At 68.6% G+C, this 113,297-nt stretch carries 102 protein-coding genes and 1 riboswitch; of the genes, 62 read left to right on the top strand and 40 right to left on the bottom strand.

Features of this window, described 5'->3' with window-relative positions:
* A partial coding sequence (locus C3942_RS22430; protein ID WP_165797534.1) for a beta strand repeat-containing protein occupies window positions 1-2,062 on the top strand: 2,062 nt, incomplete at its 5' end.
* 104 nt (window positions 2,063-2,166) lie between these two features.
* The gene (locus C3942_RS18525) at window positions 2,167-4,353 is read left to right on the top strand and encodes a molybdopterin oxidoreductase family protein (protein WP_104231861.1); all 2,187 of its coding nucleotides are present in this window, start codon (window positions 2,167-2,169) and stop codon (window positions 4,351-4,353) included.
* On the opposite strand, the gene C3942_RS18530 is transcribed toward C3942_RS18525, so the two are convergent.
* On the bottom strand, window positions 4,350-4,757 hold the full coding sequence (locus C3942_RS18530; protein ID WP_104231862.1) for a GFA family protein: 408 nt from the start codon (window positions 4,755-4,757) through the stop codon (window positions 4,350-4,352). The genes C3942_RS18525 and C3942_RS18530 overlap by 4 nt on opposite strands.
* 144 nt (window positions 4,758-4,901) lie before the next feature.
* On the opposite strand from C3942_RS18530, the gene C3942_RS18535 reads away from it, so the two are divergent.
* The 4 genes from C3942_RS18535 to C3942_RS18550 are packed head-to-tail and all read left to right on the top strand — an operon-like array spanning window position 4,902 to window position 8,465.
* Entirely contained in the window at window positions 4,902-6,104 is a 1,203-nt protein-coding gene (locus tag C3942_RS18535) for a M48 family metallopeptidase (RefSeq protein WP_104231863.1), read from the top strand.
* Window positions 6,088-6,756 (top strand): TIGR00266 family protein, encoded by a 669-nt coding sequence (locus C3942_RS18540; RefSeq protein ID WP_104231864.1) that lies wholly within the window; start codon window positions 6,088-6,090, stop codon window positions 6,754-6,756. Before C3942_RS18535 ends, C3942_RS18540 begins: the two co-directional genes overlap by 17 nt.
* A gap of 4 nt (window positions 6,757-6,760) precedes the next feature.
* Window positions 6,761-7,444: a TIGR00266 family protein gene (locus C3942_RS18545; protein ID WP_104231865.1), complete on the top strand. Its 684-nt coding sequence runs from the start codon at window positions 6,761-6,763 to the stop codon at window positions 7,442-7,444.
* A 10-nt stretch (window positions 7,445-7,454) separates the two neighbouring features.
* Window positions 7,455-8,465, top strand: coding sequence for a TIGR00266 family protein (locus C3942_RS18550; protein ID WP_104231866.1), 1,011 nt, complete (start codon window positions 7,455-7,457; stop codon window positions 8,463-8,465).
* A 695-nt stretch (window positions 8,466-9,160) separates the two neighbouring features.
* Here the strand turns inward: C3942_RS18550 and C3942_RS18555 are convergent.
* Entirely contained in the window at window positions 9,161-9,991 is an 831-nt protein-coding gene (locus tag C3942_RS18555; protein ID WP_104231867.1) for an SDR family oxidoreductase, read from the bottom strand.
* A 178-nt stretch (window positions 9,992-10,169) separates the two neighbouring features.
* Between C3942_RS18555 and C3942_RS18560 the strand changes: the two genes are divergently transcribed.
* From C3942_RS18560 to C3942_RS18595, 8 genes are all read left to right on the top strand, one after another.
* Entirely contained in the window at window positions 10,170-10,535 is a 366-nt protein-coding gene (locus C3942_RS18560; protein ID WP_104231868.1) for a c-type cytochrome, read from the top strand.
* Window positions 10,536-10,542: 7 nt separating this feature from the next.
* Window positions 10,543-11,931, top strand: coding sequence for a D-arabinono-1,4-lactone oxidase (locus C3942_RS18565; protein ID WP_104231869.1), 1,389 nt, complete (start codon window positions 10,543-10,545; stop codon window positions 11,929-11,931).
* Window positions 11,932-12,058: 127 nt separating this feature from the next.
* A complete protein-coding gene (locus C3942_RS18570) occupies window positions 12,059-13,321 on the top strand; it encodes a DSD1 family PLP-dependent enzyme (RefSeq protein WP_104231870.1) in 1,263 nt (420 codons plus the stop codon).
* Window positions 13,322-13,394: 73 nt separating this feature from the next.
* Complete coding sequence (locus C3942_RS18575) at window positions 13,395-15,818, top strand: neutral/alkaline non-lysosomal ceramidase N-terminal domain-containing protein (RefSeq protein WP_165797535.1); 2,424 nt, start codon at window positions 13,395-13,397, stop codon at window positions 15,816-15,818.
* Window positions 15,819-15,926: 108 nt separating this feature from the next.
* Window positions 15,927-17,243, top strand: coding sequence for a GDSL-type esterase/lipase family protein (locus tag C3942_RS18580; RefSeq protein WP_104231872.1), 1,317 nt, complete (start codon window positions 15,927-15,929; stop codon window positions 17,241-17,243).
* Between the two features lie 13 nt (window positions 17,244-17,256).
* Window positions 17,257-18,054 carry an SDR family oxidoreductase gene (locus C3942_RS18585; protein WP_104231873.1) on the top strand — a complete coding sequence of 266 codons (798 nt, stop codon included), beginning with the start codon at window positions 17,257-17,259 and terminating at the stop codon, window positions 18,052-18,054.
* Between the two features lie 24 nt (window positions 18,055-18,078).
* The gene (locus C3942_RS18590; RefSeq protein WP_104231874.1) at window positions 18,079-19,518 is read left to right on the top strand and encodes an alkaline phosphatase family protein; all 1,440 of its coding nucleotides are present in this window, start codon (window positions 18,079-18,081) and stop codon (window positions 19,516-19,518) included.
* A gap of 29 nt (window positions 19,519-19,547) precedes the next feature.
* Window positions 19,548-20,576, top strand: a complete 1,029-nt coding sequence (locus tag C3942_RS18595; protein ID WP_104231875.1) for a 2-dehydropantoate 2-reductase — start codon at window positions 19,548-19,550, stop codon at window positions 20,574-20,576.
* A 35-nt stretch (window positions 20,577-20,611) separates the two neighbouring features.
* Here C3942_RS18595 and C3942_RS18600 read toward each other — a convergent pair whose 3' ends face one another.
* Entirely contained in the window at window positions 20,612-21,640 is a 1,029-nt protein-coding gene (locus tag C3942_RS18600; protein WP_104231876.1) for an NAD(P)H-dependent amine dehydrogenase family protein, read from the bottom strand.
* A 170-nt stretch (window positions 21,641-21,810) separates the two neighbouring features.
* Here C3942_RS18600 and C3942_RS18605 point away from each other — a divergent pair, with 170 nt between their 5' ends.
* Window positions 21,811-22,281, top strand: a complete 471-nt coding sequence (locus tag C3942_RS18605) for an Mpo1 family 2-hydroxy fatty acid dioxygenase (RefSeq protein ID WP_104231877.1) — start codon at window positions 21,811-21,813, stop codon at window positions 22,279-22,281.
* 188 nt (window positions 22,282-22,469) lie between these two features.
* Here the strand turns inward: C3942_RS18605 and C3942_RS18610 are convergent, their stop codons facing one another.
* Both C3942_RS18610 and C3942_RS18615 read right to left on the bottom strand, forming a co-directional pair.
* The gene (locus C3942_RS18610) at window positions 22,470-23,165 is read right to left on the bottom strand and encodes a Crp/Fnr family transcriptional regulator (protein WP_104231878.1); all 696 of its coding nucleotides are present in this window, start codon (window positions 23,163-23,165) and stop codon (window positions 22,470-22,472) included.
* Complete coding sequence (locus tag C3942_RS18615) at window positions 23,162-23,887, bottom strand: hypothetical protein (protein WP_104231879.1); 726 nt, start codon at window positions 23,885-23,887, stop codon at window positions 23,162-23,164. The genes C3942_RS18610 and C3942_RS18615 overlap by 4 nt, the downstream gene beginning before the upstream one ends.
* Before the next feature lie 112 nt (window positions 23,888-23,999).
* Between C3942_RS18615 and C3942_RS18620 the strand changes: the two genes are divergently transcribed.
* Window positions 24,000-25,025 (top strand): SPM autocatalytic domain-containing protein, encoded by a 1,026-nt coding sequence (locus C3942_RS18620; RefSeq protein ID WP_104231880.1) that lies wholly within the window; start codon window positions 24,000-24,002, stop codon window positions 25,023-25,025.
* A 20-nt stretch (window positions 25,026-25,045) separates the two neighbouring features.
* On the opposite strand, the gene C3942_RS18625 is transcribed toward C3942_RS18620, so the two are convergent.
* Genes C3942_RS18625 through argA form a run of 4 tightly spaced genes read right to left on the bottom strand, consistent with a single transcriptional unit; the run spans window position 25,046 to window position 28,800 of the window.
* Complete coding sequence (locus C3942_RS18625; protein ID WP_104231881.1) at window positions 25,046-25,375, bottom strand: hypothetical protein; 330 nt, start codon at window positions 25,373-25,375, stop codon at window positions 25,046-25,048.
* Window positions 25,372-26,097 carry a 16S rRNA (uracil(1498)-N(3))-methyltransferase gene (locus tag C3942_RS18630; RefSeq protein WP_104231882.1) on the bottom strand — a complete coding sequence of 242 codons (726 nt, stop codon included), beginning with the start codon at window positions 26,095-26,097 and terminating at the stop codon, window positions 25,372-25,374. The genes C3942_RS18625 and C3942_RS18630 overlap by 4 nt, the downstream gene beginning before the upstream one ends.
* 7 nt (window positions 26,098-26,104) lie before the next feature.
* Window positions 26,105-27,487, bottom strand: a complete 1,383-nt coding sequence (locus C3942_RS18635; protein WP_104231883.1) for an adenosylmethionine--8-amino-7-oxononanoate transaminase — start codon at window positions 27,485-27,487, stop codon at window positions 26,105-26,107.
* A complete protein-coding gene (argA, locus tag C3942_RS18640) occupies window positions 27,484-28,800 on the bottom strand; it encodes an amino-acid N-acetyltransferase (RefSeq protein WP_104231884.1) in 1,317 nt (438 codons plus the stop codon). The genes C3942_RS18635 and argA overlap by 4 nt, the downstream gene beginning before the upstream one ends.
* 126 nt (window positions 28,801-28,926) lie before the next feature.
* On the opposite strand from argA, the gene C3942_RS18645 reads away from it, so the two are divergent.
* From C3942_RS18645 to C3942_RS18665, 5 genes are read left to right on the top strand one after another with little or no spacing between them, the layout of a single operon-like run.
* Window positions 28,927-29,637 carry a hypothetical protein gene (locus C3942_RS18645; protein WP_104231885.1) on the top strand — a complete coding sequence of 237 codons (711 nt, stop codon included), beginning with the start codon at window positions 28,927-28,929 and terminating at the stop codon, window positions 29,635-29,637.
* 38 nt (window positions 29,638-29,675) lie between these two features.
* The gene (locus C3942_RS18650; RefSeq protein WP_104231886.1) at window positions 29,676-30,248 is read left to right on the top strand and encodes a UPF0149 family protein; all 573 of its coding nucleotides are present in this window, start codon (window positions 29,676-29,678) and stop codon (window positions 30,246-30,248) included.
* Window positions 30,245-31,564 (top strand): aminopeptidase P N-terminal domain-containing protein, encoded by a 1,320-nt coding sequence (locus C3942_RS18655; protein WP_104231887.1) that lies wholly within the window; start codon window positions 30,245-30,247, stop codon window positions 31,562-31,564. Before C3942_RS18650 ends, C3942_RS18655 begins: the two co-directional genes overlap by 4 nt.
* A complete protein-coding gene (gene ubiH, locus C3942_RS18660) occupies window positions 31,561-32,760 on the top strand; it encodes a 2-octaprenyl-6-methoxyphenyl hydroxylase (RefSeq protein WP_104231888.1) in 1,200 nt (399 codons plus the stop codon). Before C3942_RS18655 ends, ubiH begins: the two co-directional genes overlap by 4 nt.
* The gene (locus C3942_RS18665) at window positions 32,760-33,917 is read left to right on the top strand and encodes a UbiH/UbiF/VisC/COQ6 family ubiquinone biosynthesis hydroxylase (RefSeq protein WP_104231889.1); all 1,158 of its coding nucleotides are present in this window, start codon (window positions 32,760-32,762) and stop codon (window positions 33,915-33,917) included. The genes ubiH and C3942_RS18665 overlap by 1 nt, the downstream gene beginning before the upstream one ends.
* On the opposite strand, the gene C3942_RS18670 is transcribed toward C3942_RS18665, so the two are convergent.
* From C3942_RS18670 to C3942_RS18690, 5 genes are all read right to left on the bottom strand, one after another.
* Window positions 33,912-35,096, bottom strand: coding sequence for a glycosyltransferase (locus C3942_RS18670; RefSeq protein ID WP_104231890.1), 1,185 nt, complete (start codon window positions 35,094-35,096; stop codon window positions 33,912-33,914). The genes C3942_RS18665 and C3942_RS18670 overlap by 6 nt on opposite strands.
* Window positions 35,097-35,205: 109 nt before the next feature.
* Window positions 35,206-35,967: a SapC family protein gene (locus tag C3942_RS18675; protein ID WP_104231891.1), complete on the bottom strand. Its 762-nt coding sequence runs from the start codon at window positions 35,965-35,967 to the stop codon at window positions 35,206-35,208.
* 123 nt (window positions 35,968-36,090) lie between these two features.
* Window positions 36,091-36,990, bottom strand: coding sequence for a FecR family protein (locus C3942_RS18680; protein ID WP_133164362.1), 900 nt, complete (start codon window positions 36,988-36,990; stop codon window positions 36,091-36,093).
* Between the two features lie 14 nt (window positions 36,991-37,004).
* The gene (locus tag C3942_RS18685; protein ID WP_104231893.1) at window positions 37,005-40,388 is read right to left on the bottom strand and encodes a two-partner secretion domain-containing protein; all 3,384 of its coding nucleotides are present in this window, start codon (window positions 40,386-40,388) and stop codon (window positions 37,005-37,007) included.
* Between the two features lie 11 nt (window positions 40,389-40,399).
* The gene (locus C3942_RS18690) at window positions 40,400-42,046 is read right to left on the bottom strand and encodes a ShlB/FhaC/HecB family hemolysin secretion/activation protein (RefSeq protein ID WP_104231894.1); all 1,647 of its coding nucleotides are present in this window, start codon (window positions 42,044-42,046) and stop codon (window positions 40,400-40,402) included.
* A gap of 239 nt (window positions 42,047-42,285) precedes the next feature.
* Window positions 42,286-42,378, top strand: a riboswitch (glycine riboswitch).
* Window positions 42,379-42,510: 132 nt separating this feature from the next.
* Between C3942_RS18690 and gcvT the strand changes: the two genes are divergently transcribed.
* The 13 genes from gcvT (at window position 42,511) to C3942_RS18755 (ending at window position 53,558) form a co-directional block, all read left to right on the top strand.
* Window positions 42,511-43,593 carry a glycine cleavage system aminomethyltransferase GcvT gene (gcvT, locus tag C3942_RS18695; RefSeq protein WP_104231895.1) on the top strand — a complete coding sequence of 361 codons (1,083 nt, stop codon included), beginning with the start codon at window positions 42,511-42,513 and terminating at the stop codon, window positions 43,591-43,593.
* Window positions 43,594-43,621: 28 nt separating this feature from the next.
* Window positions 43,622-44,011, top strand: a complete 390-nt coding sequence (gene gcvH / locus C3942_RS18700) for a glycine cleavage system protein GcvH (RefSeq protein WP_104231896.1) — start codon at window positions 43,622-43,624, stop codon at window positions 44,009-44,011.
* 11 nt (window positions 44,012-44,022) lie between these two features.
* On the top strand, window positions 44,023-45,381 hold the full coding sequence (gene gcvPA, locus C3942_RS18705; RefSeq protein ID WP_104231897.1) for an aminomethyl-transferring glycine dehydrogenase subunit GcvPA: 1,359 nt from the start codon (window positions 44,023-44,025) through the stop codon (window positions 45,379-45,381).
* A 33-nt stretch (window positions 45,382-45,414) separates the two neighbouring features.
* Complete coding sequence (tpx, locus tag C3942_RS18710) at window positions 45,415-45,912, top strand: thiol peroxidase (protein WP_104231898.1); 498 nt, start codon at window positions 45,415-45,417, stop codon at window positions 45,910-45,912.
* Window positions 45,913-45,919: 7 nt separating this feature from the next.
* The gene (gene gcvPB / locus C3942_RS18715; protein ID WP_104231899.1) at window positions 45,920-47,380 is read left to right on the top strand and encodes an aminomethyl-transferring glycine dehydrogenase subunit GcvPB; all 1,461 of its coding nucleotides are present in this window, start codon (window positions 45,920-45,922) and stop codon (window positions 47,378-47,380) included.
* Window position 47,381: 1 nt separating this feature from the next.
* On the top strand, window positions 47,382-47,741 hold the full coding sequence (locus C3942_RS18720) for a diacylglycerol kinase (protein ID WP_104231900.1): 360 nt from the start codon (window positions 47,382-47,384) through the stop codon (window positions 47,739-47,741).
* A 19-nt stretch (window positions 47,742-47,760) separates the two neighbouring features.
* Window positions 47,761-48,690 carry a carbohydrate kinase family protein gene (locus tag C3942_RS18725; protein WP_104231901.1) on the top strand — a complete coding sequence of 310 codons (930 nt, stop codon included), beginning with the start codon at window positions 47,761-47,763 and terminating at the stop codon, window positions 48,688-48,690.
* The gene (locus C3942_RS18730) at window positions 48,687-49,862 is read left to right on the top strand and encodes a class I SAM-dependent rRNA methyltransferase (RefSeq protein ID WP_104231902.1); all 1,176 of its coding nucleotides are present in this window, start codon (window positions 48,687-48,689) and stop codon (window positions 49,860-49,862) included. Before C3942_RS18725 ends, C3942_RS18730 begins: the two co-directional genes overlap by 4 nt.
* A 71-nt stretch (window positions 49,863-49,933) precedes the next feature.
* Window positions 49,934-50,719: a prolipoprotein diacylglyceryl transferase gene (gene lgt, locus C3942_RS18735; protein ID WP_104231903.1), complete on the top strand. Its 786-nt coding sequence runs from the start codon at window positions 49,934-49,936 to the stop codon at window positions 50,717-50,719.
* Window positions 50,720-50,723: 4 nt separating this feature from the next.
* A complete protein-coding gene (locus tag C3942_RS18740; RefSeq protein ID WP_104231904.1) occupies window positions 50,724-51,518 on the top strand; it encodes a thymidylate synthase in 795 nt (264 codons plus the stop codon).
* Window positions 51,519-51,522: 4 nt separating this feature from the next.
* The gene (locus C3942_RS18745; protein ID WP_104231905.1) at window positions 51,523-52,002 is read left to right on the top strand and encodes a dihydrofolate reductase; all 480 of its coding nucleotides are present in this window, start codon (window positions 51,523-51,525) and stop codon (window positions 52,000-52,002) included.
* The gene (locus tag C3942_RS18750) at window positions 51,999-53,246 is read left to right on the top strand and encodes a POTRA domain-containing protein (RefSeq protein ID WP_104231906.1); all 1,248 of its coding nucleotides are present in this window, start codon (window positions 51,999-52,001) and stop codon (window positions 53,244-53,246) included. Before C3942_RS18745 ends, C3942_RS18750 begins: the two co-directional genes overlap by 4 nt.
* 45 nt (window positions 53,247-53,291) lie before the next feature.
* On the top strand, window positions 53,292-53,558 hold the full coding sequence (locus tag C3942_RS18755; protein ID WP_104231907.1) for an acyl-CoA-binding protein: 267 nt from the start codon (window positions 53,292-53,294) through the stop codon (window positions 53,556-53,558).
* A gap of 682 nt (window positions 53,559-54,240) precedes the next feature.
* Here the strand turns inward: C3942_RS18755 and C3942_RS18760 are convergent.
* The 4 genes from C3942_RS18760 to ettA all read right to left on the bottom strand — a co-directional run bounded on the left by C3942_RS18760 (window position 54,241) and on the right by ettA (window position 62,371).
* Entirely contained in the window at window positions 54,241-56,799 is a 2,559-nt protein-coding gene (locus tag C3942_RS18760) for a DUF1302 domain-containing protein (protein WP_104231908.1), read from the bottom strand.
* Between the two features lie 225 nt (window positions 56,800-57,024).
* A complete protein-coding gene (locus C3942_RS18765; RefSeq protein WP_104231909.1) occupies window positions 57,025-59,652 on the bottom strand; it encodes a DUF1302 domain-containing protein in 2,628 nt (875 codons plus the stop codon).
* Window positions 59,653-59,777: 125 nt separating this feature from the next.
* Entirely contained in the window at window positions 59,778-60,569 is a 792-nt protein-coding gene (locus C3942_RS18770; protein ID WP_243393668.1) for an ATP-binding protein, read from the bottom strand.
* Between the two features lie 137 nt (window positions 60,570-60,706).
* A complete protein-coding gene (gene ettA, locus C3942_RS18775; RefSeq protein ID WP_104231910.1) occupies window positions 60,707-62,371 on the bottom strand; it encodes an energy-dependent translational throttle protein EttA in 1,665 nt (554 codons plus the stop codon).
* 121 nt (window positions 62,372-62,492) lie between these two features.
* Here ettA and C3942_RS18780 point away from each other — a divergent pair, with 121 nt between their 5' ends.
* From C3942_RS18780 to C3942_RS18810, 7 genes are all read left to right on the top strand, one after another.
* A complete protein-coding gene (locus C3942_RS18780; RefSeq protein ID WP_133164363.1) occupies window positions 62,493-62,927 on the top strand; it encodes a hypothetical protein in 435 nt (144 codons plus the stop codon).
* A gap of 2 nt (window positions 62,928-62,929) precedes the next feature.
* Entirely contained in the window at window positions 62,930-64,651 is a 1,722-nt protein-coding gene (locus tag C3942_RS18785) for an ATP-binding SpoIIE family protein phosphatase (RefSeq protein WP_207766145.1), read from the top strand.
* Window positions 64,648-64,947, top strand: a complete 300-nt coding sequence (locus C3942_RS18790; protein ID WP_104231912.1) for an STAS domain-containing protein — start codon at window positions 64,648-64,650, stop codon at window positions 64,945-64,947. The genes C3942_RS18785 and C3942_RS18790 overlap by 4 nt, the downstream gene beginning before the upstream one ends.
* Before the next feature lie 78 nt (window positions 64,948-65,025).
* Window positions 65,026-65,814, top strand: a complete 789-nt coding sequence (locus C3942_RS18795) for an MlaE family ABC transporter permease (RefSeq protein ID WP_104231913.1) — start codon at window positions 65,026-65,028, stop codon at window positions 65,812-65,814.
* A gap of 84 nt (window positions 65,815-65,898) precedes the next feature.
* Window positions 65,899-66,708, top strand: coding sequence for an ABC transporter ATP-binding protein (locus C3942_RS18800; RefSeq protein ID WP_104231914.1), 810 nt, complete (start codon window positions 65,899-65,901; stop codon window positions 66,706-66,708).
* Complete coding sequence (locus tag C3942_RS18805; RefSeq protein ID WP_104231915.1) at window positions 66,705-67,643, top strand: MlaD family protein; 939 nt, start codon at window positions 66,705-66,707, stop codon at window positions 67,641-67,643. Before C3942_RS18800 ends, C3942_RS18805 begins: the two co-directional genes overlap by 4 nt.
* Window positions 67,640-68,257, top strand: a complete 618-nt coding sequence (locus C3942_RS18810; protein WP_104231916.1) for an ABC-type transport auxiliary lipoprotein family protein — start codon at window positions 67,640-67,642, stop codon at window positions 68,255-68,257. The genes C3942_RS18805 and C3942_RS18810 overlap by 4 nt, the downstream gene beginning before the upstream one ends.
* Window position 68,258: 1 nt before the next feature.
* Here the strand turns inward: C3942_RS18810 and C3942_RS18815 are convergent, their stop codons facing one another.
* The 11 genes from C3942_RS18815 to C3942_RS18865 form a co-directional block, all read right to left on the bottom strand.
* Window positions 68,259-68,918 carry an energy transducer TonB gene (locus tag C3942_RS18815; RefSeq protein WP_165797536.1) on the bottom strand — a complete coding sequence of 220 codons (660 nt, stop codon included), beginning with the start codon at window positions 68,916-68,918 and terminating at the stop codon, window positions 68,259-68,261.
* 208 nt (window positions 68,919-69,126) lie between these two features.
* Window positions 69,127-69,645, bottom strand: coding sequence for a GNAT family N-acetyltransferase (locus tag C3942_RS18820; protein WP_104231918.1), 519 nt, complete (start codon window positions 69,643-69,645; stop codon window positions 69,127-69,129).
* 14 nt (window positions 69,646-69,659) lie between these two features.
* On the bottom strand, window positions 69,660-70,286 hold the full coding sequence (locus C3942_RS18825; RefSeq protein WP_104231919.1) for a carbonic anhydrase: 627 nt from the start codon (window positions 70,284-70,286) through the stop codon (window positions 69,660-69,662).
* 6 nt (window positions 70,287-70,292) lie between these two features.
* Complete coding sequence (locus C3942_RS18830; protein ID WP_104231920.1) at window positions 70,293-70,697, bottom strand: VOC family protein; 405 nt, start codon at window positions 70,695-70,697, stop codon at window positions 70,293-70,295.
* Between the two features lie 87 nt (window positions 70,698-70,784).
* A complete protein-coding gene (locus C3942_RS18835) occupies window positions 70,785-71,531 on the bottom strand; it encodes a BPSS1780 family membrane protein (RefSeq protein WP_104231921.1) in 747 nt (248 codons plus the stop codon).
* Between the two features lie 133 nt (window positions 71,532-71,664).
* On the bottom strand, window positions 71,665-72,798 hold the full coding sequence (locus tag C3942_RS18840) for an acyl-CoA dehydrogenase family protein (protein ID WP_104231922.1): 1,134 nt from the start codon (window positions 72,796-72,798) through the stop codon (window positions 71,665-71,667).
* A gap of 36 nt (window positions 72,799-72,834) precedes the next feature.
* A complete protein-coding gene (locus tag C3942_RS18845; protein ID WP_104231923.1) occupies window positions 72,835-73,317 on the bottom strand; it encodes a DUF6265 family protein in 483 nt (160 codons plus the stop codon).
* Window positions 73,318-73,334: 17 nt separating this feature from the next.
* Window positions 73,335-74,969 carry a Na+/H+ antiporter gene (locus C3942_RS18850; protein ID WP_104231924.1) on the bottom strand — a complete coding sequence of 545 codons (1,635 nt, stop codon included), beginning with the start codon at window positions 74,967-74,969 and terminating at the stop codon, window positions 73,335-73,337.
* 30 nt (window positions 74,970-74,999) lie between these two features.
* Complete coding sequence (locus C3942_RS18855; RefSeq protein ID WP_104231925.1) at window positions 75,000-75,893, bottom strand: carbon-nitrogen hydrolase; 894 nt, start codon at window positions 75,891-75,893, stop codon at window positions 75,000-75,002.
* A 25-nt stretch (window positions 75,894-75,918) separates the two neighbouring features.
* A complete protein-coding gene (locus C3942_RS18860) occupies window positions 75,919-76,941 on the bottom strand; it encodes an agmatine deiminase family protein (RefSeq protein ID WP_104231926.1) in 1,023 nt (340 codons plus the stop codon).
* Between the two features lie 66 nt (window positions 76,942-77,007).
* Window positions 77,008-77,331, bottom strand: coding sequence for a hypothetical protein (locus tag C3942_RS18865; RefSeq protein WP_207766147.1), 324 nt, complete (start codon window positions 77,329-77,331; stop codon window positions 77,008-77,010).
* 182 nt (window positions 77,332-77,513) lie between these two features.
* On the opposite strand from C3942_RS18865, the gene C3942_RS18870 reads away from it, so the two are divergent.
* From C3942_RS18870 to C3942_RS18885, 4 genes are all read left to right on the top strand, one after another.
* A complete protein-coding gene (locus C3942_RS18870) occupies window positions 77,514-78,761 on the top strand; it encodes a lipoprotein-releasing ABC transporter permease subunit (RefSeq protein WP_104231927.1) in 1,248 nt (415 codons plus the stop codon).
* A gap of 136 nt (window positions 78,762-78,897) precedes the next feature.
* Window positions 78,898-79,233: an endonuclease domain-containing protein gene (locus tag C3942_RS18875; RefSeq protein WP_243393669.1), complete on the top strand. Its 336-nt coding sequence runs from the start codon at window positions 78,898-78,900 to the stop codon at window positions 79,231-79,233.
* Window positions 79,230-79,913: a lipoprotein-releasing ABC transporter ATP-binding protein LolD gene (gene lolD / locus C3942_RS18880; RefSeq protein WP_104231929.1), complete on the top strand. Its 684-nt coding sequence runs from the start codon at window positions 79,230-79,232 to the stop codon at window positions 79,911-79,913. Before C3942_RS18875 ends, lolD begins: the two co-directional genes overlap by 4 nt.
* Entirely contained in the window at window positions 79,868-82,156 is a 2,289-nt protein-coding gene (locus tag C3942_RS18885; protein WP_104231930.1) for a DNA internalization-related competence protein ComEC/Rec2, read from the top strand. The genes lolD and C3942_RS18885 overlap by 46 nt, the downstream gene beginning before the upstream one ends.
* 64 nt (window positions 82,157-82,220) lie before the next feature.
* Here C3942_RS18885 and hisI read toward each other — a convergent pair whose 3' ends face one another.
* The 3 genes from hisI to C3942_RS18900 all read right to left on the bottom strand — a co-directional run bounded on the left by hisI (window position 82,221) and on the right by C3942_RS18900 (window position 84,381).
* On the bottom strand, window positions 82,221-82,700 hold the full coding sequence (gene hisI / locus C3942_RS18890) for a phosphoribosyl-AMP cyclohydrolase (RefSeq protein WP_104231931.1): 480 nt from the start codon (window positions 82,698-82,700) through the stop codon (window positions 82,221-82,223).
* A gap of 68 nt (window positions 82,701-82,768) precedes the next feature.
* Window positions 82,769-83,422: a hypothetical protein gene (locus tag C3942_RS18895; protein ID WP_104231932.1), complete on the bottom strand. Its 654-nt coding sequence runs from the start codon at window positions 83,420-83,422 to the stop codon at window positions 82,769-82,771.
* Window positions 83,423-83,538: 116 nt separating this feature from the next.
* Window positions 83,539-84,381 (bottom strand): 6-pyruvoyl trahydropterin synthase family protein, encoded by an 843-nt coding sequence (locus C3942_RS18900; protein WP_104231933.1) that lies wholly within the window; start codon window positions 84,379-84,381, stop codon window positions 83,539-83,541.
* Between the two features lie 79 nt (window positions 84,382-84,460).
* On the opposite strand from C3942_RS18900, the gene gltX reads away from it, so the two are divergent.
* From gltX to C3942_RS18955, 11 genes are all read left to right on the top strand, one after another.
* A complete protein-coding gene (gene gltX / locus C3942_RS18905; RefSeq protein ID WP_104231934.1) occupies window positions 84,461-85,882 on the top strand; it encodes a glutamate--tRNA ligase in 1,422 nt (473 codons plus the stop codon).
* Window positions 85,883-85,904: 22 nt separating this feature from the next.
* Entirely contained in the window at window positions 85,905-87,806 is a 1,902-nt protein-coding gene (thrS, locus tag C3942_RS18910) for a threonine--tRNA ligase (protein ID WP_104231935.1), read from the top strand.
* Window positions 87,806-88,624, top strand: a complete 819-nt coding sequence (locus tag C3942_RS18915; RefSeq protein ID WP_104231936.1) for a M23 family metallopeptidase — start codon at window positions 87,806-87,808, stop codon at window positions 88,622-88,624. Before thrS ends, C3942_RS18915 begins: the two co-directional genes overlap by 1 nt.
* A 279-nt stretch (window positions 88,625-88,903) precedes the next feature.
* Entirely contained in the window at window positions 88,904-91,222 is a 2,319-nt protein-coding gene (locus tag C3942_RS18920) for a TonB-dependent receptor (RefSeq protein ID WP_104231962.1), read from the top strand.
* Between the two features lie 68 nt (window positions 91,223-91,290).
* Window positions 91,291-91,971, top strand: a complete 681-nt coding sequence (locus C3942_RS18925; RefSeq protein ID WP_104231937.1) for a Fe2+-dependent dioxygenase — start codon at window positions 91,291-91,293, stop codon at window positions 91,969-91,971.
* Window positions 91,972-91,979: 8 nt separating this feature from the next.
* The gene (locus tag C3942_RS18930; RefSeq protein WP_104231938.1) at window positions 91,980-92,609 is read left to right on the top strand and encodes a PepSY-associated TM helix domain-containing protein; all 630 of its coding nucleotides are present in this window, start codon (window positions 91,980-91,982) and stop codon (window positions 92,607-92,609) included.
* Between the two features lie 18 nt (window positions 92,610-92,627).
* Window positions 92,628-93,206: a DUF2271 domain-containing protein gene (locus C3942_RS18935; RefSeq protein ID WP_104231939.1), complete on the top strand. Its 579-nt coding sequence runs from the start codon at window positions 92,628-92,630 to the stop codon at window positions 93,204-93,206.
* Window positions 93,207-93,225: 19 nt separating this feature from the next.
* Window positions 93,226-94,041, top strand: a complete 816-nt coding sequence (locus C3942_RS18940; RefSeq protein ID WP_104231940.1) for a DUF4198 domain-containing protein — start codon at window positions 93,226-93,228, stop codon at window positions 94,039-94,041.
* 67 nt (window positions 94,042-94,108) lie between these two features.
* Window positions 94,109-95,107, top strand: coding sequence for an FAD:protein FMN transferase (locus C3942_RS18945; RefSeq protein ID WP_104231941.1), 999 nt, complete (start codon window positions 94,109-94,111; stop codon window positions 95,105-95,107).
* A 22-nt stretch (window positions 95,108-95,129) separates the two neighbouring features.
* Window positions 95,130-96,623, top strand: coding sequence for a sulfite reductase subunit alpha (locus C3942_RS18950; RefSeq protein ID WP_104231963.1), 1,494 nt, complete (start codon window positions 95,130-95,132; stop codon window positions 96,621-96,623).
* Window positions 96,624-96,715: 92 nt separating this feature from the next.
* Complete coding sequence (locus tag C3942_RS18955; protein ID WP_104231942.1) at window positions 96,716-97,531, top strand: radical SAM protein; 816 nt, start codon at window positions 96,716-96,718, stop codon at window positions 97,529-97,531.
* A 161-nt stretch (window positions 97,532-97,692) separates the two neighbouring features.
* On the opposite strand, the gene C3942_RS18960 is transcribed toward C3942_RS18955, so the two are convergent.
* The 3 genes from C3942_RS18960 to C3942_RS18970 form a co-directional block, all read right to left on the bottom strand.
* Window positions 97,693-98,163, bottom strand: a complete 471-nt coding sequence (locus tag C3942_RS18960; RefSeq protein ID WP_104231943.1) for a hotdog fold domain-containing protein — start codon at window positions 98,161-98,163, stop codon at window positions 97,693-97,695.
* A 7-nt stretch (window positions 98,164-98,170) separates the two neighbouring features.
* Window positions 98,171-99,058 (bottom strand): alpha/beta hydrolase family protein, encoded by an 888-nt coding sequence (locus C3942_RS18965; RefSeq protein ID WP_104231944.1) that lies wholly within the window; start codon window positions 99,056-99,058, stop codon window positions 98,171-98,173.
* 89 nt (window positions 99,059-99,147) lie between these two features.
* Window positions 99,148-100,053 (bottom strand): LysR substrate-binding domain-containing protein, encoded by a 906-nt coding sequence (locus C3942_RS18970; RefSeq protein ID WP_104231945.1) that lies wholly within the window; start codon window positions 100,051-100,053, stop codon window positions 99,148-99,150.
* Window positions 100,054-100,265: 212 nt separating this feature from the next.
* On the opposite strand from C3942_RS18970, the gene C3942_RS18975 reads away from it, so the two are divergent.
* Window positions 100,266-101,492: an oxygenase MpaB family protein gene (locus C3942_RS18975; RefSeq protein WP_104231946.1), complete on the top strand. Its 1,227-nt coding sequence runs from the start codon at window positions 100,266-100,268 to the stop codon at window positions 101,490-101,492.
* Window positions 101,493-101,553: 61 nt separating this feature from the next.
* Here C3942_RS18975 and C3942_RS18980 read toward each other — a convergent pair whose 3' ends face one another.
* From C3942_RS18980 to C3942_RS19000, 5 genes are all read right to left on the bottom strand, one after another.
* Window positions 101,554-102,546 carry an AraC family transcriptional regulator gene (locus C3942_RS18980; RefSeq protein WP_104231947.1) on the bottom strand — a complete coding sequence of 331 codons (993 nt, stop codon included), beginning with the start codon at window positions 102,544-102,546 and terminating at the stop codon, window positions 101,554-101,556.
* Between the two features lie 206 nt (window positions 102,547-102,752).
* Window positions 102,753-104,429, bottom strand: a complete 1,677-nt coding sequence (locus C3942_RS18985; protein WP_104231948.1) for an AMP-binding protein — start codon at window positions 104,427-104,429, stop codon at window positions 102,753-102,755.
* Window positions 104,426-105,103 (bottom strand): TetR/AcrR family transcriptional regulator, encoded by a 678-nt coding sequence (locus C3942_RS18990; RefSeq protein ID WP_104231949.1) that lies wholly within the window; start codon window positions 105,101-105,103, stop codon window positions 104,426-104,428. The genes C3942_RS18985 and C3942_RS18990 overlap by 4 nt, the downstream gene beginning before the upstream one ends.
* Before the next feature lie 110 nt (window positions 105,104-105,213).
* Window positions 105,214-107,010, bottom strand: a complete 1,797-nt coding sequence (gene ilvB / locus C3942_RS18995; protein ID WP_243393671.1) for a biosynthetic-type acetolactate synthase large subunit — start codon at window positions 107,008-107,010, stop codon at window positions 105,214-105,216.
* A gap of 121 nt (window positions 107,011-107,131) precedes the next feature.
* Window positions 107,132-107,413 (bottom strand): hypothetical protein, encoded by a 282-nt coding sequence (locus C3942_RS19000; RefSeq protein ID WP_133164364.1) that lies wholly within the window; start codon window positions 107,411-107,413, stop codon window positions 107,132-107,134.
* A 450-nt stretch (window positions 107,414-107,863) separates the two neighbouring features.
* Between C3942_RS19000 and ilvN the strand changes: the two genes are divergently transcribed.
* From ilvN to C3942_RS19025, 5 genes are all read left to right on the top strand, one after another.
* Entirely contained in the window at window positions 107,864-108,367 is a 504-nt protein-coding gene (gene ilvN, locus C3942_RS19005) for an acetolactate synthase small subunit (RefSeq protein ID WP_104231952.1), read from the top strand.
* 75 nt (window positions 108,368-108,442) lie between these two features.
* A complete protein-coding gene (gene ilvC / locus C3942_RS19010; protein WP_104231964.1) occupies window positions 108,443-109,459 on the top strand; it encodes a ketol-acid reductoisomerase in 1,017 nt (338 codons plus the stop codon).
* Between the two features lie 125 nt (window positions 109,460-109,584).
* On the top strand, window positions 109,585-110,388 hold the full coding sequence (gene pssA / locus C3942_RS19015; protein WP_104231953.1) for a CDP-diacylglycerol--serine O-phosphatidyltransferase: 804 nt from the start codon (window positions 109,585-109,587) through the stop codon (window positions 110,386-110,388).
* 283 nt (window positions 110,389-110,671) lie between these two features.
* Window positions 110,672-112,363, top strand: coding sequence for a 2-isopropylmalate synthase (gene leuA / locus C3942_RS19020; protein WP_104231965.1), 1,692 nt, complete (start codon window positions 110,672-110,674; stop codon window positions 112,361-112,363).
* Between the two features lie 98 nt (window positions 112,364-112,461).
* Complete coding sequence (locus C3942_RS19025; protein WP_104231954.1) at window positions 112,462-113,292, top strand: uracil-DNA glycosylase; 831 nt, start codon at window positions 112,462-112,464, stop codon at window positions 113,290-113,292.
* The last annotated feature ends 5 nt before the right edge of the window (window positions 113,293-113,297 follow it).

Below are 113,297 nucleotides of genomic sequence, written 5' to 3' on the forward strand. Positions count from 1 at the left end.
GACCGGCGTGCTGGACGTGACGGCCACGGGTGGCACGCTGCGCCTGGAAGGCGCGAGCCTGTCCGGCAACGGCGCCGACCTCTCGGCCAGCGGCGCGCTGACCCTGGTGGGCAACCTCGACGGCGGCACCGCACTGGTGGTCCTGCAGGGCGACACCATCACGGCGGCGGCCGTCAGCGGCGGTACGGTGAAGCTCACCGCCTCGGGATTACTCGATGCCGGAGACATCGGCGCAGGCGCCGGGGGCATCACGGCCCTGGCGGGCAGCATTGCCACCGGCAAGCTCACGGCGACGGGGGGCGGCGACATCACCGGCACTGCCACGGGAGGCGACCTCCTGGCGGACGCGGTCAGCGGCGACGTCGTGACGCTGATGGCCAGCGGCGATATCGAGACCGGCGGCATCACGGCCAATACGCTCTCCCTGACCGCGGGCGGCAGCCTGACCACGCTGGGCCTCCAGGCCGGGGCAGGTGGCGCGAGCCTGATGGCCACGTCCATCGACAGCGGCGCGATCACGGTGACGGGCGGCGACCTGTCGGCGACGGCGCAGGCCGGCAACCTGGAGGCCGGCGGCATCACGGCCAACGGTGTCGAACTGGCGGCTGCCGGCGGGGATATCGACGTCGGTGACGTGACGGCCTCGGAGGCCCATTTCAGCGCTCCGGACGGGGCGATCACCGTCGGCACGGTCAGCGCCGGCGGCGACGTGGATTTCGACTTCGGCACCAGCCTGGATACCGGCACGCTGACGCTGGCCGGCACCCTGTTTGCCGATCTCAGCAATACCGACGCGGTCTTCGGCGACATCAATGCCCAAGCGGTGGATATCACGGTCGCTGGGGGCGATATCGTGATCGGCAACGTGACGGTGGCCCAGGATATCGACCTCACCGCGTCCGGCAGCGTGCAGTTCGGCAACCTCGGCGGACAAAACATCACGATCAGCCTCGGTCAGGATTCCACGATCGCCAGCAGTCAGATCACGGCCGGTGGTGATTTCATCCTCGGCGGAGCGGGTGTGCTCGGCGGCAACTCGCTGGTCGTGCAGGCGCAGGACATCGAGATCGGCACCGGCCTGTCGCTGGCGTCGGCCACGTTCACGGCGCAGGCCGCGGTCTCGTTCGGCGGTGCGCTGTTCGATCTGGATACGCTGACGGTGAATGCCTCGGACATCCAGGCCGAGGGGGCGAGCTTCGTCGTGGGCGAGGCCAGCTTGACGTCCGGCGGCAATGTCACCCTGAACAATGCGCAGCTGCAGGGCGGCCGCTACACGATCAGCGCCGAGGGCCTGGTACAGGATGCGGGCGAGGGCGGCGCGGTCTTCGACGTGGCGGCGCTGGGTATCTCCGCGGGCGAGATCGCGCTGGGCAACAGCAGCATCGTGGTGGGCAGCGGCCTCGCCGCCCTCGGCGGAGACGCGGCCCTGCTGTCGGCCCTTCAGGGCAAGAATCCGGAACTGCTGCCGGCTTCGCAAGGGCCCAATGCCAGCTTCATCGCCAGCCGTGTCCAGCTGGGCAACCTGGACCTTGCCGGCGACTACCTCTACATCTCGGCGGACGAGGTCCTGCTGGGCGGCAGCATCGATGCCCCGCTGGACCTGTTCGTGCACTTCAGCCCGATGACGGCGGGCGCCGATCTGGGGATCGAGGCTGCGGCATCCCTGGCAAGGCAGATCAACCTGAACCGCGACGAGCACTTCAACGTCTTTCCCGGCACGACCTTTGCGATTGGCGGCGTGGGTTATGCCGGCGACATCTACATCGGCGAGAACGGGGCGGTATCCCTGCTGCCGCGGCAGAGCAACTTCGTCTTCATGACCGATGGCCAGATCTTCGGCCTCAGCAGTCTGGTCACCAACGGCAGCGTGGTGGTCCTCAACGGCACGGCCGTGGTGTCCGACGAGAATCCGGTCCCCCTGAACGACGAGTTCATGCCCGACCTGCCGGGAGACGAACTGGAAATCCAGGATCCCGAAAGCGAAGCCTCGAGTTTCGGTACGGGCGAGGTCGAGTACGAGTCCGCGCCCACGGAGGCCGATGGCAGCCTGCAGTGTACCTAGCGCCTTTCGGGCCACGCCGGGCTGCCGTGTGAGGGCGGCCCGGCCTCGCTATGATGGGGTTCCGGCGCCAGACCGGAGCCAGCCTGTCGCGAGCGAGGAGATCCATGAGCGAAGAAGTCCACTACGGCGCCTGCAATCTCTGCGAGGCGATCTGCGGCCTGGAATTCCGGGTGCGCGACGGCCACGTCGTCTCGATCCGGGGCGATGACCGGGACCCCCTCTCCCGAGGCCATATCTGTCCCAAGGCCGTGGCCCTGCAGGACCTGCACGAGGACCCCGACCGTCTGCGCCGGCCGCTGAAGCGTGTCGGCGAGCGCTGGGAGGAGGTGAGCTGGGACCAGGCCCTGGACGAGATCGCCGACCGGCTGGTGGCGATCCAGCGCCAGCATGGGACGAACAGCGTCGCCGCCTACCTGGGCAACCCCAGCGTGCACAACTGGGGCAATCTCACCCATAGCGCGGCCCTGTTCGGTCCGCTGAAGACCCGCAGCCGCTATTCCGCCACCTCGGTGGACCAGCTGCCGCACCAGCTGGTGGCCTACTGGCTCTATGGGCATCAGCTGCTGCTCCCGGTTCCGGACATCGACCGTAGCCAGTACATCCTGATGCTCGGCGCCAATCCCATGGCTTCCAACGGCAGCCTGTGGACCGTGCCGGACTTCCGCAACCGCCTGAAGGCGATGCAGGCCCGCGGTGGCCGCCTGGTACTGATCGATCCTCGCCGCACCGAGACGGCCGAAGTCGCGGACGAGCACCATTTCATCCGGCCGGGCAGCGATGCCGCCCTGCTGCTGGCCTTGCTCAACGTGGTGCTGAACGAGGGTCTGGCGAAACCCGGGCGCCTGGCGGACTTCACCGACGGCCTGGAGCAGGCCGCGGCGGCGGTCCGGGATTACACGCCGGAGCGTGCTGCGACCGTCACCGGCATTGCCGCCGGCGACATCCGCCGCATCGCCCGCGAGCTGGCGGCAGCGCCCGCGGCGGCGGTCTACGGGCGCATGGGGGTGTCCACCCAGGCTTTCGGCACGCTCTGCCAGTGGGCCATCCAGTTGCTCAACATCGCGACAGGCAACCTCGACCGGGAAGGCGGCGTGATGCTGCCGCATCCGGCGGTGGACCTGATCAAGGGCGGCAACTCCAAGCCCGGGCACTACGCGGCCTGGAAGACCCGCGTGCGCGGCCTGCCGGAGTTCGGCGGAGAGCTGCCGGTCTCGGCATTGGCCGAGGAAATCCTGACGCCGGGCGAGGGACAGGTCCGCGCGCTGGTGACCATCGCCGGCAACCCGGTGCTGTCCACGCCCAACGGCCGCCAGCTCGACGAGGCCCTGGGCCGCCTGGAGCTAATGGTTTGCGTGGACACCTACCTCAACGAAACCACGCGGCATGCGCACTTCATCCTGCCGCCCACCGGGGGGCTGGAACACGACCACTACGACCTGGTGTTCCATCACCTGGCCGTGCGCAATACCGCCAAGTACAGTCCGGCGATCTTTCCCAAGCCCAAGGGCAGCCTGCACGACTGGGAGATCTTCGTGAAGCTGGGCCGCCGCCTGCGCGAGCGCCTGGACGAGCGGCCGCGCGGATCGCTGCTGCAGCGTCTCGGCATCCGGCTCAAGGACGAATTCCTGTTGCGCGCGCCGCCGCATCGCATCCTCGACCTGGGCCTGCGCCTGGGGCCCTACGGCCGCAAGTCGCCGCAGAAGCTGAGCCTGGCCAAGCTCAAGGCCCATCCGCAGGGCATCGACCTGGGCCCCCTGCGTCCGGCGCTGCCGCAGCGCCTGCACGGCAAGGCCAAGCGCATCGCCGCCGCGCCGGCCGCGGTACTGGCCGACCTGCAGCGCTTCGAGCGCGAACTGCTGTCCCAGGAGGCTGCGGCGCCGCGGCCGGGAGAGCTGTGGCTGATCGGCCGCCGCCACGTGCGCAGCAACAATTCCTGGATGCACAACTCGCAGCGCCTGGTGAAGGGCAAGCCGCGCCACCAGCTGTTCATGCATCCGCAAGACCTGGCTGAGCGCGGCCTGTCCGACGGTCAGAAGGTCAGGGTGAGTTCGCGCGTGGGCAGCGTGGAGGTGGAGATGCAGGCCACCGAGGACATCATGCCCGGCGTGGTCTCGCTGCCGCACGGCTGGGGGCATGCCCGTCCGGGCGTGAAACTGCGCATCGCCCAGGCGCATCCGGGGCAGAGCGCCAACGACCTGACCGACGACCAGGCGCTGGACGCGCTGTCGGGCAACGCGGCGCTCAATGGCATCCGCGTGAAGGTGGAGAGCGCGGCGGTGCAGGCCGCCTAGGCGCTTGCCGGCTTGGCTCCTTCGTACTGGGGGAGCTCGTCGGTGATGGCATACCAGGACGCTTTCGAGCCGGTGAAGATGTGGTAGGCGTTGGCGCACTCCACCGGCGTTTCCACCGTACCCAGGCGCAGCCGGCGGACTCCTGGCAGGTCGTCGCGGGCGCTGTAGATCGGGCTGCCGCAGCGGGAGCAGAACACCCGGGCCTTCTGCGGGATCGCGCGGTATTCCTTCAGCAGCTCCGCGCCGGCGATGATGCGGAAGCGGTCGCTGCGGACCGGGGCCACCGCGACGAAGGCCGAGCCCTGTGCCTTGCGGCATTGCGAGCAATGGCAGATCGAGATTTCGTCGATGCTGCCGTCGTATTCATAGCGCACGCCGCCGCACAGACAGCTTCCCCGGATCATGCTTTGCCCCTCGCCGGACCGTAACGGCGGCACTCTAGCATCCGGGGCTGCGGACCTGACGACTGAACCACGTTGTGAGGAACGAAGCGGTCCAGTAGATTCACGGCTCCGCACAGACCGAACCGACTCTTCGGGGAGAGCCGCTTGTCGTCGTCACGCTACTCCGCGCACGCCTTCCATGACAGCCTTCCCAATGGCCGCAGTTCCGGGGAGCTGCGGGTCACTGCGGCGGGCTTCCAGTTCCGCTGTGCCGCCGGCGCGGTGGACATTCCGTTCCGCGGCGCGGAACTGCGCCTGGGCGGCGCTTCCGACCGCCTGGTCTTCGTCAGCCATCCCGCCCGGCCGGGCTGGTCGGTCTACACCGACGACCGCGGCCTGATCGCCGATCCGCTGCTGGCGCAGCAGCCCGAACTGCAGCCGGCCCTGTCCGGCATGCGGCGCAAGCGTGCCGGCGGCTGGCTGGCGACGCTGGCGATCGCCCTGCTGCTGCTCGGCCTGCCGCTGGCCCTGCTGTTCAACATCGACATCCTCGCCGGCATGGCCGCCAAGCGCATCCCGGCGGAATGGGAGGAGGGCCTGGGCAAGCGCGTCTTCGCCCAGTACGAGATCGGCGCGCAGCTGGTCGAGGACAAGGCGATGGCGGCGCAGCTGAAGAAGCTGACCGATCCGCTGGAGCGGCAGATCGAGAAGCCGCGCTATCCCTTCCGCTTCCATATCGCCAAGGACAGCCAGATCAACGCCTTCGCCCTGCCGGGCGGCTATGTGGTGATCAATTCGGAGCTGATCCTGCGCGCGCGCACCGCCGACGAGCTGCTGGGCGTGGTGGCCCACGAGATGTCGCACGTCACCGAGCAGCACGGCATGCGCTCCGTGATCACCTCCGCCGGCGTGCTGCTGATCGCGCAGGCGCTGCTGGGCGATGTCGCAGGGCTGGCGGCCACGCTGGCCTCGGCCGCACCGCTGCTGCTCAACCAGAGCTATTCGCGCAGCTTCGAGAAGCAGGCCGACAAGCGCGGCGTCGAGCTGCTGCAACGTGCGCGCATCGACCCGCTGGGCATGGTGCGCTTCTTCGAGCTGGTCCAGGCCGAGGAGAAGAAGCGCCAGGAAAAAATCCGCAAGAGCACCGGCGACCGCACGGCGGACGTGCTGGAGGGAGCGTCCAGGTTCCTCAGCACGCATCCGCAGACCCAGGACCGCATCGAGGCGATCCGCAAGATGGCGGCGAAGCAGCCGGGGCCCTACGTGAACCTGGACGCGGACTTCCTGCGGCTGCAGGAGCAGGTCCGGACGTTCGTGGCACAGGACAACAAGGAAGAGGAAGGGAAGGAAGATGAAAACCAGGATTGAGGGCAGGCCGGCGTTCGCCTACCTGCAGCTGACGCTGGAGCCCGGCGAATCCATCGTCGCGGAGTCCGATGCCATGGCCAGCATGTCGGCCGAGCTGGACCTGCGCACCCGACTCAACGGCGGCTTCTGGCGCGGCCTGGCGCGCAAGTACCTGGGCGGGGAGTCGCTTTTCATCAACCGCTTCAGCAACGCCACCCAGCAGCCGCGCACGCTGACACTGGTGCAGCCGACGCCCGGCGACATCCTCTGCCGCGAGTTGGCCGCGGGCGAGACCTATTACCTGCAGCCGGGTGCCTTCCTGGCCGCCGACGAGTCGGTGACCCTCGGCCTGAAGTGGGCGGGCCTGGTGTCCTGGATCGCCCGCGAGGGTCTGTTCAAGATGGCGGTAACCGGCCCGGGCCGGGTCTGGTACGGTGCCTACGGCGCCCTGCTGGAGCGCGCGCTCGACGGCGAGACCATCGTCGATACCAGCCATCTGGTGGCCTACGAGCCGGGCGTGCAGCTGCGCCTGCAGCTGGCCGGCGGCATCTTCTCCAGCATCTTCGGCGGCGAAGGCCTGGTGACACGGCTGTCCGGCAAGGGCAAGTATGTCATCCAGACCCGCAGCCTCAGCGGCCTCAGCGGCTGGATCAACCCGAAGCTCTGGGGCTGAACGCATGGACATCGAACTGGTACACCGCCCGGGGAATACCGCGGCCAAGGTGAAGCTGGCGCAGGGCGAGACGCTGACCGCCGAGGGCGGCGCGATGATCGCCATGAGCGGCGACATGGACATCACGACCACCACGCACAAGAAGGGCTCCGGCTCGCTGCTGAAGAGCCTCAAGCGCATGTTCGGCGGCGAATCGCTGTTCCTCAACCACTTCACCTCGCCGCGCAACGGCGCCGAGGTCTGGCTGGGGACGCAGCTGGCCGGTGACATGCTGGTCCACCGGCTCGACAACGAGAGCCTGATCGTCCAGGGGGGCTCCTGGGTGGCGAGCGAGGAGGGCGTCGAGGTCGGCATGGGCTGGCAGGGCTTCAAGTCCCTGCTGTCCGGCGAGCACGTCTTCTGGCTCAACCTCAAGGGCAGCGGGCAAGTGCTGCTCAGCTCCTTCGGCGCGATCTACCCGGTGGAGGTGGACGGCGAGTACGTCGTCGACAGCGGTCACATCGTCGCCTTCAACGAGACGCTGAAATTCGAGCTCAGCAAGGCCGGCAAGAGCTGGCTGCACTCGATCCTGGGCGGCGAGGGCCTGGTCTGCAAGTTCAAGGGGCGGGGCACGGTCTGGTGCCAGTCGCACAACCCGGGCAGCTTCGGCCGTGCGCTGACGCCAACCCTCAAGCCGCGCCGCCAGTGAGGACAGGACCATGAGCGAACCGCAATACAACGTGATGCTGACCGGCGAGCTGGTGCCCGGTGCCGAGCGCGGCCGGGTCGTCGCCCTGTTCGGTGCCAAGTTCGGCCTGCAGCCGGCGCAGGCGGAAGGCCTGTTCAGCGGCCGACCGGTGGTGATCAAGCGGGGCGTGGACGCCGCCACGGCGCAGCGCATCGTCGAGCAGGTGCGCCAGATGGGCGCCGTCGCCGCCGCACAGGCAGTCGAGCCGCCGCCTCCGCCCGTTCCGGCACCGGCCGCCGCCGTGCCGCCGCCGCGGCCCAACGGTGCTACGCCGCCGCCGCCACCGGTGCCCCGGTCCGCCGCCGTGCCTCAGCCCGGCCTTCCGTTCCGCATCGAGGGCGAGCCGGACTTCGCCTTCCTCACCGTGAAGGTCCCGGCCGGCGAAACGCTGAAGGTCGAGGCCTCCGCGATGGCGACGATGGACACTCACATCACCATGAAGACCAAGCTCGGCGGCGGCCTCAGCCGCTTCGTCACCGGCGAGTCGATCTTCATCAACGAGTTCACCGCGCAGAACGCGCCGGGCGAGATCGGCATCGCCGCCGGCGCGCCCGGCGACATGCGCCACATCTACCTCGACGGCCAGATCATCTACCTGCAGAACTCGGGCTATGTCGCCTCCACCTCCGGTGTGGCGGTGGAGAGCAAGTGGCAGGGACTGACCAAGGGGTTCTTCTCCGGCGAGAGCCTGTTCCTGATCCGCTGCTCCGGCAAGGGCGACCTCTGGTTCTCCAGCTACGGCGGCGTGATCGAGGTGGACGTGGACGGCGACTATGTCGTGGACACGGGCAACATCGTCGCCTTCACCGACGGCCTGGAGTACCGCATCACCAAGGTGGGCGGCTACAAGTCGCTGTTCTTCTCCGGCGAGGGACTGGTCTGCCGTTTCTCCGGCCGCGGCCGGGTCTGGATCCAGACGCGCAAGGTCGGCGCCTTCATCGCCTGGACCTTCCCCTTCCGCCGCGTGGTGAAGCGGGGGTGATTCTTCGCGCTTTGGCGATGACTAAATGTCATCGCCTGCGAAGAATCACGGGCGGCCATGGATGGCCGCCCAGGGGCCAGATTGAGAGGCGAAGACCCGCCATGGATGGCATCCCCGCATCCCGGCGATGACTAAATGTCATCGCCTGCGAAGAATCACGGGCGGCCATGGAATGTTTGGCCTCGCTGAGGCATGACTTAATGTCATGCCGAAGTAAGTCAAACATGCCCAGGGGCCAGATCGAGAGGCGAAGTCCCGCCATGGATGGCATCCCCGCATCCCGGCGATGACTAAATGTCATCGCCTGCGAAGAATCACGGGCGGCCATGGAATGTTTGGCCTCGCTGAGGCATGACTTAATGTCATGCCGAAGTAAGTCAAACATGCCCAGGGGCCAGATCGAGAGGCGAAGTCCCGCCATGGATGGCATCCCCGCATCCCGGCGATGACTAAATGTCATCGCCTGCGAAGAATCACGGGCGGCCATGGAATGTTTGGCCTCGCTGAGGCATGACTTAATGTCATGCCGAAGTAAGCCAAACATGCCCAGGGGCCAGATCGGGAGTCGAGGTCCCGCCACGGATGACGCTACCGCTTGACTCCCTCCGCCGCAAGATACGCAGGGTTGGCAAGCTTCACAGGCACCCGTTCCTCCAACCCCTCTCCCGCATGCGGGAGAGGGGACCGAGAGGGCATCAGGCAATGCCGTAGTACCCCGCGATCATCCGCTCGAACCAGCGCTGCGGCAGCAGCTTCCTCAGCACGCCCACGGCGAAGCGCTGTGCCAGCGGTCCGACGAGGTGCCGCAGCTTCGGATCGCGCGCCTCGATGATCTTCTCCAGCCGCCAGGCGATGGCCTCCGGCGTGGCGCCGCCCTGTTCATCCTTTTCCATCACCTCCACGGCGGTGCACAGGGCCTTGTGGTAGGGGCCCTGGGCCGCGGCGGCGGCCATGCGGCGTTCGGCGGTGAAGCCGGTGCGGAAGTCGCCGGGCTCGATCATCGCCACCCGGATGCCGAGGGGGCGCAGTTCCATGCGCAGGGATTCGGTCATGCCCTCCACCGCGAACTTGCTGGCGCTGTAGAGTCCCTGGAAGGGGATCGACACCAGCCCGCCCATCGAGCTGATGTTGACGATGCAGCCGGAGCCTTGGCGCCGCAGCGTGGGTAGCACGGCCTGGCAGACGCGAAGCACGCCGAAGAAATTGGCGTCCAGCTGTTCCTGGGCCTCGGCGATGCTGGTGTCCTCCACCGAGCCGGCGATGCCCCAGCCCGCATTGTTCACGACCACGTCGATGCGGCCTTCGCGGGCCAGCACCAGCTCCACGGCCCGCCGCACCGACTCCTCCGAGGTGACGTCCATCGCGATCAGTCGCAGGCCAGGGCCGGGTTCCGGCGGCAGCGCTGCCGCGCGGCGGCTGGTGCCGTAGACGCGGTAGCCGAGTCCCTGCAGGTACTCGGCGCAGGCCTTGCCGATGCCGGAGGAGGCGCCGGTGATCAGGACGACGCGCGGGGAAGCAGGCTTCATGGTGCGGGAACTCGCCAGGTCGGTCAGGTTGCGGAGCTTACTGTGCCCTGCGGCCGCGCCGGGAGGACTGCGTCACAGCCGTCCGCGGCGAACCCCCTGGGCGTCCGCCGCGGTGCTCGTGACGGCGAGGGCGGGGGCCTAGCATGCTCGCCACGATATCCGGGTCGGAGGGGACCTCATGCGCATCGAATCGGCGGGCCGGGCCTTGATGCCCGCGCTGCTCCTGCTGCTGGCCGCCTGCGGCAAGACCGAGGCGCCGTCGGCGCCCGCCCCGGCGGCTTCTGTTCCCGCCACGGCCAGCGCCGAGTTGCAGGCGCTCTACGACCGCAGCTGCAAGGCTTGCCATGCCGTGCCGGGTACCGGCGCGCCTCTGAGCGGCAACGCCCAGGCCTGGGCGCCACGGGTGGCGCAGGGCATCGATACCCTGCTGGACCACACCATCGGCGGCTACAACGCCATGCCGCCGATGGGCGCCTGCATGGACTGCACGGAAGAACAGTTCGAGGAGCTGATCGAGCTGATGTCCGGCACCACTTTCGACTGAGCGCCCGATGAGCCTGTCCCGACGTGAACTGATCAAGGGCCTGGCCCTGGTGGGCGCTGCCGGCGCCATGGGCTTGCCGGGGCTCGCCGCCGCGGCGCGGCGCAACCGCACCATCGTCTGGCGCAACTGGTCCGGTGCGCAGAGCTGCATTCCGGCAGCGCGCCTGGGGCCGGCCAGCGAGGCAGCCCTGGCCGAACTGCTGCGCGCCAGCCGCGACGTCGTCCGTCCGGTGGGAGCGGGGCATTCCTTCAGCGCCCTGGTGCCCACCGACGGCACCCTGGTTTCGCTGGCGCGCCTCAGCGGCATGATCGGGCAGGATGCGGCGAAGCAGCAGTCGGAGTGGTGGGGCGGTACGCCGATGTCGCAGATGGGCGCGCCGCTGAAGGCGGCGGGCCTGGCGCTGACCAACATGGCGGACATCGACTACCAGAGCCTGGCCGGCGCCATCGCCACCGCCACCCATGGGACCGGCGTCGGCTTCGGCTCCTACTCCACGCAGGTCGCGGGCCTGCGGCTGGTCACGGCTTCCGGCGAGATGCTGGATTGCGACGCGCGGAACCGCCCCGAGGTCTTCAACGCCGCGCGCGTTTCGCTCGGCGCCCTGGGCTTCGTCACGCGGGTGAAGTTGCAGAACCGCCCGGCTTTCCGCCTGCGCGAGAAGATGTGGATCCAGAAGACCGAGGAAATCCTGGAAGGCATCGACGAGCACCGCCGCGGCAACCGGCACTGGGAGATGCACGTGCTCACGCACTCCGACTACGCCGCCGCGGTATCGCTGAACGAGACCACGGATGCGCCGAGTCCGCCGCCGGCCGACCCGGAGGCGGAGGGCGGCAACGAATATATCAAGTGGATCGCGCGGCTCGACAAGTACGGCAGCGACTGGCCGGCCGCGCGCCGCGCACTGCTGAACCTGGTGGCTTCCACCGCCGGCTTCGAGGAGCGCGTGGGCGAGTCCTACGAGGTGTTCGCCAATGTGCGCAACGTACGCTTCAACGAGATGGAATATTCGGTGCCGTCCGAGGCGGGCCCGGCCTGCCTGCGCGAAATCCTGGCGCTGATCGACAAGAAACGCCTGCCGACCTGGTTCCCCATCGAATACCGCTACATCCAGGGCGATGAGCTGCCGATCTCGATGTTCGAGGGCGGCGAGCGCTGCGCCATCTCGATCCACCAGCACTACACGATGGACTATCACAACTACTTCGCCGAGATCGAGCCGATCTTCTGGAAGCATGGCGGCCGTCCGCACTGGGGCAAGCTGCACTCGTTGAACGCGCGCCAGCTGCAGAAGCTCTATCCGCGCTGGAAGGAGTTCACCGAGGTGCGGCAGGCGCTGGATCCGCAGGGGCGCTTCCTGAATGCGCATCTGCGGTCCATATTGGGCGTGGCATGAACCGCCGGGCCGCCCGGACGTTCATGCCGAACCTGTCGCAGCACGGGCGGCCCCACCGGCGGCCACTGCCGTTCACCCGTCGGCAGGCGCAGGGCGAACGGCAGGCCAGGCAGGGAGGTGAGCAAGGATGAAACGCCGCCATTTCGTGATCGGTGCGGCCGCGCTGGGCGCCGGGGCGGCGCTGGCGCTGCGTCCGCGCGCGGAGGCCCAGCCGCATGACGACTACTTCCGCGCGCTCAACCAGGAACTGCGCCGCAACGGTCCTGCGCGGCCCTGCCTGCTGATCGACCTGGACCGCCTGGATCGCAACATCGCCGCGGTCATGGCCTCGGTGCGCGCGCCCAGGCATTACCGCGTGGTGGAAAAGTCGTTGCCCAGCCCGAAGCTGCTGGAGTACATCATGGGCAAGGCCGGCACGAACCGGCTGATGTCCTTCCACCAGCCCTTCGCCAACGCCGACGCCCGCCTGTTCCCGGCCTGTGACATCCTGGCCGGCAAGCCCCTGCCGGTGCGTTCGGCAGAGCGCTTCTACCGCGAGCTGCAGGGATCCTTCGATCCGGCCCGGCAGATGCAGTGGCTGGTCGATACGCCGGAGCGCCTGCGGCAGTACCTGGAGCTGGCGCAGGGCCTGGGGACGAGGCTGCGGATCAACATCGAGATCGACGTCGGCCTGCACCGCGGCGGCGTGGCCGACGACGGCACGCTGGCAGGCATGCTGGCGCTGGTCGAGGCGCAGCCGCAGCGGCTGGAGTTCGCCGGCTTCATGGGCTACGACCCGCACGTCACCGCGCTGCCGTGCTTCGCCGGCTCGCGCGAGGAACTGTTCGCCGACGCGATGCGCCGCTACGGCGAGCGCGTGGACTTCCTGCGTCGCCAGCATCCGGCGCTGTGGCACGAAGGGCTGACGCTCAACACCGCCGGAAGCCCCACCTACAAGCTGCACGAGCAGGAGAACCTCTGCAACGACATCTCCGTCGGCTCGGCCCTGCTCAAGCCCACGCATTTCGACATCGACACGCTGGCGGAGCACGTGCCCGCCGCCTTCATCGCCACGCCGGTGCTGAAGGCCGTGGGGCCGCTGAGCCTGCCGGCGCTGGACGGCCTGTCGCGCCTGGCGCGCGCCTGGGACCCGAATGCGCGCGAGATGTTCTTCGTCTACGGCGGCAACTGGAGGGCGGACTACGAGTCGCCGCGGGGGCTGCGCCGCAACGGGCTCTATGGCCAAAGCTCCAACCAGGAGAACGTTACCGCGTCCCCCGGCACCGGCCTGTCCGTGGATGACCATGTCTTCCTGCGACCGCAACAGTCCGAGGCGGTGCTGCTGGAGTTCGGGGACTTGCTTGCCGTCCGCGGCGGGCGCATCGTCGAGCAGTGGCCGGTGCTGGCCTAGGGCCGCCGCAGCGGCCGCGGTTCACCATGACAAATCCAAGCCGGCAGAACCGGCGTACAGGGAGAGGGTCTCCATGAGAATCGACATTGCCTCCGCCGCGGCCCTGCTGCTGGCGGCCGCGCTGGCCGGCTGCGGCGGCCGCAGTTCAGAGCCGGAAGGTGGCTCGATGCGCTCCGCCCCCCTGGCAGATCCGCAGCGCGCGGCCTGCGTGACGAAGAGCCCCTACCTGAAGGTGGGGGCAGGCCTGGACGCCCCGGGCCGCCTGGACGTGGCGGTGCCGCGCGTCGGCGAGCCGGCCATCTGCAAGGGCAACCGGCAGTTCCGCTTCGGCTCCGGCCTGCACGACATCACCGGCGTGGTGGCCAACACCAGCGGCATGGGCTGGGAGAACCCGGCGCAAGTCTTCGCCGGCCTGCACCAGCGCCAGTACGCGCGCGCCTTCGCCATCGAATCGCCCTGCAACGGCAGGCGTGTGATGGTGGTGGTGGCCGATATCGGCATCATGACCGGTGCCCTGCGCACGCAGGTGCTGGCTGCCATCGCCGCCGATCCCGGGCTGGCCTCGCGTTACGGTGCCGACAACCTGATGCTGTCGGCCACGCATACCCACCAGGGGCCGGCGGGCTACTCGCACCATCTGGCGCACAACCTGCTGCACTTCGGCTTCGACGCGACCACCTTCCAGGCCATTGCCGGCGGCATGTTCGAGGCCGTGAAGCGCGCCGACGCCAACCTGCAGGCGCATCCGGAGACGGCGTCCATCGGCCTGTCCTCGGGCGAGCTGCTCGACGCCAGCATCCAGCGCTCCGCTTCCGCGTACGAGATGAACGCCGAGGCCGAGCGCCGCGAATTCCTCAACGCGCGCGGCGAGGAGGTGCGCAACAACAAGCGCATGGTGCAGCTCAACCTGGTGCGCGGCGACGGCTCCGCGGTCGGCATCCTCAACTGGTTTGGCGTGCATGCCACCGTGATGGGGCCGACGCAACACCTGGTCAGCTCCGACAACAAGGGCTACGCGGCGCTGGGCTTCGAGCGCATCATGAAGACACGCTACGACGCCGAGCCGGGCACGGACAGCTTCGTCGCCGCCTTTGCGCAGGCCGATCAGGGCGACGCCTCGCCCAATCTCTTCATCCTGGAGCGGCCGCACCCGGACCCGACGCGCGGCGGCGGTGCCGACGATGCCGAGTCCAACGCCATCTCCGGCACCAAGCACCTGGCCAAGGCGCTGGAGCTGTACGCCCGCGGCGCGGCCTTGTCGGGTCCGGTGGACTACCGCCTGTTCCATGTGAGGATGGACGAGGTCGAAGTGACCGACCCGGTAGTGCTGGCCAGCCTCCGGCACCCGGAGGAGCTGGACGCGGAAGTCAAGCGCACCTGCTCGCCGGCGCTGGGCCCTTCGTTCGCGGCGGGCGCCGAGGATGGCCCGGGTCCGGCGGTGGAGGGCGTCAGCTGCGCGGCGGGTTTCGACGTGCTGGCGGCCGCCGTGGCGGATTTCCAGACCCTGCTCGCCATCCGCCCGCCGGAGGCGGTCGGGCTGCCTCCCGCGATCCTGCCGCTGAATCTTGTGTCCACGGCCTTGCTCTGCAACCTGCAGTACCTGCCGCCCACGCCGGTGCTGGGCGATTTCTCCTGCCAGGCCGAGAAGCCGGTGGCGCTGCCGCTGTCCGCCGCCGGCATACCGGCCGAGCCGCTGGTGCTTCCGTTCCAGGTGATCCGCCTCGGCAATCTCGCGCTGGTCGGCCTGCCCTGGGAGGTGCCGACCATGTCGGCGCGGCGCATCCGCAAGCAGATGCTGGAGGTACTGGCGCCGGTGGGCGTGGATACCGTGGTGGTGGCGCCGCTGACCAACGACTTCGTGCATTACCTGCCGACGCGCGAGGAGTATGCCGCGCAGCAGTACGAGGGCGCCTCGAACATCTTCGGCCCCTGGACGCTGGCGGCGGTGCAGCAGGAACTGCGCCGCCTGGCGCTGACGATGCGCGACGGCCAGCCGGCTCCGGAGGGGCCGGCCTACGTCGAGGGCAACCCGGTGCTGCTGCGCACGCCCTATGTCCCTGCCGATCTGCCGCTGCCGCGCGCCTTCGGCACGCTGGTGACGGACGCGCCAGCGACGGCGACGCCGGGCGAGACGGTGACCGCCGCCTTCCAGGCCGGCCATCCGCGCAACGACCTGCGCACGCAGCGGAGCTACGTCTACGCCGAACGCCAGAAGGCCGACGGAAGCTGGGAGGTGGTGGCCCAGGATCGCGATCCGGAGCTGCTGTTCGTCTGGAAGCCCGCGGTGCCGCAGGTGCTGCCGGTGGACCTGCCGGTGATGGGCAGCGGTCTGTCCTCCACGGCCGAGGCGGTCTGGCAGATTCCCAGGAACACGCCGGCCGGCACCTATCGCCTGCGCCTGGAGGGAGCGGCGCAGACGCTGGTGCTGCCCAGGGCCAGCTACACCGGCATCTCCAGCCCGTTCAAGGTCGGCGCACCGGTTTCGGACTGCCCCTGAGGCTTCCGGATGGGCTGAATTTCTCCCCTGGATTGTCGTGCTGCCGACAGTCTGCCCCGGCCTCGCCGGGGCAGACTGTGCGCATAACGACAAGATCGAGGAGAGAAGATGGTCCTGCGCCGGCTGATGCCGCTGGTCCTGTGCCTGTTGCTGACCGCCTGCGGCGGCAGCGGGCCGCTCGAGGCGCCGGCGGCCGTGGAGCGGCAGGCCTGGGTCGGAGCCTGGTCCGCGGCTCCTTACGGGCCTTACCCGCTGGGGCCGCTGAGCGACCTGCTGCCGGTGCCCCTGCCGCCGGCACTGCCCCTGCCGCCGGTTCCGAGCCTGCTGCCGGGCAACCAGGCGGTGGACCAGAGCTTCCGCATGGTGGTGCGGCCCACGCTGGGCGGTGAGCGCCTGCGGCTGCGCCTGTCGAACCTCGTCGGGGACCGGCCGCTGCGCATCGGCCCGGTGCGCGTCGCCCGGCGCCTGGCGGGTCCCGCGCTGGTGCCGGGCAGCGATCGTCCCGTGCTGTTCGGCGGCCAGCCCGAGGTGATCATCGAGCCCGGCGCCGAGGCAGTCAGCGATGCCGTGGACTTCGCCTATGCCGTCGGCACCGACCTGGCGGTGTCCTTCCAGGTGATCGGCGAGAGCGGCCCGATCACCTGGCATGCGGTGTCCTTCGCGCTGAACTACGTCGGCCTGCCGTATCTCGGCGACAGCACGGCCGATCCGGCGGGATTGAGCTTTCCGCAGCCGACGCTGGGCTGGTTCTTCCTCAGCGGGGTCGACGTGCTGGCGCCGCAGTCCCCGGGCGCCATCGTGGCCATCGGCGATTCGATCACCGACGGTGCCTACTCGGTGCCCGAAACCCATACGCGATGGACCGATTGGTTCGCCGCGCGCCTGCGAGCCGCGGGCGTCGGGATGGCGGTGCTCAACCAGGGCATCAACAGCAACACGGTCACGCGCGCGCGCGACGGCTTTGCCGGCCCGCCCGCGGTGGACCGCTTCGACCGCGATGTCCTCGGCCGCGACGGCGTGCGCTCGGTGGTGATCTTCGAAGGGACCAACGACCTGGCTTCCGGCGTCCCGGCCGAGGAGATCCACGCCGCGATCCGGCAGCTCGCGCGGCGCGCCCGGGACGCCGGGCTCTGCGTCGTCGTGGGCACCATCCCGCCGCGCATGGACGTGGCGCTCGGATGGGAGCCCGGCAGCATGGAGCCGCAGCGCCAGCGCCTGAACGAGCTGATCCGCGCCGACGGGTCCTTCGACGCCCTGGCCGATTTCGAGGCAGCGCTGTCGCTGCCGGGCATGCCCTCGCTGCCGAACGCGGCGCTGTACTTTCCGGACCTGCTGCACCCGAATTCCGTCGGTTTCGCCGCGCTGGCCGAAGCCGTGCCGCTGGAGGCGCTGGTGCCGCCGCCGGCGGGTCATTGCAAACCTTGAAGGAGTGGCAGACATGACGCAGCTTGCAGGGAAGATCGTGTGGATCACCGGTGCCTCCAGCGGCATCGGCGAGGGCCTGGCGCAGCAGGCCTCGCAGCGCGGGGCGAAGCTGGTGCTCAGCTCGCGGCGCGAGGCGGAGCTGGAGCGCGTGCGCCGGGCCCTGCCGCGGCCGCAGGACGTGGCGCTGCTGCCGCTGGACCTGTCATGCCTGGTGGACCCCGAGGACGCGGCGCGCCGCGCCGCCGCCTTCTTCGGCCCGGTGGACGTGCTGGCCAACAACGCCGGCATCTCGCAGCGCACCACCGCGCTGGAGACGCCGATGGCGGCCTACCGCCAGATCATGGAGGTGGACTTCTTCGCCCCGGTGGCGCTGACCAAGGCCCTGCTGCCGGGCATGGTGGCGCGGGGATCGGGCCACGTGGTGACGGTCAGCAGCGTGTTCGGCCACATCGCGATGGCGCGGCGTACGGCCTACGCGGCTGCCAAGCACGCGCTGCACGGCTTCTACGACAGCGCCCGCATCGAGCTGGGGCAGCAGGGCGTCCGCTTCACCCTGGTCTGCCCGGGTTTCGTGCGCACGAATGTCTCGGCCAATGCCCTGGGGCCGGACGGCAAGCCCTGGGGACAGGTCGACAAGGAGATCGGCGGCGGCATGGACCCGGCGGTCTGCGCCGAGCGCATCTGGCAGGCGGTGGAGCAGGACCGCTACGAGGTCATGATCGCCGGCAAGGAGGCGATCGCGGTCTACTTCAAGCGCTTCCTGCCCCTGACCGCGTACACCGCCTTTGCGCGGAGGCTCAAGGTGATGTAGACCTAGACGCAGAGGAGGGGCCACATGAAGAAAGAAAAGCCCGCTGCAAGGTCCGGACTGACGCGCCGCGACTTCATCCATGGCGTGGCCGCGGCCACCGGCAGCCTGATCCTGCCCGGATGCGGCAGCAGCACGCAGGCCGGAGGATCGGGAGGGCTGCCGCCGCCCGAGGAATCCGGCATCGACCATATCGTCGTGCTGATGATGGAGAACCGCTCCTTCGATCATTTCCTGGGCTGGGTCCCGGGCGCCGACGGCATCCAGGCAGGTGTCAGCCTCAAGGACGCGGCCGGCAACACCCGCCAGTCCCGCAACCTGGCCCCGAACTTCCAGAACTGCCAGCTGGCCGACCCGGACCACAGCTATGACGGCGGCCGCATCCACGTCAACGGCGGCAAGATGGACGGCTTCCTGCTGACGCAGCCGGTCGGCGACGACTTCGCCATCGGCTACTACACGGCCGACAGCCTGCCGTTCTACAAGGGCTGTGCGCAGCACTGGACGATCTGCGACCGCTACTTCAGCAGCATGCTCGGCCTGACCACGCCCAACCGCATCTACATGCATGCTGGACAGACGGACCGGATCGTGAATTCGGTGGAGATCTCCAGCCTGCCGACGGTCTGGGACCGCATGATCGAGAAGGGCCGCAGCGTCGCCTACTACTACCAGGACGTGTCCTACCTGTCGTTCTGGGGCAGCAAGTACACCGGCTTCTCCAACCGCTACACCAGGAGCCGGCTGCAGTCCGACGTGATGGAGGGCCGCCTGGCGAACCTGACCTACATCGACAACGTCGGCTCCACGCTCAACGAGGGCGGCAGCCTGTCGCGCGACGATCATCCGGTCGCCGACGTCCGTGACGGGCAGGCCTTCCTCAACGAGGTCTACGACATCCTGCGCCAGGGCCCGGCCTGGGAGCGCACGCTGCTGGTGATCAACTACGACGAATGGGGTGGCTTCTACGACCATGTGCCGCCGCCGTTCGCGCCGGTCACGCCGGAGGAGGCCGCGCTGGGCAACGACGGCCGCCTCGGCGGCCGCGTGCCCTGCGTCATCATCGGGCCGCGCGCGAGGCGCGGGCATGTCGAGCACCGGCAGTTCGATCCCAACTCGATCCTCAACATGATCGCCTGGCGTTTCGGCTTCGAGCCGCTGGGTGCGCGCGCCGGTTCGGCCAACCTGGCGCATGCGCTGGACTTCTCCGCCGCGCCGAACCCTGCCGCGCCGGCATTCGATGTGCCGGACGGGCCCTTCGGGGGGCTTTGCCTGCCGCTGGCGACGATCCTGCACCTGGCCGGGCTGGAGGCGCCGCTTCCGCTGCCGGAGTTGCCGGTGGTGCCGCTGCCGGAGCAGATCCAGCTGCCGCCGATCCCGGGCCTGGACGAACCGCTGCTGCGCCTGGTCAGTCACCTGCAGGAGCTGGATGTGCTGCGCCGGCTCGGCGCCGGCTTCGGGTTCTAGGCGGCGGCAGGATGCGATCGGGAGACGCCATGGCGGAGCAAGCGAAAATCTGCGTGTTCGGCGCCGGCAGCATCGGCTGCTATGTCGGCGGCCGGCTGGCGGCCACGGGCTGTGCCGTGCAGTTCATCGGCCGCCCGCGGCTGGCCCGGGAACTGTCCGCGACCGGCCTGCGGCTGACGGACTGGGAGGGGGCCGACCTGCGCGTGCCCGCGGCGGAGCTGCACTTCGCCACCACGCCGCAGGCGGCGGCCGATGCCGACCTGGTGCTGGTCGCGGTCAAGTCCGCCGCCACCGACGAGGCGGGGGCCGAACTGGCCACCGTGCTCAAGCCCGGCGCCGTGGTGGTGAGCTTCCAGAACGGCCTGCACAACGCCGAGCTGCTGCGCCAGCGCCTGCCGGGCCGCACCGTGCTCACCGGCATGGTGCCGTTCAACGTGCTCAACCGGGGTGGGGGTGCCTTCCACCATGGCTCCGAGGGCAGGCTCGAGGCCGAGGAGCACCCGGCGCTGGAGCGTTTCCTGCCGGCCTTCGCAAAGGCCGGCCTGCCGCTGGAACTGCATGCGCAGATGCTGCCGGTGCTCTGGGCCAAGCTCCTGCTCAATCTCAACAATGCCGTCAACGCGCTGTCCGACCTGCCACTGAAGGAAGAGCTCTCCCAGCGTGCCTATCGCCGCTGCGTGGCGATGGCGCAGGAGGAACTGCTGGGCCTGCTGGACACGGCCGGCGTGACGCCCGCGAAGCTGACGCCGCTGCCGCCTCACTGGATTCCGAAGCTGCTCGGCGTGCCGGACTTCCTGTTCCGCCGCCTCGCCAGCCAGATGCTGGAGATCGACCCGCTGGCGCGCTCCTCCATGTGGGAAGACCTGCAGGCCGGACGCAAGACCGAGGTCGACTTCCTCAACGGCGAGGTGGTGAAGCTGGCCCATGCCCAGGGACGGCAGGCGCCGGTCAACGCGCGCCTGATGTCGCTGGTCCACCAGGTGGAGCATGGCGGGCAGCGGCAGTGGAGCGGCGAAGCGCTGCTGCGGGAGCTGCGGCGGGCGCGAGCGGGCGAGTAGATCGTCATGCCGGCTTCCGCCGGCATGACGGTGTTCTATGTATTGACGGTGTACGCTCCTGCGATCAGCGGCAGCTGATGCGCCCGGATGATGCCCGGCGGTGCCGCGAACACCTGCGGGATGGCGTGGATCATCGGCATCGCGGTCAGCGTGGCCGGGTCGAAGGCGCGCGTGCCGCCGGTCTGCTGGTAGAGGCAGCGGATGTTGGGCTGGCCCTGGATCTCCACCAGCCAGCCGTCTTCCACCGGCCAGTTCGGCTCCAGCTTCGTTCCCAGCTTCCAGGCCACTTTCAGCTCGATCACGGCCTTGCCATTGACCCGCGCCGACCAGCAGCAGCGCAGGCCGCTGATGCAGCCCTTGCCGATCTTCATGTAGCCCAGGTCCACGTCCTCGGTGGCAGCGGCGTACTCCACGTCGAAGCGGATCTGGTCCACTGCGATCTTCAGCGCCTCGGCCATCATCTCCACGGCCTCCTTGAAGGAGGGCATGGCGCGCTCGGCCAGCGGCGGCGCGGCGGGGTCGTCCACCTTCAGGCCGAAGCCGATGGCCTCCCAGGTGCCGGCGGATTCGTAGGGCGTGGCATCCACCGATTCCAGCACCGAGATCTTGTCGATGCGCGCGCAGCCGGCCGAGGCGACCAGGGCGATGATGTTCGCATGGCCCGGGTTGACGCCGCCGCCGTAGATCGAGGAGCCGCCCTTCTGCGCGGCGGCCTCCAGGCGTGCCTTGGCCTCCGGTCCGAACTGCGTGCCGGTGATGAAGTAGGCGGTGGAGACGATGTCGCAGCCGGCCTCCAGGATCTTCACCATCTCGTCGATCTTGGGGAACTGCGGCATGTAGCAGACCACGTCCGGCTTGGTCGCCAGCAGGGCGTCGATGTCGCGAGTGGCGCGGACGCCCAGCGGCGGCAGCCCGCAGAGCGTGCCGGCGTCCTGGCCCTCCTTGTCCGGGGAGTGGCACCAGCAGCCCACCAGTTCCAGCAGCGGATGCGCGACGATGGCCTTCAGGGCCGGCTTGCCGACCACGCCGGTGCTCCACTGGACCACCCGGATGGGCTTGCTCATGCTGTCTCCTCGCTTTCGGTATGGCTTGAAACTAGAGGGGCTTCAGGGGCTTGGCCTGATCCGAAAGGAGTGGATTGAGGCATTTTTACCCCCCGCGACTGTCGCGCGGCTGACAGTCTTGGGGGCGGGGTGGGGCGCAAGATGTGTCTACCAGACGAGGAGAATCCCACATGCCCACGCTCAAGCAGTTCCTGAACGAATACCAGGTCAGCCACCAGAACCCCGTGAACTCGGCCATCCATATGGTCTGCGTGCCGGCGATCTTCTTCTCCACGCTGGCTCTGCTGTGGCTGGTCCCGGTGGGCCGCTGGCTGGGCCTGTCGGCCGAGGTCGCCCCCTGGGTCAATCCGGTGACCATCTTCGCGCTGCCCACGGGGCTGTTCTACCTACGCCTGTCCTTCGGCAGCTTCGCGGCCATGACGGTGTGGTTCGCGATCTCGATCCTGGCGATCGTTGCCATCCAGCAGGCCGGCGGCCCCCTGCTGTGGATCGCGCTGGCCACCTGGGTGATCGCCTGGGCGGTGCAGGTCTACGGCCACAAGGTGGAAGGCGCCAAGCCTTCGCTGGTCGACGACCTGCGCTTCCTGCTGATCGGTCCGCTGTTCGTGATGGACAAGGTGTATCGCAAGCTGGGCGTGTAGGGCGCCAGGCAAAAAGATCCTTGTAGGAGCGGCCGCTGGCCGCGGCGGGTAAGGTGTTCCACTGACCTGGTCGCGGCCAACGGCCGCTCCTGCGCCAAGCATGTGCTGTGGCCGTGAGAGCGACGCAAGTCGCGGTCTTTGGGGTCTGCAGCAAAAGATCGCGACTTCGTCGCACCCACGGGAATGCGCTAGCCCGCGTCGGCGATCTTCTGCAGGGCTGGCAGGTCGCGGATGTGCAGGCGGCCATAGTCCACGGCGACCACGCCGGAAGTTTCCAGCAGCTTGAGTTCCTTGCTGACGCTCTGGCGCGACGCGCCGAGCATGCGGCCCAGGTCGTCCTGCGGCAGGTGCAGGTCGATCAGCATGCCTTCGGGCGTCTGGCGGCCGTACAGCGCCAGCAGGTCGATCAGGCGCCGCGCCAGCCGTGCCGGCAGCGAGGCGAACTGCGCATCCTCGATGTAGCTGAAGGCCAGCCGCAGCTTGCGGCAGAGCATCTTCACGAAATGGGGATACAGCTCCGGCTGGGCCGCCAGCACGGCCAGGAACTTGTCGCGCGGCAGCATCAGCATCTCGGTAGGGCCCACGGCGCGCGAATCGTGCGTGCGCGGCAGCCCGTCGAACATCGAGATCTCGCCGAACCAGGCGCCGGGCTCGAACTGCATCACCAGCAGCTCCTTGCCTTCGCCCGAGACGCTGCCGGCGCGAATGCGGCCGCTGACCACGTTCCAGAGGCCGTCGGGGGCATCGCCCTGTGCGAACAGCAGCTCGCCGTCGGAAAGGCGCCGGCGCACCGCCATCGCGGCGAACTGCGTGACCACATCCGCCGGCAGTTCGCGGAACCAGTCGCTGGCGACCAGGGCGGCGCGTTCTTCGCTCCAGCTCATGGGTAGCGCTGCGGGTTGCGCAGTTCCAGGTCGTAGTCCCAGGCATGCGAGCCGGTGGCCACCGAGAAGCCCAGCGGCAGCGGGCCGTCGCCCTGCTGCTGCGCGGTGCCCAGGCCCAGCATGCCGGTCTGCGGCGTGTAGAAGGCGTCGATGCTGGCCACGAGCTTGTCGCCCGCGAAGTGATAGGCACGGGTCAGGCCGCCACCGGGCTGGATCGGCGGACCCAGGCCGTTGATGCGCGTGGTGACGCTGCTGCCGGCGCCGGCGGCGCTGACCGAGCCGAGTCGCGCGACGGGTGTCGCGCTGAGCTGCCAGTCCACCGTACCCGGCTGTACCTTCTCGCCCATGCCCCAGGCGGCGAAGGCCGCGGCGGTGGAGGCATGCTGGGTATAGCCGCCAAGGAGAATCCCATAGGCGGTGACGTCCTCGGATTTGAGGGACTCCGGCGGCTCGACCAGTGCGAAGGCCAGCAGATCCTGCGTCGGGCCCTGGCCGTCGAGATCGGCGCAGCGGCTGCCGCTGATGTGGATGCCGGCCAGCGGCAGGCCCGGCAGCGGCTTGCCGTAGGCGAAGCCTTCGGGCAGCGGCGGCAGCGAGGAAGGGGACACCACCAGCAGGGCGGTCTGCTCCTCGCAGCCGGTGAAGTGCAGGGACCTGGGGGCGGAGGCCTCGCCGCTGTCGCCGCTGCAGGCTGCCAGCAGCGCCGCCAGTCCCAGCGCCAAGCCCCTGTCCTGGTGTCGTTTTTCCATGCCGACACGCTGCCAGCCCCGGCAGTCTTCCGTCAATGCGGAAAATAGGGCTAAAGCCGTCATCGGAGCGGCCGCTAGCCGGAACATGAAGATCGACAGTTCCAGCTTGCAGCTGTCCAGCCGGCACCAGGCCTACCGGGTGGAGCGCGTCGAGGAGTCGCTGCGGATGTGGCGCGGCGATCCCCCTGCGGAACCGGCGGCCCGCGAGGCGCCGGCCGTGCGGGTCGATATCTCCGAGGCCGGCCGCTGCCGCAGCACCGGGGCCGGTTCGCAGGAAGAAGCCCTTGAACCGCGCCTGCAGGTCCTGGTGGACATGCTGGAAGCGCTCACCGGGCGCCGCATCCGCCTGTTCGATGCCTCCGACCTGTCGCTCTCGCCCGGTACCGAGGCGGCCCTGGACGATCTCGCCGCAGCAGGGCAGCGTACGCAGAGCGGCCGCGTCGGCTGGGGCATCGAGTACCAGCGCCACGAGTATCGCGAGGAGGCCGAGCAGACCTCCCTGCATGCCGAGGGCAGGGTGCGCACCGCCGACGGACGCGAGATCCGCCTGGAGCTCGACCTGCAGATGAACCGGCGCTTCGTCGAAGAGAACCACCTGTCGCTGCGTGCCGGCGACGCGGTGAAGAAGGACCCCCTGGTGGTGAACCTGGACGGCGGCCCGGTCCAGCTGACGCAGGACAAGCTGGCGTTCGACCTCGACGCCGACGGCCGGGCGGAGCAGGTCTCCTTCGTCGGCTCGGGCAGCGCCTTCCTGGCGCTGGACCGCAACGGCAACGGACGCATCGACGATGGCAGCGAGCTGTTCGGCGCGAAGACCGGAGACGGGTTCGCCGAGCTGGCGGCGCTGGATGCCGACGGCAACCGCTGGATCGACGAGAACGATGCCGACTACCGCCAGTTGCGCCTGTGGTCGCGCGACGCCGAGGGCGTGGACCGGCTGGCGACGCTGGCCGGGGCCGGCGTGGGGGCGCTGTACCTGGATCGGGTGGCGACGCCGTTCGAGATCAAGGACTCCGCCCATGCCCTGCAGGGCGCGGTGCGCAGCAGCGGTCTCTACCTGGCCGAGAGCGGTGCCGCCGGCACGCTGCAGCAGATCGACCTGGTGGTCTAGGGTCGGCGGGCCCTGGGCGCCTACCAGATGGTGTAGATGGTCACGAAGGCGGCGATGGTCATCGTCGTCAGCGCCGCCAGGAACAGGGCGTCGATGATGCGGATCAGGCGCTGCATCAGCGGCGTCCGCGCCGTGCGCAGGGCCCAGAAGATCAGGTAGATGCAGGTCAGGAACAGCGCGGCGCAGAGCGCCAGCATGTCGTCCACCACGGTGACGGCGGCGCGCGCGCGATCGAAGCCGTGCATGAAGGCGATGATGGTGATCGACAGGCCCGCCAGCGTGCCGCAGACCGAGAGCAGGTGCAGCAGTTCCTCGCGGCCCCAGTGGCTGCGGCTGTCCGGGCTGCTCACGCCCAGTCCCCGAAGCGGGCCTGCAGCGCCGCAAGCACGGCGACGCCGGCGGTTTCGGTGCGCAGCACGCGCGGGCCCACCCGCAGGCCCTGGAAGCCGGCCTGCGCGGCCTGGCGGATTTCGGTGTCAGACAGCCCGCCCTCGGGGCCGATCAGCAGGGTGGCGGAACGGACCTCCGGCAGCGCGGCGAGTCCCTGCGCGGCCGCCGGGTCCAGCGTCAGGCGCAGGCCGGATTCGTCGCAGGCCGGCAGCCAGCGGTCCAGCGCCAGCGGTGGGGCCACTTCGGGGATGCGCGTGCGGCCCGACTGCTCGCAGGCCGAAACGACGATGCCGCGCCAGTGCTCCAGCTTCTTCTCCCAGCGCTCGCCATCCAGCTTCACCACGCTGCGGGAGGACAGCAGCGGCAGGATGCGCTGCACGCCGAGTTCCACGGCTTTCTGCAGCGTGTAGTCCATGCGATCCCCCTTGGAGACGCACTGGGCCAGGGTGAGCTGCAGGGGGGACTCCCGGTCCACCTCGCGGCGCCGGCCCAGCCGCAGCATGGCGCTGCGCTTGGCCACGGCGGTCAGGGTGGCTTCGTACTCGGCGCCGTCGCCGCAGAACGCGATGAAGCTCTCGCCCTCGCGCAGGCGCAGCACCTGCACCAGGTGACGGAAGGCCTCGTCGGGCAGCGGGACCTCGCTGTCTTGCTGCAGCGGCGGATCGAGATGGATGCGCGTCATGCGCGGTTCATCCGCGAGTGGCCTGGTCGATGCCCGCGAGAGCGGTCTTGCACATCAGCTCGATTTCCTTCGGCTCGATCACATAGGGCGGCATGAAGTAGATGACGTTACCCAATGGCCGCAGCAGCACGCCCTTCTCCAGCCCATGCTGGTAGACGCGCAGGCCGCGGCGCTCTCCGGCGGGGAAGGGCGTTTCCTTGCGTCCGCCCCTGGCCAGCTCGATCGCCAGGATCATGCCCTGCTGGCGCACCTCGGCCACGTGGCGATGGCCGCGGATCTCGGCGGTCTGTGCCCACATGTACTGGGACAGCAGCTGGTTGGTCGCCAGGACGCGGGTCTCCTCGATCAGGTCCAGCGTCGCCAGCGCGGCGCGGCAGCCCAACGGGTTGCCGGTGAAGGAATGCGAATGCAGGAAGGCGCGACCCGACTGGTATTCGTCGTAGAAGGCCTCGTAGATCGACTCGCGCGTCAGCGTCACCGCCAGCGGCAGGGTGCCGCCGGTGAGTCCCTTGGACAGGCACATGAAGTCCGGGGTGATGCCGGGCTGCGCGTCCGGGTCGCGGCGCGGCGGCGGCGCCCAGTCGCTGGCGAACAGCCGGCCGGTGCGGCCGAAACCCACGGCGATCTCGTCGGCGATCAGGTGCACGCCGTGTCGGTCGCAGGCCTCGCGCAGCATCGTCAGGTACAGCGGGTGGTACATGCGCATGCCGCCGGCGCATTGCACCAGCGGCTCCACGATCACCGCGCAGGTCTCGTGGGCATGCTGCTCCAGCGCCAGCTCCATGTGACGGAACATCTGGCGCGTGTGGTCTTCCCAGGAGGCGCCGGCACCGCGCTCGTAGCAGTCCGGAGAACGCACATGGATGGGCTGCAGCAGCAGCGGCGCGTAGGTGTCGCGGTACATGCTGGGTCCGCCCACGGCCAGCGCGCCGAGGGTTTCGCCGTGGTAGCCGCCGGTGAGGGCGATGAAGCGCCGCTTCTGGGGCTTGCCGGCGTTCTGCCAGTAATGGAAGCTCATCTTCAGCGCGATCTCGATCGCCGAGGAGCCGTTGTCGCCGTAGAAGCAGCGTGTCAGCCCGGGCGGGGCGAGGCGTACCAGGCGCTCGGAAAGTTCCACTACCGGTTCATGCGTGAAGCCGCCGAGCATGATGTGGTCCAGCGTGTCGAGCTGCTGCTTGAGCTGCTCGACGATCACCGGGTGGCGGTGGCCGAAGATGTTGGTCCACCAGGAACTGACGGCGTCGAGATAGCGCTTGCCCTCGAAGTCCTCCAGCCAGGCGCCCTCGGCGCGCTTGATCGGCACGAGCGGCAGCCACTCGTGATCCTTCATCTGCGTGCAGGGATGCCAGACATGCGCCAGGGAGCGGCGCATCATCTCTTGGTTGTTCACAGCGGCTTCACCAGGACCTTGGAGTTGCGCTGCCAGTTGTAGAACTGCTGGCGCTGCATGGGCAGGGCTTCGATGCCGGCCTCGGCAAAGCCGCGCTCGATGAACCAGTGCGGCGAGTGCGTGGTGAGACTGAACAGCTTCTTCAGCCCCAGCTGCCGTGCTTCTGCCTCCACGCGCTTGAGCAGCGCCGCGGCATGGCCGTTGCGCTGGTACTCGGGATGCACGGCGACGCAGGCGAGTTCGCCCATGCCTGCTTCGGCGTACGGGAACAGGGCGCAGCAGGCGATCACCAGGCCGTCGCGCACGATGACGTTGAAGTGCTGGATGTCCAGTTCCAGCTGCTCGCGCGAGCGCGGCACCAGCACGCCGCGCTGCTCCAGCGGCTGGATCAGCTGCAGCACGCCGCCCACGTCCTCGATGCTGGCGTCGCGGATCGCCTCGTAGTCGGCGTCGGCGTAGAGCATCAGGCCCTCGCCGTCGCGGGTGTAGAGTTCGCGCAGCAGCGCGCCGTCCACCGCGGCGGCAATCAGGTGCACGCGCTGGACCCCGCCGCGGCCGGCGCTGATGGCCGATTGCAGGTAGGCGCGGTCCTCGGCGGCGCTGACCTGGGACAGCAGGGCCTCGGCACCGGCCAGGGACAGCTGTCCGGCGTCGCCGGTGTCGTCCGCCAGCTTCCACTGGTTGGGGTCGGAGGACAGCACGAACACCAGCTTGTCGGCGCCCAGGGCCGCGGCCACGGAGGTGGCGACGTCCTTGGCGCGCAGGTTGAAGATCTCGCCGGTCGGCGAGTAGCCCACCGGGGAGAGCAGGGCGATGCGGTCCTGGTCCAGCACCTGCCGGATGGTGTCCACGTCCACGCGGCGCACCTCGCCGGTGAACTGGTGGTCCACGCCATCGCGCACGCCCACCGGGCGCGCAGTGATCCAGTTGCCGCTGGCCACCTTGATCCGCGCGCCGCCCATCGGCGTGCTCGCCAGAGAGGTGGAGAGCCGGGCCTCGATATCCATGCGCAGGCTGCCGACGGCACCCTTCACGGCATCCAGCGTGGCGCGGTCGGTGATGCGCACGCCGCCGGAATAGCGCGGCTCCAGGCCGCGCAACTGGAGCTGCTGGTTGATCTGCGGCCGCGCGCCATGCACCAGCACCAGCTTCACGCCCAGGCTGTGCAGCAGGCCGATGTCGTAGAGCAGTTGGTCGAAATCCGCCCGATCGGCCGCCTCGCCCTCGAAGGCGATCACGAACACGCGGCCGTGGTGCGCATGCACGTAGGGCGCACAACCGCGTAAAGCAGCAACAAAATCAGCGGGATTCATGCATAAATTATAGTGCATTCGCGGGTTTTGGCCGCCCCTTGGCGCTGCGCAAGCCGGAAATGGGGGGTGTCGGGGCCGGGGTGGGCCGGGATATACCTGGTTTTCCCCATTCCCCAGGAGGCTGCCATGACGCGTCTGCGCGGTGGATTCGTGGTGCTGGCGCTGCTGCTGTGCATGGTCGGCTGGGCCGATGCGGCGGACCTGTCCGGGACCTGGCGGGGCAGCATGAACGGCCAGCCGGCGGAGCTGGTCCTGAGGGCGGATGGCAGCGGCAGCTTCAACGGCCAGGGGCTCAGCTGGCAGGTCTTCGCCGGTTCCCTGCTGCTGGAGCAGGGCGGCGAGGTCATGGCCTACAGCTACAGCCAGCAGGGCAACCGCATGACCGTCAGCGGCGGCGACCTGGGTGCGCCGGTGCAGCTGGAGCGGGGCGGCAAGGCCGGCAAGGCCGCCCCGGCCCCCGCGGCGCAGGCCCGGGCTTCCGCCGGGGTCCGCCCGGAGCTGGCGGGCCGCTGGTGCTATGTCTCCAGCTTCAGCGCCAATGCCGGCGGCGGCAGCCAGAGCAGCCGCTGCTTCGAGTTGCGCCCGGACGGCAGCTACCGCTACCAGAGCGAGGGCAGCATGAGCGCCTACGCCCCGGGCGTGTGGGGCGGCACGACCTCGTCCTCCTCCGACAGCGGCCGCTGGACGGCCAATGCCGTCAGCATCACGGCGAATTCGGTCAACGGCGGCTCCACGACCTATCCCCTGGAACTGCGCAACCATCCGAAGACCCGCGACCCGATGATCTGCCTCGACGGCGACTGCTACGTCACGCAGTACCAGAAGCCCTCCTGGTAGAAGTCCGCTCCCGCGGAGGAGCGCCGTATAATCCGCGCATGCAAGATTCCGTCTCCTACGAAGCGCTGTCCGATACCTTCGCCCGCATCGGCAGCCGCGAAAGTCCCGCCGGATACCACGGCACCCTCTGCGGCACGCTCTGCGTCCGCGCGCCCGAGGACATCAACCTGGCCCGCCTGCTCGATGCCGGCGACGAGGAGCAGGCCTTGCGTCCGGATGGACAGGCCCAGGCCGAGCTGCGCCGCCTCTGCGACCAGGCCCTGCGCAGCCTGCAGGACGAGGACATGGGCTTCGCCCCCCTGCTGCCGGACGACGAGGCGGCGCTGGCGCCCCGCGTGCAGGAGCTGGCCTCCTGGTGCGAGGGCTTCCTCTACGGCCTGGCCAGCCGTCCGGGCCTGGACCTGAAGAAATGTTCCGAGGAGGTCCGCGAGGTGCTGCGCGACTTCAGCCAGTTCACCCAGGCCTCGCTAGGCGACGAGGAGGACCTGGAACTGGAGGAGGGCGCCTACACCGAGCTGGTGGAATACGTCCGGGTCGGCGCCCAGCTGGTGTTCATGGAATTCCGCGCCCGGCCGCTGCCGGACCCTTCCGAATCGAGGCAACTGCATTGAAACCCAACGCCAAGGCCCTGAAGGAATACGCCGGCCGCCGCACGCGGCTGATGAAGCGCATGGGCGCCGGGGCGGTGGCGATCGTGCCGGGCTCCCGGGAGGTGACGCGCTCGCGCGACACCCATTTCCCGTTCCGCCAGGACAGCGACTTCCGCTACCTGACCGGTTTCCTGGAGCCGGACTCCATCGCCGTGCTGGCGCCGGGCCGCAAGGGCGGCGCCTTCATCCTGTTCGTGCGTCCGCGCAATCCCGAGCGCGAGATCTGGGACGGCCGCCGCGCCGGCCCCGAGGGGGCGGTGAAGGACTACGGGGCCGACGAGGCCTGGCCCATCGAGGAGTTCGCCGCACGCCTGCCGCAGCTGCTGGGGGGGCGCTCGCGCGTGTTCTACAACCTGGGCGAGCACCCGGCGCTGGATCCGCAGGTCACCGCCTGCGTGCGCGAGATCCGCGAGGTGTCCCGCCGCGGCGCCGCCGCGCCCACCGAGTTCGTGGCGCTGGAAGGCACGCTGCACGAGATGCGCCTGGTCAAGACGCCGGCCGAGATCGCGGTGATGAAGCGCGCGGCCGAGGTCAGTGCCGAAGCCCATTGCCTGGCGATGAAGGCCACGCAGGCGGGCAAGTATGAGTGGCAGATCGCCGCCGAGATCCATGCCCATTTCGGCCGCCACCGGATGGAGCCGGGCTACGGCAGCATCGTCGGCGGCGGCGAGAATGCCTGCATCCTGCACTACGTCGAGAACAGCGCGCAGCTCCAGGACGGCGACCTGCTGCTGATCGACGCCGGCGGTGAACTGGCGGGCTACACCGCCGACATCACCCGCACCTTCCCGGTCAACGGCAAATTCAGCAAGGCGCAGCAGGCGGTCTACGAGGTCGTGCTGGCGGCCAACGTCGCGGCGATCAAGGCGCTGCAGCCGGGTGCTTCCTCCGGGCGGCCGCACGAGATCGCCACGCGCATCCTCACCGAGGGCATGGTGGAGCTGGGTCTGCTCAAGGGCGACCCGAAGCAGCTGGTGCGGGACAACGCCCATCGCCAGTTCTTCATGCACGGCACCGGCCACTGGCTGGGCATGGACGTGCATGACGTGGGCCGCTACCGCATCGACGGCATGCCGCGCGAATTCCTGCCGGGCATGGTGATGACGATCGAGCCCGGGCTCTACATCGCCCCTGGAACCCAGGGTGTCGATCCGAAGTACTGGGGCATCGGCATCCGCATCGAGGACGACGTGCTGGTCACCGACAAGGGACCGCAAGTGCTGACCGGCGGCGTGCCGAAGACGGTGCGGGACATCGAAGCCCTGATGCGCGCATGAGCGCAGTCCGCGAGTTCGATGTCGTCATCATCGGCGGCGGCCTGGTCGGCGCCAGCCTTGCGCTGGCGCTGTCGGGCGGACGCCACCGCGTCGCCCTGCTCGAAGCCGCGGTACCGCCCGGAGGTGCTCCCTCCTGGGACGAGCGCTGCATCGCGCTGAACGCGGCCAGCCAGGCGATCTTCTCGGCGCTGGGTGCCTGGGGCGACCTGGCCCCGGCCGCGGAGCCGATCCTTTCCACCCATATCTCCGAGCGCGGGCGCTTCGGCGTGGCGCGCTTCACGGCCGCGGAGGCCGGCTTGCCGGCACTGGGCTACAACATCCCGGTACGCCATCTCGGCGCTACGCTGTGGCGCCTGGCGCAGGGCACGGCGGCGGAGCTGCTGTGTCCGGCGCGGCTGTCCGGGCTGCGACTGCAGGGCGAGGGCGCAGAACTGGAAATGGAGGGCGGGGCGCGCTTGTCGGCGAGACTGGTGGTGGCGGCCGACGGCGCGCACTCGGCCGTGCGCGCGATGCTCGGCATCGGCCACGAGAGCCGCGACTACGAGCAGTCGGCCATCGTCACCGCCGTGCGGCCCGCGCGGCCTCACCAGGGCTGCGCCTACGAGCGCTTCACGCCGGACGGCCCCATCGCGCTGCTGCCCAAGCCGGACGGCGCCTGCTCGCTGGTCTGGACCGTGCCCACGCGGCAGGCCGGTGCGATGCTGGCCTGGAGCGAAGCGGAGTTCCTGTCGGCGGCGGAAGACACCTTCGGCGAGCGTCTGGGCCGCTTCCGGGTGCTGGGCCGGCGCAACGCCCACCCGCTGTCGCGAGTCCTGAGCGAGCGCCTGACGCTGCCGCGGGTGCTGTTCGCCGGCAATGCGGCGCAGTCGCTGCACCCGGTCGCGGCACAGGGCTTCAATCTCGGCCTGCGCGACGTCGCCGCCATCGCCGAGGCATTGCAGGACGCCACCGACCCGGGTGCCGCCACGCTGCTGCGGGACTACGAAAACGCCCGCCAGGCGGACCGCGAGCGGGTTGCGCAGTTCACCGATCGCCTCGTGCGCACCTTTTCCAACCGGCTGCCGGGCTTTGCGGCGCTGCGCCACCTGGGACTGCTGGCCATGGACCTGACGCCGCCGCTGAAGCAGGCGGTGATGTGGCAGAACCTGGGCTACGGCCACGCGCCGCGCATGGCGCGCGGCGAGGAGCGGCGCTGATGCGGCATGACATCGTCGTTGCCGGCGCCGGCCTGGTCGGCTGCGCCATCGTCTGCGCGCTGCAGCAGGCCGGATTCGACGCTGCCCTGGTGGAGCGTGGCCAGGCGCCGCGGCCCTTCGATCCCGCGGTGGACGACCTGCGCGTCTATGCGCTGTCGCCGGCCTCGATCCGCTGGCTGCAGGGACTGGGCGCCTGGCAGAGAGTCGCCGGCTGGCGCGAGGGTCCCTACCAGGCGATGAAGGTCTGGTCCGATGATCCCTCGCGGGCCATGAGCTTCGACGCCGCCGACCTGCGCCTGCCGGCGCTGGGCAGCATCGTCGAGAACAGCCTGCTGCAGTGGGCGCTCTGGCAGCGGCTGGATTCCGCGCGCCTGTACACCGGCGCCGCGGTGGAGGCCCTGTCCCTGGGCGAGTCCGGGGCGCAGCTGAGCCTGGCGGACGGGCGCCGCCTGGAGTGCCGCCTGCTGGTGGCGGCCGATGGCGTGGAGTCCCGGCTGCGCGAGATGGCCGGCATCGATACCGTCGGCTGGTCCTATGGCCAGCGGGCCATCGTGGCCAACGTGCAGACCGCGCGGCCGCATGCCCGGACTGCCCTGCAGCGCTTCCTGCGCAGCGGGCCGCTGGCCTTCCTGCCTCTGGGCGATGGGCGTTGCTCCATCGTCTGGTCCAGCACCGAGGCCGAGCGCCTGCTGGCGCTGGACGATGCAGCCTTCCTCGCCGAACTGGCGGCCGCGATCCAGTACGAACATGGCGCGGTCACGGCGACCAGCGCGCGTGCCAGCTTCCCGCTGCGCCTCAGCCATGCGCGGGACTACGTCCGCGACAGCTTCGCGCTGGCCGGCGACGCGGCGCACAGCGTACATCCGCTGGCCGGGCAGGGGGTGAACCTCGGCTTCTCCGATGCGGCTGCCCTGGTCGGCATCCTGGCGGAGGCCCGCGATGCAGGGCGCGACTATGGCAGCCTGCGCTGCCTCAAGCGCTACGAGCGCGCGCGCAAGGCCGGCAACCTCGACATGCTGGCCGTGACCGACGGCCTGTCGCGCGCCTTCGACCTGGACATCCCCGGCTGGCCGGCCCTACGCGACCTGGGCATGCAGGCCGTGCAGCGCCTGCAGCCCCTGAAGACGCTGCTGACGCGCCAGGCGGCAGGCCTATAGCGAGGCCAGCACGTCATCCACGTAGGCGGGAAGGACTGCGCTGCGGTCCTGGCCGCGATAGCGCGCGGAGAAGGCCTGGGCATTGCGGCGCAGCGTGTCGTCCTCCACCAGTTGCTCCAGCAGCCCGCCGATCCGTTGCGGATCGGTGTCGCCGCTAACCAGTGCCGCACCGAGTTGCTGCGAGCGCCAGGCCAGCAGCGACTTCTCCATGTCGAGCGGCACGAGCAGGCCCGGCTTGCCGGCCAGCAGCATTTCGGTGGTGGTGCCGTCCGGGCTGTTGTGGATCATCGCATCGCAGCTTTCCGCCGCCTGGCGGATATCAACCGACTGTCCGGTGATCGCCAGTCCCGGGCGCTCGAAAGGCTGCAGCTTTTCCGGCGGAAGGTCGGTGATGCGCACCAGCAGATTGAGACGGCTGGCCTGCAGGGCCTGCATCAGGGCCTGCAACTGCTGGCTTGCGCGCAAGTAGCAGAAGACGCGGGGTCCGGGATGCGAGGGCCATCGGGGGATATCGCCATGGGAGTTGTCGGGCAGTCCGAGATGGATGCCGGCTTCGCGCAGGGCGGGGTCGTAGGTGTCGAGTTCGCGGTAGCCGAAAATGCGGCTGTGGCAGCCCTCGAAGATCTGCTGCAGGCCGTCCAGCGGCGCCTGGCGCAGCCGGTCGAGGGCCTGATTCAACGCCTGCAGTACCTTGGCTTCGTTGTGGCGCAGCACGGCGTCGCGGACGGACGCCTCAGGCAGGAAGCTGGGGAAGGGTGCCGTGACCGGCGGCACGCAGAAGCTGGCGCCGAACTGGGCCCGGGGCAGGCCCAGGGCACGGGCCGCCAGCAGGGCCACCGGCGCGTGATTGGCCAGCATCGCGTCGACTCGCAGGGTCCGCAGGAGCTCCTGCCAGGCCCGCAGCCGCCCGGCCAGTTCCACCGGGTCGTCGAAGCCGGTGTTGTGCAGCAGGCTGGCATAGCTGGCCTGGACCTTGACCGGACTGCGGCTCCGTTCCGGCGGGCGCGGGCCCTGCAGCAGGGGACCCAGCTCCGGCAAGTACTCCTCGGCGGAACGCAGATCGCGGACCGCGAAAAGACAGTCGTGGCCGCGCGCGCGCAACTCCCGCGCCACGCTGCGCAGGGTCGCCACGTGGCCATAGCTTCCGCCCAGTTCCCAGGCCAGCAGGATTCGGCTCATGCGGCTTGGGGAGGCGTGGAGGGTGCCGGCGCCAGGCGTCGGAATGCTGATGCCGGGAACCGACTTCGAGGCGCATGGAAGTGCTTGCCCGCCGCAGGGCCGGCGGGCTTCATCGGCTCGCCCCGGCCTGGTCCAGGTCCAGCAGGCGGCCGAAGTTCTCCAGCGAGTTCAGGTGGGCGTACACCGCCCGCAGTTCGCCCTTGTTCATCATGGTGCGCAGATCGCGCCCGGGGATTTTCGCCAGCTTCTGCTCGTCCACGCGGAACAGTCCCTGCAGACGTGAGGGCGCTCCCTGCCGCGGCGTGGCCAGCGCCTCGAAGGGAACCAGCAGGCCCAGGGCTTCCAGGCGCCGGCACAGCACGCGGGTCTGCTGGTGCGCGGCTTCCACGGCATCGAGCAGTTCCTGCAGCGGCTTCCAGGCGGCGGCCGGGGCCCCGCTGGGGTCGAACAGCGGTCGCGGGCTGTTGGCCTCGAGCTGGTCTTCCTGCACGCAGACCAGCGGTCTCGCCCGGCTGCCCTTCTCCTGTCCGGGAACCGGCGCGATGCAGAAGGGGAAGCGCCTGACATAGGCCGGGACGTAGGTCTGCGGACGCCAGCTTCCGTCGGCCGCGATGTAGAGATTCTGGTGCTCGCGCAGGCCGGTGGCGATGACGGGGATGAACTCTCCCTCACGCTCCTTGCGTGCGAAGGCGATGGGGTAGTCCAGCCCGGCCTTGAAGAACTCGGAAGCACTGATCGGCAGGGCGTTGAGGCCCGCGGCCCAGCGATGGTCGCTGCGCGGTTTCAGGCCCATGCCGGCGTGGCGCCGGGGTTCCAGGGGAACCACCGGCCCGTAGCCGCGCGGCGAATGCAGTTTCAGCGACAGCGCCATGGATCCCGTTCCTCCCTCCGGATGCGAAAATTACATTTGCGGGGCGGCGCCGCAAGGCTCGCGATCGGGCGCCGGCCAAAAAGAAGCCCCGCATGCGCGGGGCTGGGGAAACGGTAGAGTCGGTCAGATGGGGCAGACCGCCGTCGGATTCGGGATAGGGTCCACGCGCAGGAAGCGCGGCTCGAAGGGCAGGTAGATCTGCGTGCCGTCAGGCAGGTTGACGAGGTACTGGTTCTCCGTGAGGGCCGCTTCCTTGCCCTCGTTGTTGAGCACCGCCACGCCGCCGCTGACCACGCCGACGACCAGGCCGCCCTCCAGCTGCGCGGATTCCGGCACGCTGTCGTTGAGCACCGGATCGGTACGGCACTTCTCGTCGCAGAGCACCAGCAGGTAGTCGGTTCCGCGGATGCCGATGGTGGCCACGGGCGTGCTGATGCGGTAGGCGTTGCGATCGACCTTGCCGATCAGGCCGGACACGGCGCGGAATCCGCCCTTGAGCAGCTTGAAGAATGCACGCGAGCCCGGGGCGGCGGCAGCCTGGACGGGTGCCGCGGGCGATGCCGCGACGGGAGGCGTGGCCGGAGGCGAGGCGGGCTGGGGCGCGTCCGCGGGCGGCGCTTCCGCGACAGGCGCGGCGGGCTTGGCGGCCGGTTTCGCCGCGGGCTTTGCCGGTGCCTTCTCAGGCTTCTTCGGCGCCGCCGTGGGCTTCTCCGGTGCTGGAGGCGGCGGGGCGGACGCCAGCTCGAACGCCTCGATCTGGAAGCGCGTGTTCGGGCGCAGCAGGATGTAGCTGCCGTCGGCGAACTTGATGTTCACGTAGCTGTTCACCGCAGAACTGACGATCTCGCCCGGGTAGACCTCGGCGCCCTTGTCCAGGTCGCGGATGCCGCCGGTTGCCGGATTGGTCGCGGTGCCGCGGCCGGTGATCAGGGCCACCTCGCCGGCGGCAGCCGCGGCCCAGGCCTGCGGCATGGCGATCAGCAATCCCAGGGCGGCCAGCGCCCCGCTCAGTTTCGTGTGCATGGCGTGGGTTCCCATTAGCGGCACTCCAGGGTTTCGTCCGGCGAGTCCGTGACTTCCTCGACTTCCGAGGCATCGGCGACCTCGATCTCGCCCACGCCCTCCGTTTCGACCAGCTCGATCTGGCTGACCGCGGTCTGAGCCACCACGGCCTGCTCCTGCTGCTGCTCCGGGGGCGGCTCCTGTGGCCCGCTGCCGTTGTCGAGCACCAGGACCTGTCCCGAGGTGTAGTTGCTCAGGGCGTCCTTGCCGTTGACACGGCCCTGCGTCAGGAACAGGTAGTTCGTGTCGCTCAGTTCCTTGTCCACCAGGGCAGAGGCCGTGTTCTGGACGTCCACCACCGTGATGTCGCCGCGATAGCCGGTGCCGCCGAGCGCATAGGTGACCTGGCTGCCGGAGAGCAGGCCGCTGCTGGCCGGGATCTCGAAGCTGGCGGCGTCGTCGAAGGGTCGGAAGTTGTAGAAGATCCTGCCCTCCGAGCCGATCGACACGGCGCTGACGCTCGGAGCCTTGACGAAGAGGTAGCCTCCGCCCAGGGACAGATAGCCCAGCCGCACGCCATCACGGGCGACGAAGGCGGCGTTGGGGCCGGCCGTGCCGGGCCTCAGGGCCTCGGGAGTCTTGGACAGCAGGTTGGCGTCCTTGCCCAGGTCCATGCTTTCGCTGCCGACGTAGATGTCGGCCTCTTCGAGATCGATGTATCTCGCATCGATGCTGATGCCGCCGACGTCGATGTACGTGGTGCCCTCGACGGCTGCGGTGGACACTTCACCGGTCGCCTCGATCACCAGCCGCCTGGCTTCGAGGCTGCCGGCCAGCTCGATGTCGCTGCCCTTCAGCTTGATCTGGCCACCCGCGCTGAGACCCGACGTCGTGCCCAGGCGCAGCGCCCGCGTGCCGGCGTTCACGGTCACGTCGCGGCTGGCGTAGAGGTAGAGGTCGTCCACGCCCTCCAGGTATCCCACGGTCACGTCGGCCGGGCTCTGGGTGGTTGCCCGCGGCTGGGGATCCGTCGGGTTCAGCAGCGGAGCGGCGACAGCCGACAGCGAGGTGGTGGCGCCGGCCATGGCGATGTCGCCGAGCGCCACGCTGTCGAAGTAGCTGATGAACTGGGCCAGCGAGCTGTCGCTGCCGTCGGCGCTGGCGGACTCCACCGTGACCTTGTTGCCCTGCAGGTCGATCCTGCCCTTGGCGGCGAGGATCAGCTGCGACGAAGCCGCATCCTCGGTGTAGCAATAGTCGCCGTAGCAGAACTCGGCTTCCGAGTTGCCGCGGGTCTTGATGGTGATGCTGCCGGTCTTGATGTCGCCGCCGGAAGCATCGGCGGTCGGGCTGCCTTCGCCCTGCGCGGTGGTGCCGTTGGTGAGGAAGACATCGGCCGAGGTCACCAGCCCGGTCTCGACGCCCGTCGCCGGGCCTATCGTGACATTGATCTTCCCGGTTTCCAGGTTCGACGGCGTCGTGTCGTTCGCCGTCGGCGAGGCGTTGGCGTTGAGGAAGATGTAGCCATTCAGGGCGGTGGGCGAGCCGAAATCCTGGTCGGCCGTCATCGTCAGGGAGATGTCGCCGGTCTTGATGCCGTCGAAGGCATTCAGTGCGATGCCTTCGTAGACCAGCGGCGCACCCTCGCTGTTCAGTTCCGACGTCAGCAGGGTCAGGCTGAGCTTGCCGGTATCGATGCGGCCGCCCTCGCTGTCGAGGCGCAGCGAGCCGTTGCGGACCTCGGCATCGCCGAGCGTGATGTTGCCCTGGGCATCGATGTCCAGGCTGCTGCCGCTGCTCAGCTTGCCGCGGGTGGTGCTGCCATTCTGTGTCAGCGGGATCACCGTGACGCCGCCGGTCTCGCTGCCGATGCCGATGCTGCCGCCCGCGGTGATGCCGGCCACCTCGATCAGGCCATTGGCGTCGATGGCGACGTCGCCGTCGCTGATCAGCTTGCCGAGCCGGACCGTGCCACCGTACTCGGCGTCGACACGGATATCGCCCTTCACCTTGATGGTGTCTGCAACATCATCGAACTTGATGAAATTGGTCGAGTCCGAGCCGGTCACCAGCAGCTGGAGGCCGCCGCCGTAGCCGGCCTGCTGCGGATTGGTGCCGTCCAGCACGCCGTCGGTGAACTTGGAGAAGGTGATGGATTTGTTTGCGGACAGCGTGAAGACGCTGCCGGCACCCATGAAGCGCAGCTGACTCTCCAGGGCCTGTTCGGTCATCATGGCGCCTTCGCCGGCGCCGATGGTGATCGCGTCGGGATCGAAAAGCAGGTGGCCCTTGCTGCCGACGTTGACCAGGTCATCCACGCGCAGGTGCCCATGGCCGGAGAGTTCGGCGAAGCCGCCGGCACCGGCCGTGCTCTTGCGCGAGACGTCCAGGCTGGAGCCCTGGGCATAGGTCAGCGTGCCGGCGGCGATGGCGCGTACGTCGCCGCCGCTGTCGCCGGTGGCGACGATGCGCGAGTTGCCCGAGAGCAGGATATCGCCGTCGCCCTCGATGCGGACCTTGCCGGCATCGGTGCCGCCGGCTCCGGAGGCGTCGATGAGTCCGTCCTGCAGGATGTCGCCGCCTTCGGCGAGCAGGTAGACGGAACCTTCGTGCTCGCCGATGGAGCGCGCCTGCACGGTGCCGCGGTTGTTCACCGCGTTGCCGATCAGGTCGCGTGCCGTCTGCGCGCTCAGGATGACGCTGCCGCCGTCGGCGACGAGGCTGCCGAGGTTGTCGACTCCGGCGGCTGCCGAAAGGGCCGCGGCGTCGACGCTGAAGTCCACCAGGCCCTGTGCGTCCAGGCCGATCGTCACGGCCGAGCCGGACGCCAACGCGACCGTTCCCAGGCGCGCCTGGATCAGGCCGCTGTTGTCGACCTTGCTGCCTGCCAGCACCACGAAGCCGCCATCCGCGGCGGTGATGCGGCCGGCATTGCTGACTCCGGCCGTGCCGGAAGGCGGGCCCGCCAGGGCGTAGCGGCCCTGCATGAAGTCGCTGTCGCTGATGTTCAGCGTGGAGGCCACCAGGCCGCCGACGTCCACCTTGGCACCCTGGCCGAACATCACGCCGTTGGGGTTGATCAGGAAGACACGGCCGTTGGAGGAGATGTTGCCGAGGATTTCCGAGGCATTGCCGCCGACCACGCGGTTCAGGACCGCGGCCGAGGCGGAGGGCTGGTTGAACAGCACGTACTCATTGCTGCCGACCGAGAACTGCTGCCAGTTGATGATCGCGGCATTCGAGGTCTGGTTGACCACCACGTTGCCGCCGGTACCTCCGATGCTGGCCTGGCCACCGACGACCACGCCGCCGCTGGGGGCTGCGAGCGCCAGGCCGGGTACGACCGCGCCGGCGAGGGCCAGGGACCAGCGCCGACTGTGCAGGACAGCGGCCAGCGGGCGAAGCTTGAACTTGAACATGACAGGGGGCCTCAGAATGAAACGGCCAGCGAGCCGAAGACGCGGTCGTCCTCGCCGTCGCTGGAGGTGCGGTCCTCGCGCGGGAACGACCAGTCGAACTTCGCGGTGATGCGCTGGTACTGCAGGTCGGCGCCGAAGCCGACGCTGGTCAGGCTCTTCTCGCCGGGAGTTGCCGGGGCGGGATCCACGGCGAAGACCTTGCCGGAGTCGGCGAAGACGCGCGGGGTGATGCGGGCGCCGGCGATCGCCACCGGGAAGTTGACGCCCAGCTGGCCGAAATAGCCGCGATCGCCGCGCACCTCGGAAGCCGGATAGCCGCGGACGCCGTTGGGACCGCCGAGCGAGTACGCGGTGATGTCGGACAGCGGGTCGGGTGAGTAGACGCCGTTGACGTGCAGGTAGAGCTGGAAGCCCTTCACCAGCGGACGCAGGTGCTGCAGGTCCAGTTCCGCGCGCAGCCGCTGGCCGGCGGAGAGCCGCTCGCCCAATGCCAGCGTGGTCAGGTCGGAGCGCTCCAGTTCCTTGAAGTTGCTCGACAGGTTCAGTACCACTTGGCTCACCGCCAGGTTGGCGTGGCTGTAGGAGTAGTCCGCTCCGAGCTCCAGCAGCGAGATCGAGGTTTCGTTGAAGGTGGTGCCGCCGAAATCGGAGTTGGCGATGGTGCGCGAGCCGCCGACGTTGACGCTGAGGCGGCTGTTCGGCGTGATCATCAGGGGATGGCTCACGGTCAGTCGGCCGCTCTGGTTCTTGCCGTCGACCAGCGGAGCATCCTTGACGTCGAACTCCGCGGCGCCGGCGGAGGCCGTCACGCGGGTCCCGCTGAAGTTCACCGGCAGGCTGTAGGCGACATAACCGTAGCGCAGTAGGTTTTCCTCGGAACGCAGCAGCAGCAGCTGCAGCTGGTCTCCCACCTTCAGTGGGTTGTTGATCTGAGCGAAGGCGGAGAAGCGGACTTCGCCGATGCTCTCGCGGCCGAAGTTGTCGACGATCAGCGAGCCGCTGATCGGGTCTTCAACCGTCTTGATCACCAGATCGCTGGTGCCGTAGCGCTCGCCGGGGCGGACGACGGCCTTGGCCTGCAGGCCGGGCAGGGTGTTGAGGTTGCGTACCCGCTCGGACAGCGTGCTGCCCTGGTAGACGGTACCGGTGCGTACCTCGCCGAGATAGTCGGTGATCTGTTCGGTGGTATAGAGCTTGTTGTCCTCGGCCGTGATGCGGGCGATGCGTCCCTCGCTCACCAGCAGGCGCACGGTGCCTTGCTCGATCTTCTGCGGCGGCACGTTGACCGAGGCCAGGGTATAGCCCTTGGACACGTAGAAGTCCGCGACCTTGTCGGCCGCCTCGAAGACCTCCAGCAGCGTCACGGGACGGTCGAGGTAGCCCTTGACCAGTTCCGACAGTTCGGCACCGCTGAACAGGGTGTTGCCGGCGAACTCGAACTGCTTGAGCGTCAGCGTCTTGTTGCTGGCCGCCGCCGGAGGGGCTTCCTGGGTCTGGGTCTGGATGGTGGGCGCCGGCTTGGCCGGCTGCAGCTCGATCGGCTTCTTCAGCGTGTCGCCGACCTGCCCCGGGGTGATCTGCGCCTGGGCGCCGAAGCAGGCCAGCAGGCAGCCCGAAGCCAGAAGGGCGGACCGCGGTCCGATGGTTGATGCGCTCATTATTCCCCCGAAAATGCTGCGGCGGCGCCGCCGTCGATGCGAAATCGACTATAGCCCATGGGGAGGGGGGTTCCAACCACGCAGCAAGGTGGTACGAGGCGCCGGCGTGACGCAGTTCTTTCAATGCCTTGTAGGATTTCCTTCCAACTGTGTCGAGCTTCACAGTCGCCTCGCCGGAACGGTGGCGGCCGGCGGGTCTCGCCAAGGCCGGCGGGCACCGGTATCATGCCGCCACGCATCATCCCCGTCCGCGAGAGACCACCGCCTGCCGGTGGCGCCGAAGGCGCAAATCCGCCCGGAATCGCTCAGGCACCCAGGAGCGGACGGTTTTCAAGCGTACTCTGGAGAGCGTTCGCCCCGCGGCGGACCACCGACGAGGCAGGGACGGCAACGTCCCCGAACTTTCAGGTCCAAGGACAGAGTTGGGGCGGTTCTTGCCGACAAAAACGGATTCACAGGACCGCATGCTGAAGAAGACAGCCCTACACCCCGAACACGTCCGCCTCGGTGCGCGCCTGGTGGATTTCGCCGGCTGGGAAATGCCGATCCAGTACCAGTCCCAGCTCGACGAGCACCATGCCGTGCGCCAGGAAGCCGGCATGTTCGACGTGGCGCACATGGCCGCGGTCGACCTGCACGGCCCCGGGGTCCGCGGATTCCTGCGCCATGTCCTGGCCAACGACGTGGCCCGCCTGACGCTGCCGGGCAAGGCCCTGTATTCCTGCCTTCTGCGCGAGGATGCCGGCATCCTCGACGACCTGATCGCCTACTTCCTGCGGGAAGACAGGTTCCGCCTGGTGGTCAACGCCGGCACGGCCGACAAGGACCTGGCCTGGCTGGAGCGGCATGCCCAGGGCCACGGCGTCGAAGTGCGGCGCCGGGCCGACCTCGGCATCCTGGCCGTGCAGGGCCCCCAGGCCCGTGCCCGGCTGCTGCCGTTGCTGCCGGCCGGCCTGCGTTCCTCGGTCGAGGGCCTGCAGGCCTTCCAGGCCGCCTGGGACGGCGAGGCTTTCGTCGCCCGCACCGGCTACACCGGCGAGGACGGCTTCGAGCTGGTCCTGCCCCATGCCGATCTGGTCGACCTGTGGCGGCGCCTGCTCGAAGCCGGCGTGCGCCCCTGCGGACTCGGTGCCCGCGACACCCTGCGCCTGGAGGCGGGCATGAACCTCTACGGGCAGGACATGGACGAGACCACGCAGCCGCTGGAGTCCGGCCTGGGCTGGACCGTGGCCTGGGAGCCCGCCGGGCGCGATTTCATCGGCCGTGCCGCATTGGAGCCCCTGCGCGGAAAGTCGCCGCGCCAGTTCGTCGGCCTGGTGCTCGAAGGGCGGGGCATTGCCCGAGCCCACATGAAGGTCCGCTTCGCCTCCGGGGCGATCGGCGAGACCACCAGCGGCGGCTTCGCGCCGAGCATGAAGCAATCCATCGCGCTGGCTCGCGTCGAGGCTGGAGCCTCCGGCGCCTGCGAAGTGGAGATCCGCGGACAATGGGTGGCGGCACGCGTGGTGAAGCCGCCTTTCGTCCGCAACGGCAAGATCCTGGTTTGACATCAACGACATTCATCGAGGAAGACGCATGAGCAACATTCCCGCCAACCTGAAGTACGTGAAGACCCACGAGTGGCTGCGTGCCGAGGCCGACGGCAGCATCACGATCGGCATCACCGACTACGCGCAGAACTCCCTGGGCGACCTGGTGTTCGTCGAGGTGCCCAAGCCCGGCCGCAAGGTGGCCGCGGACGAGGCCTGCTCGGTGGTGGAATCGGTCAAGGCGGCTTCCGACGTCTATGCGCCGATCGCCGGTGAAGTGATCGCGGCCAATGACAAGCTCGGCAACGCGCCGGAACTGCTCAATTCCGACCCCTACGGCGAGGGTTGGCTGTTCCGCATCAAGCCGGCCGATGCCGGGGCGCTGGCCGGCCTGCTGGACGCCGCCGGGTACGAGAGCTTCATCAAGACCCTCTAAGCGGAAGCGACATGCCGTTCATACCCCACACCGAGACCGACGTCCGCGAAATGCTGGCCGTCATCGGCGCGCCGAAGATCGAGGCGCTGTTCGACGAGATTCCCGAGAACCTGCGCTGCGGCAGCCTCAGCCAAGTGCCAGAAGGCCTTCCCGAGATGCGCGTGGCGCAGCTGATGCATGCCCGCGCCGCGCAGGACGGTTCGGCGCTGAACTTCATCGGCGCCGGCGCCTACGAACATCACATCCCGGCGGCGGTGTGGGAGATCACCACCCGCGGCGAGTTCTACTCCGCCTATACGCCGTACCAGGCCGAGGCCAGCCAGGGCACGCTGCAGGTGCTCTACGAGTACCAGACCATGATCTGCGGCCTCACCGGCATGCAGGTCAGCAATGCCTCGATGTACGACGGCGCCTCGGCGCTGGGCGAGGCCCTGCTGATGGCGGTGCGCGCCAACAAGGCCAACGGCTCGGGCAAGGTGCTGATGCCGCGCGCCGTGCATCCGTACTACCGCGACGTGGTGGCTTCCACGGCTTCGGCCCAGGGCGTGCAGCAGGTGCTGGTGGACTACGATCCGGCCAGCGGGCAGACGCCGCTGGCGGCGCTCAAGGCCCATGAGGGCAGCGCGCCGACGGCGGTGGTGATCGCGCAGCCGAACTTCTTCGGCACGCTGGAGGACGTGGACGCCATCACCGACTGGGCGCATGCCCAGGGGGCCCTGGTGGTGGCGGTGGTCAACCCGACCTCGCTGGCCGTCCTCAAGGCGCCGGGTTCCTGGGGGGCCAAGGGTGCCGACATCGTCTGCGGCGATGGCCAGCCCCTGGGCGCGCCGCTGGCCTCCGGCGGCCCCTACTTCGGCTTCCTGACGACGAAGATGGAATTCGTGCGCGAGATGCCGGGCCGCATCGTCGGCCGCACCGTGGACCTGGAGGGCAAGCCCGGCTTCACGCTGACGCTGCAGGCGCGCGAGCAGCACATCCGCCGTGCCAAGGCCAAGTCCAACATCTGCACCAACCAGGGCCTGCTCGTCACCGCCGCGACGATCTACATGAGCATCGTCGGCCCGCAGGGGCTGGCCAAGGTGGCATCGGCCTCGCTGGCCAACGCGCGCCAGCTGCTGAAGAAGCTGGCGGCCGTGCCCGGCGTGAGCCCGGCCTTCGCCGGTGCGCATTTCCACGAGGCCGTGATCCGCCTTCCGAAGCCGGCGGCGCCGGTGCTGGCGCAGCTGGCGGGGCAGGGCATCCTCGGCGGCTTCGACCTGTCGCGGCACTACCCGGAGCTGGGCAACGCCGTGCTGGTCTGCGCCACCGAAACCAAGACGACCGAACAACTGCAGCAGTTTGCGGACGCGCTGACCACGGCGCTTGCCTGAACCAAGACTAAAGAACTCAAGGAGAGACATCGCATGGCTACGATCACCCTGAAGGGCAACCCGGTACAGACCAGCGGCGACCTTCCCAAGGTCGGCACCGAGGCCCTGGGTTTCCGCCTGGTCGGCAAGGACCTCAAGGACGTGTCGCTGCACGACTATGTCGGCAAGCGCAAGGTGCTGAACATCTTCCCCTCGGTGGACACTCCGACCTGCGCCATGTCGGTGCGCCAGTTCAACCAGCGCGCCGCCGGCTTGAACAACACGGTGGTGCTGTGCATTTCCGTCGACCTGCCGTTCGCGCAGGGCCGCTTCTGCGGCGCCGAGGGCATCGCCAACGTCGAAATGCTGTCGCTGATGCGCGGCCGCCAGTTCGCCAGGGATTACGGCCTGCTGATCGAGACCGGTCCGCTGGCGGGCCTCACGGCCCGCGCGGTGGTGGTGCTGGACGAGGAAAACCGCGTGCTGCACAGCGAGCTGGTGCCGGAAATCGCCAACGAACCCAACTATGACGCGGCCCTGGCCGTGCTCTGAGCGACACATGAGTGAAAAGCTGATCTTCGAACATTCGCGCCCCGGCCGCGAGGCCGCCGCGCAGAACCCCGGCGGCGACGTCGATCTTGCCGGCATTCCCGAGGCGCTGCGCCGCAAGGACAAGCCGCTGCTGCCGGAGGTTTCCGAGCTGCAGGCGGTGCGCCACTTCACGCGCCTGTCCCAGAAGAACTTCTCGATCGACACGCACTTCTACCCGCTGGGTTCGTGCACGATGAAGTACAACCCCCGGGCCTGCAACACGCTGGCATCGATCCCGGAATTCCTGCAGCGCCACCCGCTGGCGCCGGATTCGCGCAGCCAGGGTTTCCTGGCCTGCATGTACGAGCTGCAGGAAATCCTCGAGGCCGTCACCGGCATGGCGGGTGTTTCGCTGACGCCGATGGCCGGTGCCCAGGGTGAATTCGCGGGCGTGGCGATGATCCAGGCCTACCACCGTGCCCGCGGCGATACGGCCCGCACCGAGATCCTGGTCCCCGACGCGGCCCATGGCACCAATCCGGCGACGGCGGCGATGCTCGGCTGCACCGTGCGAGAGATCAAGACCAACGCCGACGGCGACGTCGACGTCGAGGCGCTGAAGGCGGCCGTAGGCCCGCAGACCGCGGGCATCATGCTGACCAATCCCTCGACTTTCGGCGTGTTCGAGCGCCGCATCAAGGAGATCGCCGGGATCGTCCACGAAGCCGGCGGACTGTTGTACTACGACGGCGCCAACCTCAACGCCATCCTCGGCAAGGTTCGTCCCGGCGACATGGGCTTCGACGTGATCCACATGAACCTGCACAAGACCTTCTCCACGCCTCATGGCGGCGGCGGTCCCGGCGCGGGAGCGGTGGGCGTGTCCGAGCGCCTGAAGCCCTTCCTGCCGATCCCGGTCGTGGGCAAGGACAACGGCCGCTACCGCTGGCTGGACGAGCGTGACCTGCCGCAGACCATCGGCCGGCTGTCGGCCTGGATGGGCAATGCCGGGGTGCTGATGCGCGCCTACATCTATGCGCGCCTGCTGGGCCGCGAGGGCATGCACCGGGTTGCCGAGTTCGCCACGCTCAACGCCAACTACCTGGCGGCGCGCCTGCGCGACAAGGGCTTCGACCTGGCCTTCCCGGATCGCCGCGCCAGCCACGAGTTCATCATCACGCTGAAGAGGCAGAAGCAGCAGATCGATCTCACGGCGACCGACGTGGCCAAGCGCCTGCTGGACTATGGCTACCACGCGCCGACGATCTACTTCCCGCTGCTGGTGCCGGAGTGCCTGCTGATCGAGCCCACCGAGACCGAGGACCGCGAAACCCTGGACGCCTTCGTCGAGACGCTGGCGCGCATCTGGGAAGAGGCCAGGGCCGACATCGCCTACGTCAAGGGTGCGCCCTACACCATGCCGGTGCGCCGCCTCGACGACGTGCGGGCCGCGCGCCAGCTCGACCTGCGCTGGCAGCCGGCGGCCTGAGATGGCCGACGGAATCAAGGGCTGGCCGCGCCTGCTGCGAGCCACCAAGGTGTCGTACTGGGGGTTGGGCTGGGCGATCCGCGAGGAAGAGGCCTTCCGCATCGAGGCCGCGCTCTGCCTGCTGCTGGTGCCGGCCGCCCTGTGGCTGGGGCAGAGCGGCGTGGAACGGGCGATCATGATCATGAGCCTGTTCCTGGTGCTGATCACCGAGCTGCTGAACACCGCGGTGGAGGTCGTCGTCGACCGCATCGGCACCGAGCGGCACCCGCTGTCCGGACGCGCCAAGGATCTAGGCTCCGCGGCGGTCCATCTCTCCCTGGTCCAGGTTCCCGTGGTCTGGGGCCTGGTCTGCTTCGGCTGAACACAGAAGAACCACGACAATGTCTGCCCTGATCTGCGGCTCCTTCGCCTACGACACCATCATGGTGTTCCCCGGCCACTTCAAGAACGAAATCCTGCCGGACAAGGTTCACATCCTGAATGTGTCCTTCCTGGTGCCGCAGATGCGCCGCGAGTTCGGCGGCTGCGCCGGCAACATCGCCTACAACCTCAAGCTGCTGGGCGGCGAGCCGCTGCCGATGGGCACGGTCGGCAACGATTTCGAGCGCTATGCGGCCTGGATGGACCAGAACGGCGTCTGCCGCGACTACGTCAAGCTGGTCCCGGACGCCTATACCGCACAGGCCTACATCACCACCGACCTGGACGACAACCAGATCACGGCCTTCCATCCGGGAGCGATGAACTTCTCGCACACCCAGGACGTGCCCGCCGGCGTGAAGATCGGCACGGTCTCTCCGGACGGACGCGACGGCATGCTGCTGCATGCCCGCCAGTTCGCGGAGGCCGGCATCCCCTTCATCTTCGATCCCGGCCAGGGCCTGCCGATGTTCGGCGGCGAGGAACTGCGTGACTTCATCGCCAAGGCGTCCTATGTCGCCGTCAATGACTACGAGGCCGAGCTGCTGATGGAGCGTACCGGCTGGACGCTGCGCCAGATCGCCGGCCATCTCGATGCCCTGATCGTGACCCGCGGCGGCAAGGGCTCCCACATCATTACGCCGAAGAAGCAGTACGAGATTCCCTGCGCCGAGGCCGGCTCGCTGACCGATCCCACCGGCTGCGGCGACGCTTTCCGTGCCGGCCTGCTGTACGGCCTGCAGAGCGGCAAGGACTGGGAGACCACCGGCCGCATCGCCTCGCTGATGGGCGCCTACAACATCGAGCGCCCGGGAACCCAGAACCACCGCTTCACCCTGGACGAGTTCCGCGAGCGTTTCCGCGAAGAATTCCGCTACGACTTCGCATGATCGAGCTGAAGCTGAAGCCCCGCGAGGACCGGCGCCTGCGCGCCGGGCATCTCTGGGTCTACTCCAACGAGCTGCAGACCGATCCCGCGTTCCGCGGCATCGCGCCCGGCAGCCTGTGCCGCGTCAGCGACGACCGCGGCAAGCCCCTGGGCACCGGCTACGTCAATCCGCACGCCCTGCTGGCGGTGCGCATCCTGGCCGGCAACGCCGAGACGGCGATCGATGCCGACTGGTTCGCCCGGCGCATCGAGGCCGCCCTGGCCCTGCGCCAGCGCCTCTACGACGCGCCGTACTACCGCCTGGTACACGGCGAGTCCGACGGACTGCCGGGCCTGGTGGTGGACCGCTACGGTGACTGGTGCGTGGTCCAGCTCGGCACGGCCGGCATGGAAAACCTCAAGGCGCAGGTCATCGCCGGCCTGCAGTCCGTGCTCCGGCCACGCGGCATCCTGCTGCGCAACGACGGCGGCCTGCGCGAGCTCGAAGGGCTGCCGGCCTACGTGGAAGCGGTCGGCGAGGTGCCGGACGAGGTCGAGCTGCTGGAAAGCGGCGTGCGCTTCCTGGCGCCGCTGCGCGCCGGGCAGAAGACCGGCTGGTTCTACGACCAGCACGACAACCGCGACCGCCTGGCGCGCTACGTCCGCGGCGCCCGGGTGCTCGACGTGTTCTCCTACGTCGGCGGCTGGGCGATCCGCTCCGCCGCCTTCGGGGCCAGCGCCGTGACCTGCATCGACAGCTCCCAGACGGCCCTGGACGCCGCCCGGCGCAGCGCCGCGCTGAACGGATTCGAGATCGAGACCCTCCGCGACGAAGCCCTGGACGCCCTCAAGGCCCTGCGCCGCGACCAGCGCCAGTTCGACGTCGTGGTGGTGGACCCGCCGGCCCTGATCAAGCGCAAGAAGGACTACGAGGCCGGCCTGGAGCACTACGCCGCGCTGAACCGGGCCGCCCTGCACCTGCTGCCGGCGGACGGCATCCTGATTTCCTGTTCCTGCTCGCACCACCTCGAGGCCGAGGCGCTTCAGCGCATCCTGCTGCGCGAGTCGCGTCACGCCGGCCGGCGACTGCAGATCCTGGAGCAGGGCGCCCAGTCCGCGGACCACCCGGTGCACCCGGCGATTCCCGAGACGCGCTATCTCAAGGGCTTCTATTGCCGCGTGCTGGCGGCCTGAGCCAGGATTCAGGGCGGCCTGTGCGGCGGCGCCCCGATCCGCGACAATAGGGCATCACCTCCAGGCTCCCCATGCTCGTCCATCCCAACATCGACCCGATCGCGATCAAGCTCGGCCCCCTGTCCATCCACTGGTACGGCCTGATGTACCTGCTGGGTTTCTGGGGCGCCTGGTACCTCGGCACCATCCGCGCCCGGCAGAAGCACATCAACTGGTCGCGCGACGACGTTTCGGACCTGCTGTTCTACATCGTGATGGGCGTGATCCTGGGCGGCCGCATCGGCTACACCCTGTTCTACAACTTCTCCGGCTTCATCCACGAGCCGCTGGTGATCTTCCGCATGTGGGAAGGCGGCATGTCCTTCCATGGCGGCCTGCTGGGCGTCATCACCGCGTATTTCCTGTTCGCCTGGAAGAAGAAGCTCAACGTCTTCGACATCGCCGACTTCGCCGCGCCGCTGGTGCCGGTAGGCCTGTTCACCGGCCGCATCGGCAACTTCATCAACGGCGAGCTCTGGGGGGCGCCCACGACGCTGCCCTGGGGCATGGTGTTCCGCGGCGCCGGGCCGGAACCGCGCCATCCGTCCATGCTCTACGAGGCCGTGCTGGAGGGCCTGGTGCTCTGCGCCCTGTTGTGGTGGTTCGCGGCCAGGCCGCGGCCGCGCATGGCGGTCTCGGCGCTGTTCCTGGTCGGCTACGGCGTGTTCCGGACCTCGGTCGAGTTCGTGCGCCTGCCGGACGCCCACATCGGTTACCTTTACGGTACCGGCTGGCTGACCATGGGCATGGTGCTGAGCTTCCCCATGATCGCGGCCGGCGCGGTGATGCTGGCGATCGCCTACGGACGGAAGCGCTGAGACCATGAAGCAATACCAGGACCTGATGCGGCATGTGCTGGAACACGGTGCCGAGAAGTCGGACCGAACGGGCACCGGCACGCGCTCGGTGTTCGGCTACCAGATGCGCTTCGACCTGGCGCAGGGCTTCCCCCTGCTGACCACCAAGAAGCTGCACCTGCGCTCGATCCTGCATGAGCTGCTCTGGTTCCTGAAGGGCGAGACCAACATCGCCTACCTCAAGGAAAACGGCGTCTCCATCTGGGACGAGTGGGCCAGCCCCGAGGGCGAGCTGGGGCCGGTCTACGGCAAGCAGTGGCGCGACTGGGTCGCCCCGGACGGGCGCCATATCGACCAGATCAGCGAGGTGATCGCGCAAATCCGCAAGAACCCGGATTCGCGCCGCCTGATCGTCTCCGCCTGGAATGTCGGCGAGCTGGACAAGATGGCGCTGATGCCCTGCCATGCCTTCTTCCAGTTCTATGTCGCCAACGGCCGCCTGTCCTGCCAGCTCTACCAGCGCAGCGCCGACATCTTCCTGGGCGTGCCCTTCAACATCGCGTCCTATGCGCTGCTGCTGCTGATGGTGGCGCAGGTGACGGACCTGGAGCCGGGCGAGTTCGTCTGGACCGGCGGCGACTGCCACCTGTACAGCAACCACCTGGAACAGACCCGCGAGCAGCTTGCCCGTGCGCCGCGCCCGCTGCCGAAGATGACGCTGAACCCGCACGTGAAGGACATCTTCGCCTTCCGCTTCGAGGACTTCGTGCTGTCGGACTACGATCCGCATCCGCACATCAAGGCGCCCGTAGCCGTTTGAGCCGATGATCTCCCTGATCGCGGCGCTGGACGACAACCGCCTGATCGGCCGCGACAACGCGCTGCCCTGGCGCCTGCCCAACGACCTGAAGTTCTTCAAGCGCAGCACGCTGGACAAGATCGTGCTGATGGGGCGCAAGACCTGGGATTCGCTGGGCCGGCCGCTGCCGCAGCGCGAGAACTGGGTGCTGACGCGCGACCGCGCCTTTGCTCCAGCCGGCGCCCGCGTGTTCCATGACGTCGGCGAAGCCTTCGCCGCGGCCGGAGAGCGCGAACTGGTGGTGATCGGTGGTGCCGAACTCTACCGGCAGGCCCTGTCGCGGGTGCAGCGCATGTACCTGACCGAGGTGCATGGGCGTTTCGAGGGGGACGCCTGGTTCCCCGAATTCGATGCCGCCGCCTGGCGCGAGTCCTGGCGCGAGGACCATCCGGCGGATGCGCAGCATGCCTGCGCCTACAGCTTCGTCTGCTACGACAGGCGATGAGGCGCCTGCCCTGGCTGCTGTTGCTGGCCAGTGCCTGGGCCCAGGCGGAGCAGGGAGTTCCGGCCATCCGCGAAATCGCCTTCGAGGGCAATGACACGACCCGGCCGCGCACCATGCTACGCGAGATGGTCGTGACCGTGGGCGATCCGGCCGATCCGGAGAAGGTGGAGCGCAGCCGCCAGGCCGTGCAGGACCTGGGCCTGTTCAAGGAAGTGAGCGTCCGCCAGGAGCCCATCGACGGCGGGGTACGGCTGGTGTTCAGGGTCCGCGAGCGCTGGTACGTCCTGCCCACGCCGCGCGTCGATGCCAAGGCCGGAGGCGAGTACAGCTACGGCGCCCAGGTCGTCTGGAACAACCTCTGGGGCCTGGACCATACCTTGCGCGTGATCTGGGAACGGGAGGACAACAAGGAAGCCGGCGTCGGCCTGCAGACCAACCATGCCTTCAGCTACAGCGCGCCGCAGGTGTTCGACAGCCGCTACGGCGTCGGCGTGTCGGCCAGCGAGATCGTGCGCCCCACCGACCTGCCCGGCGGCGGGGGCACCTACGAGGAGACCCTGCAGTACCTGAGCCTGGGCCTCACCCGCAACCTGTCGGAGGGGCCTCGCAGCCAGGGCTGGAGCATCGGCGCGGGCCTGGGCTGGTTCAATCAGGAGACCACGGGCCCCGGCGCACCCGAGCCGTACGGCTCCGCCACGGCGCCCTTCGCCAGCGTCAACTACCGTGACCTGCGCCTGCGGATCTACAGCGAGGAAGGCGTGGTCTTCCGCAGCTCGCTGCAGGCCTCGGCCAAGGACTGGGCCTCGGACTACGGCTTCGTCAGCTACAACGGCCGCTACGCCCGCTACCTGCATGTCGGACAGGCCGACCACCAGACCCTGCATTTCTTCGCCGAGCTGGGCGCCCGGCTGGACGGACCTCCGGACGAGGACGCCTACTATCTCGGCGGCGACAGCCTGCTGCGCGGCTACGACAAGGAGTTCGTCGAGGGCGACGCGGTCTACCGTGTCGCGGCGGAGTTCGCCCGCCCCCTGCATTGGCGCTGGCTGCGCTGGGTACTGATCGCCGAGGCGGGCAACGTGTTCGAGCGGCCCCAGGATTTCACCCTCGGCCGGGTCTACACCAGCGTCGGCGCCGCCTTGAGGCTGCGCCTGAGCTGGTTCGTCAACGTCGAGGTCGAGGCGGGAGTGGCCATTCCGGTCGGCGATGACGGCGGCGCCCGTTTCTTTGCCGGCGCGGTCTGAACTGCTATAAGACGCGCGTCATTCCACAACTATACGGAGAACTCCATGGCAGACCTCAAGGCCGCCTTCGCCCAGGCCCAGATCGACGTCAAGACCATCACCAAGCGTCCCAGCAACGATGATTTCCTGGCCCTGTACTCGCTGTTCAAGCAGGCCAACGAGGGTGACGTGAAGGGCAGCCGTCCCGGCATGCTCGACATGGTCGGCCGCGCCAAGTACGACGCCTGGGCCAAGCTCAAGGGCACCGGTGCCGACAAGGCCATGCAGCAATACATCGACAAGGTGGCTTCGCTGTTGAAGACGCATAAGTAAAGCCCCGAGCAGCGTGGAGGGGCCCCAACGAAGTTGGGGATCCTAGCGTCGCGAGTGGGCGGGGGGAGTTGACCGCCCCTGCCATCGATACCGCTGGTCCAGAAAACGAAGAGCAGCGTGGAGGGGCCCCAACGAAGTTGGGGATCCTAGCGTCGCGAGTGGGCGGGGGAGTTGACCGCCCCTGCCATCGATACCGCTGGTCCAGAAAACGAAGAGCAGCGTGGAGGGGCCCCAACGAAGTTGGGGATCCTAGCGTCGCGAGTGGGCGGGGGAGTTGACCGCCCCTGCCATCGATACCGCTGGTCCAGAAAACGAAGAGCAGCGTGGAGGGGCCCCAACGAAGTTGGGGATCCTAGCGTCGCGAGTGGGCGGGGGAGTTGACCGCCCCTGCCATCGATACCGCTGGTCCAGAAAACGAAGAGCAGCGTGGAGGGGCCCCAACGAAGTTGGGGATCCTAGCGTCGCGAGTGGGCGGGGGGAGTTGACCGCCCCTGCCATCGATACCGCTGGTCCAGAAAACGAAGAGCAGCGTGGAGGGGCCCCAACGAAGTTGGGGATCCTGGTGTCGCGAGTGGGCGTCGCGAGTTGTCTGTCCTATCCATCGACACACTGGTTCGGAAAACAAGAAAGGCGGCCATTGGCCGCCTTTCTTGTCTCTCTTCCCGCGCGCGGGAGAGAGGCGTCAGAACTGGTACCGCACGAACGCCTGCGCAAAATCGCGATCGCGGTACAGGTTGTTGTCGCCGCCGCCGAAGAACCAGCCGTAGCCCACGGTGAACGACAGCGCCTCCTTGTAGCGCGTCTCCAGGTTGGCCAGGACCTGCTTGCGGCCCTTGACGAAGTTTTCCGCGGGGCCCGGGGCGGTGCCGTTGACGTCGTGCATCCACACGATGAAGGGCTGCAGGCTGATGCCGGGCGCCACGCTCTCGTACTTCACGATGGTGATCAGGCGGTAGCCCCAGGAGAACTTGTCGACGTAGTCGTCCAGGTTCGCCTGGTGCGGGTTGAAGCGCAGGCCGTCGCCGTAGACGTCGCCGGCGTCGACGTCGTAGATGCCGTCGCCGTTGCGGTCGTAGTTGACCGTGCAGCTCGGGTTGGTGGAGCAGGCCTGGCGCGAACCGTCGGCGCCACTGCCGTCGGCGCCGGCGCTGGCGTGGGTGTAGACGCCGGGCGCCTCGATCTGCAGCTGGTCCAGCGGCGGCAGGTCCGGCACCCAGACGGCGCCGAACTCGCCCACCAGCTGGATCTGGTCGGCCGCGAAGGGGTTCTCGGTGGCGCCCAGCACGCGGGTGAAGCCGAGGTTGAACTGCAGGGTGTCGAATTCCTCGTAGCCGCGGATATAGCTGTTCGCCGGGTTCTCGCCGATCACGCCGCCGCGGTAGGGAATGACGAAGCTGGGGAAGGCGCGCGCCGAGCCCGGCACGTGGCCCACCAGCAGGTTGATGGTGTCGCGGTAGACGATGTTGCCATTGGCGTCGGTGAAGTCGCTGCTGCCGTACTCATTGGGTACGAACTGGCCGTTCTGGTTGAAGCCGCTGCCGCCGCGCGAGCCGTAGCAGCCCAGGCTCTGGTCATGGCAGCGCGTCAGCGTCGGGCCCAGCGCGGCGAAGGCCAGGTCGGTGACGGCGACCTGCAGCGGCTGGTCCGGGCGGTAGGCCACCTCGCCCTGAAGCGAGTAGTCGCCGAGGGTGGTATTGAAGCTGAAGCCCAGCATCTTCAGGTTCTCGGGGTACTCGAAGAAGGGCTGCGGCGAGTCCAGCGCGATGGCGTTGGAATGCGGCTGGCCCGGCTGGCCGGTCAGCAGCTCGCTGAGGCCGGCGAGGTTGGCCAGGCCCAGGTCGGCGAGGATGGCCGGATTTGCCAGGCCCAGCAGCAGGGCGTCGCCGGTGAGGCGCAGCGTCGCCCCGAGGTTGGTGGTGACGGGCACGTTCGGGCAGGCCTGCAGGAACGTGCTGGTGTTGGTGGCGTTGATCCCCAGCGGATTGCCCTCGGCACGGGCGCAGGAGGCCGCCGACGACTTGAAGCTGACGTAGGGCAGCTTCGAGTGGTAGTTCATGAAGTAGAAGCCCAGCTCGGTGCCGTTGTTGAGGGTCTCGGCGTAGTACTTGAAGGCGATGCCGAACTGGCCCTGGTCGCTGGCCTCGCGGTCCTTGCCGCGCAGGAAGGTGGTCGTGGTCGGCGTGATCAGCGTCAGCGGGTTGTCGGCATAGCCGAGCTGCTGGCGCGCGGTGGCACCGGCATAGGCGCGGTCGGGGTCGTCCGGCGAGGTGCCGAAGGTGAGGTTGAGGCTGTCGACGGCGTTATTGCTGCCGATGTCGTTGAAGCCGAAGTAGCTGCCGGGCGCCGGGGCTATCACGGGCTTCCACTCGAACTGGTAGTAGGCCTCGACGGTGGCGTTCTCGAACACGTCCATGCTGGCGAACAGCGAGGCGATGGGCGTGAACACTTCCTCCACCTGGTAGCCGACGCGGTAGAGGTTGTTGGCGTCCACCGGCTGGGCCTGGTTGACCGAGCCGATCACCAGCAGGGTGGACTCGCCCCAGTTGACGGTCTGTCGACCGAGCTTGAAGGCCACTTCCTTGTCGCCCCAGATCGGCAGGCGTCCGGAGATGTTGGCGTCGAGCCACTGCAGGTCGCTGCCCACCTGGCGCAGCACCTCGCCGTCGCGTCGCTTGCTGCGTACCGCCTCGCCCTTGCCGTAGACGCGGGTGAAGAACCGGTTGGATTCCGCGCTGCCGGTGGTGGCGACACGCTCCACGTTCTCCGGCGTGATCATGTTGGGGTGGACTTCGGTGAAGTCGTTGTTGACGAAGTCGTAGAACGCGAGCCAGCGGGCGAAGAAGCCGAAGCCGTTCCAGTTCAGCGTCAGGTCCTGGGTGACCTTGGCCACGCCCTGGAACATGTCGCCCTGGTCGTAGTTCAGGTTGCCGTCGTCGTTGCGCATGCTGAACTGGCCCGGGGCATCGGCGAGGTGCTGCGCCGGATAGGTCTGCTCCTTGAACAGGCCCTGGCAGGACTGGTAGCGCCCGCCGCAGAGGTCCGGATCCAGGTTGGCCTTGCCCACCAGGTCCGAGGCGCGGTCCTGCATGCGCCAGGCCGCGCCGGCGGTGATCGCCGTATTGAGCACGCCGGTGACCTGGCCGTCGGCGAAGTCGAAGGTGAGGGCGTGGGCGGGGGCGGCGCAGGCCAGCGCCAGCAGCGCGGCAACGGAGCGGTTCAACCGGCAGCGGCTGTTCTTCATGGGGGTAATCCTCGTCAGTTCTCGCGCCAGGCCCTTCATGGGGTCCGGTCGTCGTTGCCGGTATCTTACGCGATGCCTGCCGTCCAAAAGAAAAGCCCGCCGTGAGGCGGGCTTTTGTACTGAACCGTGAGTCGGATGGCAGCCTGTCAGGCGCTCCAATCCGCCGACTCGCTACGCCAGGATCCCCATGCTTCCGCATGGGGGCCCTCCACGCTGCTCGGGGCGTTAGAACTGGTAGCGCACGAAGGCCTGGGCGAAATCGCGGTCGCTGTACAGGTTGTTGTCGCCGCCGCCGAAGAACCAGCCGTAGCCCACGGTGAAGGAGATGGCTTCCTTGTAGCGGGTTTCCAGGTTGGCCAGCACCGACTTGCGGCCCTTGACGAAGTTTTCCGCCGGGCCCGGGCCAGTGCCGTTCACGTCGTGGCTCCAGATGATGAAGGGCTGCAGGCTGATGCCCGGCGCGACGCTTTCGTACTTGATGATGCTGATGATGCGATACCCCCAGGAGAACTTGTCGACGAAGTCGTCCAGGTCGGCCTGGTGCGGGTTGAAGCGCAGGCCGTCCGGACCGTAGCTGCAGGTCGGGTTGGTCGAGCAGGCCTGCTGCTGGCCGCCCACCGGCACCCAGGGGTTGGTCTGGGCGTTGTGGGGCAGGGACGGGTCCTTCAGCACGAAGCCGGAGCCGTCGGCGCCGGCGGTGGCGCTGGTGAAGACGCCGGGGGCTTCGATCTGCAGCTGGTCCAGGGCCGGCAGGTCGGGAATCCAGACCGCGCCGAATTCGCCCACCAGCTGCACCTGGTCGGCGCCGATCGGGTTGTCGGTGGCGCCCAGCACCTGTGTGAAGCCCAGGTTGAACTGGAAGGTGTCGAATTCTTCGTAGCCGCGGATGTAGCTGTTCGGCGCGTTCTCGCCGACCACGCCGCCGCGGTAGGGGATCACGAAGTTGGGGAAGGCGCGGGCCGAGCCCGGGCCGTGGCCCAGCAGGATGTTGACGGTGTCGTGGTAGGGGTTGTTGCCGTTCTGGTCGAGGAAGTCGCTGGGGTTGTAGTGGATTTGATCGCCGTTCTCGTCATAGCCCTGGCCGCCCGCGGTGGAGCCGGCGCAGTTCAGGTTCGGGTCGTGGCAGCGCGTCAGCGTCGGGCCGGCGGCGGCCAGCGACAGGTCGGCGATGGCGACCTGCAGCGGCTGGTCGGGGCGGTAGGCCACCTCACCCTGGATCGAGTAGTCGCCCACGGTGGTGTTGAAGCTGATGCCGTACATCTTCAGGTCTTCGGGGTACTCGAAGAAGATGCGGGCGGTATCCAGCGCCACGGCCGAGCGGCTGGTGCCGGTGGCATTGGGGTCGCCGCCGAGCAGGAAGGTCGGCAGGGCGCGCAGCAGGTCGACGAGGCCGCCGACCGGGTTCTGCGTCAGGCCCAGGTCGTTGAGGATGCCCGGCCTCGCGAACAGGGGCAGCGCATCGTTGAGCAGCTGGGTAGCCGGCGACTCCGGGTCGACGATGGCCAGGCCATTGGTGAAGACCGGGTTGTCCGCGCAGGCCTCGATGTACTGCAGGGTGTTGGTGACGTCGATGCCGCGGGCATTGCCCTCGCGGCGCGCGCAGGAGGCGTCGGTGGACATGAAGCTGACATAGGGCAGCTTCGAGTGGTAGTTCATGAAGTAGAAGCCGAACTCCGTACCGGCGTTGAAGTTCTCGGCGTAGTACTTGAAGGCGACGCCGTACTGGCCGCTGTCGCGGGCTTCCTTGTCCTTGTTGCGCAGCACCGTGGCGGAGGTCGGCGTCACCAGCGTCAGCGGGTTGTCGAGGTAGCCGGTCTGCGTCGCGGCGCTGTCGCCGCGATAGGCGCGGTCCGGGTCCTCGGCGGAGCCGCCGAAGCTCAGGTTGGCGTTCATCACGGCGTTGTTGGTGCCGATGTCGGCGAAGCCGAAGTAGCTGCCCGGCGCGGGCGCCTCCACCGGCTGCCATTCGAGCTGGTAGTAGGCCTCGAGCGTGGCGTTCTCGAACAGGTCCATGCTGGCGAATACCGAGGCGATCGGCGTGAACACCTCTTCCACCTGGAAGCCGACGCGGTAGAGGTTGTTGGCATTGACCGGCTGGGCCTGGTTGATCGAGCCGATCACCAGCAGCGTGGATTCACCCCAGTTGATGGTCTGGCGGCCGATCTTGAAGCTGATCTCCTTGTCGCCCCAGACCGGCAGGCGGCCGTAGATGTTGGCGTCCAGCCACTGCAGGTCGGTGCCGATCTGGCGCAGCGCTTCGCCGTCGTTGCGCTTGTTGCGCACCACGCCGCCGGGGCCGTAGACCCGCTTGTTGGCGAAGTAGCGGTTGGAGATCTCGTCGTCGCCCGCGTAACCGACCTCCGCGACGTTCTCCCTGGTGATGCGGTTCGGGTGGTACTCGGTGAAATCGTTGTTGACGAAGTCGTAGAACGCCAGCCAGCGGGCGAAGAAGCCGAACTCGCCCCAGGTCAGGTTGATGTCCTGCGTGACCTTGGCCACGCCCTGGACGATGTCGCCCTTGTCGTAGTTCAGGTTGCCGTCGTCGTTGCGCATGCTGTACTGGCCGGGCGCGTTGGCCAGGCGCTGCGACGGGTAGAGCTGGTCGCGGAACAGCGACTGGCATTGCTGGTACTGCTTGTTGCAGAGATCCGGGTCCAGGTTCGACTTGCCCACCAGGTCGTCGCTGCGATCCTGCATGCGCCAGGCGCCGCCGACGGTGATGGCGGTGTTGAGGACACCTTCCACCTGGCCGTCGAACAGGCTCAGGTTGAGGGCCAAGGTCGGGGTGGCGGCCAGCAGGCCGGACAAGGCAAGGGCGGGCAATGCCGCGCGCCGCAGGGGGGCTGACGCCATTCGAATCTCCTCATCAAAGATAACCGCGCGGGGCCTGATTGATGAATGCCGCTTATGAAGTGCGGCGACGCTGGCCCCTGATGGGGCGGATTCTAGCCAGTTTTTAGGCGCTTAACAGATATTTCTTAGGCTGTCGCCGCCTGCGGCCCGGCGCCCGCCCAGTCCCGTGCGAATTGCCGGGCCACGCGGCCCGAACGCGAGGCGCGGTTCAGTGCCCAGCGCAGGGCGGCCTTCTCGGTTTCCTCGTCCCAGGCCGCATGGCCGAGGTTGCCCAGGTGCAGGCGCACCAGGTCCAAGTACTGGTCCTGGTTGAAGGGCAGGAAGGACAGCCATAGTCCGAAGCGCTCCGACAGGGCGATCTTCTCCTCGGTGGACTCGCCGGGGTGCAACTCGTCGTCCACCCAGTGGTACTCCTGGTTGTCGCGGCGCGACTCCGGCATCAGGTGGCGGCGGTTGCTGGTGGCGTAGATCAGCACGTTCTCGGGGGCTTCTTCCACGCCGCCGTCCAGGGCGGTCTTCAGGGCCGTCAGGGCCGGGTCGCTGGCGGCCACCGAGAAATCGTCCACGTAGAGGACATAGCGCTCGCGGTGGTCGCGCAGCGGCGCCACGATCTCCGGCAGGTCGACCAGGTCGTGAGGGGGGACCTCCACCAGGCGCAGGCCCTCGCCGGCGTAGGCCGTCAGCATGGCCTTGACCATGGAGGACTTGCCGGTGCCGCGGGCGCCGGTGAGCAGGGCGTGGTTGGCCGGCAGGCCGCGCACGAAGCGCTCGGTGTTGCGCATCAGCAGCTGTTTCTGCCGGTCCACCGCCAGGAGCTGGTCCGGCGGCAGCTGCTGCACGAACTCCAGTGGCTGCAGGGCGCCATGGCGCCAGCGATAGGCCAGGGCGGGGGGCAGGGGGGCGGAGGTCGGGCTCATGGGATTCCGTTGAAGCGGCGGGTTGTCTGCGGATAGTAGGGAAAAACAAGGCCCGCCGAAGCGGGCCCAGTCCTTTCCACGACTATCTACCATCCGTCAGCCGTCATCCATCTCGGCCAGGCCAGCTTCCATCTCGCTCAGGCCAGTTTCTTGTGGCGCGCGCGGCGGTTGACGCCCGGCTCCGAGCCGGTGCGGCGGCGGAAGTCGTCCTCGTACTCGCGGTAGTTGCCCTCGTGCCACACCACCTCCCCCGAGTCCTCGAAGGCCAGGATATGGGTGGCCACGCGGTCCAGGAACCAGCGGTCATGCGAGATCACCATGGCGCAACCCGGGAAGTCGAGCAGCGCCTCCTCCAGCGCACGCAGGGTTTCCACGTCGAGGTCGTTGGTGGGTTCGTCCAGCAGCAGCACGTTGCCACCCTGCAGCAGCATCTTGGCCAGGTGCAGGCGGTTGCGTTCGCCGCCCGACAGCTCCTTGACGCGCTTCTGCTGCGACTCGCCCTTGAAGTTGAAGCGGCCGATGTAGGCGCGCGAGGGCATCTCGAAGTTGCCGACGCGCAGGATGTCCTGGCCGCCGGAGATCTCCTTGAACACGGTGTTGTCGCCGTTCAGGTCGTCGCGGCTCTGGTCGACATAGGCGAACTGCACGGTTTCGCCGATCTTCACCGAACCCTGGTAATCCTTGTCCTGGCCGGTAAGGATGCGGAACAGCGTGGTCTTGCCCATGCCGTTGGCACCGATGATGCCGACGATGGCGCCGCGCGGCACGTTGAAGTTGACGCCTTCGTACAGCGTGCGATCGCCGAACTTCTTGCCCAGGTTACTGACCTCAACCACCACGTCGCCCAGGCGCGGGCCCGGCGGGATGTAGAGCTCCTTGGTCTCGCTGCGCTTCTGGTATTCCTGCGACGCCAGTTCCTCGAAGGCCTTGATGCGCGCCTTGCTCTTGGCCTGGCGGCCCTTGGGGTTCTTGCGCACCCACTCCAGCTCTTCCTTCATCGCCTTGGAGCGGGCGTCTTCCTGCTTCTGCTCGGTTTCCAGGCGCTTGTCCTTCTGCTCCAGCCAGGACGAGTAGTTGCCCTGCCAGGGGATACCGTGGCCGCGGTCCAGTTCCAGGATCCAGCCGGCGACGTTGTCCAGGAAGTAGCGGTCATGCGTGACCGCGATGATGGTGCCCGGGAAGTCCTTCAGGAACTTCTCCAGCCAGGCCACCGACTCGGCGTCGAGGTGGTTGGTGGGCTCGTCCAGCAGGATCATGTCCGGCTTGGACAGCAGCAGGCGGCACAGGGCCACGCGGCGGCGTTCGCCGCCGGAGAGCTTGGTGACGTCGGCGTCCCAGGGCGGCAGGTTCAGGGCCTCGGCGGCCTTGTCCAGGATCACGTCGATGTTCTCGGCGTCGGCGGCGGCGATCTGCGCCTCCAGCTCGGCCTGGCGGGCGGCCAGCTTGTCGAAGTCCGCGCCTTCCTCGGCGTAGGCGGCGTAGACCGCCTCCAGGTCCGACTTGAGCTTGAGCAATTCGCCCAGCGCTTCCTCGACGTTGCCGCGGACGTTCTTGGTCGGGTCCAGCTTGGGCTCCTGCGGCAGGTAGCCGACCTTGAGCCCCGGCATCGGCCGGGCTTCGCCGACGATGTCCTTGTCGATGCCAGCCATGATCTTCAGCAGCGTGGACTTGCCGGCGCCGTTGTAGCCCAGCACGCCGATCTTGGCTCCCGGGAAGAAGGACAGGGAGATGTCGCGAAGGATTTCCTTCTTGGGCGGCACGATCTTGCCGACCCGGTTCATGGTGTAGACGTACTGGGACATGGTGGGGTGTTCGCTGGAAAGGCCGTGATTCTACCCGGTCCGCCGGGCAGATGGCCTTTTCCCCGGCGGCGGGTCAATATCGGGCGGGTCAGCCCCCCTGGAGCCGGAAAATCGCATGGTGATGAAGCAGAAAACCCTTTTCGACGCCTTCGCCTACCGGGCGCGCGTCGTCAAGCAGGGCGACATCGCCATGATCGTCCTCGATGGCGGCGGGGCGCTGATCGTCGCCATGGACGAGTACATCGTGGCCCACAAATGGGCCCAGTCGAAGCTCAGCTCCGGCAACATGGTGACCGACCGGGGGCGTTTCCTGGACCAGTTCAGCCATATGGTGGCGCGGCCGGGCAGCTTTCTGGGCACCAAGGGCAACGACCGCCAGCTGTACAAGCTGGTGAAGGCCATGCGCGGCGCCGGCCACGGCATGGACGACTGGATGCTGCCGCCGGAACTGAAGGCCGCCAAGCTGGCGAATCCCGACGACATCGCCAAGCCCAAGGGCAAGGATGCCCCCGAGGCCTCCGCGGACGGACAGGGCGAACAGGACGGGAAGGCCTGACCGTGCTCCCGGGGACGTCCGCCGGGGCGGCCCCGGGCACCGACTACCTCTCGCTGTTCGCCGAGCTGCTGGAGGATTTCGCCAGCCTCGACATCGAGCTGTCCATGGTGCGGCGGGCCCTGGGGCGGATCGCCGAGGCGATGAACGCCGAGTCTGCCTCGCTGTTCCTGCTGGAGGGTGACCACGACGATCCCCGGGCCCGGCTGGTGTGCCAGGCCTGCGTCGGACCCAGCGACATCACGGGCCTGTCGCTGCCCGTCGGCACCGGCATCGTCGGCCGCGCCGTGCTGCGGGACGAGCCGCAGCTGGTGGCGGATACGCGCCAGGACCCGGATTTCGTGGCGCCCTCGGTGCAGATGGACTACCAGATCCGTTCGCTGATCTGCGCCCCGCTGAGCGTCAAGGGGCAGCGCCTCGGGGCGGTGGAGGTGGTCAACCGGCGCGACTGCGACAACCTGTTCTCCGAGCGCGACTGCGAGGCGCTGGCGACCCTGGCCAATGCCGCGGCGCTGGCCCTGGTGAATGCACGCCTGATGCAGCAGCAGGTGGAGCAGGCCCGCACCCGGCGCGAGCTGGAACTGGCCGCCAGCGTGCAGCGTGCCCTGCTGCCGCGCGACGGTACCGCCAGCGACTGGGTGCGGGGCGTGAACCTGCCGGCCCGCGGCGTCTCCGGCGATTTCTACGACGTGCTGCCGCTGCCCGGCGGCAGCATCGCCTTTGCCCTGGCCGATGTCTCCGGCAAGGGCATGAATGCCGCCCTGGTGGCGGTCAAGGCGGCCACGCTGTTCCGCAGCGAGGCGCGGCAGATGCGCAAGCCCGGCAAGCTGCTGGCCCGCATCGGCAGCGAGCTGGCGGAAACCATGGCGCGGGGCATGTTCGTGACCATGGTCGTGGGCATCTACGATCCCCGGACCTACACGGTGCGCTTCGCCAACGCCGGGCACGAGCCGCCGGTCTGGCGGGATCGGCAGGGCCAGTACCACTCCTTTGCGGCGGAAGAGCCGCCGCTGGGCATCGTCGCTCCGGAGAACGGCGTCTATCCGGAAACGCTGCTGCGCCTGGACGGCGGCAGCCTCTATCTCTACACCGACGGCTGCACCGAAAGCCGCGACGAGCACGGCGCCATGCGCGGCGCCGAAGGCATCCAGGCCCTGATCGGGCGCTATGCCAGCCTGCCGTTGGCCGAGCGGGTCCAGGCCCTGGCCGATTCCCTGGCGCCGGACGGCGCCGACCTGCGCGACGACATCACCTTGCTGGTGGTCGAAGGGCGTGCGCCGCGGCGGGCCCGCCGCGACCTGCTGCTGCGCCAGTCCTTCCCGGCCGAGGCGACCCAGCTCAAGGTGATCCGTCACCTGGTGGCGGATATCGCCGGCAGGGCGGGCATGGCGGCCGAAGCAGCCCAGGAGCTGGTCCTGGCGGTGGACGAGGCCTGCCAGAACATCATCCGGCACGGCTATCGCGGGCACGCCGGCGGCCGGATCGACCTCAGCATGCGCCGCGTGGCCGGGCGCCTGACGGTGGAACTGGTGGACTTCGCGCCGCCGGTCAAACAGGATGAATGCAAGGGACGGCCGCTGGAAGATCTGCGGCCCGGCGGGCTGGGGACCTTCTTCATGTCGGCCCTGACCGACAGCATGAGGTACCTGCGGCCGCCGCGCGGCGCGGGCAACCGCCTGGCGCTGAGCAAGCGCCTGGCCGGCAAGCGGGAGGGAGCAGGGGAATGAATTTCCGCATCAGCGAGGACGGCGGTGCCGCCACGGTATTCCTGACCGGCGACATCGACCTGGAGACCTCGCCGCTGGCGCGCCAGACGCTGCTGGCGGCGGTGGACAAGGGAATGCCCGTGGTGGTGGACATGGGCGGGGTCGGCTACATGGACTCCTCCGGCATCGCCAGCCTGGTGGAGGCTTTCCAGAAGGCGAAATCGGCGGGCCACGAGTTTTCCCTGGTGCGCGTGGGCGGCACGGTGCAGAAGGTGCTGGCCCTGGCGCGCCTCGACAAGGTTTTCCGCATCCTCTGAGGCGCCGTTCGCGCCGCCGGGTTGCTTCCACCCGCTGCCAGCCGCGACACTTCCGGAATCGCGGAAACCGGTGACCTGATGCGCAACGCAGCGGAGACGATCGGGCGCAACACGCTGGCCGGCATCGCCGAGCTGGGGCTGGCCGCCGTGCTGCTGCTGGAGAGCCTGGGCTGGATACTGGCCGGCGGCCGGCGGCGCCAGCCGGTGCGCCTTTCCGCGGTACTGGCGCAGTGCATGGACATCGGCCTGCGGGCGCTGCCGATCGTCACCGTGCTGAGCTTCGCCATCGGCGCCATGGTGGCGATCCAGGGCATCCATACCCTCAGCATCTTCGGTGCCGAAAGCCAGGTCACGCTGGGCATCGCGCTGTCGGTCACCCGCGAATTCGCCCCGTTGATCACCGGCATCCTGGTGGCGGGCCGCTCCGGCTCGGCGCTGGCGGCGCGCCTGGGTACCATGAAGATCAACGAGGAGATCAGCGCGTTGACCGTGATCGGCATCAACCCGGTGCGCTACCTCGTCGCTCCCTCCCTGCTGGCGATGGTGATGATGGTGCCGCTGCTCACCTGGTATGCCGACTTGGTCGCGCTGCTCGGTGCCGGCATCTACGTCTCGCTGGAGCTGGGCATCTCCTTCACCGCCTACCTCGGCGAACTGCGCCTGTACCTCGACAACCACGACATCCTGCACGGCATCGGCAAGAGCGTGCTGTTCGGCATGCTGATCACGCTGGTCGGGGTGGTGAACGGCCTGGGTGTCACCGGCGGTGCCGAGGGCGTGGGGCGCATGACCACGCGCTCGGTGGTGCACGCGATCTCGGCCATCGTGATCACGGACATGGTCTTCACCTTCGTGATGACACGATAAAGGTGAAGACCATGATTATCAGCACCTTCGTGATGACACGATAAAGGTGAAGACCATGCTTATCAGCACCTTCGCGATGACACCATGAGCGCCGTGATCGAGGTGGAGCGGCTGGTGGCCCGCTACGGCGAGCACACCGTGCTCAAGGGTATCGACCTGCAGGTGCAGGCTGGCGAGATCATGGTGATCATGGGCGGTTCGGGTTCCGGCAAGAGCACGCTGCTGCGCCACCTGCTGGGCCTGCAGGCCCCGTACTCCGGGCAGGTGCGCCTGCTGGGCGAGGACATCAATGCCATCCCCCCGCAACGGCTGGTGGAGCTGCGCCGAAAGATGGGCGTGGCCTTCCAGGGCGGCGCGCTGTTCAGCTCCATGACCGTCGGCGAGAACGTCATGCTGCCGCTGCGCGAGCACACGCGGCTGGACGAGTCGACCATGCAGATCATGATGCGGCTCAAGCTCGACATCGTGAACCTGGCGGGCTGCGAGAACCTGATGCCGGCGCAGCTTTCGGGCGGCATGATCAAGCGTGCGGCCATGGCTCGCGCCATCATCATGGACCCGCGACTGCTGTTCCTGGACGAACCCAGTGCCGGCCTGGACCCGGTGGTGGCGGCCTCGCTCGACGAGCTGATCCTGAAGCTGCGCGACGCCACCGGCATGAGCCTGGTGGTGGTGACGCACGAGCTGGACAGTGCCTTGAAGATCGCCGACCGCATTGCCGTGCTGGACCATGGTGACATCCTGGTCTGCGGCAGCGTGGCCGAAGTCCGTGCCAGCTCCAGCGAGCGCGTGCAGGCCCTGCTCAACCGGCGTATCCAGCCGCTGGAACTCAACCCCGAGGAATACCTGAAGCGCCTCACCGGTGTTCCGGTGAGCGGCGGAGCGACGGCATGATCAACAGCAAGTGGAACCTGACCCTGGTCGGCGGCTTTGTGCTGCTGGCGCTGGCCAGCCTGGTGCTGACGCTGGCGCTGCTGGCCGGACGCACCGGCAGTACCGACACCTACTACACGCTCTACTCCAACGTCACCGGTCTCAAGTTCGGCTCCAAGGTCCTGTTCGAGGGTTACCCCGTGGGCCAGGTGGAAGAGATCGAGCCCTTCGAGCATCAGGGACAGATGCGCTTCCGTGTGCGCCTGTCGGTGATCGAGGGCTGGAAGATTCCCAGCGACAGCATCGCACGCTCCACCGCCAGCGGCGTGCTGGCGCCGCAGACCATCGAGATCTCCGCCGGCGCCAGTCCCCAGCCCCTGTCGCCGGGGGCCACGATCACCGGCGGCGGCGCGGGCGGGCTGATGTCCACGGTGGAGGGGCTGGCCGGCAATGTCGACGAACTGACCGACGAGGCCCTGCTGCCGCTGCTGAAGAACCTCAACCAGCAGGTGACCGTCCTGGGCACGATCCTGCAGGAGGACATCCGGCCGCTGGCGCAGAACAGCAACAAGGTCATGGCGGCGGCGGCGACCCAGGTGCCGCAGATCCTCGGCAACCTGGAGCGCGTCAGCCGGCGCACGGAAAACATGCTGTCGCCGCAGCGTGTCGAGGCGCTGGGCCGTACGATCGACAACGCCGACCGGACCCTGGCGAGCCTGCGCAGCGGCAGCCAGCAGCTCGAGCAGGCGACGCCCGATGCCCTGGCCGCGCTGCGCGAGCTGCGCCTGACGCTGGAGAGCCTGTCGCGGCGCTCCGAGTCGATCGCGCAGAACGTCGAGAGCAGCACGCGCAACCTGCAGGAATTCAGCCGCCAGATCCGCCGCAGCCCGGGCACCCTGCTGCGCGCGCCCGAACCGCCGCGTGAAGACGGCCCGCCGCCCGAGGTGAAACCATGAGGATGCTCCTGCCGATCGCCCTGGCGGCCCTGCTCGCCGGCTGTCTCTCGGTGCCGACTCCGCCCCAGGAGGTCTACTACCGCCTGGAGCCGCCGCCGCCGGCCGCGCTGGGCGCCTTCGCGCCGCGCGTCGTGGTGATGCCGTTCAGCGCCCCCGGCGTCTATGCCGAGCGTCCGCTGCTGTGGGCGCGGGGGCCGGCGCTGCGCCAGTACTACCGCCACTTCTGGGCGGAGTCGCCCGGCCTGGAACTGCACGGGGCCCTGGTGGACAGCCTGCGGGCGGCCGGCGCGGCCGAGGTGTACACCGCGGGCAACCGCGTGCGCGGCGATGTGTCGGTGCAGCCGGCGATCCGCCAGCTGGAACTGCAGACCGAGGGAGTGCGCCGCGCCGTGTTGTCCCTGGAGTTCCTGATCAACGACCGGGACGGACGCCCGCTGCGCAGCCTTGTCCTGGAGGGCGAGCGGCCCTTGCCCGCGGATGCGGCACCGGAGGCCTATGTCGCCGCCGTGAGCCAGTTGGCCGGCGAAGCCTTCGCCCGCCTGGCGCGCGAGCTCTGGGCGCTGCAGCCGACGCTTGCCGCCGCCGATGCCGAAGCTTCGGCTCCGCCGCCCTGAGCTACCTCATCAGCCGCCGCGCGGCGTCCGCCAGGACGTTCTCGTAGATGGCGTCCGGGGTCGTCGCGCAGTCCAGCGCGACCTGCTCGTAGAGCTGCGGCAGGGTGCGCAGCACGCGCGCCTTCACTTCGGCGCTCTTGCGGCTGGCCGCGGCGAATACCAGGTCGCCGCTGGTGCGGAAGACCGGCAATTCGCCGAGGCTGCGCTCCGGCGTGGCCGCGCGGAAGGCCGCCACTTCCGCGTTCAGGGCGGAGCAGGGCTGCTGCATCAGGGACTGAAGGGCGGTGCTGCTCGCGGTGGGGGGCTGGGCCAGGCGGAAGTCCACCGGCAGGCGCAGCAGGGAGGTGACGGGCCGGCCGTCGGGGCCCGGCTTGGGCTTGAACTGCCACTGGCGCACGGCTTCCAGCGCGGATTGGTCCAGGGCGGGGTAGCCGGAGCCCTGGAACACCGTGACCGACCCGGCGCTGCCGTCCACCAGCACCTGCACGTCGAGGATCACGCGCCCTTCATGACCGGCCAGCCGTTCTGCCTCCGGGTAGACCGGAGCGACGTTGACGGGGGCAGCCGGTACCGCCGCTGCAGCGGCAGGGACGGGGGCAGGCACGAGCGGTTGCGCCGCGGCGGCGCCGGCGATCAGCATCAGGGACAGCAGGGTTCGCATCGGCTCGCAGCCCTTCCTCGGGAAACCGCGCGCATCATGCCATGGCGCCTGGCCCGCGCGACCGTGCAGCGGAGGACAATCGCTTGCCGAAACCAGGTCCACGCCCGGGCATCGCGGCGATCCTGGTGGCGTCAGCAGGCCCTGGAGCGCCCGAACGTCCCCTGCACCCGGTAGCGGACCGCGCCGCAGTGACCGCCGCCCTGGTGGCTCACGCCGGATTCTCCTCGTTCTGCTGGTACTGGCCGCTGCGCGCGACCGGAGGATCCGCAGGCACGCAGCGCATGCGGGCATTGGCCAGGGTGATCCCGCGCACCATCACCTGCCGCCGGGCTTCCACGACGAAGCCATGGCGGGCGAAGAAGGGTTCCGCGGTGAGACTGACATCGGCGAACAGGACGCCGATGCGGCGGCGTGCCGCTTCGGCCAGCAGGTGACGCATCAGGGCACTGCCTACGCCCTGGCCGGTGTGCCCGCCGGCGACGAAGAACTGGTCGATGTAGCCGGAGTCCTGCAGGTCGGCGTAGCCGGCGATGCGGCCTTCGACCTCGGCGACAAAGGGCCGGTTGCCCCGGATGCGATTGCTCCACCAGTCGTGGTCGTATTCGCGCGGCGCCCAGGCGTCCAGTTGTTCCGCCGAGTAGTTTCGTTTCGCGCGCTGGTGCACCGAGGAGTGGAAGACCTCGCGCAATGCCCCCTCTTCACCGGGACGATAGGCGCGGATCAGCATGGCCGGTCCCTTGCCTAGGGCGGCGGAAGGCCGTCGAAGAAATCGACCTTGCCGGTTTCCAGGGAGTACTCGGCGCCCACCACCAGAAGGCCATCGTTGCGGACCAGGCTCTCCAGGATCTCCGAGCCCTGCCGCAACTGGCTGACGGACACCCGCACGTTGGCGCGCACGGCCTCGCGCAGCAGTGCCGTGCGGTCCTGGCGCAGCGGCGAATCCATCAGCGGCGAGACAGACGGACGGATGCGATCGACGATGGTGCGCAGGTTGAGCGACTGCGTGCTCTCCGGGCGGGTGAGTTCGTCCACCGTCGCTTCCACGGCGCCGCAGCAGGTGTGCCCCAGTACCACCACCAGCCGCGTGCGGAACTTGGCTGCGGCGAACTCCACGCTGCCGATCTGCGTCGGCGCCACGATGTTGCCCGCCACGCGGATCACGAAAAGATCGCCCAGGCCCTGGTCGAAGACGATCTCCGCCGGCACCCGCGAATCCGAGCAGCCGAGGATGATCGCGAAGGGTTCCTGGCCATTGGCCAGCTGGTTGCGCCTCGCGGCCTCCGCGGCCGCATCCATGCTGCGGTCGCCGCAGACGAAGCGGTGGTTGCCTTCCTGCAGGCGTCTCAGGGCTTCCCTGGCGTCGATCAAGTCTGTCTACTCCGCAATTTCGTCATAACCCCGCCCGAGGAACTGCAGGAAGCAGTAGCCATGCCCGAACGGATCGGCCATCAGCGCCAGTCGCCCCCATGCATGCGTGGAAACCGGTTGCTCCAGCGCAGCGCCGGCTTCCAGGGCCGTCGCCACCGCGGCATCGATGTCTGCGGTGACGAAGTCCAGGTGAACCGGCGTCCAGTGGCGGCCGTAGCGCCGCGTTTCGCCCATGGTACCCGAAGCGGGGGACCCGGCCGGTTTCTGAAGCAGCCAGATCGGCGTCGGGCCGCCCAGCATTTCCAGGCTGCCATCGCCCAGGCGGCGCCCAGGCTTCAGGCCGAAGACCCGCGAATAGAAGCGCTCGGCCCTGCCGAGGTCGTCGACATCGAGGTTGACCAGGAAGTCCATGCATGCCTCCGGCACCGGCATCCCTGCGGCGCGGGGGACATCTTGCACGAGCGCGGCGGCGGAGGAAACCGCCGTGCGCGGTGCCGCTTACGGGACCGAGGACTCCAGCGAGCCGGCGCCTTGCGACGGGTCGCCGAACACGTCGCGGAAGCAGCACCAGGTGGAGGCCATCAGGATCGGCGTCAGTACCAGCAGGCCCAGGCCCAGGGGGATCATCGCCACCAGGGCCAGGACCATGGCGACGATGCCGTAGACCGCCAGGGCGCCGAGGTTGGCCGTGCCGGCGGCGAAGCTGAGCTTGAGCGCCTCCACCACCTTGGCGCCGCGGAACACCACCAGCCCCGGCGCGAACCAGGTGGCCAGCGAGAAGACCACGATCATCGCCAGCATCAGCAGGCCCGTGACGATGGTGCCGATGCCGAAACTCAGGTCCTGCATGTCGCCGGACATGACGGCCGTGCCGAAGGCCAGGATCATCATCAGTGCCACCGCCAGGCCCATGACGATGGCGATCAGCAGGTAGGCCACGCCGAGCATCAGCAGGGGCTCGCGCAGCGGCGCCTTGAAGCCGGAGAGGAGGCTGTCGAGGCTCAGCGGGCGACCCTGGCTTTGCTCGCGGGCGCCCAGCAGGACGCCGCCGAGCACCATCGCCATGCAGAGGTTGATGGCCAGCGAGCCGATCACCGGGATCAGCGACAGCAGCATCGCCGCCACCACCCAGAGCACCAGGATGCCGATCCACAGCAGCGGCGCCTGCTTGAACAGCGCGAAGCCATCGGAGATCCAGGCCAGGCCGCGGCCGGCGGAAACCTTGCGGAAAGCAGCGTCGGACATGGTCGATTCCCTGACTCGTTGTGGTGTGTCCGCATGCTACGCCATGCCGGGTGACGCGCAAGCGACAAGCGGGAAGCCGTTCACAAAAAAAGGGGGCGCGGCATCGCCGCGCCCCCTTTTGGGTGCCCCTGGATCAGCGTCCGACCAGCGAACGCGCAATCACTTCCTTCATGATTTCCGAGGTGCCGCCGTAGATGCGCTGGATGCGCGCATCGGCCCAGTAGCGCGAGATCGGGTACTCGGCCATGAAGCCGTAGCCGCCGAACAGCTGCAGGCAGGCGTCGGTGACGCGGCCCTCCATCTCGGTGGTGGCGAGCTTGATCATCGCCGCGGTCGGAACGTCGAGCTTCTGGTCGGCGTACTGCGCCACGCACTTCTCGGTGAAGGCGCGATGCACCTCGATGTCGGTCTTGATCTTGGCCAGCTCGAAGCGGGTGTTCTGGAAGCTGGCGATGGTCTGGCCGAAGGCCTTGCGCGTGGTGACGTACTCGATGGTCTTCTCCATCGCGCCCTGGGCGTGGCCGATGGCGCTGACCGCCAGCACCAGGCGCTCGCGCGGCAGTTCGTCGATCAGGTGGCCGAAGCCGCCGCCGATGCGGCCCAGCACGGCGGAGGCCGGCAGGCGCACGTTGTCGAAGAACAGTTCCGAGGTATCGGCCGAATGCAGGCCGATCTTCTCCAGGTTGCGGCCGCGCTTGAAGCCCGGCAGGTCGGTATCCACGGTGAACAGCGTGGTGCCCTTGCCGCCGGCCTTGGGATCGGTCTTGGCGGCCAGCACCACGACGCCGGCGTTCTGGCCGTTGGTGATGAAGGTCTTGGAGCCGTTGAGGACGTAGGTGTCGCCCTCCAGCAGGGCGCTGGTCTTCATGCCCTGCAGGTCGGAGCCGGCGCCAGGTTCGGTCATGCCGATGGCGCCGATGCATTCGCCGGAAGCCATGCGCGGCAGGTACTTGCGCTTCTGCTCCTCGGTGCCCAGGTGCAGGATGTAGGGCGCGGCGATGTCGGAGTGCACGGTGAGGTTCGAGGCCAGCGCCAGGAAGCCCATGCGCGCCGCTTCCTCCACGATCACGCAGGAGAACTCGAAGGGGGCGCCGATGCCGCCGTACTCCTCCGGCTGGTCCACGCACAGCAGGCCGGCCTCGCCCATCTTCAGGTAGAGGGACTTGGGCAGGATGCCGTCCTTCTCCCACTTCTCGTAGTGCGGTTCGACCTCGTCGGCGAAGAAGCGGCGGACGTTGTCGCGGAACAGCTCCAGTTCATTGCTCACGGTGTTTCCTGTACTCAAGGGTGAATGGAATCGGGATCAGGGGCAGGTCCTGCGCTTCATCGGGAAGCTCAGGCCCATCGGGCGGCCTTCGCTGGTGCCCTCCAGGCGCATGGTCAGCTTGTCGGGCGCGGCGTATTCGTAGGAGATCTTGCGCGGGAAGGGGCGGTCCGGGTTCTCGAACACCACGCGATTGGCCGCGACGCCCACCGAGTTGTAGCGGCTCTCCTCGCCGCCGTACTGCTGCGAGGTGAAGTCGAATCCGCCGCCGCCGCTGGTGACCAGGCGCATGAAGTCCCACTCGCGGGTATAGCCCTCGCCGATGCGGCGCGACAGGCCCTGCATGCTGTTGCCGGTGGGCGTGGTCCACTGTTCCTCGTAGACGCCGTCGGCGGTGTCGAAGCCCCAGCAGCCGCTCAGCCACTTGAACTGGGTGACGCGCAGGGCTTCTTCCTCCGCGGGCTTGGCGGCCAGCGCGGGCAGGGACATCAGGCTCAGGCTCAGCAGCAGGATCTTGCGCATGGCGGCTCTCGGGCGGTTCAGCGGTAGCGCGATTCGAGCAGGTCGATCTCGCGCACCAGCTTTCTGGAAATCTCGTCGGAAATCATCCGGTTCCGGGCCAGCGCGAAGATCGCCTCGCGCTCCGCCTGCAGGGCGGCCAGGCGCAGGGCGCGTTCCGCCTTGTCGGCCAGCCGCAGCTGCGCCGGGTCGGTGCCGGTGGGGACGACATCATGCAGCCGCTTCTGGTACAGCGCCAGCAGCCGTGCCGCGGCGCTGGCGTAGGCCTCGGCCTCGCCGACCTCGGTGGGCAGCTCGCGCTGGGCCCGTTCGATGGCCCGGACCGCCTTGCGCGCGGCGGCCATGCGGGCATGGTCTTCTTCCTGGTGCTCGGTCGATTCGGGCGGCAGCTCCAGCCCCTGCAGGACCCGGGGCAGCACCAGGCTCGCCATGACCAGCGACAGCAGGATCACCGCCGCCGCCAGGAAGACCACCAGGTCCCGGGCCGGGAAGGGGCTGCCGTCCGGCAGCAGCAGGGGCAGGGTCAGCACGCCTGCCAGGGTGATGGCGCCGCGCACGCCGGCCAGCGACATCGCGGCCACCAGGCGCCAGTGCGGCCGCTCCGGGCGTTCGCCACGCTGCCGCGCCCTCAGCAGGCTCCAGTGCAGCGAACCCCAGACCCAGGCCAGGCGCAGGAGGGCCAGGCCCGCGCTGATCGCCAGTGCGTAGATCGCCAGCCACCAGGGGTCGAGGTGTCCGGCTTCCTGCACCGAGTCCGCGGCGTCGCGCAGGATGCCGGGCAACTGCTCGCCGAGCAGCACGAACATGATGCCGTTGAGGGCGAACTGCACGGTGTCCCAGACGGCCGCCCGCTGTACCCGGGTGGTGGGCAGCGCGCGGCCGCTGAGCTCTACACGGCTCATGGTGATGCCGGCCGCCACGGCGGCGAGGATGCCGGAGGCCTCCAGGTGCTCGGCCAGCAGGTAGGCGCCGAAGGGTGTCAGCAGGCTGACCAGGATCGGCGAGCCGCTCTCCTCGCCGACGTGGCGCGACAGCCAGTTCTGCGCCCGCGAGATGCCCAGGGTGACGAGCACGCCGATGGCCAGGCCGGCCAGCGCCAGCCACAGGAAGGTCAGGGAGGCGGAGGCCAGCGAGAAGCCGCCGGTCATCGCCGCGGCCACCGCGAAGCGGAAGCAGACCAGGCCCGAGGCATCGTTGAGCAGCGACTCGCCTTCCAGGATGTGCATGATCCGCTTGGGGATCGGCGCGCGCGCCGCGATCGACGAAACCGCCACCGGGTCGGTGGGCGAGATGATCGCCGCCAGCGCGAAGGCCACCGGCAAGGGAATCGTGGGAATCAGCCAGTGGATCATGAAGCCGGCGCCGACCACGGTGAACAGCACCAGGCCCAGGGCCAGCTGCAGGATCACCCCGCGGTCGCGGAACAGGCCGCTCTTGGGAATGCGCCAGCCGTCCAGGAACAGCAGCGGCGGCAGGAACAGCAGGAAGAACACCTCGGGGTTCAGCACCACGCCCTGGTTGAACACCCCGGAAATCACGGCGCCCAGGCCGATCTGCACCAGCGGCAGGGGCAGTGAGAAGGGCAGCAGGCGCACGAGGTAGCCGCTGGCGAGCACCGCCAGCAACATTGCCAGGACGACTTCTATCGACTGCATGCCGCTCCGTCGCGGCCTGTCAGGGCCGCATCAGCCAATGTAGCGCTTCACCAGGTCGCCGTAGGCGTCGATCCGGCGGTCGCGCAGGAAGGGCCACCAGCGGCGCACGTTCTCGCTGCGCGCCAGGTCCACGTCCACCACCAGCACCTCCGCCTCCTCACCGGCCTTGGCCAGGAACTCGCCCTGCGGTCCGGCGACGAAGCTGTGGCCCCAGAAGCGCGAGCCCGGCCACTGCCCCGTGGGGTCCGGCTCGAAACCGACGCGGTTGGCCACCAGCACCGGCAGGCCATTGGCCACCGCGTGGGCCCGCTGGATTGTGACCCAGGCATCGCGCTGGCGCCCCTGCTCTTCGATAGGGTCCTGCGGATTCCAGCCGATGGCGGTGGGGTAGAGCAGCAGGTCGGCGCCGGCCAGCGCCATCAGGCGCGCGCCCTCGGGATACCACTGGTCCCAGCAGACCAGCACGCCGAGCTTGCCGACGCTGGTCTGGATCGGCGTGAATCCAAGGTCACCGGGGGTGAAGTAGTACTTCTCGTAGTAGCCCGGGTCGTCCGGGATGTGCATCTTGCGGTAGGTGCCCGCGATCTGCCGGCTGCGGTCGAAGACGACGGCGGTGTTGTGGTACAGGCCCGGCGCGCGCTTCTCGAACAGCGAGGTCACCAGCACGATCCCCAGCTCCTCGGCCAGCGCGCCGAACTGCGCGGTGGACGGGCCGGGGATGGTCTCGGCCAGGTCGAACAGCCTGGTGTCCTCGTGCTGGCAGAAGTACAGGCCGGTGTGCAGTTCCTGCAGCAGCACCAGCTGCGCGCCGCGTGCGGCGGCCTCGCGGATGCCCTGCTCGGTGGTCTTCACGGTGGGCTCGCGTTCGCCGCTGCAGCTCTGCTGCACCAGGCCGACGCGGAGAGTCTGGGTCTTGGCGGTCATCGGGGGCTCCTGTTCAGGCGGCGCTTCAGGCCGCGGCGGAGGGAATCTGCATGGTCACGCAATGCAGGCTGCCGTACTGGTGGATCAGGGTGCGGCAATCCACGCCGATCACCTCGCGCCCCGGGAAGCAGGGCACCAGGCGGCGCAGGGCCTCGGCATCGGTCTCCACGCCATAGGTCGGCACCAGTACGGCACCGTTCATGATCAGGAAGTTCGGATAGCCGGCCGGCAGGCGCTTGCCGGTCTCGTCGAAGATCGCTGTCGGCAGCGGCAGCGGCACCAGCCGGTAGGGCTCGCCGTTGGCCTGGCGCAGGGCCTGGAGTTCCGCCTCCATGGCCTTCAGGTCCTCGTAGTGCGCGTCCGAGGCATCGTCGCAGGCCTGGTAGGCGATGGTGGAGGCGTCGCAGAAGCGGGCGATGGTGTCGATGTGGCCGTCGGTGTCGTCGCCCAGCAGGTCGCCATGCTTCAGCCACAGCACGCGCCCCAGGCCGAACCAGGCCTTGAGCTTGGCCTCGATGTGGGCCTTGTCGAATGCGGGATTGCGAGTCGGCGCCAGCAGGCAGCGCTCGGTGGTCAGCAGCGTGCCCTGGCCGTCGCTTTCGATGCCGCCGCCTTCCAGTACGAAGCCGATCGACTCCACCAGCGTGTTCCAGGCCCCCTTGCGGGCGAGCTGCTGCGTCACCTCGTTGTCCAGGGTGGCGTCGAACTTGCCGCCCCAGCCGTTGAAGACGAAGTCCAGGTGGATGGGCTTGCCGTTGCGGAATACGGTGATCGGACCATGGTCGCGGGCCCAGACGTCGTCCGCCGGCACCGCGTACAGGCGCAGGCGCGCGCCCGGGCAGCCCGCAGCCAGCAGGCGCGCGCGCAGGCCTTCCACGTCCTCGCCGCAGGCCACGATCAGGTCCTGGAAGCGGGTGATGGCCGCGGCCAGGCGCAGGAAATTGTCCTCCACCGCCTCGAAGCGCTCGGCGAAATCGCCGTCCGGGCGCGGCCAGGTCAGCTGCACGGCGGATTGCGGGGCCCACTCGGCGGGCAGGATCACGGACATCGGCATCTCCAGAACGAGAAAGGGGCGCTTGCGCGCCCCCTTGGTACGGTACAGCGGCCCGCGATTCTAGGGGCTCGCGGGTTGCAATTCATCCTTGTTCTGTATCGGCATCGGCACGCCCTTGACCACCACGTCGATTACCGTGCTGCGTTCGAAGAACACCGAGAAGGCCGGGTAGTCCCAGCGCGTGATCGGCGGGTGCTTGGCGGAGCCGCCGCCCTTGGCCGGGTGCTTGGTGGAAGGTTCGCCGAACTGCTGGCTGACCGTGGCCATGGAGCTGCCGCGAGCCGGCACGCTGACCGTGGCAGCCGAGGCACTCTCCGGCATTGCCAGCACGTCGGCCTGGGCGGCACCGGCGAAGGCGCCGAGCGCAACTGCGAAAGCAAGCAAAGTTGTGCGCATAACTCACTGACCCCGATCAGTTTTGCCGCACTATAGCACCCTGCGGGATGGCGGCAACAGATGGCCGGCCCGCGAACCCTCCGCAGGGAACGCCGCGGTGCCGGCGCGGTCTGCCAAGCTGCCGGCCGGACGGCGTCCATGCTGTAATACCGGGGCCAGAAGACCCAGAAATGCGAAATCCATTCGAGCTTTACGCGGGGCTGCGCTACACGCGGGCCAAGCGGCGTAACCATTTCATTTCCTTCATTTCCGCTGCCTCCATGGCCGGCATCGCCGTGGGTGCCATGGCCCTGATCACCGTGCTGTCGGTGATGAACGGCTTCGAGCGGGAACTGCGCACCCGCATCCTCGGCATGGCCTCCCACGCCACCATCTCCGCCTTCGAGGGCGGCCTGTCCGGCTGGCAGGAGGCGGCGAAGAAGGCCGAGGCCCACAAGGAGATCGTCGCCGTGGCGCCCTACATCGAGGGCGAGGGCATGATCCGGGTCGGCGGCCAGCTGTCCGGCACCCTGCTGCGCGGCATCGACCCGGAGCGGGAATCCCGCGTCAACGAGGTGGCCCAGCACATGAAGGCCGGCCAGCTCGCCGACCTCAAGGCCGGCGAGTACCGGATCGTGCTGGGCTACGAGATCGCCCAGGCCATGGGCGTCGGACTCGGCGACAAGGTGGACCTGATGATCCCGCAGGCCAGCGTCACGCCGGCCGGGGTGCTGCCGCGTTTCCGCCGCTTCACCGTGGCCGGCGTGTTCCGGGTGGGCATGTACGAGTACGACCGCGGCATGGTCCTGATCAACCTGCAGGACGCCCAGGCCCTGCTGCGCATGGGCGACGACGTCACCGGCGTGCGCCTGAAGCTGCACGACCTGTTCGAGGCGCCGCGGGTGTCGCACGAGCTGGCCCAGGACATGGCCGGCATCTACTTCGTCTCCGACTGGACCCGCAGCCACGCCAACTTCTTCCGTGCCGTGAAGACCGAGAAGATGGTGATGTTCATCATCCTGTCGCTGATCGTGGGCGTCGCCGCCTTCAACATCGTCTCCACCCTGGTGATGGTGGTGCAGGACAAGCAGGCCGACATCGCCATCCTGCGCACGCTCGGTGCCAGCCCGCGCTCGATCATGGCCATCTTCATGGTGCAGGGCTCGATCATCGGCATCGTCGGCACCCTGCTGGGCGTGGTCGGCGGCGTTGCCCTGGCGCTCAACGTCGAACGCCTGGTGCCGCTGCTGGAGCTGCTGATGGGCGGCCCGGTGCTGGCGCCGGACGTCTACTACATCAGCGACCTGCCGTCCGAGCTCAAGTGGAGCGACGTCACCAAGATCAGCATCCTGTCGCTGAGCCTGGGCCTGCTGTCCACGATCTACCCGGCCTGGCGCGCCTCGCGCGTGCAGCCGGCAGAGGCGCTGCGCTATGAGTAGCCAAAGCGCTTTGCTCCCCTCTCCCTCCGGGAGAGGGGCCGGGGGTGAGGGACGGGCGGTCAAAGTCCCGCTGCCGGCCGGCTTGAAGACCTTTGCGCGAGAGCTGCGGGGATCGCAGACCGATGTGGAATCGGCAATGTGGTACCTGCTGCGCGATCGGCGATTCTTCGGTTTGAAGTTCCGGCGGCAGCATCCAGTGCAGCCTTATGTGCTGGATTTCTTCTGCCAGGAGCTAAGCCTCGCGGTAGAGCTGGATGGCGGGCAACACAATGAAGGCAACAATGTGAAGCGTGACAAGACACGAAGCGCGGAGTTGGCGCGTCGTGGCATCCAGGTCGCGCGTTACTGGAATGACGAAGTGCTGAAGCAGACTGAGAGTGTGCTGGAGGACCTCATGCTGCGTGTCCAGCAGCTGGGCCTGTCCCTCACCCCCGACCCCTCTCCCGAGGGGAGAGGGGGGGCAAGACAATGAGCATCCTCAAGGCCACCAATCTCTCGAAAACCTTCGACGATGGCCGCCTGCGGCTGGACGTCTGGGCCGGCATCGATTTCGAAGTCGCGCGCGGCGAGCGTGTCGCCATCGTCGGCGCCAGCGGCACCGGCAAGTCCACGCTGCTGCACTGCCTGGGCGGGCTGGACGAGCCCAGCACCGGCGAGGTCTGGGTCGCGGGCGAGCGCATGTCCTCGCTGACGGACGCGGCGCGTGGGCGCCTGCGCAACCAGGCGCTGGGCTTCGTCTACCAGTTCCATCACCTGCTGCCGGAATTCACCGCGCTGGAGAACGTGGCGATGCCGCTGCTGATCCGCCGCGCGAAGGAGTCCGAGGCCTATGACCAGGCCGCGAGCCTGCTCAAGCGCGTGGGCCTGGGAGATCGCCTGCAGCACAAGCCGGGCGAGCTGTCCGGTGGCGAGCGCCAGCGCGCCGCGGTGGCACGCGCGCTGGTCACGCGGCCGGCCTGCGTGCTGGCCGACGAGCCCACCGGCAACCTCGACACCAAGACCGCCGAGCGCGTCTTCGAGCTGATGCTGGAGCTGAACCGCGAGCTGGGTACCAGCCTCGTGGTGGTGACCCACGACCTGCGGCTGGCCGCGCGCATGGACCGGATATGGACCCTGGACAGCGGCCGGCTGGTGCCGACCTCCGCGTCCTGATCCTCTGCTTCACGCTGGGCGTGCTGAGCCTGCACGCCCTGCGTGAGCTGCCGCCCTGGCCGGTGCTGGCGCCGCTGCTGCTGGCGGCATTGCCGCGCTGGCGCTACCGCTGGCATGGCCTGTTCCTGGCCCTCGGCCTGGGCCTGACGCTGTGGCAGGCCCAGCGCGCACTGGATGAGCGTTGGCCGGCCGCGCGGCATGGCGAGGTGCTGACCGTGCAGGGGCGGGTGTCCTCGCTGCCGGAGGCTGGCCACGACCCGCGCGAGCCGGAGCAGAAGGTCTGGCGCTTCCGCTTCGACCCGGAGGCGGCCGAGGGCCTGCCGCGGCATCTGCGCGTCAGCTGGTATCGCACGCAGGAATCCGTACGCGCCGGCGAGTGCTGGCGGCTGGAACTGAAGCTGCGCACGCCGCGCGGCTCGATGAACCCCGGGGGCTTCGACTACGAGGGCTGGCTGCTGCGCGAGGGCATCGGCGCCGCGGCCACGGTGCGCGATGCCTCCCGCTGCGGCGAGGGCGGAGGCCTGCTGGCCCTGCGCCAGCGCCTGCGCGATGCCATCGAAGCCTGGCTGCCGGGCCATCCGGCCGCGCCGATGGTGGCGGCGCTGACGCTGGGCGACCAGTCCGGCCTGCGCGATGGCGATTGGGAAATCTTCAGGCTGACGGGCACCAGCCATCTGGTCGCGATCTCGGGTTTCAACATCGCCATCGTCGCTGCGCTGGGCTTCTTCCTGGGCCGCTGGCTGTGGACGCTGTGGCCGCCACTGCTGCTGCGCCTGCCGGCGCAGAAGGCCGGCTGGCTCGTCTCGGGCCTGTCTGCCGTGGCCTATGGCGCGGTGGCCGGTTTCGAGGCGCCGGTGGCGCGGGCGACCCTGATGGCCCTGTTCGTGATCGTCGCCGGCTTCGCCAATCGCCTTGGACAGCCGTCGCGGGTGCTGGCCCTGGCCTGGTTCGCCGTGCTGCTGTCCGATCCGCTGTCGATCAGCAGCCCCGGGTTGTGGCTGTCCTTCGGCGCCGTCGCGGCGATCTTCTACGTCGGCGGCGGGCGCCTGGCGCCGCCGCGCGGGCTGCGCGCCCTGGTGATGCTGCAACTGATGCTGACGGTGGTGCTGCTGCCGCTGACCCTGCACTTCTTCCATGGCCTGTCCTGGCCGGCGCCCCTGGTGAACCTGCTGGCCGTCCCGGCCTTCGCCCTGCTGACACCCCTGCTGCTGCTGGCCATGCTGCTCGCGGCGTTGTGGCCCGCGGCGGGCCTGCCGCTGCTGGGCTGGAGCGCGGATGCCCTGCAATGGCTGCGGCTGGGCCTGGAGGCGGCGGCCCAGTGGCCCCAGGCCTGGATCGCCTGGAGCCCAGCCTGGCCGGCGCTGCTGCTGGCCCTGCTCGGGGCCGTGCTGCTGTTTGCCCCGCACGGCCTGCCGCTGCGTCCGCTGGCGCTGCTGTGTTTCCTGCCGCTGGCCTTTCCACCCTCGCAGGCCCCGCAGGCAGGGCGATTCGAACTGGCGGCCCTGGATGTGGGTCAGGGGCTGGCGGTGGTCGTGCGCACCGCGAATCACAGCCTGCTGTACGACGCCGGTCCGGCCTTCGACGAGGGTTTCGATGCCGGCGAGTCGGTGGTCGTGCCGTACCTGCTGGGCCGGGGCATCCATCGCCTGGACCGGCTGCTGCTGTCGCACCAGGACAACGACCATGCCGGCGGCGTGGCGGCCGTGCTGCGGCGCCTGTCCGTGTCGGAGCAATACGGCACGCCGGGAGGGGCACCCTGCGCCGACGGCCGGCGCTGGACCTGGGATGGCGTGAGCTTCGAGATCCTGCATCCGCCGCAGGCGGAGGTCGGCGGCTCGGACAACAACCGCTCCTGCGTGCTGCGCATCGAGGCGGGCGGGCAGGTGGCCCTGCTGACCGGCGACATCGAGCGGGCCGCCGAGCAGGATCTGCTGCGGCGCCACCGCGGACGCCTGCGGGCGGATGTCCTGCTGTCGCCGCACCACGGCAGCCGCACCTCGTCCACCCCCGACTTCGTCGCGGCGGTGCGGCCCCGGCTGGTGATCCATCCGGCGGCCTGGCGCAGTTCCTTCGGCCATCCGCGGCCGGAGGTGGTGGAGCGTTACGCCGGGGCGGGCGCCCGGCAGTGGATCACCGGCGTCGAGGGCATGATCCGCCTGGAACTGCCGGAGTTGGCGGACCGGCCGCCGGAGCGCTGGCGCCGCCTGGCCGGCCGCTGGTGGAATGCTCCGGCGGAGCCCTGAACCGGACCTCGGGAGATAAATGAAAATCCCCGCTCAAGGCGGGGATTTTCAAGGGAAAACCAGTTCAGAGGATGGTCGGGTTCGGCGCGTCGCCGTAGACCGCCTTGGGGTCGAAGGTCTTTTCCTTCTCCTCGTAGTTCAGCACGCGCACATCCGGGCCCTCGCCGGTGGGCACCGAGCGGTAGAAGCAGGAGCGGTAGCCGACGTGGCAGCTGGCGTCGCCGATGACGTTGACGCTGAGCCAGATGGCGTCCTGGTCGTCGTCGATGCGCAGGGACACCACCTTCTGGGTCAGGCCGCTGGTGGCGCCCTTGTGCCAGATCACCTTGCGCGAGCGCGACCAGTAATGCGCCTCGCCGGTCAGGATCGTCTTCTTCAGCGCCTCGGCGTTCATGTAGCCCAGCATCAGCACCTCGCCGTTGTGGGAGGCGGTCGTGACGCAGGGGATCAGGCCGTGCTCGTCGAACTTCGGGGCGAGCTCGTTGCCTTCCTCGACCTGTTCGATCGTGACGCGGGGGAAGAAGCGGATATCGGAAAAGGACATGTTTGTTCCGGTGAACCTGAAAAAGCGGGCGGCATTATAGGCGCCCGCGCCTGCAATTGCCTCACGGCTCAGCCATCGGACCGGCCCCAGCCGCGCCGGCGATTGCCGTCACCCCGGCCGGAGGCGTCCTCCTGGGGGCGTTCCTGCCTCGGCGGACGGATCGACTCCGCCAGGGGGCGCGAGGGCCGGGACGGAGCCGCGTCCGGGCGCCGCGAGCCGCCCCAGCCCAGGCCTGGGCCGCGGTCCGGCTGGGCCGGGCGGTCCGGACGCTCGGGGCGGGAGGGCCGCTGGGGCTGCGGAGGCCGGTCGTCGTCCCGCCCGATGCCGCCCCAGAGCCCGCCGCCGGGGCGGTCGGGACGATCCGGCCGCGTATCTGGACGCGGGTCGGGGCGCGGCGGCCTGGGGCTGCCGTGATCATGGCCGGCGTGGTCGGGACGTCCGTGGTCATGATCATGGTCGTGATCCCGGTCCGGCCGGCTCGGGCGGACCGGGTAGGCCTGCGGGCGGTAGTAGCCGTAGCCGGGGCGGTAGTAGTAGTCCGGTCCCGGCCGGTACGAGTAGTAGTAGATGTCCGGGCCGTAGTAGTAGCCGGGGTAGGGGTCGTAGGAATAGCTGTCGTAGCCGTAGACGCGGCCGACCTCCTGCGGGTAGTACGGCCCCGTGGCGACGCAGCCTGCGAGCATCAGGCTCGGCAGGACAAGGACGGCAGGGAGCAGGCGCATGGTCGTTTCCGGTGGTGGACGCCGCCACTTTCGCGCGGCGGGCATTAATCCGGAATGAATGGGGCCATTCCTGCGTTTTGCGAGGCGAAGCCGACGAGCGGTCGCCGGCCGGCGGCCTAGCCGGCGCGGGCGACGGCGCCCTTCAGCACGCCCTCGTAGGCGCGCACCTCGACCTGGCGACCCGGGTGCTCGGCATGGACCGCCTGGGCAATGTAGCGGGCCAGCTTTTCCACCGTGGTGTCGCCGTCCAGCAGTTCACAGCGCTGCGCCGGCAGCTCCAGGGCGAAATCGCCGTCCACCGAGGTGTACTCGAAGCGCACGCGCTCGGCGCCATCCACCACGATGTCCTCCTGGGTGCCCAGGTAGATGTCCTTCCAGCGCCCGGCCCAGGCCTGTTCCAGCGCGGGCTCGCGCCGGTCGTCCAGGCGGATCTCGATGCGCGAGCGGTGGCCGTGGGCAATGCGCTGGCAGTGGCCGGTGTGCTTCTTCAGGCCATGCGCGTAATGGTAGTAGGCGCCGTCCACCACCTCGTGTCGCAGTGTCAGGCGGACTTCGGCGACGTTGGAGGGCACCTGCTGCGCCACCAGGGGCTGCAGGTGGGCGGTCAGGCTTTCGGTGGTCACGGCCGGCGCGTCGATCACGCAGACCGCGTCGGCGGGGGACCGGTGCTCGATGGGGCCGTCGGCCGGGCCGCTGAAGAACAGCTCGCTGCCATGGCCGTTGTGCTGGAGCTTCAGGCCAGCATGGCGATGGGGCACCAGCAGCTTGTGGTCGCCGATGCCGTCGATGACCTTCTTCAGGCGCTTCTTGACCTCGCCGAAGTCCAGCACCATGGACTGCTGGTCCAGGTCGCCGGCCAGTTCCACGTCCACGATCCAGCTTTCGCCCACCAGCCCGCGCAGGGGGTCCAGGAAAGCGCAATCCAGTACGGTCAGTTGCTCGACGAACAGGCGAATCATGCCGCCATTGTACCCGTCCGGCGCCGTATGTTCCTGCTAAAATCCTGATTTCGCCCGAAGAATCACTGCAAACGCCTCCATGAGCAGCGTCGTTACCCGCTTTGCCCCCAGCCCCACCGGCTACCTCCACATCGGCGGTGCCCGCACCGCGCTGTTCTCCTACCTGTACGCCAAGCGCTTCGGCGGCAAGTTCCTGCTGCGCATCGAGGACACCGACCGCGAGCGCTCGACCCAGGAGGCGGTGGACGCGATCTTCGAGGGGATGGCCTGGCTGGGCCTGAAGTCGGATTTCGCCGAGATCTACCAGACCCAGCGCTTCGACCGCTACAGGGAAGTGGTCCAGCAGATGCTGGCCGCGGGCACCGCCTATTACTGCTACGCCAGCAAGGAAGAGCTGGACCAGATGCGCGCCGAGCAGATGGCGCGCAAGGAAAAGCCGCGCTACGACGGCCGCTGGCGCCCGGAGCGCGACAAGGTCCTGCCGGCGCCGCCGGAGGGCGTGCAGCCGGTGGTGCGCTTCCGCAACCCGCCCGACGGGCAGGTGGTGCTGAAGGACCTGATCAAGGGCGAGATCGTGTTCGACAACAAGGAACTCGACGATCTGATCATCGCCCGCGCCGACGGCGTGCCCACCTACAACTTCTGCGTGGTGGTGGACGACTGGGACATGGGCATCACCCACGTCATCCGCGGCGACGACCACGTCAACAACACCCCGCGCCAGATCAATATCCTCAAGGCACTGGGCGCGACGCCGCCGGAGTATGCGCACGTCTCGATGATCCTGGGCGCCGACGGTGCCAAGCTGTCCAAGCGCCACGGCGCGCTGTCGGTCACCGAGTACCGTGCCATGGGCTTCATGCCCGAGGCCCTGCTGAACTACCTCGTGCGCCTGGGCTGGAGCCACGGCGACCAGGAGCTGTTCACCCGCCAGGAGATGATCGAGAAGTTCGACTTCGACCACGTCTCCGCCTCGCCGGCGCGTTTCGACATGGAGAAGGCCTACTGGGTCAACCACCAGTACCTGAAGATCACCGATCCGGCCATCGTCGTGCCGGAGTTCGACTGGCACCTGCGCCGCCTCGGCGTGGACCCGGCCAGCGGCCCGGCACTGGCGCCGGTGATCGAGCAGCAGCGCGAGCGCTGCCGCACCCTGGTGGAGATGGCGGAGAAGTCGAAGTTCTTCTACGCCGAACTGGACGGCTACAACGAGAAGGACGCCGCCAAGCACCTCACCGCCGAGGGCGCCGCCCTGCTGACCGAGCTGGCCGCCGCGCTGGAGGCGCTGCCGGAGTGGACCGCGCCGGCGCTGCATGTGGCGGTCAACGGCTTCGCGGAAGGCCGCGGCCTGGGGCTGGGCAAGGTCGCCCAGCCGATCCGCGTCGCCGTGGTCGGCATGGCGATCTCGCCGCCGATCGACCAGACCCTGTTCCTGCTGGGACGTGACCGAACGCTCGCGCGGCTCAAGGCCGCCGTCGCGTACGTGCAGAACAAGTCCTAGTCCCCATTTCGGCAGAAGCAACATGGCAATCGAAATCACCTTTCCGGACGGCAACAAGAAGTCGTTCGATGCGCCTGTCAGCGGTCTTGCGATCGCGCAGGGCATTTCCCCGGGCCTTGCAAAGAAGGCCGCCCTGGTCAGCGTCAACGGCGAGCTCTGGGACCTGACCCGCCCCATCGACCGCGATGCCAGCATCAGCATCATCACCCGCGACAAGCCGGAGGCCCTGGAGGTCATCCGCCACGACGCGGCGCACGTGCTGGCGCAGGCGGTGCAGGAGCTCTTCCCCGGCACCCAGATCACCTTCGGCCCGGCCACCGAGGTCGGCTTCTACTACGACTTCGCCCGCGAGCAGGCCTTCAGCGAGGCCGACCTCGAGCAGATCGAGGCCAGGATGCGCGAGATCGTCAAGCGCGACCTGCCGATCACCCGAGAGGTCTGGGAGCACGACGCCGCGGTGAAGCACTTCGAGGCCGCCGGCGAAACCTTCAAGGCCGAGTGGATCCGCGAGGGCATCAAGGCCGACGAAGAGCTGACCATCTACCGCCAGGGCGACAAGTGGCTGGACATGTGCCTGGGGCCGCACCTGCCGTCCACCGGCAAGCTGGGCAATGCCTTCAAGCTGATCCGCGTCGGCGGCGTCTACTGGCGCGGCGATGCCAACAACGCGCAGCTGCAGCGCATCTACGGCGTGGCCTTCGCCACCGAGGATGAGCTCAAGGCCTACCTCAAGCAGGTGGAGGAGGCCGAGAAGCGCGACCACCGCAAGCTGGCCCGCCAGCTCGACCTGTTCCACCAGCAGGAAGAGGCGCCGGGCATGGTGTTCTGGCACCCCAAGGGCTGGGCCATCTGGCAGGCCGTGGAGCAGTACGTGCGCGGCGTCTTCCGCAAGGGCGGCTACCAGGAAGTGCGCGGCCCGCAGATCATGGACGTGAGCCTCTGGAAGAAATCCGGTCACTGGGACAACTACCAGGACAACATGTTCTTCACCGAGAGCGAGAAGCGCAGCTACGCGATCAAGCCGATGAACTGTCCGGGCCACGTGCAGATCTACAACGCCGGCCTGCATTCCTACCGCGACCTGCCGATCCGCTACGCCGAGTTCGGCGGCTGCCACCGCAACGAGCCCTCGGGCGCGCTGCACGGCATCATGCGCGTGCGCGCGTTCACCCAGGACGACGGCCACATCTTCTGCACCGAGGAGCAGGTGGAGGCCGAGGTCACCGCCTTCCACCAGCAGGCCATGCAGGTCTATGCCGACTTCGGCTTCACCGATCTGGCCGTGAAGCTGGCGCTGCGCCCCGACAAGCGCCTGGGCACCGAAGAGGCCTGGGACCGCGCCGAGAACGCCCTGCGCGCCGCGCTGCGCGCGGCGGGCGTGGAGTGGCAGGAACTGCCGGGCGAGGGCGCCTTCTACGGTCCCAAGATCGAGTACCACCTGAAGGACTCGATCGGCCGTTCCTGGCAGGTGGGCACCATCCAGTACGATCCGATGATGCCGGAGCGCCTCGATGCCTCCTACATCGACGAGAACTCCCAGCGCCGCCGCCCGATCATGCTCCACCGCGCCATCGTCGGCTCCATGGAGCGCTTCATCGGCATCCTGATCGAGCATCATGCCGGCGCGCTGCCGCTGTGGCTGTCGCCGGTGCAGGCCGTGGTGGCGCCGATCGTCTCCGACGCCGACGCCTACGCCAGCGAGGTCTGCGGGGCGCTGAAGGACGCCGGCCTGCGGGCGCAGACCGACCTGCGCAACGAGAAGATCAACTACAAGATCCGCGAGCACGCCACCCAGAAGATCCCGGTGATCGTCGTCGTCGGCCGCAAGGAGGCCGAGGAGCGCACCGTGACCCTGCGCTTCCGCGGCGAGGAAAGGCAGGAAACCCTGCCGCTGGCCGACGCCATCGCCCGCCTCAAGGCCTGATGCGCCGCGCGTTGGCGGCGCTGCTCAGCGGCCTGCTGGCCCTGCCGGCGTCCGCGCTGGAACTGGAGGGCTCCTGGCAGCAGGGCAGCCTGGTCCATGGCCAGGCGGCGCCCGGCTCGCAGGTCTGGTTCCAGGATCGCGCCCTGCGGGTGTCTCCCCAGGGCGATTTCGTCTTCGGGCTGGACCGTGACGAGCCGCCCGAGGTCGAGCTGCGCTGGCAGGAGCCGGGCGACGCCGCGCCGCAATCGCGGCGCCATCCCGTGGCGCCGCGGCCCTGGAAGATCCAGCGCATCGACGGTCTGCCGCAGGACAAGGTCGAGCCGCCGGCGGCAGTGATGGCGCGCATCGAGCGCGAACAGGCCCTGCTCAACGCCGCGCGCGACCGCGATACCGAAGGGCAGGGCTGGCGCCAGCGTTTCGCCTGGGCCGCCACCGGGCGCATCTCCGGCGTCTTCGGCAACCAGCGCATCCTCAACGGCATTCCCAAGCAGCCGCACTACGGCGTCGATGTCGCGGTGCCGGTCGGCACGCCGATCCGGGCGCCGGCCGACGGCGTCGTGAGCCTGGCGGAACCGGATCTCTACTTCACCGGCGGCACCCTGATGATCGACCACGGGCATGGCCTGCACTCGATCATGGTGCACCTGTCGTCGCTCAAGGTGGCGGTGGGAGACCCGGTCCGGCAGGGGCAGGTCGTGGCGCTGTCCGGCAAGACCGGCCGCGCCACCGGCCCGCACCTGCACTGGGGCATCGGCTGGTTCCGTTCCCGCGTCGATCCGCAGACGCTGCTGCCGCCGATGGCGGTCCCTGCCCGCTAGGGCCCTGGCGTCCGAGGGCGGTTTGCAAATCGCAGCTTGGCGGGCAGAAGTCCAGACTGATAGTTTGAATAGCAATGATTCTCATGTAGAATGAGACCTGACCGCAGAATCGGGATTCGTTCCGGCCGCGCGAACACAGGGGTGGGGACGGCGAAAGCCGCCGGGAGACGGGGCCCGCCCATACATTCGAGAGTCTTCCTGGGAGTGTTTCAGATGAAATTCCGTATGACGCCCGTCGCGGCCGCGCTGACCGCGATGTTCGCCGTCCCGTCCATTGCGATGGCGGAGGATGCTCCGGCCGCCACGCCGGCCGTGGAGAGCGCCCCCGCCGCGGCCGAGCCTGCCGCCGCGCCGGCCGAAGCCGAGAAGGTCCAGCTGCCGGCCGTGAAGGTGCAGGACCGCCAGGTCAACGAATACAAGGTCGAGACCCTCCAGTCGCCGAAGTACGTCAAGCCGCTGCTGGACACCCCGCAGAACATCACGGTCATCTCCAAGAAGGTCATCGAGGACCAGAACGTCCTGACGCTGCGCGACATCCTCGGCAACGTGCCGGGCATCACCTTCGGTGCCGGCGAAGGCGGCGGCGGCTATGGCGACAGCATCAGCATCCGCGGCTATGCCGGCAGCAACGACGTCACCGTCGATGGCGTCCGCGACAGCGGCCAGTACACGCGTTCCGATCCCTTCAACCTCGAGTCCGTCGAGGTGGTGAAGGGCGCCAACTCGGCCAACTCGGGCGCCGGTGCCGTGGGCGGCAACATCAACCTGGTCAGCAAGACGCCCAAGGCGGAGCGCTTCACCCGCGTCAGCCTGGGCCTGGGTTCCGACAGCTACGACCGCGCCACCATCGACACGAACCAGCCGGTGTCCGACAGCATCGCGCTGCGCCTCAACGCGATGAAGCACGAGAACGACGTACCGGGCCGCGACGTCGAGAAGTTCGACCGCTGGGGCATCGCCCCGTCCGTGGCCTTCGGCCTGGGCGGCGACACGCAGTTCTCGCTGGCCCTGTTCCACCAGGAAGACGACAACACCCCGCAGTACGGCGTGCTGTTCCGCAACAACCGCAAGGTGCCGGGCGTCGACCGCAACAACTACTACGGCTACAGCAACATCGACGTCCAGCAGATCGAGAACAGCACCGCCACGGGCATTCTCGATCACAAGTTCAGCGATGCCCTGAGCCTGCGCAACCTGACGCGCGTGGGCCGCACCACCCAGTTCCTGGTCGTCGACCCGCCGCAGGGCAACGTCTGCGTCGAGGTCGGCCAGCGCCCGCTCGGAGCGACCTCCGGCAACAACTGCACGGCAGTGGGCTATACGCCTTCCGGCCCTCGCGGCAACATCCGCGACACCACCAACGAGATCGTGTCCAACCAGACCGACCTGACCTGGCGCACGACGCTGGGCGGCATGTCCAATGCGCTGGTGACCGGCGTGCAGGTGACGCGCGAGACCTTCGAACTGACGGGCGGCAACAAGCTGCGCAATGCCAACGGCAGCCCGGCGACCCTGCCGGTGATGGACATCTACGATCCCGACAACCTCTACACCGGTCCGGTGAACTACTTCCGTACCAGCAAGAGCGAGGGCGAGCAGAAGAACCTGGCCGTCTATGCCTTCGATACCCTGGACCTGACCAAGCAGTGGGCGCTGACTGCCGGCCTGCGCGTCGAACGCAACGAAGGCAGCTCCACGGCCTATACCGTCAAGACCTATACGGCTCCGAACGACAACAACCCGACCCCGGACAACAGCAACCTCGGCAGCATCACCGCCAAGGGCGATCCGGCCGAGAACGAGGACACCCTGTTCTCCTACCGCGCCGGCGTGGTCTACAAGCCGGTGGAGACGGCCAGCATCTACGTCAACTACGGCAACTCGGAGACCCCGTCCAAGGCCTCGGTCAACGGCAGCTGCACGCCGGTGACCAATCCCCCTCCGACCCCGCCGCAGAGCAACGCCAACTGCAACGTCGATCCGGAAGAAGCCGTCAGCTACGAGATCGGCGCCAAGTGGGACCTGTTCGACGCCAGGCTGCAGCTCACCGGCGCGATCTTCCGCATCGAGCGTACCAACTACCGCGTGGCCTCGGTGGATCCGACGGAGCCGGAGCAGCAGCTCGACGGCGAGAGCCGCGTCAAGGGCTTCGAGCTGGGCGCCACCGGCCTGATCACGCAGAAGTGGTCGGTGTTCGGCAGCTATGCCTACCTCGACAGCGAGGTGAAGCAGAACCTCGCCGACGGCGCCACCGCTATCGATACGCAGAAGGGCAAGGACCTCCCCAACACGCCCCGGAACGGCTTCAACCTCTGGACCACCTACAAGCTGCCGCTGCGCCTGGAAGTGGGCTACGGCGCGCAGTACCAGGGCAGCGTGCTCCCGAACAACTCGGCTGCCGCGCCGAACGATGTCCGGGTGGACGGCTACTGGGTCCACAAGGCCTCGCTGGGCTGGCAGGCCAACCGCAACTTCAACCTGCGCCTGAACCTCAACAACCTCACGGACGAGGAGTACTACACCCGCGTGCGTGGCACCGGCTGGGCGACCCCGGGCGAGGGCCGCCAGGCCGTGGTGACGGCGAACTACGAGTTCTGAGCCGGTAACCCGGCAACAACCCCGCCCGGTATATTGGGTGGGGTTTTTGCTTTTCAGAGGAACGCTGCATGCTGCTGAAGATTCCCCAGGTACTGACGGCCGAACAGGTGGCGGAGTGCCGTGCCGCCCTGGAGCAGGCCGAGTGGGTCGACGGCCGCGTGACCGCGGGGCACCAGTCGGGTCGGGTCAAGAACAACCAGCAGCTGCCGGAGGATCACCCGGTGGCGCGGCAGTGGGGCGAGGTCATCTCGCAGGCGCTGGTGCGCAACATGCTGTTCCGCTCCGCCGCCCTGCCGGCCAAGATCTACCCGCCGCTGTTCAACCGCTATTCCGGCGGCGGCAATTTCGGCGTGCATGTCGACAATGCGGTCCGCGATGTCCGCGGGACCCCGCACCGCGTGCGCACGGACATCTCCGCGACCTTGTTCCTGGTGGAGCCGGACGAGTACGAAGGCGGCGAACTGGTCGTCGAGGACACCTATGGCGCGCAGAGCATCAAGTTCGCGGCCGGCGACATGGTGCTGTACCCGGGAACCAGCCTGCACCGGGTCAATCCGGTGACCCAGGGTACCCGCCTGGCCTCGTTCTTCTGGATCCAGAGCCTGGTGCGCGAGGACTCGCAACGCAGCCTGCTGTTCGACATGGATACCGCGATCCAGCGCCTGGCTGTCAACGCGGCGGACCACCCGTCCGTTGTCCAGCTGACCGGGGTGTACCACAACCTGCTGCGCCGCTGGGTCGAGGTCTGAGGAAGGGGATGGAAGCCAAGCAGGATCAGAAGCGCCGGGCGTTCTGGCTCAAGCATCTGCACCAGTGGCACTGGATCAGCTCCGCGCTGTGCCTGGTCGGCATGATCCTGTTCGCCGCCACCGGCATCACCCTCAACCATGCCTCGCAGATCGAGGCGAAGGCCGAGGTGGTGACGCAGAAGGCCCAGCTGCCGGAGCCGCTGCGTGCGGAGCTGGAAGCCGCCGCGGAGGCGGACGGCAAGGGTCCGCTGCCGGCGGCGGTGGCCGCCTGGCTGCAGCAGACGCTGGCGCTGGAGCCGGGAGCCCGCGAACCGGAGTGGAACGACGGCGAGATCTACCTCTCGCTGCCGCGGCCGGGCGGGGATGCCTGGGTCAGCATCGAACTGGAGGACGGCGCGGTCGAGTACGAGCGCACCGACCGCGGCTGGGTTTCGTACTTCAACGATTTGCACAAGGGCCGCAATGCGGGCGCGGCCTGGGGCTGGTTCATCGACGTGTTCGCGGTGGCCTGCCTGGTCTTTTGCATCACCGGCCTGTTCCTGCTGCAGATCCATGCGGGGAACCGGCCCGCCACCTGGCCGATCGTCGGGCTGGGACTGGTGATTCCCCTGGTACTGGCGATCCTGTTCATCCACTAAGACTTCCGAGGCCCCCACATGCGTCACCGCATTCCCCTCGCACTGTGCAGCCTGCTGCCGGGCACCGCACTGGCCGCAAACCTGGACCTGTCGATCGAGCTGCCGCGCCTGGACGTGGCGGAGTACCACCGCCCCTTTGTCGCGGTCTGGCTGGAGCGCGAGGACAAGAGCGTCGCCGCCAACCTGGCGGTGTGGTACCAGCAGCCCAAGAAGGGCGGGCCGGCCCAGGCGGCTCCTGCCGCTCCCGCTGCCGCCGCCGGCGCGCCGCAGAGCGGCATGCAGGGCGTGGCCGGCAACCAGGGCGGCACCAAGTGGCTGCCCGACCTGCGCCAGTGGTGGCGCCGCAGCGGCCGTGAACTGGCGCTGCCGGTCGATGGCGTCACCGGTGCCACCCGTGCCCCGGGCGAGCATGCCCTGAGCATCAACCTGGCCGACCTGCCGGCCGGCAGCTACAAGCTGGTGGTGGAAGCGGCGCGCGAAGAGGGTGGCCGCGAACTGGTCGACATCCCCTTCCAGGTGCCGGTCAAGGATGCGGTGTCGCTGAAGGCCAAGGGTTCGCGAGAGCTCGGCGCCATCTCCCTCAGCGTCAAGCCCTGATTCCCGACGGAGCAACGACATGAAGAACCTCATCAAGCCGCTGGTCCTCGCCGCCGCCTGCCTGCCGCTGACCGCGCTGGCGCACAAGCAGTGGATCGCCCCGTCCAAGACCGTGCTCAACGTGGACGGCTGGGTCACCTTCGACGCCGCCAGTTCCACCGATCCCTTCGTGCGCGACCACAACGCCGCGCGCCTGGACAACCTGGTCATCACCGCGCCGGACGGCAGCACCGTGCCGCCCGAGAATCCCTCGGCCGGCAAGCTGCGCGCCAGCTTCGACCTGCAGCTCAAGCAGCCGGGCACCTACAAGATCGCGGTGGTCAACACCGGTATCGCGGCCAGCTGGGACGACAACGGCCAGACCAAGCGCTGGCCGCCGCGCGGCACGCCGTTCACCCCGGAAGGCTTCGCCCAGGAAGTGCCGAAGAAGGCCAAGGACCTCAAGGTCACGCAGTCGATCGGCCGCCTGGAGACCTTCGTCACCGCCGGCAAGCCCAGCGACACCGCGCTCAAGCCCACCGGCAAGGGCCTGGAGCTGGTGCCGGTCACGGGCTTCAACGACCTCTACACCGGCGAACCCGCCACCTTCCAGTTCCTGCTCGACGGCAAGCCGGCGGCGGACGTGGAGGTGGAGGTGATCGCCGACGGCACGCGCTACCGCAACGAGGTGGGCGAGATCGAGCTGAAGACCGGCAAGGACGGCCGCTTCACCATCGAATGGCCGCAGCCCGGCCTGTATTGGCTCAGCGCCTCGGTGCAGGACAAGAAGGCCGACGAGCCCGCCACCGAGCGGCGCAGCAGCTACACCGCGAGCTTCGAGGTCCTGTCGCCCTGAGCCCGCATGCGCGACGCCCGTTGCCCCGGCCGGGGTGGCGGGCGTCGTCTGCGTTCCGGCGCCCCGCATGAACCGCGTCCTCGTCCCCCACACCCTGAGCCCCGAATCGCTGCCGCCGCATCCGGACGGCGCGAGCCTGCATGCGCTCAAGGGACGCAGCATGGGTACCGCCTGGTCCGTGCTGATGGTCTGCCCGGCGGAAGACCTGCGCTGGCTCGGCGCCGGGGTGCAGCAGGAACTGGATCGCGTGGTGGCGCAGATGAGCCACTGGGAGCCGGACTCCGACCTCTGCCGCTACAACGTGGCGCCTGCCGGCAGCTGGCACCGCTTGCCGGCCGAGTTCCTGGAGGTGCTGGAGGCCTCGCTGGCGTACGCGCAGGCCAGCGACGGCGCCTTCGATCCCACGATCGGCCCGCTGGTGGACACCTGGGGCTTCGGCCCCGCGCCGGTCCGCGATGCGCCGCCCGGCACGCAGGAGATCGAGGCGGCGCGGGCACGGGTCGGCTGGCGGCAGCTGCGGCTGGACGAGGCCGGGCAGCGCCTGCTGCAGCCCGGCGGCCTGCAACTGGATTTCTCCTCCATCGCCAAGGGCTACGCGGTGGACCAGCTGGCGCGCTACCTGGGCCGCGCCGGCGTCGATCACTGGCTGGTGGAGGTGGGCGGCGAGTTGCGCGGGCAAGGCTGCAAGCCCGACGGCCAGCCCTGGTGGGTGGAGCTGGAGCGCGTGGGCGAGGAACTGCCGCGCACCGTGCTGGCCCTGCACGGCCTGGCCGTGGCCACCTCGGGCGACTACCGCCGCTACTTCGAGCACGGCGGCCGGCGCTATGCCCACACGCTGGACCCGCGCAGCGGCTGGCCGGTGACGCATGCCTTGGCCTCGGTCACGGTGCTGCACCCCGAGTGCATGCAGGCCGATGCACTGGCCACGGTGCTGGGCGTGCTGGCACCGGACGAGGCCTACGACTTCGCCGCCCGGCGCAACTTTGCCGCGCAGTTCGTCGTTCGCGGCGCGGCGGGATTGGAGGAGCGCACGACTCCGGCTTTCGAGGCCCTGGCCCGTGATTGAGTGGATCGCCACCGCCGAAGGCATGCGCGTCCTGAAGGCGTCCGCCGTCGTGCTCGCCTGGCTGCTGTTCTGCGCGTTCATTGCCGGGTCGCGCGCGCTTGCACGCCGGCGGCTGCGGATGACGGCGCCGGCCGGCAGCAGCCCGATCCTGGTGGCCTACGCCAGCCAGACCGGCTTCGCGCAGCGCCTGGCGCTGCAGACCGCGCAGTCGCTGCAGGCCAGCGGGGCGCCCGTGCAATTGCTGCCGCTGGGGGAAGTCACCGCCGCCATGCTGCAGTCCGCGGGACGCGTGCTGTTCGTGGCCAGCACCACGGGCGAGGGCGACCCGCCGGACACCTGCATTCCCTTCGTGCGCCGGGTCATGCGCGCCGATGCCGAGCTGCAAGGCCTGCACTACGGCCTGCTGGCCCTGGGCGACCGCGAATACCGGAACTTCTGCGGCTTCGGCCATGAACTGGAGCGCTGGCTGCGCCGGCACGGCGCCCAGCCCCTGTTCGACCCGGTGGAGGTGGACAATGCCGACGAGGGTGCGCTGCGCCACTGGCAGCATCACCTGGAGTTGCTGGGCGGCGGCGCGCCCCTGCCGGACTGGAGCGTGCCGGAGTACCAGCGCTGGCGCCTGGTCGAGCGCCGCCTGCTGAACCCGGGTAGCCTGGGCGGGCCTGCCTACCATCTCGCGCTGCAGCCGCTGGAGGGCATCCCCCAGTGGCGCGCGGGCGACATCGCCGAGATCGGTCCGCGCAATGCTCCACGGCGTGTCGCGGATGCACTGCAAGCCGTCGGACTGCCGCCCGCCACGCCGATGCCCGACGGTGAAGCCCTGTCGGCCTGGCTGGCGCGCAGCCTGCTGCCACCGGACCTGGCCGACCTGCGCGGCCGGACGGCACGGCAGCTCGCCGAAAGCCTCCGGCCCCTGCCGCATCGCGAGTACAGCATTGCGTCCATTCCCGCCGACGGTCGTCTGGAACTGCTGCTGCGGCAGATGCGGCAGCCCGACGGCAGCCTGGGCCTGGGCTCCGGCTGGCTCACCGCGCACGTGGCGGTGGGCGAGGAGGTGGCCCTGCGCATCCGCGAGAATCCCGGCTTCCAGGCGCCTGCGGATGCGCGGCCGCTGATCCTGGTCGGCAACGGCACGGGGCTGGCCGGCCTGCGCGCCCATCTCAAGGCGCGCATCGCCGCGGGGCATCGGCGCAACTGGCTGGTCTTCGGCGAGCGCAGCCGCGACAGGGACTACTTCCACCGCGAAGAGATCGAGGGCTGGCTGAAGGCCGGTCACCTCGAGCGGCTGGACCTCGCGTTCTCGCGCGAGCAGGAGCCGCGTGTCTATGTGCAGGACCGCCTCCGTGAGGCCGCCACGGAGCTGAAGGCCTGGGTGGACGAGGGCGCTGCGATCTATGTCTGCGGCAGCCTGGAGGGCATGGCGCCGGCGGTGGGACGCGTGCTGGCCGACGTGCTCGGCGCCGGGACCGTGGAGCGCCTGCTGGAGCAGGGACGCTACCGGCGGGACGTGTACTGAGCCCCGCAAAGCCGGCGGGCGCGGGGGCGTCCTTCCGGTCCTTGAGTCTCTGCTGCTAGGCTGGGCTCCTTGCATGGGATTGCCTCTTCGCCATGACGCCAGTGCGCGCACCGCCCTTCGCCCAGATCGAGATCACCACGATCTGCAACTACCGCTGCTTCTATTGCGCCGGGCGCGACATGCCGCAGCGGCACATGCCGATGGAGCAGTTCCTCGGCATCCTGGAGAGGCTGCCGCCGAGCGTGCGCCAGGTATCGCTGCAAGGCGAGGGTGAGCCTACGTCGCACAACCGCTTTCGCGACATGGTGGCCGCGGTGCGGCAGCGTGGCCTGGAGCCCTACACCATCACCAACGCCAGCCTGATCCGCGATCCGCAGTGGTTCGCGCAGGCCTTTCCCTTCATCGGCATCTCGATCGACACGCTGGACGCGGAACTGGCCGAATCCATCGGCCGCATCAGGCTGCACCGCGCGCTCAAGGGCGTGGACCGCCTGATCGGGGCGATGGGAGCACAGCGCATCGTGCTGCACACGGTGAACTTCGGGCAGCCGCTCGATGCGATCCGCGAATGGGTGCGAGCCAAGGGTTTTGGCAAGCACGTGGTGCAGCCGCTGCAAGGCAAGGCGGACTACGTGCGCAGCTATCGCTACAAGCCCCCGCCGCGTGAACTGCCTGCCGAGCTGCCGTTTGCGCTGCAATGCAAGTACCTGGAGGGGGATATCACGAGCTACTACTCGCTCGACGGCGTCGAACTGCCCTGCTGCTTCATCAAGGACACCGCGTCTTTCCGCTCCGCCGCCGAGTTGCGCGCCTCCCTGGCCGTGGGCCGCATACCGCCGGCCTGCGCCGGCTGCAGCGAAATCCGCCGCACCGCGGGGCCGGCGATCGTGCCCGAGGCCGTACCCTGAACCGAGCCCGGACGCGGTAGGCCTGCAATACCCGCGACACGATGAGCGCCCTACATGTTTCCAGCCGTTCGCGCCGAGCCTGTCGATGCATGAATGGTCCGCGCGCCGACCGTTCATGCATCGACAGGCTCAGTACGAACCGCCGGACCGCGCGAGAGAAATCAGCCCTTCGATTTCTTCGCGGAGATGTACATGGCGATATCGGCCTCCATCACCACTTCCTGCGCGCTGTCGCGCACCCGCACCGGTACCACGACGTCGCCGGTGAAATCCGGCGCCAGCGGTTGGGGCAATTCGGCGCGGGCGACGAGGTCAGTGCTGCCCTGCTTGACGTAGCGCACGGTCATGCCGCGCGGGATCCAGCGCAGGCCCCGGGGCAGGGAGGTTTCCATCATCGTGCCGGCGGCCAGTTCCGCCATCGCGCACATCGCGATGGCATTCACCGAGCCCAGGTGGTTGTGCACCTTGCGCCGGTTGCGGATGAAGACCTCGGCCAGTCCGGGCTTGAGTTCGCGGAAGGTCGGCGAGATCGAGGCGAAGTAGGGTGCGCGCCAAGTCACGGCACGCGAGAACAGGCTGCGGCCAAGGGGATAGCGCCGCAGGCGCGAGAAGGTCTGGGACAGTGGGGTCATGGGACTCTCAAGGGACAGGGGGATGGGTTGCCGGCAGGCGCAGCGCCTGGACCAGCCAGTCCGCCGTCTCCTGCCAGGCGGCGCCGGGCATGCTGGGACGGAAGAAGCCGAAGTGGCTGATCTGCCGCAGGCCATGGTCGGCCGGCTGCAGCACGCGCACTTCGGTGCGGGCATTGCGGTAGAAGCCGGCGAGCGCCTGCACCGCATTGAGCGGTGCATAGAACACGTCGTCGGCGATGGCGTAGAAGCGCATCGGGCCGCGGTAGGCGGCGAAGTGCTGGCGGATCGGCTGGCCGCTGCGGTGGGTGATGTAGTCGGGGTGGCGGCACCAGCTGGCCCACTGCAGCGCCACGCCGGCCGGCAGTTCCGCACCCATCACCGCGGCCGGCACCTTGCCGAACAGCGCCACCGAACCCGGCAACACCACGTGCCACAGCGCCGCCATCAGCGGGCGCAGGCGCTGAGGCCAGTGGCCCCAGTAGCCGCTCTGCGAGGCAATGGACAGGGCCGCCCTGGCCAGGTGGTTGTTGTCCGCCAGGCCCAGCATCTGGCCGCCGGCGGAATGCCCTACGGCGGCGACCGGCAGGCCGGGATAGCGCGCCTGCAGCCAGTCCAGCGTCGCGGCCAGGTCGCGCTCGCCCCAGTGGCGCATGCGTAGCGAGGCGCCGCTGACCTGCTGCGGCCAGACGCTCTGGCCGATGCCGCGGTAGTCGTAGGTCAGCACCGCGAACCCGCGTTCCGCCAGGAACTTCGCGTAGGCCGCGTAGTAGCGCCGCGGCACGCCGGTGGCGGCATTGACCTGCACGGCGGCGCGCGGGGTGTCTTCGGGTTCGTAGAGTGTCGCCGCGAGCGGGTGGCCGTCGCGCGACTCCAGGGTGGTGTGGATTTCGCGCATGTCGCGCTCCTCAAGGATCGAGGCTTCAGGCTAGGCCTGCGCGCGCGGGGCGACAAACGAAATCGGGAAGGCTTTCGGGTGAATTCAGCTCACTTGAAGAGCCTGCCGGAGGCCATCAGCTCGCGCAGCCAGTCGCGGAAGGCGAGGACTTCCGGGCGGTCGCCGTCGCTGGCCCGGTGCAGCAGGTAGTAACCCTGCGGAACCTGGATCTTGAGCTCCGGCCAGGGCATCGAGAGCTGCCGGCGCTTCAGCAGGGGTTCCACCATCGGCAACAGGCCCAGCGCCAGGCCCAGGCCCTGCTCGGCGGCGCGCAGGATCGCCAGGTAGCTGTCCAGCCAGATGTCGCGCTTGCCCTTGCCCAGCGCGACTCCGGCGGCCTGCGCCCACATCGCCCAGCCTTCCGGCATCGGCGAGGAATGGATCACCGCCACGTCGCCGAGATGGCCGGGGTCGCGCTTGCGCAGGCTGCGGGCCAGGCTGGGCGTGCAGACCGGTACGGCCCACATCGTCAGCAGGTGTTCGGCGGTTAGCTGAGGCCAGTGGCCGTTGCCGAAGCGCAGGGCCAGGTCCAGGTCCTCGTGCAGAAGGTCCACCGGGCGCAGGTCGGTATCGATGCGGACGTCGATATCGGGGTGCGCCTCCTGGAACGAGGGCAGGGCCGGCAGGATCAGTTCGCTGGCAATGAAAGGCCCCATGCTGACCTTCAGGCTGGCGCGGGCATGGCGCTGCATGACGCGATGGCTGCCATCGCGCAGGCGCTGCAGGGTGTCGCGCACCACGGCCAGGTAGGCCTTGCCGCCGTCGGACAGTTCCAGCGAGCGGTTGCCGCGGCGGAACAGCTCGAAGCCGAGGAAAGCCTCGAGCGCCTTGATCTGGTGGCTGATGGCCGATGGCGTCAGGTGCAGCTCCGCCGCCGCCAGTTTGAACGACAGGCGCCGCGCCGCGGCCTCGAAGGCCTCGAGCGTGTGCAGCGGTGGCAGTCGGCGGAACTTCATCGGGGGCGATTGTAGCCGCGATGTGGCCTGTCCCCCGGGGCGAGGGAGCCGGTCCCTGGCCGCGCCTGAAGCCAAGTGGCCCGCGTGTAATGACAAGCCATGCCCCCGCAGCGCCGTGAAGATGCGTCCCGTGGCATCGGATGGACGGTCGGCCCAAGTCGCCGCCGCGAGTCCCGGGGCCGGCCAACAACGGTGACAAGGAGAGGAGAACCATGAGCGAGACGGAGTCGACGGCCGGCAGGATGAGCCGGCGCGGGTTTATCGGTGCGGGCGCGGCGCTCGGGGCCGGACTGTGCATGCCGAGCTGGTCCTGGGCCGGTACCCAGTCGGTGGCCGGAATCGGCGGAACCACGCCTCCCTGGCTGGCCTGGGACGATGAGGCCGACCCGGTCGTGGCGGCGCTGATCGACAGCGGCGAGGTGCCGGCCGTCAACGCGCTGCTGCGCGGCTGGACCAGGAATGGCCAGGCGCTGCCGCCGGGCCTGCCGGCCTACCTGCACCAGTTCATCGAACGGGCCCGGCAGCTTCCGGCCTGGGCCGACACCAGCCAGCTCAAGCTGGCGGTCGAGTTCAACAAGAAGCGCGGCACCTACCTGGGCGTGGCCTACGGGTTCGTCAGCGGCATGATGAGCACGGTGATTCCCCACGAGGCGCGCGCGGTCTACTACTCAAAGGGCGGGGCCGACATGAAGCGCCGGATCTCGCGCACGGCGAAGTTCGGCTACGACATCGGCTCGCTGGGGGGCTTCCACGATCCCAATGGCGAGATGATCGTCACGTCGGTGAAGACCCGCCTGGCGCATGCCGGCGTGCGGCACCTGCTGCCACAATCGCCCCATTGGCGCGGCGATGCCGACCAGCCCAAGCCGATCAGCCAGCGCGACATCCTGGTGACCTGGCACAGCCTGCCGACCTCGGTGATGCGTTCGCTGAGGAAATGGGGCGTGAAGGTCCCGGCGGCGGAGGCCGACGCCTTCCTGCATTCCTGGCAGATCGCGGCGCACATGCTGGGCGTGCGGGACGAATACATCCCGGCCACCTGGGCGGCGGCCGATGCGCAGGCGCCCGAAATCCTCGATCCCGTCCTGGCGCCGACCCCGGAGGGCGTGAAGCTGGCGCAGATGCTGCTGGACCTCGCCGCCGAAGTCGACGGCGGCGCTTTCAGCCGGCCCCTGCTGGAGTCGCTGACGCGCTACTTCCTCGGTGACCAGATTGCCGGCTGGCTGGACATCCCGCGCCACCCGGGGCAGGACCAGATGCTGGCGGTGGCCTGGCCTTACTTCGTGAGGATGAAGGAGGCAGGGCTCTACATCCCCGGCTCGAACTCGTTCTACTGGGCCTTCGACGAAATCCTCCGCCAGGGCGCCATGTGGTACCTGGGCGAGGGCCAGCCGCTCAATATCGAGATCCCGTACTTCAACAATCCCAACTACTCCTGACGGAACCGATCGGGAAGGGCCCTTCGGGGCCTTTCTTCTCTTCGTCGGCGGATGGCCGGGCTCAGGCGCGCAGCGCGGTCGCCGTCCGGCCGTGCCAGCGGCGGAAGGAACGGCTGAAGTTGCTCAGTTCGGCATAGCCGAGGATGTCCGCGATCTCGGACAGGCTCAACGCCGATTGCTGCACGTACTTCAGCGCCAGGTCGGCACGCACCGCGTCCTTGATCTGTTTGAACGAGCGGCCGCCGGCCTTGAGGTGGTCCTGCAGGGTGCGTGGCGCCATGCCCAGGATGCGGCCCACATCCTCGAGCGTGCAGGGGGCGAAGGCCAGCAGCGCACGCACGATGCCCTCCACGCGGGTCGCCACCGCGCTGTCCGGAGGACCGCCCTCGAGCCTCAACGCCGCCGCCGTCAGCCGCCGCGAACCGCTGCCGCGCAGGTTCACCGGCAGATCCAGGGTGGCGTTGTCCAGGAACAGCGCATTGCAGTCCTGGTTGAACAGCAGCTGCGGACCGAAGACCCGCTGGTGGTCGTCGGCCTGCGCCGGCGCCGCATGGCGGAACAGCGCGCCTGCCGGCTGCCATGCCGGCGGGCAGAAGCCGCGCAGCTCGCTGCAGATCACCGCCAGCACGTATTCCACCGACTGCACCGAGCCGCCGGCCGGCGCCATCGCCGGGTCCCAGCAGACGAACAGGCCGCCGCCGGAACGCCGCAGCGAAACGCTGGCGGCGCTGGTGAACAGCGCATAGTTCGCCGCGAAGTCCTCCAGCATCTGCCGCACGGTGCCGGCGTTGCGCAGCAGCACCCAGAGCGCGCCCAGCACGGCCATGCTGCTGCGCTCGGCCATGCGCAGGCCGAAGCCGCGGCACCCGCAGGCTGCGGCGGCGTGCTCGAAGAAGGCGCCCACGCAACGGGCCTGCAGGGGAATGTCGGGCTGGCGCAGCGCCGCCGCCGGGATCGCCGCCCGCCGGGCCACGGCCAGCGGGTCGCCTCCGAGTTCGGCGATCAGCTCGGCCGCGCCCTTCAGGGTGTAGCTCGGCAGGAAATAGCCGGACATCGCGTCTCTCCGCGCGTGTGGCCTTTATTTGACTTTTGTCAATATATCAGTTGGAGCGGCGATGTCCAGCAAGGAAAAAGCCCGGCGCGGGGCCGGGCTTCGGGTTCCTGGGCTTTCGGACTGACCGGAGGAGCGGTTGCCGTTCTCCGCCCCCTCGCGACGCCGGGATTCCACCCTCCGCGCGGGGCCCTCCGCTGCGCAGGGCCTTACTCCCAGATCACCGTCTTGCGCGAGCCGAACCACTGGTCGACGCTGGGCTCGTAGCGCTTCTCGATGATGTTGCGGCGGATCTTCATCGTGGGCGTGAGGAAGCCGTTGTCGATGTTCCAGGTGTCCTTCACCACCACGGCGAACTGGATCTGCTCGTGCGGGTCCAGCGTCTCGTTGACCTGCTCCATCAGCGAAGTCAGCTCGGAGCCGATCTCGGCGCGGTCGCCGCCGGCGGCGATGTGCTTGCGCGCATCCTCCGACAGCAGCACCAGGGCGAAGGTGGCCGGCTGGTTGGCGCCGCCGATGCAGACCGCCTCGATCTTCGGATGGCTGCCCAGCTTGTTCTCGATGGGCACGGGCGCCACGTACTTGCCCTTGCTGGTCTTGAACAGTTCCTTGACGCGGCCGGTGATGCGCAGGCGGCCCTGCTCGTCGATCTCGCCCATGTCGCCGGTCTTGAAGAAGCCGTCCTCGGTGTAGCATTCGGCGGTCTTCTCCGGCTCCTTGTAGTAGCCCAGCATCTGCGCCGGGCTCTTCACCAGGATCTCGCCGTTGTCGCCGATACGGCAGGAAACGCCGAGATTGGTGGGGCCGACGTAGCCTACGCGGGCGTTGCCCGGGCGGGTGAAGTGGGAGTAGGCGAAGTTCTCGCTCATGCCGTAGGCCTCCAGCAATTCCAGCCCCAGGCTGCGGTACCAGGAGACGGTGGGCGGCGGCAGCGGAGCGGCGCCGGTGAAGGCCACGCGCACCGAGTCCAGGCCCAGTTGCTCGAGGATCTTGCGCTTCACCTTCTTGCCGAGGAAGGGGATGCTGAACAGGACCTTCTGCTTCTTCAGCGGCAGCTTGTCGAGCACGCCGAGCTGGAACTTGGTCCACAGGCGCGGCACCGAGAAGAAGATCGTCGGGCGGGCGCGGCGCAGGTCGGCCACGAAGGTTTCCAGCGATTCGGCGAAGAACACGTGGAAGCCGTGATAGGTCGAGTTGTTCTCCACCACCAGGCGTTCGGCGACGTGCGCCAGCGGCAGGTAGGAGAGCATGCGGTCATTCTGGTTGGCCGGGATGACGTCGCGCATCATGGTGCCGCAGACGTTGAAGGACCGGAAGGTCTGCATCACGCCCTTGGGCTGGCCGGTGCTGCCCGAGGTGTAGACGATGGTGGCGATCTCGTCGAGCGGCCGGTCCGGGTTGCCCTGCAGCGGCGCGGTCCTGGCGACGATGTCCTCCCACTTGCTGCCCTGTGCGCTCGCCGGCGCCAGCGGCAGCGTGATGGCCGGCAGGCTGGCCGGCACGCCGGACTTCATCTGCTCCCATTCGTCGAGCTTGCCGATGAACAGCAGCTTCGATTCGCTGTGATCCAGGATGTAGCGCACCGTCTCGGCGTTCAGCGTGGGGTACAGCGGCACGCTGACATGGCCGGACATCATGATGGCCCAGTCGGCCAGCATCCAGTGCGCGCTGTTCTTGCCCAGGATCGCGATCTGGCTCTTCGGCGGCAGGTTCAGCGACTGCAGATGCGCCGCCATGCGGCGGGCCTCGTCCATGGCCTGCTTCCAGGTGTAGTCCACCACCTTGCCGCCGCCGACGGGCTGGGTCAGGTGGATGGTGTCGGGAGTGGTCTTCTCCCAGTGATACAGGCAGGCCAGCGGCGTGCGGGCGTCGTTGGTCTTGCTCATGCTTTCCTCCTCGGTTTGCTTTTACTTGTCTTCACAGCCGGTGATGCGGATGCCGTGTCCACGTAGGGCATCAGGAAGCCGATCATCGCGGCCACGGCGGCGTCGCGGTAGGCCGGCGTGATCGAGCCATGGTCGAAATAGGAGCGGCGGAAGCAGGCGGTGGCGATATCCACCGACAGCGTGGTCACGTCCGGTTGTCCCTTCGGCAGCCGGACTCCCTTGTCCTTCCATACCGCGCGCCCCAGATCGCCCAGATGCTTGATGGTCATCTCCTGCGCCCGGAAGCTGTCGTCGGTGACGGCACCGCCCAGGATCAGCAGGCGCGCCACCGGGTTGGCCTCGTAGAAGCTCACGGAGTGATCCACCACGGCGGCGATGGCTTCGCGCAGCGTCATGCCGCGCAGTTCGTCGGCGCGCGCCAGGAACTGGCTCTCGATCTCGACCAGGTACCGCGCCACCAGTTCGTTCAGGATGGCGTAGGGAGTGGGGAAGTAGGCGTAGATGCTGCCCCGGGTATAGCCCAGCCGCTCCGCCAGGACCGGCACGGAAAAGCCGGACAGGCCGGCTTCCATCAGCAGCTTCTCGGCCTCGGCCAGGATACGGTCGAAGCGGTCCCGGGCGCGCTGCTGCGTGGGCTGGCGCGCGATGGCCAGCGGGTCCAGGGCGTCGTTCATGGCTTAAGGAGCCTCATAAGGTCCCCATCATAGCCGCGACCGGGTCCTTCCGGACCGTTCGTTTTGGATTCACCGGCGCCCGGGCCAGGCCCGTGGCGCCGGTGGCCCCATCAGAACATCTGGGTGTTCTTGACGTCGTCGGACACCGGTGCGGCGCTGCGGGAGGCAATCCAGTCGCCGGTGATCATCTGCTCGTAGGACATGCCCGGACCGACCATGGGGTAGACCGAGGCCATCGGGTCGATGATCACTTCCAGGAAGGCCGGACCCTTGAACTCGATGAATTCCTTCACCACGCGGGGCAGGTCGGCCTTGTTGCTGACGCGCACGGCGTAGCGGTAGCCATCGGCCTCCGCGGCCTTGATGAAGTCCTTCTGGTGCAGGCTCTTGTCGGAGCCGGCGTAGCGGCTGTCGAAGAACAGGCGCTGCCACTGCTTCACCATGCCGTCGCCGAAGTTGTTCAGCACGACCACCTTCACCGGGGTGCCGTAGGTGGTGGCGGTTTCCAGCTCGCCCAGGTTCATGCGGATCGAGGCGTCGCCGTCGATGTCGATCACGATCTTGTCGGGGCAGGCGAACTGCGCGCCCAGCGCGGCCGGCAGGCCGAAGCCCATCGTGCCCATGGAGCCGGAGGTCAGCCAGAGGCGCGGCTGCTTGAAGTCGAAGTACTGCGCGGCCCACATCTGGTGCTGGCCCACGCCGGTGGCGACGATGGCTTCGCCCTTGGTGATCTTGTTGATCTCCTCGATCACGGCATGCGGCTGGATGTGCTCGCCGCCACGCTCGTAGTTCATCGGGTGCTTCTGCTTCAGCTCGGCGACGTGGGCGTGCCAGGCGCCGTAGTCGGGCTTGAAGCCCTTTTCCGTCAGGTGGGCTTCGACGCGGGCCAGGGCGTGGTTCAGTTCGCCCACGTGGTGCCACTGCACGCGCTTGACCTTGTTGATCTCGGAGGGGTCGATGTCGAAATGGGCAATGCCCTTGGCGCCCTTGGCGAACTTGGACGGCACACCGGCCACGCGGTCGTCGAAGCGCGCGCCCACGGCGATCAGGAAGTCGCAGTCGTCCACCGCGTAGTTGGCGAAGGCAGTGCCGTGCATGCCCAGCATTTCCAGTGCCAGCGGGTCGGTGGTGTCGTAGGCGCCGATGCCCATCAGGGTGGTGGTCACCGGGATGCCGAAGGACTTGGCGAAGCTGCGCAGCGAGGCCGAGGCTTCGCCGTGGATCACCCCGCCGCCGGCGTAGATCAGGGGCCGCCTGGCAGCCTTGATCATCTCGTGGAACTTCTCCAGCTGCTCGACGGAGAGGCGGTTCTCGTAGACCTGCTTCAGGCGGGCGCGGTAGCCGGGGATCGGCAGCACGCCCTCGCCCTTGAAGCGGCCGCTCCAGTTCTGCACGTCCTTGGGGATGTCCACGACCACCGGGCCGGGGCGGCCGGTACGGGCGATCTCGAAGGCGGTGCGGACCGTGGCTTCCAGCTTGGAGGGGTCCGTCACCAGGAACACGTGCTTGGCCGCCGAGCCCATGATGGTGCTGATCGGGGCTTCCTGGAAGGCGTCGGTACCCACGGCGCTGGTCGGCACCTGGCCGCAGATCACCACGATGGGGATCGAGTCCGCCATGCAGTCGCGCACCGGGGTCACGGTGTTGGTGGCGCCCGGGCCGGAGGTCACCAGGCAGACGCCGACCTTGCCGGAGGCGCGGGCGTAGCCGGCGGCCATGAAGCCGGCCGCCTGCTCGTTGGCCGGCACGATCAGGGGCATCTTCTCCCCGCCGCTTTCGCTGCGGTTCTCGCGGTTGAAGCGGAAGATGGCGTCGTAGGTCGGCAGGATGGCGCCGCCGCTGTAGCCGAAGACCGCGCCGGTCCCTTCATCGGCCAGGAGCTGGACGACGATTTCCGCGCCGGTCATGGTCTTGCCTGCGAGGGGGTGGGGGGCGGGTTTCAGCACGGCATTCATGGGTAGTCGGCAGCCAAAAAAGACAAGCGCGCTTTATAACATGCGAGGGGGGTACTCCGGGAGGTCCGTGGGGTCAACGGGCCTCCGGTCCTCCTCGGCGGACATCCATCCAGGCGCCGAACCAGATGACCGCCAGCAGGGCCAGCGTCCGCCAGGGCAGCAGATGCGGCATCCCGGTGGTCTTGTTCAGGCAGGCATGCCAGGTCATGAAGGCGTCCCAGCCCAGCCGCAGCCCGGCACCCAGGAAGGCGATGCCGGCTGCGATCCGGCGCTGCTGCATCTGCCCCAGCCCCGCAAAGACCAGGCCCAGGATCCTGGCCCGTCGCCCGCCGTCCGGGACCGGGGCGGCGGGCATGGCGATGCGCGGGGGCGCCGCGCGATCAGGACCTGCCCCGGTCGTACCCCGCCAGCCCGGACCATTCCGGGGATCGGCAACGGGTCCGCGGTCCAGCGGCGCAGCCGGCCGTCCGGATCCAGCGGGTAGAGCGAGGCATTGGCGATGGTCCAGATGGGCTTTTCGCTGTCCTGGCCCAGGTGGGTGGGGCCCGGAATTTGGGTCTTTTCGCGCCCGGACCAGGCGGTCAGGCCGACGGCACTCAGAGAACCACGAAAAGAACGCCGATAGCAGCCTTGACGAGGCTGGGGCCCTGCATCCTGAACCCCCTGTTCCTGCTGGTTGTTTCGAGGGCGGATTCCGCCGCCGAATGGTAGCTCACGCAGGGCGCGGCCAGGGGCCGCCGCGGGGGCTTGCAAAGCGCCCAAAAGATTGATTTTGCATGGCGACACAGCTAATGTGCGCGCCCCTATGCGTCACATCATCACGATCCTGCTGCAGAACGAGGCCGGCGCGCTCGCGCGCGTGGCCAACATGTTCGCGGCCCGCGGCTACAACATCGACTCGCTGTCGGTGGCTCCGACCCACGATCCGACCGTTTCGCGGCTGACCCTGGTCACCGCGGGCAGCGACAACGTCATCGAACAGATCATCAAGCAGACCCGCAAGCTGATCGACGTGGTCGAGATCGCCGACCTGTCCAGCACCGACCACATCGAGTGCGAGCTGCTGATGGCCAAGGTGGCCGTGGACAGCGATGCCGCGGCCCGCAAGGTCGTGGAGTGCGTGCGCGAGCACCGTGCCCTGGTCCTCGACGAGACCGACGATACCCGCATGATCCAGCTGGCCGGCACCGGCCAGGAGATCGATGCCCTGGTCGCCGAACTGGGCAGGATCACCAGCATCCTGGAAGTGGACCGCAGCGGCGTCGCCGCCATGGCCCGCGGCCGACAGGTCGTGGCCGCCGCCGTCTGACCTGGACCGACAAACTCATCCGACAGCGGCCACGTGCCGTGTCATTACATCAGCACCCTGGAGTCAACCGTGAGCATCAACGTCTACTACGACAAGGACGCCGACCTTTCCATCATCCAGTCGAAGAAGGTCGCCATCGTCGGCTACGGCTCGCAGGGCCATGCCCATGCCCTGAACCTCAAGGACAGCGGCGTTGATGTCGTCGTCGCCCTGCGTCCGGGCTCGGCCACCGCCAAGAAGGTCGAGGCTGGCGGCCTCAAGGTCAAGAGCGTGGCGGAAGCCTGCGCCTGGGCCGACGTGGTCATGGTGCTGACGCCGGACGAGTTCCAGTCCGAGCTGTACAAGAACGAGATCGAGCCGAACATCAAGAAGGGCGCGGCGCTGGCCTTCGCCCACGGCTTCGCGATCCACTTCAACCAGGTCGTGCCGCGCGCCGACCTCGACGTGATCATGGTCGCGCCGAAGGCCCCGGGCCACACGGTCCGCAACGAGTACACCAAGGGCGGCGGCATTCCGGACCTGATCGCCGTCTACCAGGACGCCAGCGGCAGCGCCAAGAAGCTCGCCCTGTCCTACGCCTCCGCCATCGGCGGCGGCCGCTCGGGCATCATCGAGACCACCTTCAAGGATGAGTGCGAGACCGACCTGTTCGGCGAGCAGGCCGTGCTTTGCGGCGGCGCCGTGGAACTGGTGAAGGCCGGCTTCGAGACGCTGGTGGACGCCGGCTACGCCCCCGAGATGGCCTACTTCGAGTGCCTGCACGAGCTGAAGCTGATCGTCGACCTGATGTACGAAGGCGGCATCGCCACGATGAACTACTCGATCTCGAACAACGCCGAGTACGGCGAGTACGTGACCGGCCCGAAGGTCATCAACGACGAATCGCGCAAGGCCATGAAGCAGGCCCTGCTCGACATCCAGACCGGCAAGTACGCCAAGGCTTTCGTGTCCGAGGGCAAGCTGGGCTACCCCGAGATGACCGCGATGCGCCGCCTCAACGCCGCGCACCCGATCGAAGTCGTCGGCGGCCAGCTGCGCGCGATGATGCCCTGGATCGGCAAGAACAAGCTGGTCGACAAGTCCAAGAATTAAGAAGAAACGAGAAGCGCGAGAGCGCGGTGGTAGATCTCAGGGGGCCGCCGCAAGGCGGTCCCCTTTTCTTTTTGGATTTGCCCCTGGCAAACAGTAAGATGCGCGAAAATCCCGAGGAACGGTCCATGGACGACGGCGTCACGGCCAAGAAGCGCCGCAAGGGCATCTACCTGCTGCCCAACCTGTTCACCACCGGCACCCTGTTCGGCGGCTTCTACGCCATCGTCATGGCCATGGACGGGCGCTTCGAGAATGCCGTCTACGGCATCCTGGCGGCCATGATCGCCGACGGCCTGGACGGCCGCGTGGCGCGCTGGACCAATACCCAGAGCGACTTCGGCAAGGAGTTCGATTCGCTCTGCGACATGGTGGCCTTCGGCATCGCCCCGGCCATCCTGATCTATGCCTACTCCCTCAATGGCCTGGCGGACTACCGCTGGATCGGCGGCAAGCTGGGTTGGGTGATCGCCTTCACCTATGCCGCCTGCGCGGCCCTGCGCCTGGCCCGCTTCAACGTGCTGGCGGCCATCGCCAGTTCCAACAAGGATTTCTACGGCGTGCCGAGCCCGGCGGCGGCGGCGGTGGTGACCTTCTTCGTCTGGAGCTGCGTGGACGACAGCCACTCGCTGTTCGCCTGGGTGGCCGGCCACGTGCCCATCCACGGGCATGACGCCCTGGTCATGGCGGCGCCGCTGACCCTGGCCACGGCGCTGTCGATGGTGTCGAGCTTCCGCTACAACAGCTTCAAGAAGCTCAACCTGACGGCGCGCCTGAAGTTCCTGTCCTTCGCCTCGGTGGTCGGCGTGCTGGCCCTGGTGCTGATCGATCCGCCGCGCATCCTGTTCATGCTGTTCTTCGCCTACGCCCTGTCCGGTCCGGCGGTGGTGCTGTGGCGCCGGCTGCGGCGCAAGCCCGTACCGGCGGCATGATCCGCGGGACGGGTGGTTTGAAAGCCGGCCTGTAGATGCTCTAATATTCCGGACATGTCATCCGCAAACGGCCATTTCGCTGTTCCCGCTGCGCCCCAGGGCGCACGGCCGTTTGCGCGCGCGCTTCTTAGCCTCCTTCTTCTGTCGTAAGACAGAACATAAAGCGCGCGCCCGCACGGGGCCCAAACCGTGCAAAACCACCGAAGCACCCAAATTTCCCGCCGCCGGGAGTAGAATCGATGGATTCTCCTGACGGCACCTCATGCGAGGTAACCCCATGACCATGTTGAAGAATCCCGAGACGAAGTATCGTCCTTTCGCCCCCGTGCACCTGCGTGACCGCCGCTGGCCGGACGCCGTCATCACCAAGCCCCCGGTCTGGCTGTCCACCGACCTGCGCGACGGCAACCAGTCGCTGATCGAGCCGATGAACCACGATCGCAAGCTGGCGATGTTCAACCAGCTGATCAAGATCGGCTTCAAGGAGATCGAGGTCGGCTTCCCCAGCGCCTCGGAAACCGAGTTCGCCTTCCTGCGCCACCTGATCGAGAAGAACCTGATCCCGGACGACGTCACCGTCCAGATCCTGACGCCGGCGCGCGAACCGCTGATCCGCCGCAGCTTCGAGGCCCTGAAGGGCGCCAAGCGCGCCATCGTGCACTTCTACAACGCCACGGCCCCGATCATGCGCCGCGTGGTGTTCAACATGAGCCAGGACCAGGTGCTGGACGAACTGGCCGTGACCCATGCCCGCCTGATCCGCCAGCTGGCCGACGAGCGTCCGGAGACCGAGTGGGTCTTCGAGTACTCGCCCGAGATGTTCTCCGGCACCGAGCTGGACTTTTCCAAGCGCGTGGTCGACGCCGTGGTGGACGCCCTGGGCGGCACGAAGGAAAAGCCGGTCATCATCAACCTGCCGTCCACGGTCGAGCACTCCACGCCGAACATCTTCGCCGACATGATCGAGTGGATGCACCGCAACCTGGCGCGGCGCGAGGCGATCGTCCTGTCGGTGCATCCGCACAACGACCGCGGCACCGGCACGGCCGCCGCCGAGTTCGCCATGATGGCCGGCGCGGACCGCGTCGAGGGCTGCCTGTTCGGCAACGGCGAGCGCACCGGCAATGTCGACATCGTCAACCTGGCGCTGAACATGTATACCCAGGGCGTGCACCCGAACCTGGATTTCTCCGACATCGACGAGGTCCGCAAGACCGTCGAGTACAGCAACCAGCTGCCGGTGCATCCGCGCCATCCGTATGTCGGCGACCTGGTCTTCACCTCGTTCTCCGGTTCGCACCAGGACGCCATCAAGAAGGCCTTCTCGGCGCGCAAGGAGGGCGACATCTGGGAGATGCCCTACCTGCCGATCGACCCCAAGGACCTGGGCCGCAGCTACGAGGCGGTGATCCGCGTGAATTCCCAGTCCGGCAAGGGCGGCATCTCCTACCTGCTGGAGCACGAGTACGGCCTGGTGCTGCCGCGCCGCCTGCAGATCGAGTTCAGCCAGATCGTGCAGGAAGTGACGGACACCACCGGCAAGGAAGTCACCGCCGCCGACATCGAGTCGGTCTTCCGCCGCAGCTACCTGGAGGCGCGGAGCCCCTACGGCTACGTGGCGCACCACCTGGTGGAAGACTCCACGCGCGATTCCGTGGAGCTGTCGACGGAGATCACGGTGGACGGCAAGTCCCAGCGCATCGCCGGCCAGGGCAATGGCCCGATCGACGCCTTCATCAACGCCATGTCCAAGGTCGTGGGCGAGCGCCTGACGGTCCAGGATTACCACGAGCACGCCATCGGCGCGGGTGCCGATGCGGCGGCGGTCAGCTACATCGAGCTGAAGCTGGGTAGCGGCAAGACCCTGTTCGGCGTAGGCCGCGATGCCAACATCGTCACCGCGTCGCTGAAAGCCATCCTGTCCGGCGTGAACCGCGCCCTGGCCCAGCGGGCCGGCGCCCAGCGCGCGGCCTGACGCGGAGGCTTTCCCCTCTCCCGCATGCGGGAGAGGGGACTGGCTTCCCGCTGCCCCGGACAGGGCGACATCTTCTCCGCGGCAGGTACAATCCCCCCATGCATTCGTCCCGCCGCCAGCAGGTGCTCGATGCGCTCGGGATCGAGCGCTGGCAGCTTCGTGCGGGCGGCGAGGCGGCTGAAGTCCCGGGAGCGCCGGAGGTGGAGGCGGCAGTGCTTCCTCCGCCGTCCCGGGAGCCCGCCGCGCCGCCGCCGGCACCCAGCGCGCCGCGCGCCTCCCTGATCCCGCAGGCCAACCCGCGTCCGCCCACCGCGCCGGCCGTCCGGGCGGCGCCGGTTCCGGCGCCGCTGGCCGAGGTTCCGGCGGACTGGGATGGCCTGCGCGCCGTGGTCAAGGACTGCCGCCAGTGCAAGCTCTGCCAGACCCGTACCCAGACCGTGTTCGGCGTGGGCATCGAGACGGCGCCGCTGATGGTGGTGGGCGAAGGGCCTGGCGCCGACGAGGATGCGCAGGGCGAACCTTTCGTCGGCCGCGCCGGCAAGCTGCTGGACGAAATGCTCAAGGCCATCGGCCATTCGCGCCGCGAGAACACCTACATCGCCAACGTGGTGAAGTGCCGTCCGCCGGGCAATCGTGATCCGGAGACCGACGAGGTGGAGTCCTGCCGTCCCTACCTGGAGCAGCAGATCCGCCTGGTGAAGCCGAAGTTGATCGTCGGCCTCGGCCGCATTGCCGCTCAGCGCCTGCTCAACACCGATGCGCCGCTGTCGCGCCTGCGAGGGCCGCTGTACCACTACGGTCCCGACAGGACGCCGTTGCTGATCACCTATCACCCGGCTTACTTGCTGCGCAGCCCGCGCGAGAAGGCCAAGAGCTGGGAAGACCTGAAGAAGGTGCACCGCTTCCTGCGTACGGGTTCGCTGTCGTGAGGGTG

The organism is Solimonas fluminis (assembly GCF_002930645.1).
GTDB lineage: Bacteria > Pseudomonadota > Gammaproteobacteria > Nevskiales > Nevskiaceae > Solimonas_A > Solimonas_A fluminis.

Coding starts and splice junctions, on each gene's coding strand:
- C3942_RS18525 (WP_104231861.1), top strand. CDS start 2,167: ATGAGCGAAGAAGTCCACTACGGCGCCTGCAATCTCTGCGAGGCGATC.
- C3942_RS18530 (WP_104231862.1), bottom strand. CDS start 4,757: ATGATCCGGGGAAGCTGTCTGTGCGGCGGCGTGCGCTATGAATACGAC.
- C3942_RS18540 (WP_104231864.1), top strand. CDS start 6,088: ATGAAAACCAGGATTGAGGGCAGGCCGGCGTTCGCCTACCTGCAGCTG.
- C3942_RS18545 (WP_104231865.1), top strand. CDS start 6,761: ATGGACATCGAACTGGTACACCGCCCGGGGAATACCGCGGCCAAGGTG.
- C3942_RS18550 (WP_104231866.1), top strand. CDS start 7,455: ATGAGCGAACCGCAATACAACGTGATGCTGACCGGCGAGCTGGTGCCC.
- C3942_RS18555 (WP_104231867.1), bottom strand. CDS start 9,991: ATGAAGCCTGCTTCCCCGCGCGTCGTCCTGATCACCGGCGCCTCCTCC.
- C3942_RS18560 (WP_104231868.1), top strand. CDS start 10,170: ATGCGCATCGAATCGGCGGGCCGGGCCTTGATGCCCGCGCTGCTCCTG.
- C3942_RS18565 (WP_104231869.1), top strand. CDS start 10,543: ATGAGCCTGTCCCGACGTGAACTGATCAAGGGCCTGGCCCTGGTGGGC.
- C3942_RS18570 (WP_104231870.1), top strand. CDS start 12,059: ATGAAACGCCGCCATTTCGTGATCGGTGCGGCCGCGCTGGGCGCCGGG.
- C3942_RS18575 (WP_165797535.1), top strand. CDS start 13,395: ATGAGAATCGACATTGCCTCCGCCGCGGCCCTGCTGCTGGCGGCCGCG.
- C3942_RS18580 (WP_104231872.1), top strand. CDS start 15,927: ATGGTCCTGCGCCGGCTGATGCCGCTGGTCCTGTGCCTGTTGCTGACC.
- C3942_RS18585 (WP_104231873.1), top strand. CDS start 17,257: ATGACGCAGCTTGCAGGGAAGATCGTGTGGATCACCGGTGCCTCCAGC.
- C3942_RS18590 (WP_104231874.1), top strand. CDS start 18,079: ATGAAGAAAGAAAAGCCCGCTGCAAGGTCCGGACTGACGCGCCGCGAC.
- C3942_RS18595 (WP_104231875.1), top strand. CDS start 19,548: ATGGCGGAGCAAGCGAAAATCTGCGTGTTCGGCGCCGGCAGCATCGGC.
- C3942_RS18600 (WP_104231876.1), bottom strand. CDS start 21,640: ATGAGCAAGCCCATCCGGGTGGTCCAGTGGAGCACCGGCGTGGTCGGC.
- C3942_RS18605 (WP_104231877.1), top strand. CDS start 21,811: ATGCCCACGCTCAAGCAGTTCCTGAACGAATACCAGGTCAGCCACCAG.
- C3942_RS18610 (WP_104231878.1), bottom strand. CDS start 23,165: ATGAGCTGGAGCGAAGAACGCGCCGCCCTGGTCGCCAGCGACTGGTTC.
- C3942_RS18620 (WP_104231880.1), top strand. CDS start 24,000: ATGAAGATCGACAGTTCCAGCTTGCAGCTGTCCAGCCGGCACCAGGCC.
- C3942_RS18630 (WP_104231882.1), bottom strand. CDS start 26,097: ATGACGCGCATCCATCTCGATCCGCCGCTGCAGCAAGACAGCGAGGTC.
- argA (WP_104231884.1), bottom strand. CDS start 28,800: ATGAATCCCGCTGATTTTGTTGCTGCTTTACGCGGTTGTGCGCCCTAC.
- C3942_RS18645 (WP_104231885.1), top strand. CDS start 28,927: ATGACGCGTCTGCGCGGTGGATTCGTGGTGCTGGCGCTGCTGCTGTGC.
- C3942_RS18650 (WP_104231886.1), top strand. CDS start 29,676: ATGCAAGATTCCGTCTCCTACGAAGCGCTGTCCGATACCTTCGCCCGC.
- ubiH (WP_104231888.1), top strand. CDS start 31,561: ATGAGCGCAGTCCGCGAGTTCGATGTCGTCATCATCGGCGGCGGCCTG.
- C3942_RS18665 (WP_104231889.1), top strand. CDS start 32,760: ATGCGGCATGACATCGTCGTTGCCGGCGCCGGCCTGGTCGGCTGCGCC.
- C3942_RS18670 (WP_104231890.1), bottom strand. CDS start 35,096: ATGAGCCGAATCCTGCTGGCCTGGGAACTGGGCGGAAGCTATGGCCAC.
- C3942_RS18675 (WP_104231891.1), bottom strand. CDS start 35,967: ATGGCGCTGTCGCTGAAACTGCATTCGCCGCGCGGCTACGGGCCGGTG.
- C3942_RS18680 (WP_133164362.1), bottom strand. CDS start 36,990: ATGCACACGAAACTGAGCGGGGCGCTGGCCGCCCTGGGATTGCTGATC.
- C3942_RS18685 (WP_104231893.1), bottom strand. CDS start 40,388: ATGTTCAAGTTCAAGCTTCGCCCGCTGGCCGCTGTCCTGCACAGTCGG.
- C3942_RS18690 (WP_104231894.1), bottom strand. CDS start 42,046: ATGAGCGCATCAACCATCGGACCGCGGTCCGCCCTTCTGGCTTCGGGC.
- gcvT (WP_104231895.1), top strand. CDS start 42,511: ATGCTGAAGAAGACAGCCCTACACCCCGAACACGTCCGCCTCGGTGCG.
- gcvH (WP_104231896.1), top strand. CDS start 43,622: ATGAGCAACATTCCCGCCAACCTGAAGTACGTGAAGACCCACGAGTGG.
- gcvPA (WP_104231897.1), top strand. CDS start 44,023: ATGCCGTTCATACCCCACACCGAGACCGACGTCCGCGAAATGCTGGCC.
- tpx (WP_104231898.1), top strand. CDS start 45,415: ATGGCTACGATCACCCTGAAGGGCAACCCGGTACAGACCAGCGGCGAC.
- gcvPB (WP_104231899.1), top strand. CDS start 45,920: ATGAGTGAAAAGCTGATCTTCGAACATTCGCGCCCCGGCCGCGAGGCC.
- C3942_RS18720 (WP_104231900.1), top strand. CDS start 47,382: ATGGCCGACGGAATCAAGGGCTGGCCGCGCCTGCTGCGAGCCACCAAG.
- C3942_RS18725 (WP_104231901.1), top strand. CDS start 47,761: ATGTCTGCCCTGATCTGCGGCTCCTTCGCCTACGACACCATCATGGTG.
- C3942_RS18730 (WP_104231902.1), top strand. CDS start 48,687: ATGATCGAGCTGAAGCTGAAGCCCCGCGAGGACCGGCGCCTGCGCGCC.
- lgt (WP_104231903.1), top strand. CDS start 49,934: ATGCTCGTCCATCCCAACATCGACCCGATCGCGATCAAGCTCGGCCCC.
- C3942_RS18740 (WP_104231904.1), top strand. CDS start 50,724: ATGAAGCAATACCAGGACCTGATGCGGCATGTGCTGGAACACGGTGCC.
- C3942_RS18745 (WP_104231905.1), top strand. CDS start 51,523: ATGATCTCCCTGATCGCGGCGCTGGACGACAACCGCCTGATCGGCCGC.
- C3942_RS18750 (WP_104231906.1), top strand. CDS start 51,999: ATGAGGCGCCTGCCCTGGCTGCTGTTGCTGGCCAGTGCCTGGGCCCAG.
- C3942_RS18755 (WP_104231907.1), top strand. CDS start 53,292: ATGGCAGACCTCAAGGCCGCCTTCGCCCAGGCCCAGATCGACGTCAAG.
- C3942_RS18760 (WP_104231908.1), bottom strand. CDS start 56,799: ATGAAGAACAGCCGCTGCCGGTTGAACCGCTCCGTTGCCGCGCTGCTG.
- C3942_RS18765 (WP_104231909.1), bottom strand. CDS start 59,652: ATGGCGTCAGCCCCCCTGCGGCGCGCGGCATTGCCCGCCCTTGCCTTG.
- C3942_RS18770 (WP_243393668.1), bottom strand. CDS start 60,569: ATGAGCCCGACCTCCGCCCCCCTGCCCCCCGCCCTGGCCTATCGCTGG.
- ettA (WP_104231910.1), bottom strand. CDS start 62,371: ATGTCCCAGTACGTCTACACCATGAACCGGGTCGGCAAGATCGTGCCG.
- C3942_RS18780 (WP_133164363.1), top strand. CDS start 62,493: ATGAAGCAGAAAACCCTTTTCGACGCCTTCGCCTACCGGGCGCGCGTC.
- C3942_RS18790 (WP_104231912.1), top strand. CDS start 64,648: ATGAATTTCCGCATCAGCGAGGACGGCGGTGCCGCCACGGTATTCCTG.
- C3942_RS18795 (WP_104231913.1), top strand. CDS start 65,026: ATGCGCAACGCAGCGGAGACGATCGGGCGCAACACGCTGGCCGGCATC.
- C3942_RS18800 (WP_104231914.1), top strand. CDS start 65,899: ATGAGCGCCGTGATCGAGGTGGAGCGGCTGGTGGCCCGCTACGGCGAG.
- C3942_RS18805 (WP_104231915.1), top strand. CDS start 66,705: ATGATCAACAGCAAGTGGAACCTGACCCTGGTCGGCGGCTTTGTGCTG.
- C3942_RS18810 (WP_104231916.1), top strand. CDS start 67,640: ATGAGGATGCTCCTGCCGATCGCCCTGGCGGCCCTGCTCGCCGGCTGT.
- C3942_RS18815 (WP_165797536.1), bottom strand. CDS start 68,918: ATGCGAACCCTGCTGTCCCTGATGCTGATCGCCGGCGCCGCCGCGGCG.
- C3942_RS18820 (WP_104231918.1), bottom strand. CDS start 69,645: ATGCTGATCCGCGCCTATCGTCCCGGTGAAGAGGGGGCATTGCGCGAG.
- C3942_RS18830 (WP_104231920.1), bottom strand. CDS start 70,697: ATGGACTTCCTGGTCAACCTCGATGTCGACGACCTCGGCAGGGCCGAG.
- C3942_RS18835 (WP_104231921.1), bottom strand. CDS start 71,531: ATGTCCGACGCTGCTTTCCGCAAGGTTTCCGCCGGCCGCGGCCTGGCC.
- C3942_RS18845 (WP_104231923.1), bottom strand. CDS start 73,317: ATGCGCAAGATCCTGCTGCTGAGCCTGAGCCTGATGTCCCTGCCCGCG.
- C3942_RS18850 (WP_104231924.1), bottom strand. CDS start 74,969: ATGCAGTCGATAGAAGTCGTCCTGGCAATGTTGCTGGCGGTGCTCGCC.
- C3942_RS18855 (WP_104231925.1), bottom strand. CDS start 75,893: ATGACCGCCAAGACCCAGACTCTCCGCGTCGGCCTGGTGCAGCAGAGC.
- C3942_RS18860 (WP_104231926.1), bottom strand. CDS start 76,941: ATGTCCGTGATCCTGCCCGCCGAGTGGGCCCCGCAATCCGCCGTGCAG.
- C3942_RS18870 (WP_104231927.1), top strand. CDS start 77,514: ATGCGAAATCCATTCGAGCTTTACGCGGGGCTGCGCTACACGCGGGCC.
- C3942_RS18875 (WP_243393669.1), top strand. CDS start 78,898: ATGTGGTACCTGCTGCGCGATCGGCGATTCTTCGGTTTGAAGTTCCGG.
- lolD (WP_104231929.1), top strand. CDS start 79,230: ATGAGCATCCTCAAGGCCACCAATCTCTCGAAAACCTTCGACGATGGC.
- C3942_RS18885 (WP_104231930.1), top strand. CDS start 79,868: ATGGACCCTGGACAGCGGCCGGCTGGTGCCGACCTCCGCGTCCTGATC.
- hisI (WP_104231931.1), bottom strand. CDS start 82,700: ATGTCCTTTTCCGATATCCGCTTCTTCCCCCGCGTCACGATCGAACAG.
- C3942_RS18895 (WP_104231932.1), bottom strand. CDS start 83,422: ATGCGCCTGCTCCCTGCCGTCCTTGTCCTGCCGAGCCTGATGCTCGCA.
- C3942_RS18900 (WP_104231933.1), bottom strand. CDS start 84,381: ATGATTCGCCTGTTCGTCGAGCAACTGACCGTACTGGATTGCGCTTTC.
- gltX (WP_104231934.1), top strand. CDS start 84,461: ATGAGCAGCGTCGTTACCCGCTTTGCCCCCAGCCCCACCGGCTACCTC.
- thrS (WP_104231935.1), top strand. CDS start 85,905: ATGGCAATCGAAATCACCTTTCCGGACGGCAACAAGAAGTCGTTCGAT.
- C3942_RS18915 (WP_104231936.1), top strand. CDS start 87,806: ATGCGCCGCGCGTTGGCGGCGCTGCTCAGCGGCCTGCTGGCCCTGCCG.
- C3942_RS18920 (WP_104231962.1), top strand. CDS start 88,904: ATGGCGGAGGATGCTCCGGCCGCCACGCCGGCCGTGGAGAGCGCCCCC.
- C3942_RS18925 (WP_104231937.1), top strand. CDS start 91,291: ATGCTGCTGAAGATTCCCCAGGTACTGACGGCCGAACAGGTGGCGGAG.
- C3942_RS18930 (WP_104231938.1), top strand. CDS start 91,980: ATGGAAGCCAAGCAGGATCAGAAGCGCCGGGCGTTCTGGCTCAAGCAT.
- C3942_RS18935 (WP_104231939.1), top strand. CDS start 92,628: ATGCGTCACCGCATTCCCCTCGCACTGTGCAGCCTGCTGCCGGGCACC.
- C3942_RS18940 (WP_104231940.1), top strand. CDS start 93,226: ATGAAGAACCTCATCAAGCCGCTGGTCCTCGCCGCCGCCTGCCTGCCG.
- C3942_RS18945 (WP_104231941.1), top strand. CDS start 94,109: ATGAACCGCGTCCTCGTCCCCCACACCCTGAGCCCCGAATCGCTGCCG.
- C3942_RS18950 (WP_104231963.1), top strand. CDS start 95,130: ATGCGCGTCCTGAAGGCGTCCGCCGTCGTGCTCGCCTGGCTGCTGTTC.
- C3942_RS18955 (WP_104231942.1), top strand. CDS start 96,716: ATGACGCCAGTGCGCGCACCGCCCTTCGCCCAGATCGAGATCACCACG.
- C3942_RS18960 (WP_104231943.1), bottom strand. CDS start 98,163: ATGACCCCACTGTCCCAGACCTTCTCGCGCCTGCGGCGCTATCCCCTT.
- C3942_RS18965 (WP_104231944.1), bottom strand. CDS start 99,058: ATGCGCGAAATCCACACCACCCTGGAGTCGCGCGACGGCCACCCGCTC.
- C3942_RS18970 (WP_104231945.1), bottom strand. CDS start 100,053: ATGAAGTTCCGCCGACTGCCACCGCTGCACACGCTCGAGGCCTTCGAG.
- C3942_RS18975 (WP_104231946.1), top strand. CDS start 100,266: ATGAGCGAGACGGAGTCGACGGCCGGCAGGATGAGCCGGCGCGGGTTT.
- C3942_RS18980 (WP_104231947.1), bottom strand. CDS start 102,546: ATGTCCGGCTATTTCCTGCCGAGCTACACCCTGAAGGGCGCGGCCGAG.
- C3942_RS18985 (WP_104231948.1), bottom strand. CDS start 104,429: ATGAGCAAGACCAACGACGCCCGCACGCCGCTGGCCTGCCTGTATCAC.
- C3942_RS18990 (WP_104231949.1), bottom strand. CDS start 105,103: ATGAACGACGCCCTGGACCCGCTGGCCATCGCGCGCCAGCCCACGCAG.
- ilvB (WP_243393671.1), bottom strand. CDS start 107,010: ATGACCGGCGCGGAAATCGTCGTCCAGCTCCTGGCCGATGAAGGGACC.
- C3942_RS19000 (WP_133164364.1), bottom strand. CDS start 107,413: ATGCCCGCCGCCCCGGTCCCGGACGGCGGGCGACGGGCCAGGATCCTG.
- ilvN (WP_104231952.1), top strand. CDS start 107,864: ATGCGTCACATCATCACGATCCTGCTGCAGAACGAGGCCGGCGCGCTC.
- pssA (WP_104231953.1), top strand. CDS start 109,585: ATGGACGACGGCGTCACGGCCAAGAAGCGCCGCAAGGGCATCTACCTG.
- leuA (WP_104231965.1), top strand. CDS start 110,672: ATGTTGAAGAATCCCGAGACGAAGTATCGTCCTTTCGCCCCCGTGCAC.
- C3942_RS19025 (WP_104231954.1), top strand. CDS start 112,462: ATGCATTCGTCCCGCCGCCAGCAGGTGCTCGATGCGCTCGGGATCGAG.